Annotated in this window: 109 protein-coding genes, 1 pseudogene and 2 riboswitches (2 of these 112 only partly in view); of the genes and pseudogenes, 41 read left to right on the forward strand and 69 right to left on the reverse strand. The window is 67.0% G+C overall.

Going from position 1 to position 111430, the window contains the following annotated elements; translation table 11 throughout:
- A protein-coding gene (gene ruvB / locus VARPA_RS26355; protein ID WP_013543643.1) for a Holliday junction branch migration DNA helicase RuvB crosses the window boundary here: on the reverse strand, positions 1–171 show its 5' end (the start). 894 nt of this gene lie to the left of the window's left edge; 171 of the gene's 1065 nt are visible here — the first part of the coding sequence; it begins with the start codon at positions 169–171; its stop codon lies beyond the left edge, outside the window.
- 168 nt (positions 172–339) lie between these two features.
- Between ruvB and VARPA_RS26360 the strand changes: the two genes are divergently transcribed.
- From VARPA_RS26360 to VARPA_RS26390, 7 genes are read left to right on the forward strand one after another with little or no spacing between them, the layout of a single operon-like run.
- Positions 340–954, forward strand: a complete 615-nt coding sequence (locus tag VARPA_RS26360; RefSeq protein ID WP_013543644.1) for a CDP-alcohol phosphatidyltransferase family protein — start codon at positions 340–342, stop codon at positions 952–954.
- A gap of 39 nt (positions 955–993) precedes the next feature.
- A complete protein-coding gene (locus VARPA_RS26365; RefSeq protein WP_013543645.1) occupies positions 994–2760 on the forward strand; it encodes a bifunctional alpha/beta hydrolase/class I SAM-dependent methyltransferase in 1767 nt (588 codons plus the stop codon).
- A complete protein-coding gene (locus tag VARPA_RS26370) occupies positions 2757–4112 on the forward strand; it encodes a phosphatase PAP2/dual specificity phosphatase family protein (protein ID WP_013543646.1) in 1356 nt (451 codons plus the stop codon). Before VARPA_RS26365 ends, VARPA_RS26370 begins: the two co-directional genes overlap by 4 nt.
- Positions 4105–4545 carry a hypothetical protein gene (locus tag VARPA_RS26375; RefSeq protein WP_013543647.1) on the forward strand — a complete coding sequence of 147 codons (441 nt, stop codon included), beginning with the start codon at positions 4105–4107 and terminating at the stop codon, positions 4543–4545. The genes VARPA_RS26370 and VARPA_RS26375 overlap by 8 nt, the downstream gene beginning before the upstream one ends.
- Positions 4542–5267 carry a lysophospholipid acyltransferase family protein gene (locus tag VARPA_RS26380; RefSeq protein ID WP_013543648.1) on the forward strand — a complete coding sequence of 242 codons (726 nt, stop codon included), beginning with the start codon at positions 4542–4544 and terminating at the stop codon, positions 5265–5267. The genes VARPA_RS26375 and VARPA_RS26380 overlap by 4 nt, the downstream gene beginning before the upstream one ends.
- Positions 5264–6220: a phosphatidate cytidylyltransferase gene (locus VARPA_RS26385; RefSeq protein WP_013543649.1), complete on the forward strand. Its 957-nt coding sequence runs from the start codon at positions 5264–5266 to the stop codon at positions 6218–6220. Before VARPA_RS26380 ends, VARPA_RS26385 begins: the two co-directional genes overlap by 4 nt.
- Positions 6217–6852: a YdeI/OmpD-associated family protein gene (locus VARPA_RS26390; protein ID WP_013543650.1), complete on the forward strand. Its 636-nt coding sequence runs from the start codon at positions 6217–6219 to the stop codon at positions 6850–6852. The genes VARPA_RS26385 and VARPA_RS26390 overlap by 4 nt, the downstream gene beginning before the upstream one ends.
- 13 nt (positions 6853–6865) lie before the next feature.
- On the opposite strand, the gene VARPA_RS26395 is transcribed toward VARPA_RS26390, so the two are convergent.
- Both VARPA_RS26395 and ruvA read right to left on the reverse strand, forming a co-directional pair.
- Entirely contained in the window at positions 6866–7753 is an 888-nt protein-coding gene (locus VARPA_RS26395) for a hypothetical protein (RefSeq protein ID WP_041943064.1), read from the reverse strand.
- Entirely contained in the window at positions 7750–8322 is a 573-nt protein-coding gene (ruvA, locus tag VARPA_RS26400) for a Holliday junction branch migration protein RuvA (protein ID WP_013543652.1), read from the reverse strand. The genes VARPA_RS26395 and ruvA overlap by 4 nt, the downstream gene beginning before the upstream one ends.
- A gap of 20 nt (positions 8323–8342) precedes the next feature.
- On the opposite strand from ruvA, the gene VARPA_RS26405 reads away from it, so the two are divergent.
- Positions 8343–9293 (forward strand): PhoH family protein, encoded by a 951-nt coding sequence (locus tag VARPA_RS26405; protein WP_013543653.1) that lies wholly within the window; start codon positions 8343–8345, stop codon positions 9291–9293.
- A 1-nt stretch (position 9294) separates the two neighbouring features.
- Positions 9295–9753 carry an rRNA maturation RNase YbeY gene (gene ybeY, locus VARPA_RS26410; protein WP_013543654.1) on the forward strand — a complete coding sequence of 153 codons (459 nt, stop codon included), beginning with the start codon at positions 9295–9297 and terminating at the stop codon, positions 9751–9753.
- A 6-nt stretch (positions 9754–9759) separates the two neighbouring features.
- Here the strand turns inward: ybeY and dtd are convergent, their stop codons facing one another.
- Both dtd and VARPA_RS26420 read right to left on the reverse strand, forming a co-directional pair.
- Positions 9760–10203, reverse strand: a complete 444-nt coding sequence (gene dtd / locus VARPA_RS26415; RefSeq protein ID WP_013543655.1) for a D-aminoacyl-tRNA deacylase — start codon at positions 10201–10203, stop codon at positions 9760–9762.
- On the reverse strand, positions 10200–11120 hold the full coding sequence (locus VARPA_RS26420) for a cation diffusion facilitator family transporter (protein ID WP_013543656.1): 921 nt from the start codon (positions 11118–11120) through the stop codon (positions 10200–10202). The genes dtd and VARPA_RS26420 overlap by 4 nt, the downstream gene beginning before the upstream one ends.
- Before the next feature lie 150 nt (positions 11121–11270).
- Between VARPA_RS26420 and VARPA_RS26425 the strand changes: the two genes are divergently transcribed.
- Complete coding sequence (locus VARPA_RS26425) at positions 11271–11756, forward strand: FecR family protein (RefSeq protein WP_013543657.1); 486 nt, start codon at positions 11271–11273, stop codon at positions 11754–11756.
- Entirely contained in the window at positions 11753–12376 is a 624-nt protein-coding gene (locus tag VARPA_RS26430; protein ID WP_013543658.1) for an OmpA family protein, read from the forward strand. Before VARPA_RS26425 ends, VARPA_RS26430 begins: the two co-directional genes overlap by 4 nt.
- Positions 12377–12413: 37 nt before the next feature.
- Here VARPA_RS26430 and tyrS read toward each other — a convergent pair whose 3' ends face one another.
- Positions 12414–13622, reverse strand: coding sequence for a tyrosine--tRNA ligase (tyrS, locus tag VARPA_RS26435; RefSeq protein WP_013543659.1), 1209 nt, complete (start codon positions 13620–13622; stop codon positions 12414–12416).
- A 183-nt stretch (positions 13623–13805) separates the two neighbouring features.
- On the opposite strand from tyrS, the gene VARPA_RS26440 reads away from it, so the two are divergent.
- Both VARPA_RS26440 and VARPA_RS26445 read left to right on the forward strand, forming a co-directional pair.
- Positions 13806–15155 (forward strand): M23 family metallopeptidase, encoded by a 1350-nt coding sequence (locus VARPA_RS26440; RefSeq protein ID WP_013543660.1) that lies wholly within the window; start codon positions 13806–13808, stop codon positions 15153–15155.
- A gap of 39 nt (positions 15156–15194) precedes the next feature.
- The gene (locus VARPA_RS26445; protein WP_013543661.1) at positions 15195–16319 is read left to right on the forward strand and encodes an anhydro-N-acetylmuramic acid kinase; all 1125 of its coding nucleotides are present in this window, start codon (positions 15195–15197) and stop codon (positions 16317–16319) included.
- A gap of 3 nt (positions 16320–16322) precedes the next feature.
- Here the strand turns inward: VARPA_RS26445 and mdtD are convergent, their stop codons facing one another.
- From mdtD to VARPA_RS26470, 5 genes are all read right to left on the reverse strand, one after another.
- Positions 16323–17756: a multidrug transporter subunit MdtD gene (gene mdtD, locus VARPA_RS26450; RefSeq protein ID WP_013543662.1), complete on the reverse strand. Its 1434-nt coding sequence runs from the start codon at positions 17754–17756 to the stop codon at positions 16323–16325.
- 102 nt (positions 17757–17858) lie between these two features.
- Positions 17859–18224, reverse strand: coding sequence for an iron-sulfur cluster insertion protein ErpA (gene erpA / locus VARPA_RS26455; RefSeq protein WP_013543663.1), 366 nt, complete (start codon positions 18222–18224; stop codon positions 17859–17861).
- 185 nt (positions 18225–18409) lie between these two features.
- Positions 18410–18802 carry a 30S ribosomal protein S9 gene (rpsI, locus tag VARPA_RS26460; RefSeq protein WP_007827948.1) on the reverse strand — a complete coding sequence of 131 codons (393 nt, stop codon included), beginning with the start codon at positions 18800–18802 and terminating at the stop codon, positions 18410–18412.
- A gap of 12 nt (positions 18803–18814) precedes the next feature.
- Entirely contained in the window at positions 18815–19246 is a 432-nt protein-coding gene (rplM, locus tag VARPA_RS26465) for a 50S ribosomal protein L13 (protein WP_013543664.1), read from the reverse strand.
- Between the two features lie 220 nt (positions 19247–19466).
- On the reverse strand, positions 19467–19964 hold the full coding sequence (locus VARPA_RS26470) for a hypothetical protein (protein WP_144299051.1): 498 nt from the start codon (positions 19962–19964) through the stop codon (positions 19467–19469).
- 130 nt (positions 19965–20094) lie between these two features.
- Between VARPA_RS26470 and VARPA_RS26475 the strand changes: the two genes are divergently transcribed.
- Positions 20095–21045, forward strand: coding sequence for a 23S rRNA (adenine(2030)-N(6))-methyltransferase RlmJ (locus tag VARPA_RS26475; RefSeq protein ID WP_013543666.1), 951 nt, complete (start codon positions 20095–20097; stop codon positions 21043–21045).
- A gap of 8 nt (positions 21046–21053) precedes the next feature.
- Here the strand turns inward: VARPA_RS26475 and VARPA_RS26480 are convergent, their stop codons facing one another.
- The 4 genes from VARPA_RS26480 to ahcY form a co-directional block, all read right to left on the reverse strand.
- Positions 21054–21680 (reverse strand): septal ring lytic transglycosylase RlpA family protein, encoded by a 627-nt coding sequence (locus VARPA_RS26480; RefSeq protein WP_013543667.1) that lies wholly within the window; start codon positions 21678–21680, stop codon positions 21054–21056.
- Positions 21681–21763: 83 nt separating this feature from the next.
- Positions 21764–22588, reverse strand: a complete 825-nt coding sequence (gene metF, locus VARPA_RS26485; RefSeq protein ID WP_013543668.1) for a methylenetetrahydrofolate reductase [NAD(P)H] — start codon at positions 22586–22588, stop codon at positions 21764–21766.
- A gap of 10 nt (positions 22589–22598) precedes the next feature.
- Positions 22599–23435 (reverse strand): TlyA family RNA methyltransferase, encoded by an 837-nt coding sequence (locus VARPA_RS26490; RefSeq protein WP_013543669.1) that lies wholly within the window; start codon positions 23433–23435, stop codon positions 22599–22601.
- A gap of 7 nt (positions 23436–23442) precedes the next feature.
- Positions 23443–24882, reverse strand: coding sequence for an adenosylhomocysteinase (gene ahcY, locus VARPA_RS26495; protein ID WP_013543670.1), 1440 nt, complete (start codon positions 24880–24882; stop codon positions 23443–23445).
- A gap of 74 nt (positions 24883–24956) precedes the next feature.
- A riboswitch (S-adenosyl-L-homocysteine riboswitch) is annotated at positions 24957–25026 on the reverse strand.
- 117 nt (positions 25027–25143) lie between these two features.
- On the opposite strand from ahcY, the gene VARPA_RS26500 reads away from it, so the two are divergent.
- From VARPA_RS26500 to VARPA_RS26530, 7 genes are all read left to right on the forward strand, one after another.
- Entirely contained in the window at positions 25144–25779 is a 636-nt protein-coding gene (locus VARPA_RS26500) for a hypothetical protein (protein ID WP_013543671.1), read from the forward strand.
- A gap of 168 nt (positions 25780–25947) precedes the next feature.
- Positions 25948–26457, forward strand: coding sequence for a TIGR01841 family phasin (phaP, locus tag VARPA_RS26505; protein WP_013543672.1), 510 nt, complete (start codon positions 25948–25950; stop codon positions 26455–26457).
- A 23-nt stretch (positions 26458–26480) separates the two neighbouring features.
- Positions 26481–27398 (forward strand): alpha/beta fold hydrolase, encoded by a 918-nt coding sequence (locus tag VARPA_RS26510; protein WP_013543673.1) that lies wholly within the window; start codon positions 26481–26483, stop codon positions 27396–27398.
- Positions 27399–27427: 29 nt separating this feature from the next.
- Positions 27428–27853: a hypothetical protein gene (locus tag VARPA_RS26515; RefSeq protein ID WP_013543674.1), complete on the forward strand. Its 426-nt coding sequence runs from the start codon at positions 27428–27430 to the stop codon at positions 27851–27853.
- Positions 27850–28923, forward strand: a complete 1074-nt coding sequence (locus tag VARPA_RS26520; RefSeq protein WP_013543675.1) for an alpha/beta fold hydrolase — start codon at positions 27850–27852, stop codon at positions 28921–28923. The genes VARPA_RS26515 and VARPA_RS26520 overlap by 4 nt, the downstream gene beginning before the upstream one ends.
- The gene (locus VARPA_RS26525) at positions 28920–29528 is read left to right on the forward strand and encodes a GNAT family N-acetyltransferase (protein WP_013543676.1); all 609 of its coding nucleotides are present in this window, start codon (positions 28920–28922) and stop codon (positions 29526–29528) included. Before VARPA_RS26520 ends, VARPA_RS26525 begins: the two co-directional genes overlap by 4 nt.
- A gap of 67 nt (positions 29529–29595) precedes the next feature.
- Positions 29596–31224 carry a peptide chain release factor 3 gene (locus VARPA_RS26530; RefSeq protein WP_013543677.1) on the forward strand — a complete coding sequence of 543 codons (1629 nt, stop codon included), beginning with the start codon at positions 29596–29598 and terminating at the stop codon, positions 31222–31224.
- Positions 31225–31239: 15 nt separating this feature from the next.
- Here VARPA_RS26530 and VARPA_RS26535 read toward each other — a convergent pair whose 3' ends face one another.
- Genes VARPA_RS26535 through VARPA_RS26545 form a run of 3 tightly spaced genes read right to left on the reverse strand, consistent with a single transcriptional unit; the run spans position 31240 to position 33888 of the window.
- Entirely contained in the window at positions 31240–32043 is an 804-nt protein-coding gene (locus VARPA_RS26535) for an ABC transporter permease (protein WP_013543678.1), read from the reverse strand.
- Positions 32044–32047: 4 nt separating this feature from the next.
- A complete protein-coding gene (locus VARPA_RS26540) occupies positions 32048–32890 on the reverse strand; it encodes an ABC transporter permease (protein WP_041944034.1) in 843 nt (280 codons plus the stop codon).
- A 2-nt stretch (positions 32891–32892) separates the two neighbouring features.
- Positions 32893–33888 carry an ABC transporter ATP-binding protein gene (locus VARPA_RS26545; protein ID WP_013543680.1) on the reverse strand — a complete coding sequence of 332 codons (996 nt, stop codon included), beginning with the start codon at positions 33886–33888 and terminating at the stop codon, positions 32893–32895.
- Between the two features lie 94 nt (positions 33889–33982).
- Between VARPA_RS26545 and VARPA_RS26550 the strand changes: the two genes are divergently transcribed.
- A complete protein-coding gene (locus tag VARPA_RS26550) occupies positions 33983–34822 on the forward strand; it encodes an HAD-IIB family hydrolase (RefSeq protein ID WP_013543681.1) in 840 nt (279 codons plus the stop codon).
- On the opposite strand, the gene VARPA_RS26555 is transcribed toward VARPA_RS26550, so the two are convergent.
- Positions 34812–36077 carry an MFS transporter gene (locus VARPA_RS26555; protein WP_013543682.1) on the reverse strand — a complete coding sequence of 422 codons (1266 nt, stop codon included), beginning with the start codon at positions 36075–36077 and terminating at the stop codon, positions 34812–34814. The two genes, VARPA_RS26550 and VARPA_RS26555, sit on opposite strands and share 11 nt — an antisense overlap.
- A gap of 89 nt (positions 36078–36166) precedes the next feature.
- Here VARPA_RS26555 and VARPA_RS26560 point away from each other — a divergent pair, with 89 nt between their 5' ends.
- Complete coding sequence (locus VARPA_RS26560) at positions 36167–36742, forward strand: TetR/AcrR family transcriptional regulator (protein WP_013543683.1); 576 nt, start codon at positions 36167–36169, stop codon at positions 36740–36742.
- 6 nt (positions 36743–36748) lie between these two features.
- Here the strand turns inward: VARPA_RS26560 and VARPA_RS26565 are convergent, their stop codons facing one another.
- The 5 genes from VARPA_RS26565 to uvrA all read right to left on the reverse strand — a co-directional run bounded on the left by VARPA_RS26565 (position 36749) and on the right by uvrA (position 47120).
- Positions 36749–37900: a Fic family protein gene (locus VARPA_RS26565; RefSeq protein WP_013543684.1), complete on the reverse strand. Its 1152-nt coding sequence runs from the start codon at positions 37898–37900 to the stop codon at positions 36749–36751.
- A 142-nt stretch (positions 37901–38042) separates the two neighbouring features.
- Positions 38043–39011 (reverse strand): Bug family tripartite tricarboxylate transporter substrate binding protein, encoded by a 969-nt coding sequence (locus tag VARPA_RS26570; RefSeq protein WP_013543685.1) that lies wholly within the window; start codon positions 39009–39011, stop codon positions 38043–38045.
- Positions 39012–39107: 96 nt separating this feature from the next.
- On the reverse strand, positions 39108–40154 hold the full coding sequence (locus VARPA_RS26575; protein ID WP_013543686.1) for a histone deacetylase family protein: 1047 nt from the start codon (positions 40152–40154) through the stop codon (positions 39108–39110).
- A 45-nt stretch (positions 40155–40199) separates the two neighbouring features.
- Positions 40200–41249 (reverse strand): ornithine cyclodeaminase, encoded by a 1050-nt coding sequence (locus VARPA_RS26580; protein WP_013543687.1) that lies wholly within the window; start codon positions 41247–41249, stop codon positions 40200–40202.
- Between the two features lie 117 nt (positions 41250–41366).
- A complete protein-coding gene (gene uvrA / locus VARPA_RS26585; protein ID WP_013543688.1) occupies positions 41367–47120 on the reverse strand; it encodes an excinuclease ABC subunit UvrA in 5754 nt (1917 codons plus the stop codon).
- A 179-nt stretch (positions 47121–47299) separates the two neighbouring features.
- On the opposite strand from uvrA, the gene VARPA_RS26590 reads away from it, so the two are divergent.
- Together VARPA_RS26590 and VARPA_RS26595 are read left to right on the forward strand one after the other, a co-directional pair.
- The gene (locus VARPA_RS26590) at positions 47300–48412 is read left to right on the forward strand and encodes an ABC transporter substrate-binding protein (RefSeq protein ID WP_013543689.1); all 1113 of its coding nucleotides are present in this window, start codon (positions 47300–47302) and stop codon (positions 48410–48412) included.
- Positions 48413–48593: 181 nt separating this feature from the next.
- Entirely contained in the window at positions 48594–49706 is a 1113-nt protein-coding gene (locus VARPA_RS26595) for an ABC transporter substrate-binding protein (protein ID WP_013543690.1), read from the forward strand.
- Between the two features lie 24 nt (positions 49707–49730).
- Here VARPA_RS26595 and VARPA_RS31465 read toward each other — a convergent pair whose 3' ends face one another.
- The 8 genes and pseudogenes from VARPA_RS31465 to VARPA_RS26630 form a co-directional block, all read right to left on the reverse strand.
- Positions 49731–49880, reverse strand: coding sequence for a hypothetical protein (locus VARPA_RS31465; protein WP_013543691.1), 150 nt, complete (start codon positions 49878–49880; stop codon positions 49731–49733).
- A gap of 147 nt (positions 49881–50027) precedes the next feature.
- A complete protein-coding gene (locus VARPA_RS26600) occupies positions 50028–51722 on the reverse strand; it encodes an MFS transporter (RefSeq protein WP_013543692.1) in 1695 nt (564 codons plus the stop codon).
- A gap of 192 nt (positions 51723–51914) precedes the next feature.
- Complete coding sequence (locus VARPA_RS26605; protein WP_013543693.1) at positions 51915–52559, reverse strand: 2-hydroxychromene-2-carboxylate isomerase; 645 nt, start codon at positions 52557–52559, stop codon at positions 51915–51917.
- Positions 52560–52645: 86 nt separating this feature from the next.
- Positions 52646–52885: pseudogene (locus VARPA_RS26610) on the reverse strand (DUF1289 domain-containing protein); the annotation flags it as partial.
- Positions 52882–53370, reverse strand: a complete 489-nt coding sequence (locus tag VARPA_RS26615) for a YbaK/EbsC family protein (protein ID WP_013543695.1) — start codon at positions 53368–53370, stop codon at positions 52882–52884. The pseudogene VARPA_RS26610 and the gene VARPA_RS26615, both read right to left, overlap by 4 nt.
- A gap of 25 nt (positions 53371–53395) precedes the next feature.
- Positions 53396–54034: a homoserine/homoserine lactone efflux protein gene (gene rhtB, locus VARPA_RS26620; RefSeq protein WP_013543696.1), complete on the reverse strand. Its 639-nt coding sequence runs from the start codon at positions 54032–54034 to the stop codon at positions 53396–53398.
- Between the two features lie 31 nt (positions 54035–54065).
- Positions 54066–54986 carry a hydroxymethylglutaryl-CoA lyase gene (locus VARPA_RS26625; protein ID WP_013543697.1) on the reverse strand — a complete coding sequence of 307 codons (921 nt, stop codon included), beginning with the start codon at positions 54984–54986 and terminating at the stop codon, positions 54066–54068.
- Positions 54987–55123: 137 nt separating this feature from the next.
- Entirely contained in the window at positions 55124–56041 is a 918-nt protein-coding gene (locus VARPA_RS26630) for a LysR substrate-binding domain-containing protein (RefSeq protein ID WP_013543698.1), read from the reverse strand.
- A 123-nt stretch (positions 56042–56164) separates the two neighbouring features.
- Between VARPA_RS26630 and VARPA_RS26635 the strand changes: the two genes are divergently transcribed.
- The 5 genes from VARPA_RS26635 to VARPA_RS26655 all read left to right on the forward strand — a co-directional run bounded on the left by VARPA_RS26635 (position 56165) and on the right by VARPA_RS26655 (position 61181).
- Positions 56165–57316 (forward strand): CaiB/BaiF CoA transferase family protein, encoded by a 1152-nt coding sequence (locus tag VARPA_RS26635; protein ID WP_013543699.1) that lies wholly within the window; start codon positions 56165–56167, stop codon positions 57314–57316.
- A gap of 37 nt (positions 57317–57353) precedes the next feature.
- The gene (locus tag VARPA_RS26640; RefSeq protein ID WP_013543700.1) at positions 57354–58265 is read left to right on the forward strand and encodes a dioxygenase; all 912 of its coding nucleotides are present in this window, start codon (positions 57354–57356) and stop codon (positions 58263–58265) included.
- 55 nt (positions 58266–58320) lie between these two features.
- On the forward strand, positions 58321–59127 hold the full coding sequence (locus tag VARPA_RS26645) for a citryl-CoA lyase (protein WP_013543701.1): 807 nt from the start codon (positions 58321–58323) through the stop codon (positions 59125–59127).
- Entirely contained in the window at positions 59124–60065 is a 942-nt protein-coding gene (locus tag VARPA_RS26650; RefSeq protein ID WP_013543702.1) for a Bug family tripartite tricarboxylate transporter substrate binding protein, read from the forward strand. The genes VARPA_RS26645 and VARPA_RS26650 overlap by 4 nt, the downstream gene beginning before the upstream one ends.
- Positions 60066–60203: 138 nt before the next feature.
- Positions 60204–61181 (forward strand): Bug family tripartite tricarboxylate transporter substrate binding protein, encoded by a 978-nt coding sequence (locus VARPA_RS26655; RefSeq protein WP_013543703.1) that lies wholly within the window; start codon positions 60204–60206, stop codon positions 61179–61181.
- Between the two features lie 173 nt (positions 61182–61354).
- On the opposite strand, the gene VARPA_RS26660 is transcribed toward VARPA_RS26655, so the two are convergent.
- The 7 genes from VARPA_RS26660 to VARPA_RS26690 all read right to left on the reverse strand — a co-directional run bounded on the left by VARPA_RS26660 (position 61355) and on the right by VARPA_RS26690 (position 67392).
- Positions 61355–61666: an acylphosphatase gene (locus VARPA_RS26660; protein ID WP_013543704.1), complete on the reverse strand. Its 312-nt coding sequence runs from the start codon at positions 61664–61666 to the stop codon at positions 61355–61357.
- 9 nt (positions 61667–61675) lie between these two features.
- Positions 61676–62845 carry an acyl-CoA dehydrogenase family protein gene (locus VARPA_RS26665; protein ID WP_013543705.1) on the reverse strand — a complete coding sequence of 390 codons (1170 nt, stop codon included), beginning with the start codon at positions 62843–62845 and terminating at the stop codon, positions 61676–61678.
- Positions 62842–64068: a CaiB/BaiF CoA transferase family protein gene (locus tag VARPA_RS26670; protein ID WP_013543706.1), complete on the reverse strand. Its 1227-nt coding sequence runs from the start codon at positions 64066–64068 to the stop codon at positions 62842–62844. The genes VARPA_RS26665 and VARPA_RS26670 overlap by 4 nt, the downstream gene beginning before the upstream one ends.
- 124 nt (positions 64069–64192) lie before the next feature.
- Positions 64193–65206: a Bug family tripartite tricarboxylate transporter substrate binding protein gene (locus VARPA_RS26675; protein ID WP_013543707.1), complete on the reverse strand. Its 1014-nt coding sequence runs from the start codon at positions 65204–65206 to the stop codon at positions 64193–64195.
- A gap of 27 nt (positions 65207–65233) precedes the next feature.
- Complete coding sequence (locus tag VARPA_RS26680) at positions 65234–65635, reverse strand: cupin domain-containing protein (RefSeq protein ID WP_013543708.1); 402 nt, start codon at positions 65633–65635, stop codon at positions 65234–65236.
- A complete protein-coding gene (locus VARPA_RS26685) occupies positions 65632–66381 on the reverse strand; it encodes an IclR family transcriptional regulator (protein ID WP_013543709.1) in 750 nt (249 codons plus the stop codon). Before VARPA_RS26685 ends, VARPA_RS26680 begins: the two co-directional genes overlap by 4 nt.
- A 90-nt stretch (positions 66382–66471) precedes the next feature.
- The gene (locus VARPA_RS26690) at positions 66472–67392 is read right to left on the reverse strand and encodes a 2-hydroxyacid dehydrogenase (protein ID WP_013543710.1); all 921 of its coding nucleotides are present in this window, start codon (positions 67390–67392) and stop codon (positions 66472–66474) included.
- Between the two features lie 89 nt (positions 67393–67481).
- Here VARPA_RS26690 and VARPA_RS26695 point away from each other — a divergent pair, with 89 nt between their 5' ends.
- Positions 67482–67796, forward strand: coding sequence for an EthD family reductase (locus VARPA_RS26695; protein WP_013543711.1), 315 nt, complete (start codon positions 67482–67484; stop codon positions 67794–67796).
- Positions 67797–67814: 18 nt separating this feature from the next.
- Here VARPA_RS26695 and VARPA_RS26700 read toward each other — a convergent pair whose 3' ends face one another.
- The 7 genes from VARPA_RS26700 to VARPA_RS26730 all read right to left on the reverse strand — a co-directional run bounded on the left by VARPA_RS26700 (position 67815) and on the right by VARPA_RS26730 (position 77006).
- Positions 67815–68771: a DUF4349 domain-containing protein gene (locus VARPA_RS26700; RefSeq protein WP_013543712.1), complete on the reverse strand. Its 957-nt coding sequence runs from the start codon at positions 68769–68771 to the stop codon at positions 67815–67817.
- 91 nt (positions 68772–68862) lie between these two features.
- Positions 68863–70863, reverse strand: a complete 2001-nt coding sequence (locus tag VARPA_RS26705; RefSeq protein WP_013543713.1) for an acetyl-CoA carboxylase biotin carboxylase subunit — start codon at positions 70861–70863, stop codon at positions 68863–68865.
- Positions 70856–71527, reverse strand: a complete 672-nt coding sequence (locus tag VARPA_RS26710; protein WP_013543714.1) for a DUF4126 domain-containing protein — start codon at positions 71525–71527, stop codon at positions 70856–70858. Before VARPA_RS26710 ends, VARPA_RS26705 begins: the two co-directional genes overlap by 8 nt.
- Positions 71528–71543: 16 nt before the next feature.
- Complete coding sequence (locus tag VARPA_RS26715) at positions 71544–72338, reverse strand: enoyl-CoA hydratase/isomerase family protein (protein WP_013543715.1); 795 nt, start codon at positions 72336–72338, stop codon at positions 71544–71546.
- 13 nt (positions 72339–72351) lie between these two features.
- Positions 72352–74010: a carboxyl transferase domain-containing protein gene (locus VARPA_RS26720; protein ID WP_013543716.1), complete on the reverse strand. Its 1659-nt coding sequence runs from the start codon at positions 74008–74010 to the stop codon at positions 72352–72354.
- A complete protein-coding gene (locus VARPA_RS26725; protein WP_013543717.1) occupies positions 74007–75689 on the reverse strand; it encodes an AMP-binding protein in 1683 nt (560 codons plus the stop codon). The genes VARPA_RS26720 and VARPA_RS26725 overlap by 4 nt, the downstream gene beginning before the upstream one ends.
- Before the next feature lie 144 nt (positions 75690–75833).
- The gene (locus VARPA_RS26730; RefSeq protein WP_013543718.1) at positions 75834–77006 is read right to left on the reverse strand and encodes an isovaleryl-CoA dehydrogenase; all 1173 of its coding nucleotides are present in this window, start codon (positions 77004–77006) and stop codon (positions 75834–75836) included.
- Positions 77007–77146: 140 nt separating this feature from the next.
- On the opposite strand from VARPA_RS26730, the gene VARPA_RS26735 reads away from it, so the two are divergent.
- Entirely contained in the window at positions 77147–78181 is a 1035-nt protein-coding gene (locus VARPA_RS26735) for an AraC family transcriptional regulator (protein ID WP_013543719.1), read from the forward strand.
- A gap of 36 nt (positions 78182–78217) precedes the next feature.
- On the opposite strand, the gene VARPA_RS26740 is transcribed toward VARPA_RS26735, so the two are convergent.
- The 6 genes from VARPA_RS26740 to VARPA_RS26765 form a co-directional block, all read right to left on the reverse strand.
- On the reverse strand, positions 78218–78673 hold the full coding sequence (locus VARPA_RS26740) for a hypothetical protein (protein WP_013543720.1): 456 nt from the start codon (positions 78671–78673) through the stop codon (positions 78218–78220).
- Between the two features lie 12 nt (positions 78674–78685).
- Positions 78686–79018, reverse strand: coding sequence for a thioredoxin family protein (locus tag VARPA_RS26745; RefSeq protein WP_013543721.1), 333 nt, complete (start codon positions 79016–79018; stop codon positions 78686–78688).
- Between the two features lie 74 nt (positions 79019–79092).
- On the reverse strand, positions 79093–79785 hold the full coding sequence (locus VARPA_RS26750) for an HAD family hydrolase (protein ID WP_013543722.1): 693 nt from the start codon (positions 79783–79785) through the stop codon (positions 79093–79095).
- Positions 79786–80549: 764 nt separating this feature from the next.
- Positions 80550–82436 (reverse strand): phosphomethylpyrimidine synthase ThiC, encoded by a 1887-nt coding sequence (gene thiC, locus VARPA_RS26755; RefSeq protein ID WP_013543723.1) that lies wholly within the window; start codon positions 82434–82436, stop codon positions 80550–80552.
- 87 nt (positions 82437–82523) lie between these two features.
- Positions 82524–82629, reverse strand: a riboswitch (TPP riboswitch).
- A 36-nt stretch (positions 82630–82665) separates the two neighbouring features.
- Entirely contained in the window at positions 82666–83100 is a 435-nt protein-coding gene (locus VARPA_RS26760) for a YchJ family protein (RefSeq protein ID WP_013543724.1), read from the reverse strand.
- 64 nt (positions 83101–83164) lie between these two features.
- Positions 83165–84985, reverse strand: coding sequence for a hybrid sensor histidine kinase/response regulator (locus VARPA_RS26765; RefSeq protein ID WP_013543725.1), 1821 nt, complete (start codon positions 84983–84985; stop codon positions 83165–83167).
- A gap of 118 nt (positions 84986–85103) precedes the next feature.
- On the opposite strand from VARPA_RS26765, the gene VARPA_RS26770 reads away from it, so the two are divergent.
- The gene (locus VARPA_RS26770; protein WP_013543726.1) at positions 85104–85841 is read left to right on the forward strand and encodes a helix-turn-helix transcriptional regulator; all 738 of its coding nucleotides are present in this window, start codon (positions 85104–85106) and stop codon (positions 85839–85841) included.
- Positions 85842–85854: 13 nt separating this feature from the next.
- On the opposite strand, the gene iaaH is transcribed toward VARPA_RS26770, so the two are convergent.
- The 8 genes from iaaH to VARPA_RS26810 all read right to left on the reverse strand — a co-directional run bounded on the left by iaaH (position 85855) and on the right by VARPA_RS26810 (position 95071).
- Positions 85855–87369, reverse strand: coding sequence for an indoleacetamide hydrolase (gene iaaH / locus VARPA_RS26775; protein ID WP_013543727.1), 1515 nt, complete (start codon positions 87367–87369; stop codon positions 85855–85857).
- 88 nt (positions 87370–87457) lie between these two features.
- Positions 87458–88297, reverse strand: a complete 840-nt coding sequence (locus VARPA_RS26780; RefSeq protein WP_013543728.1) for a metallophosphoesterase — start codon at positions 88295–88297, stop codon at positions 87458–87460.
- Positions 88294–89424, reverse strand: coding sequence for an acyl-CoA dehydrogenase family protein (locus VARPA_RS26785; RefSeq protein ID WP_013543729.1), 1131 nt, complete (start codon positions 89422–89424; stop codon positions 88294–88296). The genes VARPA_RS26780 and VARPA_RS26785 overlap by 4 nt, the downstream gene beginning before the upstream one ends.
- Positions 89425–89453: 29 nt before the next feature.
- Entirely contained in the window at positions 89454–90704 is a 1251-nt protein-coding gene (locus tag VARPA_RS26790; RefSeq protein ID WP_013543730.1) for a M20 family metallopeptidase, read from the reverse strand.
- 91 nt (positions 90705–90795) lie between these two features.
- On the reverse strand, positions 90796–91980 hold the full coding sequence (locus tag VARPA_RS26795) for an acetyl-CoA C-acyltransferase (RefSeq protein ID WP_013543731.1): 1185 nt from the start codon (positions 91978–91980) through the stop codon (positions 90796–90798).
- 66 nt (positions 91981–92046) lie between these two features.
- The gene (gene aceK / locus VARPA_RS26800) at positions 92047–93867 is read right to left on the reverse strand and encodes a bifunctional isocitrate dehydrogenase kinase/phosphatase (protein ID WP_013543732.1); all 1821 of its coding nucleotides are present in this window, start codon (positions 93865–93867) and stop codon (positions 92047–92049) included.
- 13 nt (positions 93868–93880) lie between these two features.
- On the reverse strand, positions 93881–94624 hold the full coding sequence (gene can / locus VARPA_RS26805) for a carbonate dehydratase (RefSeq protein ID WP_013543733.1): 744 nt from the start codon (positions 94622–94624) through the stop codon (positions 93881–93883).
- Positions 94625–94654: 30 nt separating this feature from the next.
- Positions 94655–95071 carry a MerR family transcriptional regulator gene (locus tag VARPA_RS26810; RefSeq protein ID WP_013543734.1) on the reverse strand — a complete coding sequence of 139 codons (417 nt, stop codon included), beginning with the start codon at positions 95069–95071 and terminating at the stop codon, positions 94655–94657.
- A gap of 124 nt (positions 95072–95195) precedes the next feature.
- On the opposite strand from VARPA_RS26810, the gene VARPA_RS26815 reads away from it, so the two are divergent.
- The 4 genes from VARPA_RS26815 to VARPA_RS26830 all read left to right on the forward strand — a co-directional run bounded on the left by VARPA_RS26815 (position 95196) and on the right by VARPA_RS26830 (position 99343).
- Positions 95196–96257, forward strand: a complete 1062-nt coding sequence (locus tag VARPA_RS26815; RefSeq protein WP_013543735.1) for an MBL fold metallo-hydrolase — start codon at positions 95196–95198, stop codon at positions 96255–96257.
- Between the two features lie 24 nt (positions 96258–96281).
- Positions 96282–97589, forward strand: a complete 1308-nt coding sequence (locus VARPA_RS26820) for a leucine-rich repeat-containing protein kinase family protein (RefSeq protein WP_013543736.1) — start codon at positions 96282–96284, stop codon at positions 97587–97589.
- Entirely contained in the window at positions 97586–98503 is a 918-nt protein-coding gene (locus tag VARPA_RS26825; RefSeq protein ID WP_013543737.1) for a pseudouridine synthase, read from the forward strand. Before VARPA_RS26820 ends, VARPA_RS26825 begins: the two co-directional genes overlap by 4 nt.
- 69 nt (positions 98504–98572) lie before the next feature.
- Positions 98573–99343 carry a glucose 1-dehydrogenase gene (locus tag VARPA_RS26830; RefSeq protein WP_013543738.1) on the forward strand — a complete coding sequence of 257 codons (771 nt, stop codon included), beginning with the start codon at positions 98573–98575 and terminating at the stop codon, positions 99341–99343.
- Between the two features lie 168 nt (positions 99344–99511).
- Here VARPA_RS26830 and VARPA_RS26835 read toward each other — a convergent pair whose 3' ends face one another.
- From VARPA_RS26835 to VARPA_RS26845, 3 genes are read right to left on the reverse strand one after another with little or no spacing between them, the layout of a single operon-like run.
- Positions 99512–101365 (reverse strand): IlvD/Edd family dehydratase, encoded by a 1854-nt coding sequence (locus VARPA_RS26835; protein ID WP_013543739.1) that lies wholly within the window; start codon positions 101363–101365, stop codon positions 99512–99514.
- Positions 101365–102381, reverse strand: coding sequence for a D-erythronate dehydrogenase (gene denD, locus VARPA_RS26840; RefSeq protein WP_013543740.1), 1017 nt, complete (start codon positions 102379–102381; stop codon positions 101365–101367). The genes VARPA_RS26835 and denD overlap by 1 nt, the downstream gene beginning before the upstream one ends.
- Complete coding sequence (locus VARPA_RS26845) at positions 102378–103229, reverse strand: FadR/GntR family transcriptional regulator (RefSeq protein ID WP_013543741.1); 852 nt, start codon at positions 103227–103229, stop codon at positions 102378–102380. The genes denD and VARPA_RS26845 overlap by 4 nt, the downstream gene beginning before the upstream one ends.
- Positions 103230–103404: 175 nt before the next feature.
- On the opposite strand from VARPA_RS26845, the gene VARPA_RS26850 reads away from it, so the two are divergent.
- From VARPA_RS26850 to VARPA_RS26865, 4 genes are all read left to right on the forward strand, one after another.
- Positions 103405–104478 (forward strand): ABC transporter ATP-binding protein, encoded by a 1074-nt coding sequence (locus VARPA_RS26850; protein ID WP_013543742.1) that lies wholly within the window; start codon positions 103405–103407, stop codon positions 104476–104478.
- A gap of 74 nt (positions 104479–104552) precedes the next feature.
- Positions 104553–105881 (forward strand): ABC transporter substrate-binding protein, encoded by a 1329-nt coding sequence (locus VARPA_RS26855; protein WP_013543743.1) that lies wholly within the window; start codon positions 104553–104555, stop codon positions 105879–105881.
- Positions 105882–105912: 31 nt separating this feature from the next.
- Entirely contained in the window at positions 105913–106821 is a 909-nt protein-coding gene (locus VARPA_RS26860; protein ID WP_013543744.1) for a carbohydrate ABC transporter permease, read from the forward strand.
- A 75-nt stretch (positions 106822–106896) separates the two neighbouring features.
- Positions 106897–107772 carry a carbohydrate ABC transporter permease gene (locus VARPA_RS26865; RefSeq protein ID WP_013543745.1) on the forward strand — a complete coding sequence of 292 codons (876 nt, stop codon included), beginning with the start codon at positions 106897–106899 and terminating at the stop codon, positions 107770–107772.
- Between the two features lie 118 nt (positions 107773–107890).
- Here the strand turns inward: VARPA_RS26865 and VARPA_RS26870 are convergent, their stop codons facing one another.
- The 6 genes in view from VARPA_RS26870 to glyS are tightly spaced (at most 26 nt apart) and all read right to left on the reverse strand, a layout consistent with a single transcriptional unit that may run on beyond the window.
- Complete coding sequence (locus tag VARPA_RS26870; RefSeq protein ID WP_013543746.1) at positions 107891–108865, reverse strand: M48 family metallopeptidase; 975 nt, start codon at positions 108863–108865, stop codon at positions 107891–107893.
- Positions 108866–108891: 26 nt separating this feature from the next.
- Positions 108892–109626 carry a lysophospholipid acyltransferase family protein gene (locus VARPA_RS26875; RefSeq protein WP_013543747.1) on the reverse strand — a complete coding sequence of 245 codons (735 nt, stop codon included), beginning with the start codon at positions 109624–109626 and terminating at the stop codon, positions 108892–108894.
- Complete coding sequence (gene gmhB / locus VARPA_RS26880; protein ID WP_013543748.1) at positions 109626–110204, reverse strand: D-glycero-beta-D-manno-heptose 1,7-bisphosphate 7-phosphatase; 579 nt, start codon at positions 110202–110204, stop codon at positions 109626–109628. Before gmhB ends, VARPA_RS26875 begins: the two co-directional genes overlap by 1 nt.
- Positions 110201–110737: a DUF6036 family nucleotidyltransferase gene (locus VARPA_RS26885; protein WP_013543749.1), complete on the reverse strand. Its 537-nt coding sequence runs from the start codon at positions 110735–110737 to the stop codon at positions 110201–110203. Before VARPA_RS26885 ends, gmhB begins: the two co-directional genes overlap by 4 nt.
- Complete coding sequence (locus tag VARPA_RS26890) at positions 110734–111063, reverse strand: hypothetical protein (protein ID WP_041943066.1); 330 nt, start codon at positions 111061–111063, stop codon at positions 110734–110736. The genes VARPA_RS26885 and VARPA_RS26890 overlap by 4 nt, the downstream gene beginning before the upstream one ends.
- 23 nt (positions 111064–111086) lie before the next feature.
- Positions 111087–111430 carry the 3' portion of a glycine--tRNA ligase subunit beta gene (gene glyS, locus VARPA_RS26895; RefSeq protein ID WP_013543750.1) on the reverse strand. It continues 1792 nt past the right edge of the window, so the window shows 344 of its 2136 coding nt (coding positions 1793–2136); its start codon lies off the right edge, out of view; it ends in the stop codon at positions 111087–111089.

The raw sequence follows: 111430 nt of genomic DNA on the forward strand, positions 1-111430 counted from the left end.
CGCGGCGCCGATGAAGATTTCGAGCTGCTCGCGCACCTTGGCCTGGCCGACGTATTCGTCGAGCAGCTTGGGGCGAAGGGCCCGCTCGATCGCCTCTTCGTTGGGCGAAGCGGGAGCGGCGGACACCACGCGTTGGGGGGCGGGGGCGAAATCGTCGGTCTGGATGGTCATGGGAGGGGGGTGTGCGCTGAAGAGTTTAGTGCCGAGCGCCGCGCCGGGCCGCCCCAAGCAAGAGAGCGGCCCCCTCGGGGAGCAACGAGGACACAAAGTGCCGAGCGTGGGCGCCATTCTCACTGGCAGAATGCTTCGGCCATATAACGAACGAGGGGAAGGCAGCACGTGTCGATCTACGAATTGAAGCCGCGTTTCCAGGCCCTGCTCCGGCCGCTGGTGGTCCGGCTGCATGCGATGGGCGTCACGGCCAACCAGGTCACGCTGGCGGCGTGCGTCGTCTCGGTCGCGCTCGGGCTCTGGCTTTTCTTCGCGGCGCCCTCGCTTGCCGCCTTCGCGCTCATTCCCGCATGGATGTTCCTGCGAATGGCCTTCAACGCCATCGACGGCATGCTGGCGCGCGAGCACAACCAGCAAAGCAAGCTGGGCGCCTTCCTCAACGAACTGACCGACGTGGTTTCCGACGCCGCGCTCTACCTGCCCTTTGCGCTGGTGGTGCCCTTCAGCCCGTTCTGGGTCGGCACGGTGATCGTGCTGGCCGGCCTCAGCGAATTCGCCGGCGCGCTCGGCCCCACGGTGGGCGCCTCGCGCCGCTACGACGGCCCGCTGGGCAAGAGCGACCGGGCCTTCGTCTTCGGCGCGCTCGGCCTCTACGTGGCACTGGGCTGGCCGCTCGCGGGCTGGACGGCTTGGCTGATGCCGCTGCTGGCGGTGCTCGTGGCCTGGACCATCGTCAACCGTATTCGCCGCGCATTGGCCGAAGCCGATGCCGCCGGCCGCTGAACACATACCTACAAACAGACAGATATCGACAGGGATTCAATGACCGACATCACTTCACGCACAGCCCAAGAGCTTCATTTCCAGACGCACGACGGCGAATCGCTTTTCTACCGCCGCTGGCCGGCCACGGGCACCGTGCGCCGCGGCGCCATCGTGCTGTTCCACCGCGGCCATGAGCACGGCGCGCGCATGGCGCACCTGGTCGACGAACTCGACCTGCCCGACTTCGACTTCTACGCCTGGGACGCACGCGGCCACGGCCGCTCGCCGGGCCAGCGCGGCTACAGCCCGAGCTTCGGCACCTCGGTGCGCGACGTGCAGACCTTCGTGCATCACATCGGCACCGCACACGGCGTGCCCGAACAAGACATCCACGTCGTCGCGCAGAGCGTCGGCGCAGTGCTGATCGCCACCTGGGCGCACGACTACGCGCCCAAGGTGCGCGGCCTCACGCTGGCCTCGCCCGCCTTCAAGGTGAAGCTCTACGTGCCCTTCGCGCGCGCCGGGCTCGGGCTGATGCACAAGCTGCGTGGTCTCTTCTTCGTCAACAGCTACGTGAAGGCGAAGTTCCTCACGCACGACCCCGAGCGCATCGCAAGCTACGAGAGCGATCCGTTGATCTCGCGGCCCATCGCGGTCAACATCCTGCTGGGCCTTTATGAAGCAGCCGACCGCGTGGTGGCCGATGCGAATGCGATCACGCTGCCGGTGCAGTTGCTGATCTCCGGGGCCGACTGGGTGGTGCACCACAAGCCGCAGCACCAGTTCTTCGAGCGGCTGGGCAGCGCCGTGAAGACCAAGACCGAACTGCCGGGCTTCTTCCACGACACGCTCGGCGAAAAAGACCGGGCGCCGGCCGTCGCGCAGATCCGTGAATTCATCCTTCAGCGCTTCGACGCGCCGGCCGTGCCGGTCGACCGCACCGCGGCGCATCTGAGCGGCGACACGGCCGACGAATCGCGCGCGCTGGCCGAGCCGCTCTCGCCGTTGTCTCCGCGTGGCGCCTACTGGGCCTTGACGCGCGGCGGGCTGCAAATCGGCGGCAAGCTCTCCAGCGGCATCGCGCTCGGCCACAAGACCGGCTTCGACTCGGGCAGCACGCTCGACTACGTCTACCGCAACCACCCCGAAGGCAAGGGCCCGCTCGGCCGGAACATCGACAACACCTACCTCAACTCGATCGGCTGGCGCGGCATCCGGCAGCGCAAGATCCACGTCGAGGAGCTGATCCGCATCGCGATGGAGCGCCTGGCCGAAATGCACCGCGAGGTGCGGGTGATGGACATCGCCGCCGGCCACGGCCGCTACGTGCTCGACGCGGTGCTCGCGAGCCCCGTGAAGGCCGCCTCGATCCTGCTGCGCGACTACAGCGACATCAACGTGCGCGACGGCCGCGCCCTCATCGCCGAGAAGGGGCTGCAGGACACCGCGCAGTTCGTGCAGGCCGATGCCTTCGACCGCATCAGCCTCGCCACGGTGACGCCGCGGCCCACGCTGGCGGTGGTGTCGGGCCTGTACGAACTCTTTCCCGACAACGAGATGGTGCAGCGCTCGCTCGCGGGCGTGGGCGATGCGGTGGAAGACCGCGGCTACCTCGTCTACACCGGGCAGCCGTGGCATCCGCAGCTCGAGATGATCGCGCGCGCACTCACCAGCCACCGCCAGGGTGAAGCCTGGGTGATGCGCCGCCGCACGCAGGTCGAGATGGACCAGTTGGTGGAAGAAGCGGGCTTCCGCAAGATCGACCAGCGGGTCGACGAGTGGGGGATCTTTACTGTGTCGCTGGCGGTGCGCACCGGGCGATGAAAACCTGGCTTGGGCAGCGCCCCTGGAAGCGCGCCGCCGCATGGCTGGTGTTCCTCGGGCCGCTGTTCTACGCGACCTACGGCTTCGCCAACTGGTGGGCCACCACGCGCGCGAACGTCCCGTCGATGGCCTTCGACTGGGAGCGGCAGGTCCCGTTCTGGCCGTGGACGATCTTTCCGTACTGGACGATCAACGTGTTCTATGCGCTGTCGCTGTTCCTCGCGCCCAGCAAACACACGCTCGACCGGCATGCGCTGCGGCTCGTCACGGCGACCTTGATCGCCTGCACCTGCTTCATCGTCTGGCCGCTGCACTTCAGCTTCGGGCAGCCGCCGGTCGATGGCGCGCCGGCCTTCTTGTTCAACGCGCTGCGCGGCTTCGACCAGCCGTTCAACCAGGCGCCGTCGCTGCACATCGCATTGGCCGTGATCCTGTGGGACTGGTATCGGCAGTTCATCCGCCCGCTGTGGGCACGGCTGGTGCTGCATGTGTGGGCGTTCGCGATCTGCGCCTCGGTGCTCACGACCTGGCAGCACCACTTCATCGACATTCCGACCGGCGCGCTGCTCGGCGTGGTGTGCGTGTGGCTGTGGCCGCTGGAGCGGGTGGTGTCGATGCGGCGTGCCTGGAAGGTCACACGCGATGCGCAGCGCTGGAAACTCGCGGGGTTCTATGCGGTGGGTGCCGTGCTGTTTCTCGCCGCTGCTTTGTGCGGCGGTGGCGTGTGGCTGTGGCTCGCATGGCCTGCCGCATCGCTGGCCTTCGTGGCGCTCAACTACATCGGCTTCGGCGCGCGCGGCTTCCAGATGAATGGACACGGCCGCATGGGCTGGGCGGCGCGCTGGATCTTCGCGCCCTACCGCCTCGGCGCCGCGATCAACGCATGGCTGTGGACGCGGAAGCTGCCCGCATCGGTCGAGGTGGTGCCCGGCCTGCGGCTCGGCCGGCGACCCACGCGCGCCGAATGGCTCGCCGCCGGCAAGCCGCGGCTCGTGAGTCTCTGCGCCGAGCTGCAGATGCCCGCCGATGTGCCGCACGCGCGCTGCGTGCCACTGCTCGACCTCACGGTGCCGCCGACGGTTCGCCTGCAGCGCGCGGCCGCGGTCATCGAAGGCCAGCGCCGCAATGCGGAGGGCGCGCCGGTCTGGGTCTGCTGCGCGCTCGGCTTTTCGCGCAGCGCCGCGGCGGTGATCGCTTGGCTCGGCCGCTACGGCTCGACCGGCGGAATAGCGCAGGCCGAAGACGCGGTGCGCCGCGCCCGGCCGCAGATCGTGCTGCGGCCCGCATGGCGTGTGTCGCTCGCGCCGCTGAAAACCCTGGAAGTCATACCGAAGGCGCCGCCCCATGACTGACAACGACCGCGCCACCTGCGCCGCACTCGCCGGACTGCTGCGCGCCTTCATGGTGCTGGCGATCTGGGGCTTCGCGCTGACATGCATCGCGGCGCTGGTGCTCGCGCTCACACTGCGCTCGCTCCCGACCACGCCCGCCATGGGCTTCGGCGCAGTCGTGATCCTCGGCGTGCTCGAGCGCTACTTCGCGTTCCGGCTGCGGCTGGACCAGACGCTGTTCGGCGACCTGGCGCGCGGCACCATCGCCTCGCTCGACGCCCTGGACCGCGCGCTGGACCGCCTGGGCCTTCGCAATGCGCCGTCGTCGCCTTCCACACGGCCGCTCGACGACCGCGTACAGGGCACCCGCCAGCTCATGCAGCGCCATGCCATCGTGGTCGCCTGCCAGAGCGCCATGTTTCTCCTTGCCTTGATGACACAGGACATCTCTTGAACGAAGAAGACAACAACAAGAACGACAGCGCGCCCGCCCAGGCGCCCGAAAGCACGGCGCTGCGGCGCGGGCTGGCCATCGTCGCGGGCAAGCTGATCATCGGCGCGGCCGGGCTGCTGACCGGGGTGCGCGCGATCTGGTCGGGCACCAGCCCCAAGGCCGAGCAGACGCTGTACTTCGCCAACCACACGAGCCACGGCGACTTCGTGCTGCTGTGGGCGACCCTTCCGCCCGACCTGCGCGCGCTCACGCGGCCGGTCGCGGGGCAGGATTACTGGGAAGCCTCGAAGCTGCGCAACTTCATCGGCAAGGACGTGTTCAACGCGCTGATGATCCGGCGCGACGGCTCGGGCCAGGGCGGCAACCCGGTCGACCAGATGAAGGACGCGCTGGAAGGCGGCGACTCGCTCATCATGTTCCCCGAAGGCACGCGCAACACCGGCGACGAGATCCTGCTGCCGCTGAAAAGCGGTCTCTTCCACCTGGCCCGCGCCTGCCCCAACGTGCGGCTGGTGCCGGTGTGGATCGAGAACCTCAAGCGCGTGCTGCCCAAGGGCACGCTGGTGCCGATTCCGCTGGCCTGCACGGTGCGCTTCGGCACGCCGATCAAGCTGGAAGAAGGCGAAGACAAGAACACCTTCATCGCCCGCGCACGCACCGCGATGCTCGACCTGCGCCCCGAATACGACCGCAACGACAAGGCCGAGGGCGCCGCATCATGATCGAACTGTCTCCCTTCGCGTGGACCACGCTCAAGCTCTTCGGCGGCGTCTTCGGTGTGCTGGTGCTGGCCTCGGCCATCGGCGCGCTGCTCAAGTGGCGCGTGGCGCACGGCCAACCGCATTCGGTAATCGACAACCTCAACTCGCGCGTCAATGCGTGGTGGGTGATGGTGGCGGTGATCGGTGTGGCCTTCGCGCTCGGCAAGGGCGGCGTGATCGTGCTGTTCTACCTGATCTCGTTCTATGCGCTGCGCGAGTTCATCAGCCTGGCCTACACGCGGCGCGGCGACCACGGGGCCATCGCGCTGGCCTTCTTCGTCGCATTGCCGGGGCAGTACTTCCTGATCTGGATCGACTGGTACGGGCTCTATTCGATCTACATCCCGGTCTACGCCTTCCTGCTCCTGCCCATTCTGGCGACGATGGGGGGCGACACGCAGCGCTTTCTGGAGCGCACCTCGAAAATCCAGTGGGGCCTGATGGTGTGCGTGTTCTGCATCAGCCACGTGCCCGCGCTGCTCACGCTGCAGATTCCGGGCTTCGAGGGCCGCAACCTGCTGCTGATCGCCTTCCTGGTGATCGTGGTGCAGGGCAGCGACGTGCTGCAGTACGTGTGGGGCAAGCTGCTCGGCAAGCGCAAGGTGGCGCCGGAACTGTCGCCTTCCAAGACCTGGGAAGGCCTGATCGGCGGTGTGGCGAGCGCCACCGCGCTGGGCGCCGCGCTCTACTGGGCCACGCCATTCAACCCGTGGCAGGCCGCGCTGATGGCGCTCACGATCTGCCTGATGGGCTTCTTCGGCGGGCTGGTCATGTCGGCCATCAAGCGCGACCGCGGCGTGAAGGACTGGGGCTCGATGATCGAAGGCCACGGCGGCATGCTCGACCGGCTCGATTCGGTGATCTTCGCGGCGCCGATCTACTTCCACGCGCTGCGCTATTGGTGGGTGCCGTGAGCACGGCGGCTGCCAAAAAGGCTGCAAAACCGGCAGCGAAAGCAGAGCGCATCGTCGATGACGCGCCTGTCGAATTCGCGAACGCTGCGGCGCTCGCGCGCTGGTACAAGCGCCACCACGGCACGCATGCCGGCGTGTGGCTGCGCATCGCGAAGAAGGCCAGCGGCATCGCCTCTGTCGACCATCCCGAGGCACTCGAGATCGCACTGTGCTTCGGCTGGATCGACGGGCAGCGCAAGAGCGACAAGAGCGATGGCGAGCAGTATTTTCTGCAGCGCTTCACGCCGCGCACCGCGCGCAGCACCTGGTCGAAGATCAACCGCGACAAGGCGCTGAAGCTGATCGACGACGAGCGCATGCAGCCGGCCGGGCTGGCCGAGGTGGAACGCGCGAAGGCTGACGGGCGCTGGGAGGCGGCTTACGACGCCGCGAGCGTGGCGACTGTGCCGCCCGACCTGCAGGCCGCGCTCGATGCGAACAAGAAGGCCGCGAAGTTCTTCGCCACGCTGGATGCGCGCAATCGCTATGCGGTGCTGTTCCGCACGCAAGGCGCGAAGAAGGCCGAGACGCGTGCGCGGCGCATCGCGCAGTTCGTGGAGATGCTGGCAAAGGGCGAGAAGATCCACCCTTGAGGCGAAGGCGGTCCTAGTCTTCGTCCATCACCCGCGAGCGGCCCAGCCAGAAGCCCAGGATCAAGCCCACCGTGCCGAAGCCGATGGCGCCCCAGAGGCTCAGGAAATTGAAGACGTTGTAGCGGCCCGGCTGGTGCGCCAGTTCTCTCGCCAACTCCGGCTCGACCAGCCCGCCCAGACCTCGCGCGGCCGCGAAATCGAAGCCCGCATCGCCCAGGTAGTTCAGCGTCAGCAGCATCGGCAGCACGGTCAGGAATGGGAACCACGCACCGCGTACCTTGCGCCAGTTCATGAAGTAGGCGGCCGCCAGCAGCACGGCGCCCGCCCCGATCAATCCGAGCACGACGGGCCGCCGGGCCAGCGGCAGCAACCAGGGCCAGACCCATTGCAGCGGATAGAGCGGCCACTCCGCCTGCGGCGCGAGGCCGCCCGGCCGCGCGAAGGCCTGCCACCCCAGCGCGAGCGTGGCGCGGCCCACCAGCGCAGACGCGCAGGCCACGGCCGCAACGCCAAGGCAGCCGATGCGCAGCAGGGACGAACGAGGCTCGGGGAAGACATGCGGCGGCATGACGCTCTGCGTGTAGCTGCCACGGCTCCAGCGCTTGGTGACCACGATGACCTGCGGTTGCGGCGGCGTCAGTTCGCCGCGGACCAGCCAGTCGATCGCAAGGATCGCCAGTGCGAACGCCATCGCGGCGGTGAGCCATGCGCAGGCGCCCGGCATGTCGATGAGGCCGGCTGGCGTCATCATCGGCAGGTTGCCGTAGACGACGCCCGCGCATCCGTAGGCCAGGAGAATCGGCACGCAGCCGATCAGGGCCGCGCGCATGAGCAGCGAATCGCTGTGAACCGACTCGTGGCGCAGCGCTTCGACGCGCGACCACGCTGCCCGCAGGCTCACTTGGCCAGGGCTTTCAGCGCCAGCTTGATGCCTTCGCTCACCGTCGCGTCCTTGGGCAGCGCCTTGAGCGCGAGTGCGGCTTCCTTGTCGCTGTAGCCCAGCGCGATCAGCGCCTGCAGGATGTCGGCCTGCGCGTCGGAGGCCGCATGCGTCGGCAGTCCGATATCGGCGCCCAGCTTGCCCTTGAGCTCCAGCAGCAGCCGCTCGGCGGTCTTCTTGCCGATGCCGGGGATCTTCACGAGACGGCCGAGCTCCTGCGTGGTGATCGCCTGCGACAGCTCGCCCACGCTCATGCCCGAGAGCAGCCCGAGCGCGGTACGCGGACCCACGCCGGTGATCTTGATGAGCTGGCGAAAAGCCGCACGCTCCTCGGCGGTGCCGAAACCGTAGAGAATCTGCGCGTCCTCGCGCACCACGAAGTGCGTGAGCAGCGAAACGCGCTCTCCGGTGCCGGGCAGGTTGTAGAACGTGCTCATCGGCACATCGACCTCGTAGCCGACGCCGTTGCAATCGACCACCACCTGCGGTGGGTTGCGCTCGGCCAGTACGCCGGTGAGTTTGCCTATCATGGGTGCCCTTTTTCCTTGAAATGTCCGGCGTGATTCTGCGACACACCTTTACCCCACCGAACAACTCGCGCCTCGGACACCTGTGCGGACCGCTCGACGCGCACCTGCGCCGCATCGAGGAAGCGCTGGGCGTGAAGATCGCGCACCGCCACGAGCAGTTCAAGGTCGACGGCCCCAAGGCCTCGGCGCAGCGCGCGATGGACGTGCTGCAGGCGCTGTACGAAATTGCCCAGCGCCCGATCGATCCGGCCGTGGTGCAGCTCACGCTGGCGGGCGACGGCTCGATGAGCGACGAGGACGCGGCCATGCTCGTCACCCGCCGCGCCGACCTGCGCGCGCGCACGCCGACGCAGGCGCTGTACCTGGACAACATCGCCAAGCACGACATCACCTTCGGCATCGGCCCGGCCGGCACCGGCAAGACGTATCTGGCGGTGGCCTGCGCGGTCGATGCGCTGGAGCGCGCGGCGGTGCAGCGCATCGTGCTCACGCGGCCGGCCGTGGAAGCGGGCGAGCGGCTCGGCTTTTTGCCGGGCGACCTGACGCAGAAGGTCGACCCGTACCTGCGTCCGCTGTACGACGCGCTCTACGACCTCATGGGCTACGAGAAGGTGCAGAAGGCCTTCGAGCGCAACGCGCTCGAGATTGCGCCATTGGCCTTCATGCGCGGGCGCACGCTGAACAACGCGTTCGTGATCCTGGACGAAGCACAGAACACCACGGTCGAGCAGATGAAGATGTTCCTCACGCGCATCGGCTTCGGCGCGAAGGCGGTGGTGACCGGCGACGTGAGCCAGATCGACCTGCCCAAGCAGCAACTGAGCGGCTTGATCGACGCCGAGCGCGTGCTCCGGCGCGTGAGCGGCATCGCGATCACGCACTTCACGAGTGCCGACGTGGTGCGGCATCCGCTGGTGGCGAAGATCGTCGACGCCTACGACGGCCAGCGCAAGCGCAGCGGCGCGAATTGAGATGGCGCTGCCGGCACTTTCTCTTTCGCTGCAGTTCGGTCGTTTCAAGGGCGTCGAGCGGCACCGCATCGCGCTGCCGCGCCACCGCGTTGCGCGCTGCATCCGCCACGCGCTGGACATCGACGGCGAAATCACGGTGCGCATCGTCGATGCCGATGAAGGCCAGCGCCTGAACCGCGAGTTCCGCGGCAAGGACTACGCGACCAACGTGCTGACCTTCGACTATGCGCAGAGCCCGGTCGCCATGGCCGACCTGGTGCTGTGCGCGCCGGTGGTCGCGCGCGAAGCGAAGGAGCAGCGCAAGACGCTGGCCGCGCACTACGCGCACCTGCTGGTGCACGGCACGCTGCACGCGCAGGGCTGGGACCACGAGACCAGCGAAGCCGACGCCGACGAGATGGAGGCGTACGAAATCCAGATCCTCGCGGAGCTGGGCATCCGCGATCCGTACGGCAAGTAGCTGCTGCTACGCCGACATCTGCAGCGGGATCGTGACCGGCCCGTCGTTGACGAGGTGCACCTGCATGTCGGCGCCGAACTCGCCGGTGGCCACCACCGGATGCGCCGCGCGCGCCTGCGCCACGAAGTACTCGTAGAGCCGCCGGCCCTCGTCGGGTGGCGCCGCGAGCGTGAAGCTGGGGCGGTTGCCGCCGCTCACGTCGGCCGCCAGCGTGAACTGGCTCACCACCAGCAGCCCGCCGCCGATGTCCTGCACGCTGCGGTTCATCTTGCCTGCGTCGTCCGAGAAGATGCGCAGCTTGAGGATCTTGGCGAGCATGCGGTCGGCGAGCGCATCGACGTCGCCGCGTTCCGCGCACAAGAGGATCAAGAGGCCGGCATCGATGGCGCCGACGGTCTGGCCGGCAATGTCGACGCGGGCGTTAGCGACGCGCTGAAGGATGGCTTTCATGGGTGTCCGTGTTCTTTCACGATCTGGGTGGCGCGCGCTTCCATGGTCAGCGGCAGCAACTGGATGGTGACGCGCAGGCCGGGCACGGCGTCCATCAGGGCCTGCTCGAGCTCGTCGCGGAGGCTGGCCGCGCGCTGCAGGGTCCAGTCGCCGGGCACGTGCATGTGCAGGTCGGCAAAGCGGCGCTGGCCGGCGCCGCGGGTCACCATGTCATCGAAGCGCAACCGGCCGCCATCGGGCTGGCGCGCAGCGAAGGCGTCGAGCGTGGCGCGCACGGTGGCGAGCGTTTCGGCGTCGAGCGCTTCGTCCATCAGGCCCTGCGAGGAGCGCCACACCAGCTTGACGCCCTCGCGCACGATGTTGAGCGCCACGCCGATGGCCAGCACCGGATCGAGCCACAACCAGCCGGTGAAGTGCACGGCGACGATGCCGATGACCACGGCGGCGGAGGTCCACACGTCGGTCATCAGGTGGCGGCCGTCGGCCTCCAGCGCGATGGAGCGGTGCGCGCGCGCCGCGCGGAACAGCATCACCGCAAGCGCCGCATTGAGGCCCGAGCTGAACACCGACAGCGCCAGGCCCCAACCCAGTTGCTCGAGCGGCTGGGGCGACAGCAGCCGCTGCACCGACACCCAGAGAATCGCCACCGCGGCGCCGACGATCAGGATGCCTTCGAAGCCGGAGGAGAAATACTCGGCCTTGTGGTGGCCGTAGGGGTGGTCGTCGTCGGCCGGCCGCTCGGCGATGGTCACCATTGCCAAGGCGAACATGGCGCTGGCAAGATTGACGAACGACTCCATCGCATCGGAGATCAAGCCCATCGAATTCGTCATGTAGCCCGCCAACCCCTTGAGCACGATGGTGACCAAGGCAACGGCCACAGAAACGCGGAGCAGTGTTTTGGGAGTGAGCGTCATGGGCAAGCGGAACTGAATCGACAAAAGACGACGCAAAAAACGGCAAAAGGCCGCAAGATGTCGCTGAATTATCGACGTAGTGTCTATATGTAACGCCTTCGGCTTAATATTTTGACTATTGCGAAACATTCTTCGCAGAGAGTCGGGACGATGAAAAACTTTTTGAACATTCTGGGCGGCCTCGCCCTGCTGGGCGCCACCGTGATGGCCCAGGCCCAAACAACACCGCCGCCGGCCGCCGCGGTTGCCGACCTCCAGGCGGGTTTCGTGAAATCGGTGCGCGGCAATGTGCAGCTGCTCAGTGCCGCCGGCACCACCCGCACCGCTGCCGCTGGCGATGCCCTCGGGTCCGTCGACCGCATCGTGACCGGCCCCGACTCTTCGGTCGCCGTGGTCCTGCGGGACGACACGACGCTGGTGGTCGGTCCCTCCTCGCGGCTGGACCTGAAGGAATTCCACTTCGACGCCACCACCCGCGACGGCGGGCTGCTGGTCTCGCTGCTGCGCGGCTCGATGCGCATGATCACGGGCCTCATCGGCAAGACCAACCCCGACGCGGTTCGGGTCGAGACGCAGACCGCGACCATCGGCATTCGCGGCACCGATTTCATCGTTCAAACCGACGGAAAGCCATGATGCCGACGAGCATGTCGCCCCGCCCGCTCCTTCTTCTCTCCACCGCACTGATCACCGCATTGCTCGCCGCCTGCTCGACGCCGGGCACGCGCGTGGTGCTGCTGCCGCAGGCCGACGGCAAGCCCTCCGCGGTCGTGGTGCGCGCCAAGGACGGGGAAGAAGTCCTTTCCAAGCCCTACCAGCGTGCAACGGCCGCGGTGGGCGCCAGCGGCGCGCCGGTGGTCGACCAAGCCGATGCGGCCAAGGTCCAGGCGGAAAACAAGCCGCTTTTCGACATGCGCCCGCCTCCGCCGCAGCGCTACACCGTGTTCTTCGAGGTCGGCGGCACCACGCTGACGCCGGCTTCGCAGCAGATCATGACCGAGGCACTCGCCGCGGCGCTGGCACGCAGCGGCGGCGACATCGTGGTGACCGGCCACACCGACACCAAGGGCAACGGCGAATCGAACGACCAGTTGTCGCGCCGCCGGGCGCAGGAAGTGGTTCAGCTGTTTGTCGAGCAGCGGTTTCCGGCCAACCGCGTCGAGGCCGTGGGCCGCGGCGAGCGCGACCTGGCCGTGCCGACCGCCGACGAGGTGGACGAGCCGCGCAACCGGCGGGTCACGATCGAAGTCCGGTAATCAAGAGAAAGGCCCCGAGGGGCCTTTTTTTTGGGGGTCAGCTCAGGGTCACGCGGGCGAACTTGCGTTTACCGACCTGCACCACATAACTGCCCGCAGGCAGCTTCAGCCCCTTGTCGCTGATCACGACCGAGTCGACGCGCACGCCGCCGCCATCGATCAGCCGGTTGCCATCCCCGGCCGAAGACGCCAGGTTGGCCTGCTTGAGCAATTGGCCGATGCCCAGTGGCGCGCCACTTAGCGACACCTCGGGAATCTCATCCGGCACGCCGCCCTTGCTGCGGTTGACGAAATCCTGCTCCGCCGTTTCGGCGGCTGCCGCGCTGTGGAAGCGCGCGGTGATTTCCTTGGCCAGCGCGACCTTGGCGTCCTTCGGATTGCGGCCGCCTGCGATTTCCGCCTTCAGCGCCTCGATCTGCTCGAGCGACTGGAAGCTCAACAGCGTGTACCAGCGCCACATCAGGTCGTCGGAAATCGACAGCACCTTGGCGAACATGGTGTTGGCGTCTTCGCTGATGCCGATGTAGTTGTGCTTGCTCTTGGACATCTTCTCGACGCCATCGAGCCCTTCGAGCAGCGGCATAGTGAGGATGCACTGCGGCTCTTGCCCGTATTCCTGCTGGAGATGACGGCCGACGAGCAGGTTGAACTTCTGGTCCGTGCCGCCCAGCTCGAGGTCGCTCTTGAGCGCCACCGAGTCGTAGCCCTGCATCAGCGGGTAGAGGAATTCGTGCACCGAGATCGACTGGCCGGCCTTGAAGCGCTTGTTGAAGTCGTCCCGCTCCATCATCCGGGCGACCGTGTACTTGGCGGCCAGCTGGATCATCCCGCGGGCGCCCAGCGGGTCGCTCCATTCGGAGTTGTAGCGAATCTCGGTCTTCTCGGGGTCCAGCACCAGGCTGGCCTGCTTGTAGTAAGTCTGGGCGTTGGCCTCGATCTGCTCCCGGGTCAGCGGCGGGCGGGTGTTGTTGCGGCCGGAGGGGTCGCCGATCGTGCTGGTGAAGTCGCCGATCAGGAAGATCACCCGGTGCCCCAAGTCCTGGAGCTGGCGCATCTTGTTGAGCACCACGGTGTGGCCGATGTGGATGTCCGGGGCGGTCGGATCGAGCCCGAGCTTGATGCGCAGGGGGGTGCCGGTGGCTTCGGAGCGCTGGAGCTTGCGCACCCACTCGTCTTGCGGCAGCAGCTCGTCAGCCCCACGGAGGGATATTTCGAGCGCGCGTCCTACACTATTTGAGAGGCTCATGGATGTAACAGATTCGGCCTTTACGGGCTTTTTTGGCTGACTTTTGGGATGCCGAAGCTATACTCAGCCCGACTTTTCAAGCGCCGAATTCTAAGCGGCGCTTTTTCCGCACCGTCTCCTGCCGCCCTGAACGCACTGGGCCTTGCAGCACGGATTTGCAGAACCTGAGCTGGAATTCATAGTTTGATCAACGGCATTCTTGCCGCCGAGGAGCTTCTCGCTTCTCGCGTGGCCTATACGTTCCGTACCTACCCCAAGCAGATCACCGCGATCATCGCCGCGGCGATGTTGAGCGCCGGCACCCTCGCGGTGGCCTCGCTGGGTCCGGATGCTTCCGACCTTCCGGTCCATCAGATTCTCGAAGCCACTGCCGCGCCGCAGTCGTTCGTGGACCAGAGCGCATCGCTCGAAGGCTTCAGCTTCACGCTGTTCCGCACCGACACCACCCGCGCCAGCGACACGGCCGAAGCCCTGCTCCGGCGCCTGGGCATTTCGGACCCCGCCGCCACCGCCTTCGTGCGCAGCAGCGGCGAAGCCCGCGGCGCGCTGTTCGCCCGCGTCGGCCGCACGGTCACGGCCGAAGCCACCCAGGAAAACCAGCTCAAGAAGCTCAGCGCCCGCTGGATTCCCGATGGCGACGGCGGCTTCAAGCGCTTCGTGATCGAGCGCACGCCGGTCGGCTTCGTCGCCCTCACCGAGCGCGACACGCTGACGCCGGGCACACGCCTCGCAAGCGGCACGATCCGCACCTCGCTCTTCGCCGCCACCGACGACGCGCGCATTCCCGACGCGGTGGCGAGCCAGCTGGCCGACATCTTTGCAGGCGACGTCGACGTGCGCGCTCTGCGCAAGGGCGACCGTTTCGCCGTGGTCTACGAAACCTTCGAAGCCGACGGCCAGGCGCTGCGCAGCGGCCGCGTGCTCTCGGCCGAGTTCGAGAACAACGGCAGGATCCACCAAGCCGTCTGGTTCCAGCCCCCGGGCGCAAACCAGAAGGGCAGCTACTACCGCCCGAACGGCGATAGCCTGCGCAAGGCCTACCTGGCGACGCCGGTCGAGTTCTCGCGCGTCTCCAGCGGCTTCGCGATGCGCATGCACCCGATCCTGAACAGCTGGCGCCAGCACAACGGCATCGACTACGCAGCGCCCACCGGCACCGCGGTGCGCACGGTCGGCGACGGCACGGTCGATTTCGCCGGTACGCAGAGCGGCTACGGCAACATCGTCATCATCACCCACCGCAACAACCAGCAGACGGCGTATGCGCACCTGAGCCGCATCGACGTCAAGGCCGGCCAGAGCGTGAGCCAGGGCCAGGCGATCGGCGCGGTGGGCTCCACCGGATGGGCGACCGGTCCGCACCTGCACTTCGAATTCCGCGTGGGTGGCGTCTATCAAGACCCCGCCACCATCGCGCAAGAAGGCGGCGCCCCGATCACCGCGGCCCTGCGCCCGGCGTTCGAACGGATCGCCGTCGGCGCCCGCACCGAACTGGCAGCCGCCTTCTCCGTCATCCAGGCCAGCGCCGACTGATCACGATCGCTGCGGTCTTCTCCAGACACCGATCCTGAGATGGCCGCCGAACTTTTCATCGGCTTGATGTCGGGCACCTCGCTCGACGGCGTAGATGGCGTGCTTGCCGACTTTTCCGACGACTGGATCGCGGTGAAGGCCTACGCGACCGCGGAGTTTCCCGTGGCCCTGCGCGCGGAGCTCCTGGCCCTCAACACCCCCGGCGACAACGAACTGCATCGCGCGGCACTGGCCGGCAACGGGCTCGCCCGGGCCTATGCCGGCGTGGTGCAGCAGCTGCTTGCGGACAGCGGCATCGACGCCGGTGCGGTCACCGCCATCGGCGCGCACGGGCAGACGGTGCGCCACCGGCCGCTCGAATTCGACGACGTCGGCTACACCCTGCAGATCAACAACCCCTCGCTGCTGGCCGAACTGACCGGCATCGATGTGGTAGGCGACTTTCGCAGCCGCGACCTCGCCGCGGGCGGTCAGGGCGCACCGCTGGTGCCGGCGTTTCACCGCGCCCTGTTCGCGCGCGCCGACGAGACCGTCGCGGTGCTGAATATCGGCGGCATTTCCAACCTGAGCCTGCTTCCGGCCACGAACGCGCCCGACGGTGCCATCGTGCTGGGCTTCGACTGCGGCCCCGGCAATGCGCTGATGGACCACTGGTGCCAGACCTACCAGGGCCAGCCCTTCGATCGAGGCGGCCAATGGGCGGCGAGTGGACAGGTGCTGCCTCAGTTGCTCGCTCAGCTGCAGGCCGATCCCTATTTCGCCAAGGCGCCGCCGAAGAGCACGGGCCGGGACCTGTTCAATCCAACCTGGCTCGCTTCGCACCTCGGCACCACGGCCATGGCGCCGGCCGATGTGCAAGCCACGCTGACCGAACTGACGGCCAGCACCTGCGCTGCAGACCTCCTCAGCTACGGAAAAGACAGCAAGCTACTGATCGTGTGTGGTGGTGGCGCACTGAACGATCACCTCCTCGGACGCCTGCGCGCGCTGCTTCCCCGTGTGCAGGTGGTGGCATCGACTGACCAGGGCTTACCGCCGCAGCAGGTCGAAGCGGCGGCGTTTGCCTGGCTCGCGCGTTGCACCGTCCGCCGCGAGGCGGGCAATCTGGCCAGCGTGACCGGAGCGCGCGGCGCGCGGGTGCTGGGCGCGATCTACCCGGCCTGAGCCTCAACCCTGGCCGGAAACCTCCGGCTGCGCAGGCTGTGCCGCCCGCACTTCCGCAGGTAAATGCCAGAAGATCAGCGCAGATGCCACCGTGATCAACCCCATGCTCGCAAAAGTGGCCTGGAAGGCATCGAGCGTGTGGGCTGCCGTCTCGGTGCCGAAGATTCCGTTGTAGCCCGCCAACACGGCGCCCGCGGCCGCCACACCCAGGCTCATCGCCAGCATCTGCACCATCGACAGCAGGCTGTTGCCGCTGCTGGCCATGCCGCCGTCCAGATCCTTGAGGGTGATGGTGTTCATTGCGGTGAACTGCAGGGAGTTGACTGCGCCAAAGGCCAGCAGCTGCAGCACATGCAACGCGATGGGCTGGCCGGGCGCCGTCAGACCGAAGCTGGCCATCGTGCAGCCCACCAGCACCGTGTTGACAACCAGCACCTTGCGGTAGCCGTGCCGGGTGATCAAGGGCGTGGCGAAGCGCTTCATGGCCATGCCTGCGAGCGCGATCGGCAACATCATCAAGCCGGCCCGTACAGGCGAATAACCCATCGACACCTGCAGCAGCAGCGGCACGAGAAAGGGCATGCAGCTGCTGCCCAGGCGCGAGAACAGGTTGCCGATCAACCCGATGCTGAGCGTCGGCACGCCGAACAACGAGGGCGCGAACAGGGGTTCGGGCGTGCGCGCGGCACGCAGCCAGTAGGCCACCACGCTCGCAAAGCCGAAGATCAGCACGACCATCACGCCGCCCTGGCGCAGGCCGAGTTCGGACACACCGTCGAGCGCGAGCGAGATCGCCACCATGCCGAAGGCCAGCATCGCGTAGCCCACGCTGTCGAAGCGCTTCTGGATGGCTCCGCGCAGGTCCGGCATGTATTTGAGCGTGGCGATGCAGCCCGCCAGGCCCACCGGCACGTTGATCAGGAAGATCCAGTGCCAGGAGGCATACTGCACCAGCCAACCGCCCAGCGTGGGGCCCAGCAAGGGGCCTATGAGCCCCGGGATCGCGACGAAACTCATCGCCTGCAGGAATTCGCCGCGCGGCACCGTGCGCAGCAGCGCCAGGCGCCCCACGGGCAGCAGCAACGCGCCACCCAGGCCCTGCACCACCCGCGCGGCGACGAGCTGGCCCAGGCCCTGCGACAGCGCGCAGAGCACGGACCCGGCGGCAAACAGCACGATGGCCGCGAAAAAGATGCGCCGGGTGCCGAAGCGATCGGCGATCCAGCCCGAGGCGGGGATCAGCATCGCCATCGTGAGCGCATAGGCCACCACCACCGACTGCATGCGCAGCGGACTCACGTTCAGGCTCGCGGCCATGGCCGGCAGCGCGGTGTTGATGATGGTGGCGTCCAGCGTCTGCATGAAGAAGCCGACGGCCACGAGCCACAGCAGGCTCTTGCGGGAGGGGTCGACGGCGACGGCGGCTTCGGACGTCATGGAAGAAGGAAAAGGAAAAAAAGGAAAGCGGAAAACGACGGGCAGCAAAAAGCCGCCCGGAGGCGGCTTTCTTGGGGGAGCCTTGTCAGCGGCATCCAGGCATCAGGCCGAGAAGCTCGATCCGCAGCCGCAGGTGCTGGTAGCGTTCGGGTTCTTGATCACGAACTGGGCGCCTTGGAGGTCTTCCTTGTAGTCGATTTCGGCGCCGACCAGGTACTGGTAGCTCATGGCATCGATCAGCAGCGACACGCCATTCTTGGTCATGGTGGTGTCGTCTTCGTTGGTGATTTCATCGAAGGTGAAACCGTACTGGAAGCCGGAGCAACCGCCGCCCTGCACGAACACGCGCAGCTTCAGCTCGGGATTGCCCTCTTCGGCGATCAGGTCGGCCACCTTGGCTGCCGCGCTGTCGGTAAAGACGATCGGCTCGGGCATCTGGGTCTGGATGTTTTCGGCTACGGCGCTCATGAGAGGTAACTCCTTGGGAGGTGGCCGGACATGCGGCCAAGGGAACGAATGCTACTGCAATGCCGCATTTCCGGCAGACGGACTGTGGCGTGCACCCCAACGCAAGTGGGGTCGGATGCCGCGTTCGCCAAGTACTGGCAACGAAAAAGCCGCCCGAAGGCGGCTTTGGTTCGCAACGAACAGGATCAGCGCTTGCTGAACTGCTTGCGACGACGGGCGGAGTGCAGACCGACCTTCTTACGTTCGACTTCACGCGCATCGCGCGTCACGAAGCCAGCTTGGCTCAGGACGGGCTTGAGCGTTGCGTCGTAATCGATCAGGGCACGGGTGATGCCGTGGCGCGTGGCGCCGGCTTGACCCGATTCGCCGCCACCGTTCACGTTGACCATCACGTCGAAAGCTTCGAGGTTGTTGGTCAGCGCCAGGGGCTGCTTGGCAATCATGATCGAGGTTTCGCGGCCGAAGAACTCTTGGATGTCCTTGCCGTTGACCGTGATCTTGCCGGTGCCTTTTTTCAGAAACACGCGGGCGACGCTGGATTTGCGACGGCCGGTGCCATTGTTCCATTCACCAATCATTCTCAAGGCTCCTTACAGTTCCAGCACTTTGGGCTGTTGGGCGGTATGCGGGTGCTCGGCACCACCGTACACCTTGAGTTTCTTGATCATCGCGTAGCCAAGCGGACCCTTGGGCAGCATGCCCTTGACGGCCTTTTCCAGGGCACGGCCCGGGAACTTGGATTGCATGTCGCGGAAGTTGGTGGCACTGATGCCGCCCGGGTAGCCCGAGTGACGGTAGTACACCTTGTCGATCGACTTGGCGCCGGTGACGCGCAGTTGCGCGGCGTTGATGATGACGATGAAGTCACCGGTATCGACGTGAGGCGTGTAAATGGCCTTGTGTTTGCCGCGCAAACGGAGAGCAACTTCGCTGGCTACTCGTCCGAGGACCTTGTCGGTCGCGTCAATCACAAACCACTCGTGCGTCACGTCAGCGGGCTTGGCGCTGAACGTTTTGGTCATGAGTTTTTCTCTTGAAAAGAGGGTTTGGCGAGCCCTTTTCCACGGTCGGCGTTCCTCTGATGGGAATCTCTTAGGTGGGTTTCACGCGCTTCCCGCCCAATGACGGACGGGTTGCGTGCCTTCGCCGCGGGGCCACAAAAACGCTGCGAAGCCCGCGATTATATGAAGAATTGGCAGATCTGGCCAATTCCGGGCCTCGGCAGAGGGCCGGCCGAGCCGCTCAGCGCACCGGCGCCGTCACCGGCCCCGTCAGCACCGCGGCCTTTGTCGCCGCGACATCGAGCTTGCGCACCAGCGTGCCCGTGTCCAGGCTTTCGTCGCGATGGCCGCTGCGGTCGTACAGGCGCTCTTCGCCGATGACCATCTGGATCCAGGTCGGGTAGGTGTAGGCAGTACCGGCGCTGTCGTCGACCGCCGCGCCGATCACCCCACCGGCCACAACGAAATTGCCCAGGAAACCGATGTTGGGGCGCGAGATCGCTTGGCCAGTAGCCACGCCTTGCCCGTCGACGGTGCACTGGATCATTAGGTCGGCCCGCGAGCGGCGCACACCGATGACCCGGCCGGACCTCATCCTCACCTTGGCCTTGTCGTTGACGGCCCTGCATCTCGCATCGGGAATGATCTCCCCGGTCTGCGACAGGACGTCGACGCGCATCGGCTGATCGAGCCCCTGGCTGACGGCGGCGCAGCCGCCCAGGACCGACAAAATTCCCATCGTGGCCGGGAGGCCCCAAAATCTCCAGTTCGACGGACTCATCCTGTTTCCCTCTCGTTTTGTAATTTGATGTTACCGCGGCTTCATTGAAGAGGCTGTTGCGCATCTGCCACCTATCCCGGAATCCCTCATGTTCAGTTACCGCCACGCCTTCCATGCCGGCAACCACGCCGACGTGCTCAAGCACACGGTGCTGATTGCCACGCTCGACCACCTGCTTGAAAAAGACGCCGCCCTCACGGTCGTCGACACCCACGCCGGCGCGGGCCTGTACCGGCTCGACGGCGACTACGCCGACACCAGCGGCGAAGCGGCCGATGGCATCCTGCGCCTGCTCGCCCCGCCCAAAGAGCCTGCCGCAGCCGCACCCGCCGCGAAGTCCGCGGCCAAGAAAGTGGCGCCGGAAGCCGAGGCGCCTCTGGCCGACGCGATCGCTCGCTACCTCAGCGTCATCCACGACTTCAACCCCAAGGGCGGCGCCCGCGTCTACCCCGGCTCGCCATTCATCGTGCAGCACCTGCTGCGCGACCACGACAAGCTCAAGCTGTTCGAGCTGCACCCGACCGATTCGCGCACGCTCGGCGCCAACATCGCGCAGCTCGAAGCCGGCCGGCAGATCGCCGTGTTGACCGAAGACGGCTTCAGCAGCGCCACCAAGTTCCTGCCGCCGCCTTCGCGCCGCGCGCTGGTGCTGATGGATCCGAGCTACGAAATCAAGAGCGACTACGCCCGGGTGCTCGACTTCGCAGCCGAGGCGCTCAAGCGCTTTGCCACGGGCACCTACGCCGTCTGGTATCCGATCATTCCGCGGCCCGAGGCGCACGACCTGCCGCGCCGGCTCAAGACCATGGCGACCAAGGCCGGCAAGCCGTGGCTGCATGCCACGCTGACGGTCAAGTCGAGCAAGTTGACTGCCACGCCGACCGGCGAGACCAAGCGGCCCGGGCTGCCGGCCAGCGGCATGTTCCTCATCAACCCGCCCTACACCCTGAAGCCGCTGCTCGCGGCAGCGTTGCCGCAACTGGCCGAGAAGCTGGCGCAGGACCGGAACGCGACCTTCTCGCTCGACAGCGGCGGCTGAGCGACGCCTCAGCGCCGGCGACGCTGAGGCACAACGGCCTTGCGGCGCGCCGGCACCGTGACCTTGGCGCGATCGGCCCCAGGCGCCATCGGTGCGGCAGCCTCGCCCGGTTCCACATCGACACCGCCGCAGCGCATGCCCGCGGAGCCGACGACCGACAGCGCCACCTGCTTGATTCCGAGTCCGATGAGGCCGATGCGCTCGGCAGCGGCCCGGCTCAGGTCGATCACGCGGCCCTGCGCATAGGGTCCGCGATCGGTAATGCGCACCAGCACCTCGCTGCCGTTGACCAGGCTGCGCACGCAGACGCGCGTTCCGAACGGCAGGGTCTTGTGGGCAGCCGTCAGGGCCGTCATGTCGAAGCGCTCGCCGCTGGCCGTCTTGCGCTGGTGGAACTGGATGCCATACCAGGATGCGCCGCCGCGCTCGAATATCTCGCGCGGGCCGTCGTCGCCGGGCACGCCGTCGTCGGGCGTCAGCTCGCCGGTGCCCGAGACCGCGAGGTCATAGCGCACCGAAGGCACATCCGACCGCGCGGAAGCGCCCGGTGGAACGGCCAGCCCCGACGACAGCGGCCGCAAGCGAGAACCCGCCGCAGCGCCCGGATCGGTGCCGCCTTCGGTGGCAGGCGGCATGGCGCAGCCCGCCAACACGCAGGTGACCGCGACAAGCACGAGGCGAAGCCCCGTGCGCAGCGGCGAACCTGCGGCGCGCCCTCTCAATCGAGGCGCTCCAGCAGGGCCAGCGTCGCCGTCGACTGGTTCATTGTGTAGAAGTGGATCGCAGGTGCGCCGCCGTCGCAGAGGCGCGCGCAGAGGTCGGTCACCACGTCCAGGCCGAAGGCCTTGATCGAGGCCGTGTCGTCGCCAAAGCCCTGCAGGCGCAGGCGGATCCAGCGAGGAATTTCAGCGCCGCAGGCGTCCGAGAAACGCATGAGCTGCGTCGAACTCGTGATGGGCATGATGCCCGGCACGATCGGCGTGTCGATGCCGAGCTTGCGCACCTCGTCGACGAAACGGAAGTAGGCCTCGGGGCTGAAGAAATACTGCGTGATGGCCGAATCGGCGCCCGCCTTCACCTTGGCGGCAAAAGCCTGCAGGTCGGCCTCGGGCGAGCGGGCCTGCGGATGCACTTCGGGATAGCACGCCACCTCGATGTGGAAGTCGCTGCCCGTTTCCTCGCGGATGAAGGCCACGAGATCGCTCGCATAGTGGAACTCGCCGCCGATGCCATAGCCGCTCGGCAGGTCGCCGCGCAATGCCACGAGGCGCTTGACGCCCATGGCCTTCAGCTCGGCCAATTGCTCCCGCACCGTGGCGCGCGTGGCGCCGATGCAAGAGAAGTGGCTGGCGGCATCGACGCCCTCGTTCAGGATCTCCTGCACCGCACCGAAGGTGCCCTGGTGCGTGGAGCCGCCCGCGCCATAAGTGACCGAGCAGAACTGCGGCTTGCGCGCATACAGCTGCTGGCGCACCGCGCGCAGCTTGACCGCGCCTTCGGGCGTCTTGGTCGGGAAGAATTCGAAACTCAGCGGAAGGCGCACCTGCGTCTCCTTAGGAACCGTTCGCGCCGGACGCGCGCACGGCGTGAATGAAAAACTCGCGGTTGCCGTCGCCGCCGGCGATCGGGCTGTCGAACCAGCGCAGCACCTTCAGCTCAAGCGCTGCGCATGCATCGTGCAGGCGCTTCTCGACGACGGGGTACATCGCGTCGTCGCGCACGATGCCGCCCTTGCCGACCTGGCCGGGCTGCAGTTCGAACTGCGGCTTGACCAGCATCAGCAGCTGGCCGTCGTCGGCCAGGAACTGCACCACGGCCGGCAGCACCAGAGTGAGCGAGATGAACGACAGGTCGCCGACGATGAGGTCGAAGCGCGGCTCGGCCGGAGCCTCGACTACCTCGCCAACCTCTGCGGCATCTTCCGCCTCGGCGTCCTCGTCATCGTCCACCTGCAGATCGGCCGGCGACAACGCCCGCGCATTGACGCCTTCGATGGCGACCACGCGCTCGTCCTCGCGCAACTTCGCATGCAGTTGCCCATGGCCGACGTCGACGCCCACGACCTTCGTCGCGCCGCGTTGCAGCAGGCAATCGGTGAAGCCGCCGGTCGACTGGCCCACATCGAGGCACAGCTTGCCGGCGGGATCGACACCGCTCACATTCAGCGCGCCTTCCAGCTTGAGCCCGCCGCGCGAGACGTACCGCGCCTCGGCCGCATCGTCGAGTTCGAGCTCGGCGGATGCAGGCACTTCGTCCTTGTTCTTCACGACCGAGCGCCATGCGTCGCTCGTGCCCGCATCGCGCCAGCGCATGCCGCCGGCAATGAGCCGCACGGCCTGCGAACGCGACGCGGCGAGGCCGCGTTCCACCAACAGTTGATCAGCGCGCATGGACGCTTTAGTAGCGGTACGTGTCCGGCTTGTACGGGCCGTTCTTGCTCACGCCGATGTAGGCGGCCTGCGAGTCGGTCAGTTCCGTCAGCATGGCGCCGACCTTCTTCAGGTGCAGGCGCGCGACCTTCTCGTCCAGGTGCTTGGGCAGCACGTAGACCTTGCCGGCCTGGTAGGCGTCGGGCTTGGTGAAGAGCTCGATCTGCGCGATGGTCTGGTTCGCGAACGACGACGACATCACGAAGCTCGGGTGGCCCGTGCCGCAGCCCAGGTTCACCAGTCGGCCCTTGGCCAGCAGAATGATCTTCTTGCCGTCCGGGAAGGTGATGTGATCGACCTGCGGCTTGATTTCTTCCCACTCGTACTTCTCGATCGACGCGACGTCGATCTCGTTGTCGAAGTGGCCGATATTGCAGACGATCGCCTGGTCCTTCATCTTGACCATGGTGTCGTGCGTGATGACGTCCTTGTTGCCGGTGGTCGTCACGAAGATGTCGGCCTTGTCGGCGGCGTATTCCATCGTCACGACCTTGTAGCCTTCCATCGCGGCCTGCAGGGCGTTGATCGGGTCGATCTCGGTGACCCACACTTGCGCCGACAGTGCGCGCAGTGCCTGGGCCGAACCCTTGCCCACGTCGCCGTAGCCGGCCACGCAGGCCACCTTGCCGGCGATCATCACGTCGGTCGCGCGCTTGATGCCGTCCACCAGCGATTCACGGCAGCCGTACAGGTTGTCGAACTTGCTCTTGGTGACCGAGTCGTTCACGTTGATCGCGCGGAACAGCAGCGTGCCCTTGGCGCTCATTTCGTTCAGGCGGTGCACGCCGGTGGTGGTCTCTTCGGTCACGCCGATGATCTCGGCGGACTTGCGGGTGTACCAGGTCGAATCGACCGCCAGCTTGGCCTTGATCGCGGCGTACAGGATGCGTTCTTCTTCGCTGGTCGGGTTGGCCAGAACGCCCAGGTCCTTCTCGGCGCGTTGGCCCAGGTGCATCAGCAGCGTGGCATCGCCGCCGTCGTCCAGGATCATGTTGGGGCCTTCGCCCTTCGAGCCCTTGGGGCCGAAGTCGAAGATGCTGTGGGTGTAGCCCCAGTAGTCTTCCAGCGACTCGCCCTTGATCGCGAACACCGGCGTGCCCGAAGCGGCAATCGCTGCGGCGGCGTGGTCCTGCGTCGAGAAGATGTTGCACGAGGCCCAGCGCACGGTAGCGCCCAGGGCCTGCAGCGTCTCGATCAGCACGGCCGTTTGAATGGTCATGTGCAGCGAGCCCGTGATGCGCGCGCCCTTGAGCGGCTGCGCCTTCGAGAACTCTTCGCGGATGGCCATCAGGCCGGGCATCTCGGTTTCCGCAATGCGGATTTCCTTGCGGCCCCAGGCGGCGAGGGACAGGTCGGCAATCGCCTGGTCGGCGGTCAAAACGGGGGTGGGCTTGAGAACAGCGCTCATGAGAACTCCAAAACTGGTTTGAAAGATGCCACTGCGTACGGGGGTCTGACGGAAAAAGGACTCACCGCGAGAACAGCGGGTGAGCGTGGTTGCGATGTGGTCCGAGCCTCACGCCTTGATGGCGCTGCAACGCTCCTCGGAACGGCGGATTGTAGACGTGGTGCCAGGCCGAGCCAACCGCTGGGGTATCCCGCATGGCGGGAAGCGCGTTTCGTTGTCGAGGCGTACATTGATCCGCACTCCAACACCAAGATCCTTCCCATGCTCTCCAGAATTTCCTCGACCCTGCTGGCCTCGGCCGCTCTTCTTGCCGCTGCTGCCGCACCGATCTCCGCCTCCGCACAAGCCCCTTCCGAACAAGTCCGCATCCGCGGCACCATCGTCCGCGTCGACGCCAAGACCCTCGTCGTGCAGGACCGCGGCGGCGAAGTCGTCAGCCTTGCGCGGCCGGCCGACATGCAGCTGTCCGAGGTCTACCGCATCAAGCTCGCCGACATCAAGAAGGGCAGCTTCATCGGCACCGCCGCCATGCCGCAGGCCGACGGCACGCAGAAGGCGCTCGAAGTCGTGGTGTTCCCCGAGGCCGCGCGCGGCACGGGCGAAGGCCACCGGCCGTGGGACCTGCTGCCGGAGAGCACAATGACCAACGCCACCGTCGCCGACCTGGCCGCGGCGCCGAAATCGGTGCGCGGCGGGCAGCAACTGCGCCTGACCTACAAGGGCGGCGAGAAGACGGTCGTTGTGCCGCCCGATGTGCCGGTCGTGACCTTCCGCGCCGGCACCGAGGCGCTGCTGGTGCCCGGCGCCAAGGTGCTGGTCAATGCGCAGGAAAAGAACGGCACGCCCACGGCGCTGCGCGTGACGGCCGGGCGCGACGGCTTCGCGCCGCCGATGTAAGCGCCGATGTAAGGCAAGTCACCCAAGGGAAATCCCGCAGGCAAATTTGTCGCTGCGGTGACCGCGGGCGCGTCGGTGCGGCGTATCGTGGCGAGGGACTTTTGCCGTCCGGCCGGTCCTTGTTTGCTCGCCATTCACCCGTTCACCCGACACAGGAGATACCGCACCATGGCCACTGCCAAGAAAGCCGCCGCCAAAAAGACCGCTGCCAGCAGCAGCAGCAGCACCAGCAGCGCCAAGGCGGCCGCCCCCAGCGCCGCCGACATGCTCAATCCGATGAAGAACCTCAAGGGCATGGCCGATCGCCTGCAGGAACTGAACCTCACCGGCGGCGCGGGCAAGCTGCTCGACAGCGGCCGCAAGGACCTGCAGGCGCTGATGCAAGCCAACGAAAAGTCCTACCAGGGCCTGCAGACCGTGGTGCAGCGGCAGACCGAGATGATCAAGAGCGCCATCACCGAATGGCAGACGGCCGCCAAGGAAATGCCCGGCAAGGATGCCAAGGCCAACCTCGCCAAGCTCGACGAGCTCGGCCGCCAGTCGTTCCAGCGCGCCATCGACGACATCAAGGAACTCGCCAACCTCGCGGCCAAGTCGCAGGCCGATGCCTTCGACGTCGTGCGCCAGCGCATCCAGTCCAACGTGGATGAAGTGACCAAGATGCTGCAGCGCAAATAAGTCGATAGAAAAGGCCTCGCGCAATGACCGCCGCCCCACCCTCCATCGAGCGGCGCAGGCCGGTCAATGGCGTCGAAATCGCGTGGGACAGCTTCGGCGATCCCGCGGCATCGCCACTCGTCCTGATCATGGGCCTCGGCGCCCAGATGGTGGCCTGGGACGACGCGTTCTGCGCCCGCCTCGCGGAAGCGGGCGGGCACCGCGTGATCCGCTTCGACAACCGCGACATCGGCCATTCGACGCACCTGTCGCACCTGGGCGTGCCCGACATCCAGGCGCTGATGCTGCAGGCCATGGCGGGCAAGCCGCTCTCCGTGCCCTACACGCTGCGCGACATGGCCGACGACTGCATCGGCCTGCTCGATGCGCTCGGCATCGAGCGCGCACACATCGTCGGCGCCTCGATGGGCGGCGCCATCGGGCAGGAGATGGCCATCCATCATCCGCAGCGCATGCGCTCCTTCACCAGCATCATGTCGACCACCGGCGATCCCGCGCTGCCGCCGCCCACGCCCGAGGCGCTGGCAGTGCTGTTCTCGCCGACACCGCTGACCTTCGATGCCTACCTGGCGCATTACAAGAAGATCTGGCGCGTGCTGCGCGGCCCCGGCTTTCCGCTCGACGAGGCGCGCGATGCCGAACGCGCGCAGCTCATCTTCCTCCGCGGGCTCAACCCGGGCGGCGTGGCGCGGCAGCTCGCGGCGGTCTTCGCATCGGGCAACCGCAAACCGGCGCTGCGCGACGTGCGCGTGCCCACGCTGGTGATCCACGGCGATGCCGACCCACTGGTGCCGGTGGCGTGCGGCGTGGATGTGGCCGATGCGATCGCCGGCGCGAAGCTGCTGCGCATCCCGCGCATGGGCCACGCGCTGCCGATTTCGATGTGGCCGCAGATCATCGACGCCATCGCCGCGCACACCGGGCAGCTTCGCGATCATTGAACGACCGATAGACGACGGGGCCTCTGTCCATGAACAAGTTCTCCCCCCTCGACCCGATGGCCACGTGGCGCGAGCTCACGGCCCAATGGGAAAAGAGCACCAACGAATTCGCCAACGAGACCATGGCCTCCGATCCGTTCCGCCAGGGCATGCACGGCGGGATGAACGCCTCGCTCACCGGGCAGAAAGCGCTGGGCGACCTGATGGCGCGCTACCTCACGATACTGAACCTGCCGACGCGCGCGGACATCCAGGCACTGGGCGAGCAGTTGCAAAGCATCGACGATCACCTGGCGAACATCAGTCGCGCGATGGAAAGCGCACGCGGCCCGGCTGCATCCGCGACCGCCCATGCGCCGCCCCAGCCGCGCCGCACCAAGAAGCCCCCGCAGGCTGAGGCCGCTGCCCCGGCTCCGGCCGCCCCGAAGCGCCCCGCCGGAAAGCGCACACGATGAGCGCCGCGGCGGACGCGTTCGCCCTGCCCGACATCGGCGCAGAGATCGAGCGCGCGATCCAGCGCAACCTCAAGGGCCTGGACTTCCTCACCTCGGCCGCGCCGGCCATGGGGCAGACGGCCAGGGACGAAATCCACCGCCGCGGCACGCTGAGCCTGTACCACTACCGCCCGCTGGTCGACGAAATCTACCGCGTGCCGCTCTTGATCGTCATGGCGACCACGAACCGCGGCTACATCCTCGACCTCGCGCCGGGCCAGAGCATGGTCGAGCACCTGCTGCTCCAGGGCTACGACGTCTACATGATGGATTGGAACGCGCCGCGCCCGCAGGAAAAGCAGCTGCGCATCGAGGACTACGTGCTCGACTTCATCCCCGATTCACTGCGGCGCGTGCAGGCACGCTCCGGCGAGGAAGACGTCACGCTCGTGGGCTACTGCATGGGCGGCGTGCTTTCCACGCTCTATGCGGCGCTGCATCCGGAGGGCCCGATCAAGAACCTCGCGCTCTTCACCACGCCCATCGATTTCAGCCGCATGAAGCTCTTCCATGCGTGGTCGGACCGGCGTTATTTCGACGTCGACCGGCTCATCGACACGATCGGCAACGTGCCGCCAGAGATGCTGCTCGCTTCGTTCGACATGCTGCGTCCCGCGGGCCGCAGCGCCGGCGTGGTGCAGCTGTGGGACAACATGGCCAACGACGAATTCGTCAAGTCGTATCGCATGTTCGACCGCTGGGGCGCCGAGATGCTGCCGCTGGCCGGCGAGTACTTCCGCCAGACCGTCAAGGAGCTGATGTGGGACAACAAGCTCTTCAAGGGCGAGCTGGTGCTCGGCGGCCGCAAGGTGCTGCTCGCAAACATCAAGGTGCCCGTGCTGCACGCGCTCGCGCAGCACGACCACATCGTTCCCTATGAGGCAGGCCAGCCGCTGATCGCCAACATCGGCTCCACCGACAAGGAAGAAGTGGTGCTCAAGGGCGGCCACGTCAGCCTGGCCGCGGGCGCCAACGCGGTCCGCCGGCTGTGGCCCAAACTCGACGACTGGCTTGGAGTGCGCTCGACATGACCATCACCGCTGTGTCCGACTCTTTCTCGCGGACCTATCCGCGCACCGTGACGAGCAGCGACGGCGACATCGTCCTGCGGCTGATGAACGCGGACGACGCGGCCGCCGTGCTGGCTTTCGCGCAGGGCCTGCCCGTGCACGACCTGCTTTTTTTGCCGCGCGACATCACCGAGCCCAAGGTGATGAACGCCTGGGTCCGCGCGATCGAGCGCGGCGACATCGACAGCGTGCTCGCGATGCGCGGCACCACAGTGCTGGGCTGCGCGGCGGTGATCCGCGATCCGCACTCGTGGTCCAGTCACGTGGCCGAGCTGCGCCTCCTGGCCGCGCCCGAGCTGCGCGGCAGCGGCCTCGGCCATCGGCTTGCACGGGAGGCCTGCGCGCTGGCCATCGAGCGCGGCGCCGAAAAACTCGTCGCGCGCATGACCGTCGACCAGCGCAGCGCCATCGCGGTCTTCCAGGCGCTGGGCTTTCGTCCCGAGGCGCTGCTGAGCAAGCACGTGAAAGATAAGCAGGGCGTGACGCACGACCTCGTGGTGCTGAGCCACGACGTGGCGCAGTTCGAGGCGCAGATGCGGGCGTATGGGATGACGGAGGCTTTTTAGGCCCTCGGAGCGGGCCGGTTCCGGACGCCCTTCTAAAATCGCGGCCTTCCCCCGCAGATTGCCCATCTTGTCTTTTGTTGCCGAAACCCGCCGCCGCCGCACCTTCGCGATCATTTCCCACCCTGATGCCGGCAAGACCACGCTGACCGAGAAGCTGCTGCTTTTCTCCGGCGCGATCCAGATCGCAGGCTCGGTGAAGGCGCGCAAGGCTTCGCGCCATGCGACCTCCGACTGGATGGAAATCGAAAAGCAGCGCGGTATCTCGGTGGCCTCGTCGGTCATGCAGATGCTGTACCGCGACCACGTGATCAACCTGCTCGACACGCCCGGCCACAAGGACTTCTCGGAAGACACCTATCGCGTGCTCACCGCCGTCGACTCGGCGCTGATGGTGATCGACGCGGCGAACGGCGTGGAAGCGCAGACGCGGCGGCTGATCGAGGTTTGCCGTCAGCGCGACACGCCCATCATCACCTTCGTCAACAAGATGGACCGCGAAGTGCGCGAGCCGCTGGACATCCTGGACGAAGTGGAGCGCGAGCTCGGCATGCCCTGCGTGCCGATGACCTGGCCGGTCGGCCAGGGCAAGACCTTCCGCGGGATCATGAACCTGCGCACGCAGACGATGACGGTGTTCGAGTCGGGCAGCGAACGGCTGCCGCACGACTTCGAGACGATTCCGCTGACGGACCGCGAAGCGCTCACCAAGCGCTTCGGCGCCGATTTCGAATCCGCCATGGACAGCATGGAGCTGGCCACCGGTGCCTCGCCGACCTGGGACCGCGAAGCCTTCCTGGCCGGCAAGCAGACGCCCGTGTTCTTCGGCTCCGGCGTGAATAACTTCGGGGTGATGGAAGTGCTCGATGCGCTGGTCGACCTCGCGCCCTCGCCGCAGTCGCGCACCAGCACCACGATGGTCAACCGCCAGCCGGTAGTGAAAGAGATCCAGCCCGAGGACAAGGACTTCGCAGGCGTGGTCTTCAAGGTGCAGGCCAACATGGACGCCAACCATCGCGACCGCATCGCCTTCGTGCGCATGGCCTCGGGCAAGTACACGCCGGGCATGAAACTCAAGGTGCAGCGCACGTCCAAGGAACTGCGCCCCACCAGCGTCGTGACCTTCATGAGCCAGCGCCGCGAGGCCGTCGAAGAGGCCTATGCGGGCGACATCGTGGGCTTTACCACCCACGGCGGCGTGCAGCTGGGCGACACCATCACCGATGGCGCGAGCCTGCAGTTCACCGGGCTGCCCTTCTTCGCGCCCGAACTGTTCATGACCGTGATCCTGAAGAACCCGCTGCGCACCAAGCAACTGCAGCAGGGCCTGGCCCAGCTCGGCGAAGAAGGCGCGATTCAGGTCTTCCGCCCCGAGGTCGGCGGCCCGATGCTGCTGGGCGCCGTCGGCCAGCTGCAGTTCGAAGTGGTGCAGCACCGCCTGAAGGCGGAGTACGACGCCGACGTGCGGCTCGAAGGCTGCCAGTACACGGGCGCCCGCTGGATCACGGCCGACACGCCGGCCGAATTGCGCGAGTTCGTCAACGCCTACCCGGTGCGCATGGCCAAGGACGCGGCGGACACGCTGGCTTTCCTGTGCACCTCGCCGTACGACGTGCGGCTGGCGCAGGAGCGGTTTCCGAAGATCCATTTCCATCCGCTGCGGGAGCACGCGGGGCTGGCGCTGCAGAGCGCCGGTTGATCGCGACTGCCTGACCTAGCTGCCCGTCGACGCGTAGCGGCGCAACCCCAGCCGCCACACGCCGAAGGCAGCCGCCAGGAACACGAAGCCCGTGACCGGCGAGACGATGCCCACCCACCCCGGCGCACCGAGCGGGTCGGCCTTCCCCAGGATCGCCAGCGCCGGGTAATAGGCCACGCAGGCCAGCGGCACCACGAAAGTCAGCACCCGGCGGAACCACCGCGCATACAGCGCCAGCGGGTACTGCGCCGCCTGCACGCCGCCGTAGGTGAGCACGTTGGCGATCTCCAGGCTCTCGACGGTCCAGAACGACAGCGTGCCCTGCAGCACCAAAATGCCGAGGAACAGCGCGACGCCGCCGGCCAGCGCGAACAGCGCGATCGCCACCGCAGCCGGCGTCCATTCGATGCCTGCCTGCTGCGTCGCAAACGCCACGACGGCCAGGCCCTGCAACAGGCGGCCCGCGCGGCTGATGCGGAAGTCGTTGCCCATCAACTGCAGCGTCAGCGGGCGCGGACGCAGCAGCAAGCGGTCGAAGGCGCCGGTGCGCAGGAACTCGGTGCCGAGCACGTCGAAGCCGCGGCCCAGTGCATCGGCCAGCGCGAACATGCAGTTGACCAGCCCGTAGAACAGCGCCACGTCGCCGATGCGCCAGCCCTGCACTTCGCCGAAGCGATGGAACAGCGCCCAGACGGCAACCACCTCGATGCCGGTCCCGAGGAACTGGCCGACGGTCAGCATCAGCGCGGAGGCGGGATAGCGCGCCTGGCCGCCGATGGACGCGCGCACGAGGCGGAAGAAAAGTGGCAGCGAGCCCATTCGGTCAGCCGCCCTGGATCTGAAGGCTGCGCATCGTGCGGCCCATCGCGAAGCGTCCCGCGGCGACGAGCACTGCGATCCAGAAGCACTGCAGCGCCAGCGCGGCCATCGCATGCCAGCCACTCAACTGACCGAAGTAGAGCCGCGCGGGAATGTCCATCAGCCCGGCCAGCGGCTGGACCAACAGCACCGTCTGCCAGGCGTCCGGCAGCAAGGCGAGCGGCAGCAGGTTGCCCGACAGCACGATGACCACGGGCGTCGCCACCGCGCTGATGCCGCGCTCGTTGAGCGCGGCGGTGGCCGCCACGTTGAGCAGCATCACCATCGATGCCGACAGCAGCAGCGCCAGCCCCGCGGACACGAGGAATGCAAGCCCCGCCGCCGCGCTCGCTGGCAGCTGCCAGGCCCACTCGCCCAACCCCGCCAGCGGCAACGCAACCGCGGCGAACGCAGCCATCAGAGCCACCCGCGGCAGTACGCGCGCGGCGATCCATCCGGCGCTGCGCGCGAACCACAGCGCATAGGCATCCACCGGTCGCAGCCGGTCGTAGGCGACCGCGCCGGTGCGCACGGCCTGCGCCACTTCCGGGTCGCTGAGCCAGGGCAGCAGCACGAGCAGCCCCTGCGCCAGCCACGTATAGGTGATGGCATTCGCGAGCGACATCGGCGAACTCGCGCCCGCGATGGCCGTGCCGCCATAGAAGGCAGCGAACACCATCACCTTGATGCCGCCCCACCAGCACTGCGTCGCGAAGCCCGCGAGCGCGGCGGTGCGGTACTGCAGCATCTGCAGGAAGCGCGAGGCGAAGGCCGCAGCGTAGGGACGCACGAGAGTCCGCAGCTGCATCATCACGTTTCGGCCGCTCCGTGCATCGCATAGAAGCGCGCGATCACCGCCTCGATCGCCAGGCCTTCAAGGCGGATGTCTTCCACCACGTGCTCGGCCGCGATGCGCGCGATCAAGGCCGGCGCGGTGGTCACCGAAGGATCGAAATCGAGCACCAGCGTCTGCCCATCGCGGGCGCGCACCGTGGCGCCGGGCACCTCTGCGGGCGGTGCGGCGTCTTGCGCGAAGTCGACGATCAACCGGCGCTCGGCCATCACCTGTGCGCGCAACGCCTCGACCGGGCTGTCGGCCAGCACGCGGCCGTGGCCGATGACGATCACGCGCTGGGCCAGCGCCTCGATGTCGTGCATGTCGTGCGTGGTGAGCAGCACAGTCGTGCCGCGCTCGCGATTGGCGCGGCGCACGAAGTCGCGCACCGCGAGCTTCGACGGCGCATCGAGGCCGATGGTCGGTTCGTCCAGGAACAGGATGTCGGGCTCATGCAGCAGCGCCGCCGCGATCTCCGCGCGCATGCGCTGGCCCAGCGAGAGCTGGCGCACCGGCTGGTCGAGCACGCGCTCCAGATGCAGCAGCGCGACCAGCTCGTCGCGGGTTTTGCGATAGTGTTGCGGATCGACGCGATAGATGTCGCGCAGCAGATCGAAGCCGTCGCCCACGGGCAGGTCCCACCACAGCTGCGTGCGCTGGCCGAAGACCACGCCGATGCGCCCCACGTGGCGCTCGCGGTCGGCGAAGGGATCGCGGCCATCGACCTCCACACGCCCGCCGTCGGGCCGCAGGATGCCCGCGAGGATCTTGATGGTGGTCGACTTGCCCGCGCCGTTCGGCCCGATGAAGCCGAGCAGCTCGCCGCGCTGCAATTCGAAGGACACGCCCGACAGCGCCTCCACCGTGCGATGCCGCCGCTGCACGAGGCCGCGCAGCGCACCCATCACGCCCGGGTCGCGCTCGGAAATACGGTAGGTCTTGAGGAGGTTGTCGACGAGGATGTGGGGCATGGGAGGCGCCGCGCCGGCCTGGAAGGCGCGGCGGGGGCGGGATGCTACACGAAAGCGCCGGTACGATCTCGGGCTCTCCAGAGATTCATCGCCCATGTCGTCTTCGTCGTCTCCCCTGCCCGCCTCGCCCACTCATCTGCTGCCGCTCGACCGTTGGGCAGCACCGGCGCGCAGTGCGCTCGTCGGCGTGTTCACGGACATCGACGACACGCTCACCACCGACGGCGCGATCACGGCCGAGGCGCTGCAGGCGCTCGGCGAGCTGAAAGCAGCCGGCTTCGCCATCGTGGCGATCACCGGCCGGCCGGTGGGCTGGAGCCTGCCCTTCGTCAACACCTGGCCGGTCGATGCGATCGTGGCGGAGAACGGCGCGGTGGCGCTGCTGCCCACGGCCGATGGGCAGATCGAAAAGCGCTACCAGCAGGACGCGCCCACGCGCGCCGCCAACTTCGCGCGCATGCAGGCGGTGCTCGCGCGCATCGAGCGCGAGATTTCGGGTGCGCGGCGCGCCACCGATTCAGCGGGCCGCGAGACCGACATCGCCATCGACCACAGCGAGTTCGTGCAGTTGAGCGAGGAGACCATCGCCCACGTCGTCGCGCTGATGCGCAGCGAGGGCATGCACGCGACGGTGAGCAGCATCCACATCAACGGCTGGTACGGCGACAACGACAAGCTCGAGGGCGCCCGCTGGATCGTGCGCGAGCTCTGGGGCCGCGCGCTCGACGACGAACTCGACCGCTGGGCCTACGTGGGCGACTCCACCAACGACCAGCTGATGTTCCGCACCTTCGCGGGCAGCATCGGCGTGGCGAACGTCGCGCGCTTCGTGCCGCAGTTGGAGCACCTGCCGCGCTATGTGACGGCGGGCGAGCGCGGCGTGGGTTTCGCCGAGGCGGCGCGCGCGATTCTTTCCGCCCGCGCTACTCGCTAACTGGGAGGCCGCGCGCATTGCTGCGTAGCGCCGCCCATTGCCGCCAGATGCCGAAGGCCGCGATCGCCAGCAGCACCGCTGCGTAAGCTTCCACCGTGTTCAGCAGGCCGAGCGGCTTCACCAGGAAGCCCGCGAGCATCGCCGGCAGGCTGAACGCGAGGTAGCAGACCACGAAGATGGCGGCGAAGAGTTCGCCGCGCTCGTGCGAATCGGCGAGCGGCGCCAGCGTCTGCACCAGCGCCGAGAACGCACCGCCGAAGCCCAGGCCCGCGATCGCGGTGCCCACGAAGAACAACGCGAGCGACTTCGTCGCCAGCGACGCCAGCAGCAGCACCAGGCCGATCGCGATGCTGGCCGCGCCGAAGACGACGGTGCGCGGCGCGGGGAAGCGGCCGAGCAAGGTGGGCGCGAGCGCACCGAAGCCCGAGAGCACCGCCACCGTGAGACCGTTGACCACGCCGTTGTCGATGTGGAACACATGCAGCATCAGCGATGGTGCGAGCGACAGGTACAGGCCGCCCAGCGCCCACACCGCGATGAACACCGGCAGGCCGCGCACGAAGTCGGCCCGCGCCCGCACGGGAATCGACACGCGCGGCACCAGCGAAGCCAGCGCACCGGGGCGCGGCGTGACCGTCTCGGGCATCCACAGCACCACGGCCGCGCCGACCGCGAACACCACGGCCAGCACGCCGAACACCAGCATCACGGGCTGGGCAGTGAACTTGACTGCGATGCCTGTCAGCAACGCGCCCACCGCGAGCCCCGCGAGGGGCGACACGCTGGTGATCAGCGCACCCAGGCGCTTGCGCGATGCTGGCGCCGCTTCGACCACCGCCGCGCTCAGCGCGCCGCTCGCGATGCCCGTGGCCACGCCCTGCACGACGCGCGCGCCGATCAGCCCGGAGATGTCCTCTGCCAGCACGAAGAGCCCCATCGCCACCGCCTGCAGCACCAGCGCCCCCAGCACCACCGGCCGCCGGCCGATGTGGTCCGACAGCGAACCCGCCACCAGCAGCGAGATCAGCAACGCAATCGCATAAATCGCGAACGCCACCGTGAGCATCGACGCCGAGAAGCCCCAGGCGTGCTGGAACACGACGAACAACGGCGTGGGCGCGGCGGCTGCGAAGAAAAAGGCAAAGAGCACCGCGGCCAGCAGCGGAAAACCGACCGCCGCCGGCAGGCGCCAGGGCTTGGAACGGGCAGCGACGTCAGCGGTGGCAACGGCGAGTTCAGGGCAGGAGGAAGGCATTGGGAATCCTTAACGCAACTTTTTTAGCTTTTGTGATTCTAGACCTGTAGATTCACTAAAGCAAAAACCTTTGCGTTAAAGTCCATCCGATGAACGATGCTGTCCTTCCCAACAAACGTCCCGGCGGCCGCAGCGCCCAGGTGCAGGCGCTGGTGCGCACCGCCCTCGAACAACTGGTGGCCGAAGAGGGGCGCGAGCGCGTCACCGTGCCGGCCGTGGCCGAACGCGCAGGGGTCAGCGCCTCCAGCATCTATCGGCGTTGGGGGGATTTGTCAGGGTTGCTGGCCGAGACGGCCACGCACCGGCTCGATCCGAACCGGCCGCTGCCCGACACCGGCAACCTCCGCAAGGACCTGACGGCGTGGGCGCAGGAACTCATCACGCATTTGGCGCAACCCTGCAGCAAGTCCTTGCTGAAAGCCGCGGCCGCGCTGGCCACCGGCGATGCGGACACGGATTGCCTGCGCAACCGCCGCAAGGAAGCGCTGGCGCTGGTCGCGCAGGCGCAAGCCCGCGGCGAGCCGGCGCCCGAGGCGGAGCAAGTGATCGATCACGTGATCGCGCCGATCGTGTTCCGGCTGGTGTTCGGGGCGGAGCCGGTGAAGCCGGAACTGGCGGAGCGGCTGGTGGGGGAGCTGTTTGCGATTGCGGTGCCAGGACGCTGAAAACAGTCAGCGCGTCAGCAGCGCGATATACGACGGGTAGCTGAAGCTGCGGTTCTTCTTCTGCCCAGTCACCTCCGTCACCATGCCCAGATCTTCCAGCAACTTCACGGCGGCATTGGCCGTCGGGAAACTGATCTCCAGTTTTTGACGGACACGCTCCACGGTAAAGCGCGGCATCAGCGGCAAGAGTTCGAACAACCTGTAGCTCGCGGGCCCCGATTTGGGATCCTGCAACAGTCGGCGGCGGTCTGCCGCCACCAGGCTCGCGATGGCGACAACGCCTCGTTCGGCATCGTTGGCCGCAGTTGCCACACCCTCCAGAAAGAAACTCACCCAGCTTTCCCAATCGCCCTCCGTGCGGATGTTCGACAGGCGCCGGTAGTACTCTCCCTGATGCTGCTTGAGGTAGCCGCTGAGATACATCAGCGGCTCGGGGAGCAAGGCCCAGTGTTCCAGCAACGCCGCAATCAGCAAACGTCCGATGCGACCATTTCCATCGAGAAATGGATGAATGGTCTCGAACTGCGCATGCACGAGGGCAATCTTCACCAGCGGCGGCAGGTCCGCAGGAGAAGGTTCGCCGTGAATGAATCGCTCCATGTCAGTCAGCAGACCGGCGACATGCTCGGCCGGAGGCGGCACAAACACGGCATTACCGGGTCGTGTGCCGCCGATCCAGTTCTGCGAACGACGCAGCGCGCCGGGCTGCTTGCCGGCGCCGCGCACACCATCAAGCAGGAGCGCATGAGCATCGGACAACAATCGCACGCTGATCGGCAACCCATTGCGATCGCGCAGGTTGTCTTGCACAAGACGGAAGGCACGCAGGTAATTGGTGACCTCCTCCACGTCGTCCGTGTTGCGAATGGTCAGGCCGGCCTCTTCGTCGAAAAGGTCGGTCAGAGTGGCTTGGGTGCCTTCGATCTGGGAGGTGAGCAGCGCTTCCTTGCGGACAGCGCTGTAGAGCAGCCAGTCCACCGACGGGACCAGCCCCGACACGCCGGACAACCGTGCCAGCGCCAGTTCTGCAACGCGGTTCAGCTCTGTGTAGGACTGCGGAGCCAACGCCGGCTTGCGCGGCGGCAATGGATGCGGCACGAATGCCTGGACCGATTCACCCAGCGTGGTGGAAGTGGAATACGTGCCGGTGCTGCGCATCGAATGAAAGCCTTCTTGAATAGTCGCTCAGCATATTAAAGCAATCTTTAATATGAATCGCATTCATTAAAGGCTTTCCAAGCGCCAACACGCGCAGGATCGCACGGCAACCGCCAGCGGATGACTCAGGCCATCTTCGGAATCACTGGCCCTTCCCCAACCCCAGCTTCTCAATAACCACCTTCTCCTTCACCACCGTGTCCTGCGCGAACTTGGTGTATTGCGCCGAGCTCATGTAGTCCGGCAGCATGTCGTAGCGGCCGAGCGCGGCCACATAGCTCGGCTCTTCCATCGCCTGCTTGAACGCGTCGTGCAGCTTCTTCACCACCTCGGGCGACGTGCCCTTGGGTGCGCCGATGCCGAAGGGCGAGTTCTGCACCACGTCGTAGCCCAGCTCTTTCAGCGTCGGCGCATCGGGGAACTTGGCCAGGCGCTTCTCGCCCCAGGTGTTCAGCACGCGCAGCTTGCCGGCCTCGACTTGCGGTGCGAAGCCGGTGCTGTCGGCAGCAGCCATCAACTGCCCGCTGACCACCGCGAGCATCAGGTCGGCGCTGCCCTTGTAGGGCACGTGCTGCAGTTCGATGCCGGCCTTCTGCGCAATGATTTCCGTCGTGAGATGCGGGCTCGTCAGGTTGCCGGTGGAGCCATAGGTGAGCTTGCCGGGGTTGGCCTTGGCGTAGGCGACGAAGTCGGCCCAGGTCTTGAACGGGCTGTTGGCCGGCACCACGATGCCGAAGGCGTAGCCTGTGACGTTCAGGACGTAGGTAATGTCCTTGAGCGGGTCCCAGTTGATCTTGGTGGTGTAGCCGAGGCGGAACACGCCCAGCGGAATCTGCGCGACGGTGTAGCCGTCGGGCTGCGCGGTCTGCAGCGCCTGCGCGGGCAGTGTGCCGCCGGCGCCGGGCTTGTTGTCGACGATGACGGGCTGGCCGAGGATCTTGCTTGCGTTGTCGGCAAGCTGGCGCATCGTGATGTCGGTCGGGCCGCCCGCGGGGAAGGCGATGACCAGCTTGATCGGCTTGGCGGGGAAAGCCTGGGCAAGCGCCGCCAGCGGGGAAGCGAGGCCGCACGCGGCGAGCGTGGCGGCACAGAGAAGGGAACGGCGGGACATGGCGGAGGCTCCTGAAAACTTGAAGAACCGCGGATTGGGCCTTGCCCTGCCCGATGCGGCAATCGGGGCTCACCCGATGGCTGTCGCCGACGTTCCTCAGCCGGCCGTCTGGCCGAAACCTTCGAGCACGTTCACCGTGTTGACGCCCACTTCGGCCACCGCATAACCGCCTTCGAACACGAACACCGTCGGTAACCCCACTCGCGCGAGGTCTTCTCCCATGCGCAGGTAGTCGTCGCTCTTGAGCTTGAAGCCGGAGATCGGGTCGCCCTCGAAGGTGTCGACGCCGAGCGAGACCACGAGCGCGCCGGCCTTCACTTTCGCGATGCCGTCGAGCGCCGTCTTGAGCGCGGCGCGCCACGCGGTGAAGTCGGTGCCGCGCGGCAGCGGCAGGTTGTGGTTGAAGCCCTCGCCTTTGCCGGCGCCCCGCTCGTCGGCGTGGCCGAGGTAGTACGGGTAGTCGGTGAACGGATCGCCGTGCAGGCTGGCGAAGTGCACGTCGCTGCGGTCATAGAAGATGGCCTGCGTGCCGTTGCCGTGGTGGTAGTCGACATCGAGCACCGCGACGCGCTCGACGCCCGCATCGCGCAGCGCCTGCGCAGCCACGGCGGCGTTGTTGACGAAGCAGTAGCCGCCGAAGAAATCGACGCCTGCGTGATGGCCCGGAGGCCGCGTCAGCGCGAAGGCTGAGCGCTGGCCGGCGAGGACGCGCTGCGTCGCGGTCCACGCGCACGCCGCGCCCTGTCGCGCGGCGGCCCAGCTGCCGGCCGTGAGCGGCGTGCCCGCATCGAAGGAGAACAGCCCCAGGCGCGCCGGAAAGCTCTGCGGCAACACGTCGGTGCGCATGCCGCGCGTAGGCCAGTACGACGGGAGCGCGTCGCGCGATGCATTCGCCGGATCGAGCGCCACCCACTCGTCCCACGCACCGGCGATGAAGTCCAGGTAGTGCGGCGCATGCACCTTCGCAAGCAGCGCATCGTCGATCGCATCGGGCGCCTGCAGCGGGCCGAGGCCGCGCCGCTCCAGCTCATGCTTCACATGGTCGACGCGGGCCGGCACCTCGAAGCAAGGCACCAGCTCGCCGCGGAACATTTCGACTTTGCCCTGGTGCAGTGCGTGCTGGTCGTTGTAGATGGTGAGCATGAAAAAAGAAGAAGAAAACAGGGTCGGCGTTGCGGATGCGGCCGATCATGCCGCACGCCGCAGCACCGCCCGGCGCCTGCCGGACGCGGTGAGCCCGAACAGGTCCTTCGGGTCGTCGAGTTCGGGCACCAGCGCGATCTTCTGGCCGATGCCGCGCTCGATGGCCAACTGGTGGATGTAGCGCAGCGCGGTGTAGTCCTCCAGCGCGAAGCCGACCGAATCGAACACCGTGACCTGCCCGACTGTCTCGCGCCCGGGCACTTCGCCGAGCAGCACTTTCCAGAGTTCGTGCACCGGGAAATCGGCCGCCAGTTGCTGTATCTCGCCCTCGACGCGGGTCTGCGCCTCGTATTCCACGAACACGCGCGCGCGGCGCAGCACGTCGGGGTGCAGCTCGGTCTTGCCGGGCGAATCGCCGCCGACGGCGTTGATGTGCATGCCGGGCTCGATCATCCCGGGCGTAAGCACCGTTGCGTGGCCCTGGCAGGCGGTGATGGTGGTGACGATGTCGGCGCCGCGCACCGCTTCGGCCACCGAACGGGCGCGCACGATCTCCAGCGGCGTGCAGGCCGAGAGATGCCGCACCAGCTTGTCGGTGGCGTGCGGGTCGGTGTCGAACACGCGCACTTCCTCGATGCCCAGCAGCGCGTGGAAGGCCAGCGCCTGGAACTCGCTCTGCGAGCCGTTGCCGATCAGCGCGAGGCTGCGCGAATCGGGCCGCGCCAGGGCCTTTGCCGCCATCGCCGAGGTGGCCGCCGTGCGCAGCGCGGTGGTGAGCGTGAGCTCGGACAGCAGCACCGGATAGCCGGTGTCGACCTCTGCCAATACACCGAAGGCCATGACGGTCGGCAGCCCGACCGAGGTGTTGTGCGGATGCCCGTTGACGTACTTGAAGGCGTAGGCGCCGTCGTCGGCCACCGGCATCAGTTCGATCACGCCGAGGTGCGAGTGGCTCGCGACGCGCGCCTTCTTGTCGAACTCGCGCCAGCGCAGGAAATCGTCGCGCAGCGCGTCGGCCAGCGCCTCGAGGAATTGCGGAACGCCGGTTTCATCCACCAGGCGAACCAGGCTGTGGACATCGATGAAGCGGGTCATGGCATGGCTCCTTGCGTAGCCCGGCACGGCGCTTCATCCCTTCGCATGTCGACTCCACCATGGCTGATTCAGGATGCGCCTGCGCCAAGGGTTCGAGTCATTCTGCGCCTGCCTGCATCACCGCGCCAGTACCGGTGCCAATGCCACGCCGGTGTGAGTACCCAAACGCACGACCTCTTCCGGTGGCGCCGCAGCAACGATGCGCCCACCGGCGTTTCCGCCCTCCGGCCCGAGGTCGATGATCCAGTCGGCTTCGGCGATCAGGTCGAGGTCGTGCTCGATCACCACCACGCTGTGGCCGCCGTTCACCAGCCGGTGCAGCACGTGGATCAGCTTCTCGACGTCGGCCATGTGCAGGCCCACCGTCGGTTCGTCGAGCACGTACAGCGTGTGCGGCGCCTTCTGGCCGCGGCGGGTGATGTCGTCGCGCACCTTGCTCAGTTCGGTCACCAGCTTGATCCGCTGCGCCTCGCCGCCCGAGAGCGTGGGCGAGGGTTGCCCCAGCGTGAGGTAACCGAGCCCCACGTCCTTCAGCAACTGCAGCGGATGGCTGATGTTGGGCATAGCCGAGAAGAACTCGACCGCCTCGTCCACTTCCATCTTCAGCACGTCGCCGATGCTCTTGCCGCGCCAGCTCACGGCCAGCGTCTCGGGGTTGAAGCGCGCACCGTGGCACACCTCGCAAGGTACCTTCACATCGGGCAGGAAGCTCATCTCGATGGTGCGCACGCCCGCGCCTTCGCAGCCTGGGCAGCGGCCTTCACCGGTGTTGAAGCTGAAGCGCGCCGGGCCGTAGCCGCGCGCCTTGGCTTCGAGCGTGTCGGCGAAGAGCTTGCGGATGGTGTCCCAGAAGCCGATGTAGGTGGCCGGGCAGCTGCGCGGCGTCTTGCCGATGGGTGTCTGATCGACCTCGAGCACGCGGTCGATGGTCTCGTACCCCTCGACCTTGCTGCAGCCGGACCAGGCCGCGCGCTTGCCCGCGGCATCGGCGTCGCGGCCGGCCTTGGTCATGCGCTGGATCACGATGCCCTGCACGCTGGCCAGCAGCACGTCGCGCGCGAGCGTCGACTTGCCCGAGCCGCTGACGCCCGTCACCACCACGAGGCGGTGCAGCGGCAGCGTGGCGGTCACGTCCTGCAGGTTGTGCAGGTCGGCGCCGTGCACGGTGAGCCAGTTGCCGCTGTCTTCGGCCTTCGGGTCTGGCGACGGAATCAAGCGCCGCGCCTGCAGCGGATGCCTGATGGCGTCGCGCAGGTACCGTCCAGTCTGCGAATCGCCCGCCGCCTCGATGTCGGCCACCGAGCCTTCGGCCACGAGCCGTCCGCCGCGCTTGCCGGCGCTCGGACCGATGTCGATGATGTGGTCGGCGCGGCGGATGGTGTCTTCGTCGTGCTCCACCACCACCAGCGTGTTGCCCTTTTCGCCGAGCTTGTGCAGCGCGTTCAGCAGGATCTGGTTGTCGCGCGCATGCAGGCCGATGGTCGGCTCGTCGAGCACGTAGCACACGCCCTGCAGGTTGCTGCCGAGCTGCGCCGCGAGGCGAATGCGCTGCGCCTCGCCGCCGGAGAGCGTGGGTGCGCCACGGTCGAGCGTGAGATACCCCAGCCCCACTTCCTCGAGGAATTCGAGCCGGCTCTTGATCTCGGGCACGAGGTCGCGTGCGATCTCGGCTTCTCGGCCGGTGAGCGCGAGCCCCTCGAACCACTGCCGCACCTCGGTCACGCTCATGCGCGCGAGCTCGGTGATGCCGATGCCGCCCGTGCCGTCGGCCTGAGCGGCGCCGAAGCTCACCGCGCGCGCCGTGGCATTGAGCCGCGTGCCCTCGCAGGTCGGGCAGGCGGTGTCGGCGAGGTCCTCGATCTCGGGCTCCGCGAAGGTTTGTTCGCGGCCCTTGTTGTCGTCGTCGCGGATCGAATCGTCGAAGACCTTGCGCTGGTCCTTGCTGAGCTTGACGCCCGTGCCCACGCAGTCGGGGCACCAGCCGTGCTTGCTGTTGTAGCTGAAGAGGCGCGGGTCGAGTTCGGCGTAGCTGGTGCTGCAGACCGGGCAGGCGCGCAGTGTGGAGAACACGTTGACGCGGCCGATGCCGGCCGCCGACACGCCGGCCATCATCGCGGCCTTCAGGCCGTCGAGATCGCTCAGCACATGCACCACGCCCTTGCCATGTTCGAGCGCCTTGGTGAGCGCCTCGCGCAATTCGGTTTCCTTCGAAGGCAACACGTCGAGGCTCGCCACGGGCAGCTCGATGCTGTGTTCCTTGAAGCGGTCGATGCGCGGGAAGCCGGTGGTCGGCAGGAAGTCGCCGTCCACGCGCAGGTGCGTGAAGCCGCGCGGCCGCGCCCAGTCGGCCAGCTCGGTGTAGACGCCCTTTCGGTTGCTCACCAGCGGCGCGAGCAGGCCGATGTGCTGGCCCTTGAAGTTGCGCATGAGCTGCGCGGCGATGCTGTCGGGCGTCTGCGGCTGCACAGCCGCACCGTCGTGCGTGCAGTGCTGGATGCCCAGCTTCACGTACAGCAGGCGCAGGAAGTGCCACACCTCGGTGGTCGTGCCCACCGTGCTCTTGCGGCCACCGCGCGAGAGGCGCTGCTCGATGGCCACGGTCGGCGGAATGCCGTAGACCGCATCCACCTCGGGGCGCCCTGCCGGCTGCACGATGCTGCGCGCATACGCGTTGAGCGATTCGAGGTAGCGGCGCTGCCCTTCGTTGAAAAGAATGTCGAAGGCCAGCGTCGACTTGCCCGAGCCGCTCACGCCCGTCACCACGCTGAACTTGCCGCGCGGAATATCGACGCTGAGGTTCTTCAGGTTGTGCTCGCGCGCATTCACGATTTCGATGGCGTTGCTGCCGGGCGCCGTCTTCGCGTTCGCGATGTAGCGACGGGCGGCGCGTTCGGCCACCTTGTAGGCCTCGGGGCCGATCGCCAGTTCGTAGTCGGCCAGCGCCGCGCCGGTGAGCGAGGCGCGGTTCTCGCGCAACTGCTCGGGCGTGCCCTCGGCCACCACCTGGCCGCCGCCCTCGCCGCCTTCGGGGCCGAGGTCGATGCACCAGTCGCTCGCGCGAATCACGTCGAGGTTGTGCTCGATCACGATCAGCGAATGGCCGGCATCGAGCAACTTGCGCAGCGCGCGCATCAGGCGCGCGATGTCGTCGAAGTGCAGGCCGGTGGTCGGCTCGTCGAACAGGAACAGCGTGCCCCTTCGCGCGACCGATTGCTTGCTAGCGGTCGCGCTCTTCGCGGCTTCGGCAAGGAAGCCCGCGAGCTTCAGGCGCTGCGCTTCGCCGCCCGACAGCGTGGGCACCGGCTGGCCGAGCTTGACGTAGTCCAGGCCCACGTCGGAAATCGGCTGCAGCACGCGCAGCACGTCGCGGTCGGCCTCGAACACTGCCGCTGCCTCGGCCACGGTGAGGTCGAGCACGTCAGCCACGTTGTAGCTCTTGCCCTTGCGCTCGATCTTCACTTCGAGGATTTCAGGCCGGTAGCGCTTGCCGTCGCAGTCGGGGCAGCGCAGGTACACGTCCGACAGGAACTGCATCTCGACGTGTTCGAAGCCCGAGCCGCCGCAGGTCGGGCAGCGCCCGTCGCCGGAGTTGAAGCTGAACTTGCTCGCGGTGTAGCCGCGCTGGCGCGAGAGCGCCGCGGTGGCGAAGATCTCGCGGATCGCGTCCCACGCGCCCACGTAGCTCGCGGGGTTGGAGCGCGCGGTCTTGCCGATGGGCGACTGGTCGACGAAGACCACGTCGCCCAGGTGATCGGCGCCCAGCAACCGGTCGTGCGCGCCCGGCGTTTCGGTCGCCTTGCCGAAGTGGCGCATGAGCGCGGGCGCCAGCACGTCCTGAATCAGCGTCGACTTGCCCGATCCGCTGACGCCGGTGACACACACCAGCCGCGCGAGCGGAAATTCGACCGTCACGTTCTGCAGGTTGTGCTCGCGCACGCCTTCCAGGATGAGCCGGTGCGTGTTCTCGCTCACGAGGCGCTTGAAGCCCATGCCGATCTTCTTGCGGCCGCCCAGGTACTGGCCGGTGAGGGTGTCGGCGTCGCGCAGTTGGTCCGTCGTGCCGTCGAACACGATCTGCCCGCCGCGGATGCCGGGGCCGGGGCCCATGTCGATCACGCGGTCGGCCGCGAGCATCACGGCCGGGTCGTGCTCGACCACCACCAGCGTGTTGCCCGCATCCCGCAGGCGCAGCATGGCTTCGGTGATGCGGTTCATGTCGCGCGGATGCAGGCCGATGCTGGGCTCGTCGAGTACGAAGAGCGTGTTGACCAGCGAGGTGCCGAGCGCGGTCGTGAGGTTGATGCGCTGAACCTCACCGCCGCTCAAGGTGCGGCTCTGGCGGTCGAGCGTGAGATAGCCGATGCCCACGTCGTGCAGGTAGCGCAGGCGCGTGGTGATTTCCTCGAACAGCAGCTTCAGCGCCTGCGCCTCGCCTTCGCTCGCGGGGCTGCCGTTGCCGTGGTGCTCGACGCGGTCGAAGAACCTGCGCAGCCGCTCGATGGGCAACAGCATCAGGTCGTGCAGGCAAAGGCCGGGCAATGCTTCGAGCTGCGCGCGCGACCACTTCACGCCGGTCGGCATGAAGCGCTTTTCGGGCGGCAGCACCGCGTCGGCGTCTTCCTTGCTACCGATGCGCCAGAGCAGGCTGTCGAGCTTCAGGCGCGCGCCGCTGCAGACGGGGCATTGCGTGTAGCTGCGGTACTTGGACAAGAGCACGCGAATGTGCATCTTGTAGGCTTTGCTCTCCAGGTAGCCGAAGAAGCGGCGCACGCCATACCACTGCTTGTTCCAGTTGCCTTCCTTGTAGTTGGGCGTGCCCTCGATCACCCAGTGCTTCTGCTCGTCGGTGAGCTTGTTCCAGGGCGTGTCGCGCGGAATGCCTGCCGCCTCGGCGTGGCGCATGAGGTCGTCCTGCGCCTCTTTCCACGCGGGCGTCTGGATGGTCTTGATCGCGCCGGCGCGCAGCGTGAGCTTGTCGTTCGGGATCACGAGGCCGAGGTCGACGCCGATCACCCGGCCGAAGCCGCGGCAGGTCTCGCAGGCGCCGACGGCCGAGTTGAACGAGAACATCGACGGGATCGGGTCGGTGTAGCGGATGTCGCTCTCGGGGCAGTGCAGGCCGGTGGAGAACTTCCAGACGTCGGTCGAGGCGTTTTCCTCAGCACCCGTCGCATGCACGGTCACACGACCGCTGCCGCGCTTGAGCGCCACTTCGATCGCCTCCACCACGCGCGAACGCTCGGCGCTGGAGATGCGGAAGCGGTCGGCCACCACGTCGAGCATCTTGCGCGGACCGGTGGGTGTCGCCACCTCGCGTTCGGACTGAACACGCGTGAATCCGCTGGCCGAGAGCCATTGCGTCACTTCTTCGGCCGACGTGCCGGCCGGCAGCTCGACCGGAAAGGTAATGACCAATCGCGGATCGCCCGCCGCAGCCGCGCGCTCGGCGATCTGCGCATAGATGCTGTCGGGCGAATCGTGGCGCACCGGCAGCGCGGTTTCGCGGTCGAAAAGCTGGGCCGCGCGGGCGTAGAGCAGCTTCAGGTGGTCGTTCAGCTCGGTCATCGTGCCGACCGTGGAGCGCGAGGAGCGCACCGGGTTGGTCTGGTCGATGGCGATGGCGGGCGGCACGCCCTCCACCTTGTCGACGGCCGGCTTGTCCATGCGGTCCAGGAACTGCCGCGCGTAGGCGGAGAAGGTTTCCACATAACGCCGCTGGCCTTCGGCGTAGAGGGTGTCGAACACGAGGCTCGATTTGCCCGAGCCGCTGGGCCCGGTGACCACGGTCATCTCGCCTGTGCGGATGTCGAGGTCGAGGTTCTGGAGGTTGTGCTGGCGCGCGCCGCGAATCCGGATGGAGCCCTGTGTCATGAGTGCCTTGGGGGGTGGGGCAAACATTCTAGGGAGTGGTCCGTGACGCATCCGTGCACTGCGTCACAAGGTCTGCGCTCGTGCAGGGGTTTGTCCGTATTCATCTGGAAGACACTTTCGGAAACAAATAGCACGTTTGTTTGCATTTAAACGAGAGACACCCTCGAAAGGCTTCCTTTATGACGAAGATGCGCACGCTTTGCGTCGCCGCCGCGCTGGCGCTGACCGCGATGGGCGCCTCGGCCCAGATCCTCATCGGCCAGACCGCCGGCATGACCGGCTCGGTCGCCGCGAGCGTGAACGAGACCATCGGCGGCGCGCAGCTGGTGATCGATGCAGCCAACGCGCAGGGCGGCATCCACGGCGAGAAGATCGAGGTGGTCCGCATGGACGACGGTTTCGACGTGAAGCGCGCCAGCGACAACGCCCGCGCGCTCATTGAGGACAAGAAGGTGGTCGCGCTCTTCATGAGCCGCGGCACGCCGCACTCGCAGGCGATCATTCCGTGGCTCGACAAGAACGAGGTCGCGCTCATCGGTCCTTCCACCGGCGCGATGGTGCTGCACAAGCCGCTGCAAAAGCATGTGTTCAACGTGCGCGCCACCTACCAGCGCGAGGCCGAGAAGGCGGTGCAGCACCTGCTGACCATCGGCCTCACGCGCATCGCCGTGGTGTACGTGACCGACTCATTCGGCAAGGACGCGCTCGAAGGTGCGATGACCGGCTTCACCAAGGGCAAGGCCACGCCGACGGTGACCATTCCCGCCGACCGCGACAAGCCGGACTACGCGGCCATCGTGCCGACCATCAAGGACGCCAACGCGCAGGCCGTGCTGTGGATCGGCTCGGGCGTCGCGGTGGTCGACGGCATCAAGGCGCTGCGCGCCTCGGGCTCGGCGGCGCAGGTGGTCACGCTGTCGAACAACGCCTCGTCGGGCTTCATCAAGCAGTTGGGCGATGCGAGCCGGGGCGTGATCGTGACGCAGGTTTTTCCGAACGAGCGCTCGCTCGGCCAGCCGATGGTGAAGGAGGCGCTCACGCTGGCCAAGGCCAAAGGGCAGGCGGAGCTTTCGCCCGCCGCGCTCGAAGGCTTTGCCTCGGCCAAGGTGCTGGTCGAGGCGCTGCGCCGCGCGGGCCCGAAGCCCACGCGCGCCAAGATGCTGGCCGCGCTGGAAAGCATCCGCAGCTACGACCTCGGCGGTGGGCTGGAGGTGAGCTACACGCCGCAGGACCACAGCGGCATCGACTTCGCGGACCTGGCGATCATCAGCGACGGGCGGTTCAAGCGCTGACGCTCTAGCTCCCTCTGTTTTCTACCTATTACGGCCCGCCGGCTCCCCGGCGGGCCGTTGCTTTTGGGGCTCTGCAAACAATGGTTTGACAGGGTTTCCACGAGCAAGCAAATGTCACCTGCAGCAACACATTACACATCTTCTGACATGGGGCCGGTGCCTCGTGGAAAGGCTTTGTTCGATGAAGACGATGTTCGCCTCCTGCGCCGCTGCGCTCCTTTTGGCAGCGGTGGTCCCCGGCGTGTCGGCCCAGATCCTGATCGGCCAGTCGGCCGACCTCTCGGGCCCGGTGTCGGCCAGCGTGAAGGAGACGATCCTCGGCTCGCAACTGGTGATCGACCAGGTCAACGCCCAGGGCGGCATCAACGGCGAGCAGGTCGAGGTGATCCGCCTGGACGACGGCCTCGATGCCAAGCGTTCGCTGGAAAACACCCGCATCCTGATCGAGGACAAGAAGGTCGTTGCGCTGCTCCTGAACCGCGGCACGCCCAACACGATCGCCGTGATCCCGCTGCTCGACAAATACGGCGTGGCGCTGGTCGGCCCCTCGACGGGTGCGATGGTGCTGCACAAGCCGCTGCAGAAGAACATCTTCAACGTGCGCTCGACCTACCAGCGCGAGGCCGAGAAGGCGGTGCAGCACCTGAACACCACCGGCATCCAGCGCATCGCCGTGGTCCAGGCCGACGACTCCTTCGGCAAGGACGCGATGGAAGGTGCGAACAAGGGTTTCGAGAAGGCGAACCTGAAGCCGGCGGTGGTGGCGCTGGCCGACCGCAGCAAGCCCGACTACGCTGCGATCGTGCCGCAGATCACCAAGGCCAATGCGCAGGCCGTGCTATGGATCGGCTCGGGCACCGCGGTGACCGAAGGCGTGAAGGCACTGCGGGCCGCGGGCTCGGCGGCGCAGATCATCACGCTGTCGAACAACGCGGCCTCGGGCTTCATCAAGGAGCTGGGCTCGGCGAGCGCGGGCGTGATCATCACGCAGGTGCTGCCCTACGAGCGCTCGTTCGGCCATCCGATGATCAAGGAAGCGATGGCACTCGCTAAAGCCAAGGGGCAGAACGAGTTGTCGCCGGCGCTGCTCGAAGGCTTCGTCGCCACCAAGGTGCTGGTGGAGGCGCTGCGCCGCACCGGCCCCAAGCCCACGCGCGCGAAGCTCATCGCCACGCTCAACAGCTTCCAGTACGACGCGGGCGGCGGCGTCGAGGTGAACTACTCGCCGACGGACCACTCGGGCATCGACTATGTCGATCTGTCGATCGTGAGCGAGGGCCGCTTCAAGCGTTGATCGCCCCGCCGCGCGGCTTGCTTCTTACTTGGGCGCGGCGGCGGGCGCGGGCTCGTGCGTGGTGGTGTCGCCACCATGCTTTTCGCCCGACATGTCGATTTTGTCGCCGGCCTTCGAAATCACGTACAGGGCAATGGCGGCAAAGATGACGAAGCCGACTGCGATTTTCCACATGGGTGCTGTCTCCTGAAGAGGATGGGATGGTGAGAAGGGTTCAAAGGGTTCAAGAAAAGGGCCTCATGCCGTTGGATGGCATGAAGCCCCTTTGTTGAACGGAGGGCAGCCTGCGCAGCCCTCCTTTCGCGTTTGCGATGTGCGCGATCAGTCGTTCGCGTAGATGTCCACGTCCTTCGTCTCGCGGATGAAGAGCGTGCCGATCACCAGCGTGATGCCCGCGATGATGATCGGGTACCAGAGGCCGTTGTACATGTTGCCGGTCGACGCCACGATGGCGAAGGCGGTGGTCGGCAGCAAGCCGCCGAACCAGCCGTTGCCGATGTGGTACGGCAGGCTCATCGAGGTGTAGCGGATGCGCGTGGGGAACATCTCGACCAGCATCGCGGCGATCGGGCCGTAGACCATCGTCACCAGCAGCACCAGCCAGAACAAGAGCACGATCGTCAGCACCTTGTTGATCTTGGCGGGGTCGGCCTTGGCCGGGTAGCCCGCGACCTTCAGGTCGTCGGCCACGCCCTTCTTGAAGGCGGCGATGGCCTTGGCGGTGTTCTCGTCGAACTTGGAGTTCACGACCACGCCGGTGGGCGCCTCGACGGTCTTGTCGCCGATCTTCACGACGGCGGCAGAGCCGGGCGCGCCGGCCACGTTCTCATAGCTCACCGAGTTCTGCACGAGGTAGCGCTTGGCGATGTCGCACGAGCTCTTGAAGTCGATCTCGCGGGCCACCGGGTTGCCTTGGAATGAGCAGGTCGCCGGGTCGGCCGTCACCGTGACGCCGGCCGTGGCCTGTGCGCGGGCGAGGTCGGGGTTGGCGGCTTCGGTCAGCATCTTGAAGACCGGGAAGTAGGTGACCACGGCCAAGAGGCAGCCGGCCATGATGATCGGCTTGCGGCCGACCTTGTCCGACAGCGTGCCGAAGACCACGAAGAACGGCGTGCCGAGCAGGAGCGCGGCGGCGATCATCAGGTTGGCGGTGGTCGCATCGACCTTGAGCTGCTGCGTCAGGAAGAACAGTGCATAGAACTGGCCCGAATACCAGACCACGGCCTGGCCAGCCGTGAGGCCGACCAGCGCCAGGATCACGATCTTCAGGTTCTTCCACTCGCCGAACGATTCGGCCAGGGGAGCCTTGGAGGTCTTGCCCTCGGCCTTCATCTTCTGGAAGGCCGGCGACTCGCTCAGCGAGAGGCGAATCCACACCGAGATGCCCAGCAGCAGGATCGACACCAGGAACGGAATGCGCCAGCCCCAGTCGCTGAAGGCCGCTTCGCCCATCCAGGTGCGCACGCCCAGGATCACCAGCAGGCTCAGGAACAGCCCGAGCGTTGCCGTGGTCTGGATCCACGAGGTGTACGCACCGCGCTTGCCGTGCGGCGAGTGCTCGGCCACGTAGGTGGCGGCACCGCCGTACTCGCCGCCGAGCGCGAGGCCCTGCAGCATGCGCAGCGCGATCAGGATCACCGGCGCCGCGACGCCGATGGTCGCGTAGCTGGGCAGAAGGCCGACGATGAACGTCGACAGGCCCATGATCAAAATCGTCACCAGGAAGGTGTACTTGCGCCCGATCATGTCGCCCAGGCGGCCGAACACGATGGCGCCGAACGGACGCACCAGGAAACCGGCAGCGAACGCCAGCAGCGCGAAGATGAAGGCGGCGCCCGCATCCAAGCCGCTGAAGAACTGCTTGGCGATGATCGCCGCGAGCGAACCGTAGAGATAGAAGTCGTACCACTCGAACACGGTGCCGAGCGAGGAGGCGAAGATGACTTTCTTCTCCTCCGAGGACATGGGCCGGGGGGCCGGATGCGGCACTCCCCGTGAATCTAGTGTGGCGGCCATTGCGTCGTCTCCTGTGTGTTTGCGTTCATGCGGCACCCGGTATCCGGGGCCGTGAGGCATTCTTGGAGGCGTGACTGACCCGAGACTTGCGCGAAACTGAACCGATGCTTACGGATTAAGGTGAAACCCGCGGGGCGCGTTTCAGCCTGTAAGAAATCGCAACCCTGCTCGGGTTTGTCCTCGGACGCCTTTTCAGGCCTTGCTGCTGCGCAGCAAAGAGGGGCGCTGGTCGGCCGAGGTCCATGCGGGGCCGTCGAACCACGCATCGCCGGCGAGGTACGAACGCAGCATCGCGAGGCCGTCGAAGCCCCAGAAGAGACGCCCGTCGACCACGTAGGCGGGCGTGCCGAACACGCCGAGCGCGAGCGCCTCGTCGGTGTTGCGCTTCAGGAGCGCCTTGCTCTCGTCGCTGCCCGCTTCGCGCTGGGGTTGCAGTTGCGCGGTGAGCGCCGCGAGCCGCGCGGCATCGCCGGCTTCTTCGCCGCCGCGCCACACGTGGCGAAAGATCGTCTCGGCCACCAGGCGGCTGATGCTGCCGTCATCGCTCGTCGAGACCGCGAGCCGAAGGTGCGCGAGCGGGTTGTAGGGGTGCGAGGCCGGCATCTCGATCTGGATGCCGTTCGCATGGCCGAGCCACAGCACATGGCGGTAGGTCCAGCTGCGCTTCGACGGAATCTCGGCCGGCCCGAGCTGGCCGTGTTGCTTGAGCAGCGCCCCGAGCAGCACCGGCTTGTAGGCCACGCTGTAGCTCAGCCCTTCGAGCGCCTCCGGCAGGTGCTCGAATGCGAGGTGCGCGTAGGGCGAGATGAAGTCGAGATAGAAGTCGATGTGCTTCATGCGTCGATGTCTCCAGAGGTTTCCGGGATTTCTGGGATTTCTGGGATTTCTGGGATTTCTGGGATTTCTGGGATTTCTGGGATTTCTGGAACGCGCCAGATGCCGGCCCGGGCCCGCAACTCTATCGCGCGCCACACGCCGCGGCGCGCGTCGTCTTCCATCTTGCTCCAGCCCGCGATCTCGGGAATGGTGCGCAGGCACCCCTCGCAGAAGCCGCTCAGGCGGTCCATGCGGCAGACCGAGGTGCAGGGCGAGGGAACGTCTTCGGGCAGGTCGCGCACGGCGACCGCGCGTGCGGCCAGCGTCTCGGCTTCCGCGAAGTTCAAACCACGTCCGCCACCGGCGCGCCGGTGAGGGTTTCGAGGTCCTGCGGCCGGAGCTGGAACACCGCGTGCGGATGACCCGCCGCGGCCCAGATTTCTTCGAAGCGGAAGAGCTCGCGATCGATCAGCACCACGGGCTTCGTCGCATGCCCCACCGGCGACACGCCGCCGATGGTGAAGCCGGTGCGCGCCTTCACGAACTCGGCATCGGCGCGGCCGGTCTTGCCGATGAGCGCATCGACTTTCTTCTCGTCCACGCGCTTGTCGCCCGAGGTGATGACCAGCACCGCCACGTCGTCGCTCTTGCGGCGGAAGATGATGCTCTTGGCGATTTGCCCGACCGCGATGCCGAGCGCATCGGCCGCCTGCTGCGCGGTGCGGCAGGCGTCGTCGAGCATGCGGGGGGAGTGGGGATGGCCGGCGTCCTGCAGCACGCGGGACACGCGCTGGACGCCTTCGGGGAGGGAGTGGAGTTCAGAGCCGCACATGGATTCGAATCTACAGGATCGGATTTCAAGCGCTGCGCTTGAACATGAAGAGGAATGCGCCCATCGCCATCAGCACGCCGCCGAAGACGCGGTTCTGCGCGCGGCGCGCACGCACCGAACGCAGCACGCCCTGCAGCCGCGCCGCCAGCCAGGCGTAGCCGTGCATCACGGTCACGTCGACCATCACCGTCGTGGCCAGCAGCACCAGCAGTTGCAGCCACAGCGGCCGCGTCGGCTCGATGAACTGCGGCAGCACGGCCGCCATGAAGACGATGCCCTTGGGGTTCGTCACGTTGGTGAGGAAACCGCGCAGCACGCGCTGCCGTGTCGTGAGTTCGGGCTCGCCGGCGGAGTCCGACGCATCGCCGTTCACGGCCGCGACCGGCGCGCGCCACTGGCGCCAGCCCAGCCACAGCAGGTAGCACGCGCCGACCACCTTGATCACCGTGAACGCGGTCGCCGAAGCGGTGAGCACCGCGCCCACGCCGAGCCCCGCCACCAAGAGGATCACGGCCAGCCCCAGCTGCAGGCCGACGATGGTGGCCGTGGTGCGCCGCACGCCATAGCTGAGCCCGTGGCTCATGCTGAGCACCGCGCCCGATCCGGGCGAAACCGCAATGACGCAACTGGCCACCAGAAATGCAAGCCAGACATGCAGGTCCACGAAAACTCCTGTGCTTGTTGTTGTCGAGTTTTCAGCCGGCCCGCTTGGTGCGGATGGCCTTCGACGCGCGCGAGTTCGGCTCGCGGCCCAGCGCTTCGCTGATGTAGACGCCCGCGTCGATCAGCTTGTCGAGATCGATGCCGGTCTCGATGCCCATGCCGCGCAGCATGTAGACCACGTCCTCGGTCGCGACATTGCCCGTCGCGCCCTTGGCATACGGGCAGCCGCCCAGGCCCGCCGAGGACGACTGGAAGTTCCACACGCCCATCTCGAGCGCCGCCAGCGTGTTGACCAGCGCCTGCCCGTAGGTGTCGTGAAAGTGGCCGGAAATGGCATCGACTTCGAAGTGCGCCAGCGTGGCTTCCATGGCCGCCTGCACCTTGCGCGGCGTGCCCACGCCGATGGTGTCGGCCACATCCACGCGCTGCACGCCGATGCCCTTCATCAACTGCGCGAGATAGCCGACCTTGGCCGGCGCGATCTCGCCTTCATAGGGGCAACCGACCGTGCACGACATCGCGCCGCGCACACGAATGCCCTTCTCGAGCGCCGCTGCCACCACCGGTGCGAAGCGTTCGATGCTCTCGGCGATCGAGCAGTTGATGTTCTTCTGGCTGAAGGCCTCGCTCGCGGCGCCGAACACCACGATCTCGTCGGGCCACTCCTCGCGCGGCGCGGCGATGGCGGCCTCGAAGCCCTTCATGTTGGGCGTGAGCACCGAGTAGAGAACGCCGGGCTTGCGCTGGATGCCGTGCATCACCTCGGCGTTGTCGGCCATCTGCGGCACCCACTTGGGCGAGACGAAGCTGGTGACCTCGATTTCATTGAGCCCCGCGTCCTGCAGGCGGTGCACGAGGCCGATCTTGACCTCGGCCGAGACGGGTTGCTTTTCGTTCTGCAGGCCGTCGCGCGGGCCGACGTCGACGAGCTTGACGCGGGTGGGGAGTTTCATGGGATGTCTCTTGTGTCGCGGGAGGATGAAAAAGCCGTCTTCGATTGTCGGACACCTGGGAAGGCCCTGCCTGGTACAGACCGCGCGGAAGGTAGCAATGCGCGCCAGAGCGGTTGCAAATGGTGCCAGCCCCGCGTTCATCGCTCGGGTTTGAGGTCCGATCGCTCCAGCATGCTCGTGCGAAACGCCACCTTGCGCACGATCGCGGCGAAGGCGCGCGTGGGCGCCGACTCGCGCGCCTTCTGCGACCACAGCATGCCCGGCGTGCGCACCGGCGTCGGGCTCTCCAGCCGCACTGTTGCCAGGCCCGAGTTCGGTTGCACCGCATTGGCCGAGACGATGGCCGCGAGCTGCGTCTTCGCGACGAGCCCCATGATCGGCGCCAGCGTGTTGATCTCGGCCACCACCTGCGGCTCGGCACCGCAGGAGCGGAAGCACTCGTCGAGCATCTGCCGCGTCGCGAAGCTCGCAGGCAGCAGCACCATCGGCATTCTGTGCAGCTCCACCATGCGCACGCGCTTGCGGCGCGCGAGCGGATGGTTTTCGGCCACCACCAGCACCATCTCCTCGTTGTAGAGCGGCTCGAACTGCAGCGTGCCGGGCACGCCCGGCCGGTAGGCGATGCCCAGGTCGAGCGTGCCCTCCTGCAGCCGCTCGGCGATCAGGTCGGCCGCGAGCTCGTCCACCCTCACGCGCACCCGCGGATAGCGCTGCTGGAAGCCCGCGATGCAGTCCGGAATGAAGCCGAGGTTGAAGGTGTGGGTGGAGCCGATGCGCAGCTCGCCGGCCGCGGCTTCGGGGTCTTCACGCAGCGCGCCGAGGCCGCGGTCGATTTCCTGCAGCGCACGGGTCGCGTGGTGCAGAAAGGCCTCGCCCGCTTCCGTCAGCGCCACGCGCTTGCCGACGCGGTCGAAGAGCAGCGTGCCCAGCTCTTCTTCCAGTTGCTTGATCTGGTGCGACAGCGTCGACTGCGTCACATGCAGCCGCTCGGCCGCGCGGGTGAAGTTGAGCGAGCCGGCCAGCGCGCTGAAGTAGCGCAGGTGACGCAATTCCATGGAGATCCCCGGTGCCTCGAACGATCGATGGCATCGATGGTATCCATGCAAATCCATCATTGTTAAAAATCGTCGCGCCTGCATAGAGTTCGCCCCAGCCACGAACACACAGGAGACAACGCGGTGCACAAAGTCCTCAGCGGCATCAAGGTGCTGGAGCAAGGCACATTCATCACCGGGCCGGCGGCGGGCATGTTCCTGGCCGACCTGGGCGCCGAGGTGGTGAAGCTCGAGCAGCCGGGCAGCGGCGATCCGTTCCGCTCGTTCCGCGGCGGCCTCTACAGCCCGCACTTCCAGACCTACAACCGCAACAAGCGCAGCATCACGCTCAACCCCAAGCTGCCCGAGGACGCTGCGGTGTTCGACGAGCTGGTGAAGGAATCGGACGTCTACATCCAGAACTTCCGCCCTGGCGCGGCCGAGCGGCTGGGCGCGGGCGAGGCGCGGCTGCGCGCGCTCAACCCGCGGCTGGTGTACTGCGCGATCAGCGGCTTCGGCCAGACCGGCCCGGCCGCCAACCGCCCCGCCTACGACACGGTGGCCCAGGCGGCCAGCGCTTTCCTCAAGCTGCTGGTGAACCCGGCCAATCCGCGCGTGGTGGGACCTGCCGTGGCCGATGCGATGACCGGCTTCTACGCGGCCTATGGCGTGATGGGCGCGCTGGTGGAACGCGGGCGCACCGGCCAGGGCCGCAAGGTCGAGGTGTCGATGCTCGAGGCCATGTGCCACTTCAACCTCGATGCCTTCACGCACTACTTTTCCGAGAACGAGATCATGGGTCCGTTCAGCCGGCCGAGCGTCTCGCAGTCGTACGTGCTCGAGTGCGCCGACGGCCTGTGGATCGCGCTGCACATGTCCTCGCCCGAGAAGTTCTGGCAGGGCCTGGCCAACGCGATCGAGCGGCCCGACCTCTTTCAGGATGTGCGCTTCGCGACGCGCGAGGGCCGCATCGCGCACCAGAACGACATGATCGCCCTGCTCGACGGCCTGTTCCGCGCACGCACCCGCGCCGACTGGTGCGCGCGGCTGGAGGCCGAAGACGTGCCCCACGCCCCGATGTACGACACCCGTGAGGCGATGGAAGACCCTCAGGCCCGCCACCTGCAACTCGAGGTGAGCGCGCCGCACCCCGAAGGCGGCGAGTGGCGGACCATCCGCTCGCCCGTGAGCTTCGACGGCGAAAGGCCGCTCGAAGTCACCGCGCCGCCGCTCTTGGGCGCGGACAACGACGCCATCGTCGGGCCGATACGGCGGCGCCTGCAAGCCACCGCCTGACGCATCCCATCGCCACGAGAAAAAGGAGACGAACCCCATGACCCCTTCGAACGAGAACGAGCTCACCCAGGCCGCGCTGCAGCGCCTGGAGGGCGCCGCCGATCCGCGCTTCGCGGAAGTGATGCGCTCGCTGATCACCCACCTGCACGCCTTCATCCGCGAGGTCGATCTGCAGCCCGCCGAATGGATGGCCGGCATCGAGTTCTTGACCGCCGTGGGCCAGGCCTGCGACGACAAGCGCCAGGAGTTCATCCTGCTGTCGGACACGCTCGGCGCTTCGATGATGGTGGTGATGCTCGACCAGCTGCGCGCCGCCGCCCGCACAGGCCAATCAAGCCAGGCCGGCAAGACGCTGCACGCGACCGAGACCACCGAGGCCACGGTGCAGGGCCCCTACTACTGGGACGGCGCGCCCGACCTGCCTCTCGGCGCCGACATCGCGCCCGGCGTGCGCGGCGAGCCCGCGTTCTACAGCGGCCGCGTCACCGACACCCGCGGCCAGCCGCTCGCGAACGCGCTGCTCGACATCTGGTCGGGCGACGGCGAGGGCGTGTACGACATGCAGGTCGAAGGCGCGGGCATGGCGGCGCGTGCGCGCATCCGCACCGACGCCGAGGGCCGCTACTGGTTCTGGTCGATCAAGCCCTCGTACTACCCGGTGCCGGTCGACGGTCCCGTGGGCCGCATGCTCGCCGGCATGGGCCGCCACCCCAACCGGCCCGGCCACATCCACATGAAGGTGGTGGCCGAGGGGCACGCGCCGGTGACCACGCACCTCTTCGTGGCAGGCAGCCCCTACATCGATTCGGATGCGGTGTTCGGCGTGCGGCCCAGCCTCGTCGTCGATTTCGAATCCCACCCGCCCGGCAAGGCGCCCGACGGCCGCGCGATCGAGCGGCCGTACTGGTCCGCGCACTACGACTTCCATCTCCAACCCGAGGCCGCCTGAGCCCCGATCCACCTCGATCCACCTCGACCCACCTCGATCCACTGCATACGCTCTCATGAAAATCGGCAAATCCACCGTCCCGCGCACCGCCATCTGCACCTCGGACGAACACACCATCGTCGTTCGCGGGCAGGACCTGTGCCGCGACCTCATCGGCAAGCTCTCGTTCGCGGATTACTTCTTCCTGTTGCTCACCGGCAAGCAACCCGATGCGGCCTGCAGCACGGTGCTCAACGCCACGCTGGTGGCCATTGCCGAGCACGGCCTCGTGCCCAGCGTGCAGGCCAGCCGCATGACCTTCGCCGCCGCGCCCGACGCGCTGCAGGGCGCAGTCGCCGCGGGCATCCTGGGCTGCGGCTCGGTGATCCTGGGCGCGTCGGAAACCGCGGGGCGCCTCTTCGCCGACGTGGCGGCGCGCGTCGATGCGGGCGAAGCGCTCGACGACGTGGCCGCCGCCACGATCCGCGCGCTGAAGGAAAGCCGCCAGGCCATCCCCGGCTACGGCCATCCGCTGCACAAGGCGAACGATCCGCGCGTGGACCGGCTCATCGAAGTGGCCGCCGAAGCCGGCGCCGACATGCGCTACGTGCGCATCGCGCAGGCGCTGGAGCGCGTGATCCCCGGCATCGTGGGCCGCGAGTTGCGCATGAACGTCTCGGCCGCCATTCCGGCCGTGCTGCTGGGCGTGGGCTTTCCGGTGGCGTCGCTGCGCGGCGTGCCGATCCTTGCGCGCACCGCGGGCCTGATCGCGCACCTGGCCGAAGAGGCCGAGACGCCGAGCGGCTTCGCCCTCTCCTACCAGGCCACGCGCGAACTGCAGTACGACGGCCAGGTGCCCGCGGGCTTCGGGAGCGCGGCATGAAGCGCCGTCTGCTGCTCGCCGGCGCACTGCTGGCCACCGGCGCAGCGCTCGCGCAGGGTTCGCCGCGTCCGCTGAAGATCGTGGTGCCCTTCGGCGCCGGCACGTCCACCGACATCGTCGGCCGCATCCTGGCCGATGCGCTGGGCCGGCAGCTCGGCGTGGCCGCAATCGTGGAGAACAAGCCGGGCGCGGGCGGCTCGATCGGCAGCGAGCAGGTCGCGCGCTCCAACGACGGCCAGACGCTCTTGATGGGCACGGTCGGCACGCATGCGATCAACCCCTCGCTCTACAAGCGCCTGCCGTACCAGCCGCTGCGCGACTTCGTGCCGCTGGGCTTCGCGGGCGCGACGCCCACGCTGCTGGTGGTGCCCGCGAACTCGCCGTGGAAAAGCGTGGCCGACCTGGGCGCCGCGACCGGCAACGTGAACTTCGCCTCGGCCGGCAACGGCACCTCAGGCCACCTCGCGGGCGAGCTGCTCAACGTGCGACTCGCGAAGAACTTCATGCACGTGCCCTACCGCGACGGCGCGCAGGCCATGACCGAGCTCATGGCCGGCAACGTGCAGTTCATGTTCTATCACCCGGCCGCGGTGATGCCACAGGTGCGCGCGGGCAAGCTGCGCGCGCTCGGCGCGTCGGGCGCCAAGCGCAGTGCGGCCGCGCCCGATGTGCCCACGCTGATGGAGCAAGGCGTGAAGGACTTCGACCTCGTCGCGTGGTTCATGTTGTATGCGCCCACCAGCATGCCGGCTGCGCAGCGCGACCGCCTGCGCGAGGCCACGCGCCAGGTGCTGGCCCAGCCCGAGGTGCGCGAAAAGCTCGCGCAGCAAGGCATCGAACACGCCGAGTTGAACACCGAGCAACTCGACGCCTTCGCGCGCACGGAGATCGCCAAGTGGGGCGAGGCCGTGCGGCGCTCGGGCGCGCAGATCGACTGACGGGCACGCACGGCGCGAGCCCGCAAGCGCAAAGGAGTCCAGGCCCTCGACGGATCAACAGGGCGAAGAAGAAGAGCACCGGCCGCAGAGCCGATTCAAGCAAACAAAAGCGGGTACGACCCGCGACAGGAGACATTCATGCGTTCGACATTCAAATGGCTGGCCGGCCCCTTCATCGGCCTCCTTCTCGGCCTCGCGTGCAGCTTCGCGTCCGCGCAGGGCGCGGCCTGGCCCAGCAAGCCGATCCGCATCGTGGTGGGCTTCGCGCCCGGCACGCCGCCGGACATCTTCGCGCGGCTGTACGGCGAGTACATGGCGCGCCAGCTCGGCGTGCCGGTGGTGATCGACAACAAGCCGGGCACCGCCGGCAACCTGGCCTCCGACGCGGTGGCGAAGGCACCGCCCGACGGCTACACCTTCCTCTACAACCTGTCGACGGCGTTCACGATCAACCCGTACATCTACGCCAAGCTGCCCTTCGATCCGCAGAAGGACCTGGTGCCGGTCGCGACCACGATGCGGCAGGGGTTGGTGCTGATCGCGAGTCCGAAATTCCCGGCCAAGTCGGTCAAGGAACTGATCGCCGCCGCGAAGGCGAAGCCGGGCACGATCTCGCATGCCTCCTACGGCGCGGGAAGTCCGTCGCACCTGATCGTGGAATGGTTCAAGGACGAGACCGGCACCGACATGCTGCACGTGCCCTACCGCGCGAGCCCCGTGGCCGACGTGGTGGGCGGACAGGTCGACACGGTGATGGAGCCGATCGCCACCGGCTACCAGCTGATCAGCAGCGGCCGCGTGCAGGCCCTCGCCTATTCCGGCCCGAGCCGCCACCCCGCGATGCCCGACGTGCCCACGCTCTCCGAAGTGGTGCCCGGCCTCGTGATGACCTCGTGGCACGGCCTCTGGGCGCCGGCCGCGACGCCGGTCGCGATACAGCAGCGCTTCAACGCCGTGATGATCGAAGCCAGCAAGGACCCCGACCTGGCCAAGCGCATCCGCGACCTGAACAGCGAGCCGCTCGGACTCACGCAGGCCGAGATGGCCGCGGCGGTGCGGCGCGATGCGGACATCTACAGCCGCATCGTGAAGGCGAAGAACATCCGGGTGGATTGACGCGCCCTTGCCATGGACAGACAGAGCCGTTCGGCATAAGCCTGCTTCATGGACGGACAGAGCCGTTCGGGCTGCGCTTGTCGAAGCCTTGCGCAACGCTTCGACAAGCTCAGCGCGAACGGATGGATGGAGATGGAGGACGGATTGGCCTGAACCGGCACGACGACGAGAGCCTACGCCGTCTCGCGCTGCGTGAAGCTGTCGGGCAGATCGTCCGCGGCCGTCATGTCATTTGGCTCGTTCACATCGACCGCATCCACGCGCGCACCGGCCGGCCCCTGGCGCGCCCAGCGGACCAGCGCCTCGACGGCATCGACTTCTCCGGCCGCGAGCGCCTCCACGCTGCCGTCGCGCCGGTTGCGTACCCAGCCGCGCACGCCGAGCCGCTCGGCGGCCTGCACCATCGACCAGCGATAGCCCACGCCCTGCACGAGGCCGCGGACGACGAGATGGCGGGTGACGATGGTGTTGGCGTTGGCGCTCATGAACAGTGGTCAGTACGACTTGGGCAAGCCGAGGGCCTTCTCGGCGATGAAGTTCAGGATCATCTGCGGGCTCACCGGCGCGATGCGCGGAATGTAGCTCTCGCGCAGCAGACGCTCGACATGGTATTCCTTGGCATAGCCCATGCCACCCAGCGTGAGGACGGCGTTCTGGCAGGCGTCGTGCGCCGCCTCGGCCGCGAGGTACTTGGCGGCGTTGGCCTCGATGCCGCAGGGCTCGTTCGCGTCGTACAGCGTGGCGGCCTTGAGCATCATCAGGTCGGCCGCTTCCAGGTTGGCCCAGGCGCGCGCGAGCGGATGCGCCACGCCCTGGTTCTGCCCGATGGGCCGGCCGAACACGACGCGCTCCTGCGCGTACTGCGAGGCGATGCGCAGCGCGGCGCTGCCGATGCCGATGGCTTCGGCCGCGATCAATATGCGTTCCGGGTTGAGGCCGTGCAGGATGTATTCGAAGCCGCGCCCTTCCTCGCCGATGCGGTCTTCTTCCGGCACTTCGAGGCCGTCGATGAAGAGCATGTTCGAGTCCACTGCCGCGCGGCCCAGCTTGTGGATCTCGCGCACCTCGACTTTGCTGCGGTCCAGCGCCGTGTAGAACAGCGTGAGGCCCTGCGTGGGCTTCTTCACCTGGTCGATGGGCGTGGTGCGGGTGAGGATCAGCATGCGGTCGGCCACCTGCGCGGTCGAGATCCATATCTTGCGTCCGTGCAGCAGGTAGCTGCCGTTCGGCTGGCGCACCGCCTGCGTCTTGAGGCTGGTGGTGTCGAGCCCCGCATCGGGCTCGGTCACGGCGAAGCAGGCCTTCTCGGTGCCCGCGATCAGCGGCGGCAGGAAGCGCTGGCGCTGCGCCTCGGTGCCGAACACCACCACCGGGTTGAGGCCAAAGATGTTCATGTGCACCGACGACGCGCCCGACATGCCCGCGCCCGAGGCGCTGATGGCGCGCATCATCAGCGCCGCCTCGGTGATGCCGAGCCCCGCGCCGCCCTGCGCCTCGGGCATCGCGATGCCGAGCCAGCCGCTTTCGGCGACGGCGCGGTGGAACGCATGCGGGAACACGGCGCGTTCGTCGTGGTCGCGCCAGTAGTCGATGGGGAAGTCTTCGCAGAGGCGCTCGATGGCGGCGACGAGCGAGCGCTGGTCTTCGTTCAGGGAGAAATTCATTCGCTGTTGTCCTTCGTGGGTTCCGGCTGCAGCGTGACGCCGCGCGCGAGCATCCGTTCGATCTCCTCATCCGCGTAGCCCGCTTCGCGCAGCAACTCCACGCTCTGCTCGCCGATGCGCGGCGCGGGGCGGCGGATCGACGCGGGCGTGGCGCTGTAGCGCCCGACCGGCGCGAGCGTGCGGATGCGGCCCTCGTTCGGGTGATCGAACTCGGGAAAGAAATCGACCGCGCGCAGGTGCGGGTCGTCGAGCAGGCTTTCGGTCGTGTGCAGGCGCGCGACCGGGATGTCGGCCGCTTCCAGCACCGCCATCCATTCGTCGCTGCCGCGCGTGGCCATCACTTCGGCGACGAACGCATAGACCGCGCCGATGTTCGCCGCGCGCGCCGTGTGCGTGCCGAACATCGGCGAGGCGCGCAGTTCGGGCCGGCCGATCACGTCGAAGAAGGCCTGCCAGTGCTTGTCGTTGTAGATGAGCACGCTGAGGTGGCCGTCGGCCGTCGCGTACGGCTTGCGGTGCGGTGCGAGCAGCCGCGCATAGCCGGTGGGGCCGAGCGGCGGCTCGAAGCTGTGGCCGCCGAGATGGTCGCCCATCACGAACTGCGAGAGCGCCTCGAACATCGGCACCTCGACCGCCTGGCCCTTGCCAGTGCGCTGCGCGCTGAGCACCGCGGCGAGCAGCGCGATGGCGGCCTGCAGGCCCACGGCACGGTCGGCGAGCGTGACGGGCGCGTAGCGCGGCGCATCGCCGCTTTGCTGCGCGAAGAGCGAGGCGACGCCGGCCGCGCCCTGGATCAGGTCGTCGTACGCGGGCTTGCCGGCGTACGGGCCCTCTTCGCCGTAGCCGAACGCGCCGAGATAGACGATCTTCGGGTTGACCGCCGCCACGGCTTCGTAGCCGAGCCCCAACCGCGCCATCGCCTGCGGACGCGTGTTGTAGATGAGCGCATCGCAACCCGCCGCAAGCCGCAGGCACGCCTCGCGGCCTTCGGGCTGCTTCAGGTCGAGCACGATCGAGCGCTTGTTGCGGTTCAGGTGCATCGCCATCGCACCCATGCCGGCGTGGCGCATCGGACCGACAGCGCGCAGGTTGTCGCCCGACGGCGGCTCGACCTTGATGATGTCGGCGCCGAGATCGCCGAGCGTCTGCGTGGCGTAGGGGCCCATCACCACGGCCGTGAGGTCGAGGATGCGGATGCCGTGAAGTGGTCCCGTGGTGTTCATGTCTTTGCTCCTTCCCCTTCCGGGGGAAGGTTGGGATGGGGGCAGGCAGAGCGCCCGATGGATACGCCGCGTGCCCCCACCCCGGCCCTCCCCCGAAAGGGGAGGGAGAAAGTCAGCTCAGCGCTCATTCGGGTTGAATGCCGGCAGCCTGGATCAGCTTCTTCCACTTGGCCAGTTCGGACACGGTGAACGCACCCAGCTCCTCCGGCGTGCTGCCGAACGCATCGAAGCCCAGCTTGCTCACGCGCTCGCGAAACACCGCGCCGTTCGCCATCTCCGACAACGCCTTGTTGAGCTTCAGCACGATGTCGCGCGGCGTGCCGGCCGGTGCGAACACGCCGTTCCACGAGGTGATGTCGAAGCCCTTGAGCTCGGGCGTGTCGGCCAGCGGCGGCAGTTCGGGAAAGAGCTTGGTGCGCTCCTGCGTGGTGACCGCGATCGCGCGCATCTTGCCGGCCTTCACCGTCGCAAGCCCCGCGGCGAGGTCGACCACCATCATCGACACCTGTCCGCCGATCAGGTCGGCAATCGCCGGCGGCGTGCTCTTGTAGGGCACGTGCAGCATCGGCACACCGCTCATGCGCGAGAGCGTGGCGCCGCTCACGATGCCGGTGCTGTTGCCGCTCGCATAGGTCAGCTTGCCCGGATGCGCGCGGCCCCAGGCCAGGAGCTCGGCCACGCTCTTGACCGGCAGGTCGTTGTTGACCACCAGCATGAACGGCAGGTTGCCCATGCGGCTGACCGGTGCGAAGTCCTTCACCGGGTCGTAGGGCAGGTGCTTCATCAGGCTCGGGTTGGCCGAGTGCGTGGTGTTGGTGGTCATGAAGAGCGTGTAGCCGTCGGGCGGCGCCTTGGCCACGAGCTCGGCCGCGATCACGCCGTTGGCGCCGGCGCGGTTGTCCACGATCACCGATCCCTTGAGCGCCTCGCCGAGCATCTGCGCGGTGATGCGCGCCACCGCGTCGGTGCCGCTGCCGGCCGCGAAAGGCACGACGAGCTTGATCGGCTGCTTCGGGTAGCCGCCGTCCTGCGCGAAGGCCCAGGGCGCGGCGCCTGCGAGGCCCGCCGCGGCGCCAAGGGAAATGAAACGGCGGCGGCTTTCCACCGCGACTGTTTCTGTCGCGTTCTTCGTCTGCATGGTTTTTTGTCTCCGGGTGGTTGTCGTTCAGGGCCGGATCACGCGCTCCGGCAGTTCCTCGTACGGCGGGCTGTAGATCACCAGCACGCGCACCGGCTCGTCGCTCACTACCGTGAAGGTGTGCATCACATCGGCCGGAAAAAAGCAGCTGTCGCCGGGGTGCAGCTCCTGCCGTTGGCCGCCCACCTCGGCGACCGCGCGGCCTTCGAGCATGTAGCAGACCTGCTCGATGCCCGGGTGCGCATGCGGCAGCGCGCCCTTGCCCTTCTGGATGTGACCGACCAGCACCTCGAGCTGCTTTGCGCCCACGGTCTCGGGGCCGATCAGCCGCTTGTTCAGCGTGCCGGTGTGATTGGCGGGGTGGTAGCCGGTGATCTCGTTCTCGCGGATGAAGTAGCGTGCAGCGGGAGCGGTAGCGGTGGCAGTCATCGGGGGCTTTCTGTCTTGGGTTCGATCGCGAGGCAGGCCGAGCGCAGCATCGCGGCGATCTCCTCGATGCGCGGCTCCACGCGGTAGCGCGGGCCGGCGACCGAGATGGCGTACGCCTCGCCGCCGATGCGCAGCGGCCAGGCCAGGCCGATCAGGTCGGGAATGCTTTCGCCGAGGTTGCCGTACCAGCCGCGCGCGGCGGAGCGCTGCAGTTCGTCCTCGATGGCGTCGGCGGTGGTGAGCGTGGCGTCGGTGAGCGGCAGCAGCGCCGTGCCTTCGAGCAGCTTGCGGCGCGCCTCGGGCGCGAGCGTGGAGAGCAGCGCGCGGCCGAGCGAGTTGGCATACGCCGGGCGCGTCTCGCCCGACTCGGCCGTGTAGCGGATGCGCTGTGGCGCACTCAGCACGTCGAGGTAGACGACGTGCCCCGCATCCCGGAACTTGCCGAACACCACGGTCTCGCGCGCGGCGTCGCGCAGTTCTTCGAGCGTGGCCTTCACGCGGTCGAGCACCGGATCGTGCGCGGCGATGACCTGCGCCATCGCGAGCAGCCGGCCCGTCGGGTAGTAGCCCTGGCGGCGGCCGGTCTCGTACATGTAGCCCTGCTCTTCGAGCGTGCGGATGAGGCCGAGGCAACTGGACACGGGCATGTCGAGCAGCCGCGCCATCTCGGACAGCGCCAGCGGCTGCTTCTCCCGGGCAAAGAGTTCGACGATCTCGATCACGCGAAACGCTGTTTTCACAACCATGAAGAAATTTTCTCGTATGTGAAAAACAAACGTGTCAGGGTTTCCCCTTTGTTGGCCTCCTTTCAGCCAGATCGTCGGTAGCGCATCGCGTCAGTAACCGCGGACGGGATCGACGATGCCGTTGATCGGCAGCCCCTCTTCCATCGCGCGGATCTTCCCGGCGATCTGCGTGATGGACTCCTCGCGCAGCGTGCGCGCCGAGCCGTGCGGGGTCACGGTGATCTTGGGGTGGCGCCAGAAGGCATGGTCGGCCGGCAGCGGCTCGACCTGGAACACGTCGAGCGTCGCGCCTGCGAGCTCGCCGGCATCGAGCATCGGGATCAGGTCGTCTTCGACCAGATGCCCGCCGCGCGCGATGCTGATGAGATAGCCCTCGGGCTTCAGCTTGCCGAGCGTCTTGCGGTTGAGGATGCCGCGCGTCGCATCGGTCAGCGGCAGCAGGTTGATCAGCACGCGCGTGGACGCGAGAAACTCGTCGAACTGCGCTTCGCCGCTGAACACCTGCACGCCATCGATGGCCTTCGGCGAGCGGCTCCAGCCCAGCACCGGGAACTCGAACTGCGCGACGGCCTTGGCCACGCGCTCGCCCAGCACGCCGAGCCCCATGATCCCGACCGGAAAATCGCGCCGCAGCTTCGGCTTGCGATAGCTCCACTTGCCCTGGCGCGCATCCGCTTCGTAGATGTCGAACTCGCGGAAGTGGCGAATGAGCGTGTGGCACACGTATTCGGCCATCTGCACCGACATGCCCGCATCGTCGAGCCGCACGATGCGCGTGTGCGCCGGCACCTTGAGCTTGAGCAGCGCATCGACGCCCGCGCCGATGTTGAAGATGCCGCGCAGCTCGGGCTGCTGGTCGATGAACTCCTGCGGTGGCGCCCACACCACAGCGTGGTCGGCTTGAGGCGCGCCGGGCTTCCATGCTTCGATGACGGCATCGGGGAGTTCGGCCTTGAGGCCTTCGATCCAGGGGTCTGGGCGGTTGTCGGTGAGGTAGACGGTGATTCGCATGGGGCGAATCTTAGTGAGGGCGCTGACGCGATGCCCATGGATGGCTATGCTCGAACGCCACCCACACCTCAGCTCACCCGGAGACACCCATGATCAAAGTCAGCGTGATGTACCCCTACACGGCCGACGCCCGCTTCGACCACGCCTACTACCGCGACAAGCACATGCCGCTGCTGAAGGCGCGCATGGGCGACGCCTGCCTTTCGTACACCATCGACAAGGGACTGGGCGGCGGCGCACCTGGATCACCGCCGGCCTACATCGGCATGTGCCACGTGTTCTGCGAATCGGTCGAAGCCTTCCAGAAGGCGTTCGGGCCGCATGCGAAGGAGATCAACGGCGATATCAAGAACTACACCGACATCGCGCCGGTGATGCAGATCAGTGAAGTGGTGGTGGGCTGATCGCCCACCTCCCTTCGCTCACGCCGCTTTCGCGCGCCTGCGGCGCCACAACACCCGCACCAGCCACGCGAGCGGCAGCCCCACCAGCAACAGCCACGGCAGCACAGCCGCCAGGAAGGTGATGAGCACGCCCACGCTTTCCGCCAGCACGGAGCCGGCTTCGCGCAGCGCCCGCACCATCGGGTTGTAGCTGCGCCCGCCCTGCACCAGCGTGCGGCTCGGCGTGAACTGGATCTGGATGTGCTGCTTGCTCGTCTGCTGCTCCAGCACCTTGCGCTGGGTGGCGATGGCGTCGAGCTCGGCCTGCGTGTCCGACAGCGTGCGCTGGATCGCCAGCAGGTCGGCCATGGTGCGCTTGGTGACCGTGTCGCGCAGCATCAACCGCAGGCTGTCGCGGAACTCGATTCGGTTCTTGATGCGCGCCTCGACGTCGATCACCTCGGCCGTCTTGTCCTCGCTCGTGGTGTTCTGCGACACCACCTTGGCGACGCCCGCGAGGCCGCTGAGCAGCTTGTCGACGTCGGCCGGGGCCACGCGCATCTCAAGCATGGCGTTGCCGGGCTGCTGCGGCGTTTCGCGCAACAGGGAGGACGACAGCAGCTCGCACTGCAGCGTGCCGCAGAGGTCGCGCACCTTGCCCCAGGCGTCGGCGAGTTGCTCGGGCGGCACTTCGACGTTCAGGTCCTGGCGCACCGCGAGAAAGCGCTGCAGCGGCACCTCTTGCCCTTGGCTTGCATCGGCGGCGGCAGAGGCTTGCTCGACCTGGGGAGCGGCACGCGACCGCTCCTTCATCGCCATGCCGCCGGCAAAGCCAGTGGGGGCCGACATGGGCGCTGGCGGCGGCGCCGCGTCGAGCGAGGCGACCTCGTTGCGCTGGCAACCGGCGAGTGCAAGCGCGGCGGCCAGCGCGAGGGCGGCAAAGCCTGCGTTGCGGCGAGCGAGATGGGTCGAAGCGGAGAGCTTGCGATGCGTCATGAAAATCCCTTGAAGTGATGACTACCGCAGCTGATACGGACGAGCCTCCGCAACGGGGTTAAAGAATTTCGCGCAACGCCCGCGAAGCTGGTCAGGCCGCGGTGGCCATTCGCAGCAGCTCTTCACCCTCGGCCACCTGCTCGCCGGGCGAGAACATCAGTTCTTCCACCGTACCGTCGGCCGGCGCCGCGATGGTGTGCTCCATCTTCATAGCTTCCATCACGGCCAGCGGCTGGCCGCGGCTGACCTTGTCGCCCGCCTTCACGGCGAAAGACACGACCTTGCCGGGCATCGGCGCGGTGAGCCGGCCGCCTTCAGCCTGCGTGTCGCCCGCGTGGGCGAGGCGGTCGATGGCGGTGATCTTCGTGGCGCCCTTTGCGGCGAACACATGAGCCGTGGCGCCGTCCAGGTGCACGTCGAGCGTCTGGCGCGAGCCGCCGAACTCGACCTCGAACTCGCCCGTCGGGAACTGGCCGATGACCAGCGGCCCGGCCGTGCCGCCGGCTTCGAGCCAGAGGCCGCCGTCGCGCTTGTAGGTCAGCACGGCCGTCTGCTCCGCACCGCGGAACTCGAAGTCGAAGTGGCGCCGGTATTCCCCCAATGCGCGCCAGCCGTCGCGGCGCGCAAAGGGATCGGGCATTTTTGCGGGCCACTCGGTGATCAGCGTGCGCGTGATCGCGGCGGCGGCGGCCATCGGCAGGCCCAGTGCCTCGCGGTCGAACAGAACGGCGCGCTCGCGCTCGATCAGCGCGGTGTCGAGGTTGGCTTTCGAGAACGATTCGGTCGCGAGGATGCCGCGCAGGAACTGCACGTTCGTCGCCACGCCCACGATCTGCACCTGTGCGAGCGCTGCGTCGAGCCGGGCCAGCGCCTCGGCGCGCGTGCTGCCGTGCACGATCAGCTTGGCGATCATCGAGTCGTAGAAGGGCGAAATCTCACCGCCCTCGCGCACGCCGTCGTCGATGCGCACGCGGCTGCGCTGGAAGGCAGTCGCCTGGGGCTTTCGGTACACGCGCAGCGTGCCGGTGGCGGGCAGGAAGTTGTTGTCGGGGTTCTCGGCGCAGATGCGCGCTTCGATCGCGTGACCGTGGATCTGCAGGTCCGCCTGCTTGGCGGGCAGCACCTCGCCGGAGGCCACGCGCAGTTGCCATTCGACGAGGTCGAGGCCGGTGATCGCTTCGGTCACGGGATGCTCCACCTGCAGGCGCGTGTTCATCTCCATGAAGAAGAAGTTCATCTCGCCGCCTTCACGCTGCTCGACGATGAATTCGACGGTGCCCGCGCCGACGTAGTTCACGGCACGCGCAGCCGCCACGGCCGAATCGCCCATTTGCTTGCGCATCGCCTCGGTCATGCCGGGCGCGGGCGCCTCTTCGAGCACCTTCTGGTGGCGACGCTGCACCGAGCAGTCGCGCTCGAACAGGTAGACGTAGTTGCCGTGCGTGTCGCCGAACACTTGGATCTCGATATGGCGCGGGCGCTGCACGTACTTCTCGATCAGCACCGCGTCGTCGCCGAAGCTGTTGATGGCTTCGCGCTTGCACGAGGCGAGCGCCGCTTCGAAATCCGCGGCCTTGTCCACCGCGCGCATGCCCTTGCCGCCGCCGCCCGCGCTCGCCTTGATGAGCACCGGGTAGCCGATGCGGTCGGCTTCGCGCTGCAGCAGCGCCGGGTCCTGGTCGTGGCCGTGGTAACCGGGCACCAGCGGCACGCCGGCCTTTTCCATCAGCTGCTTCGACTCGGCCTTCAGGCCCATCGCCTTGATCGCCGAGGGCGGCGGGCCGATGAAGACCAGCCCCGCGTCGGCGCAGGCTTGTGCGAACTCTTCGTTCTCGCTCAGGAAGCCGTAGCCGGGATGCACTGCTTCGGCGCCCGTGGCCTTGGCGGCCTCGAGGATTCGCTCCCAGCGCAGGTAGCTTTCCTTGGGGGCGCTGCCCCCGATGTGCACCGACTCGTCGCAGGCGCGCACGTGGTTGGCATGCGCGTCGGCATCGGAATACACGGCGACCGTGCGGATGGCCATGCGACGGGCAGTAGCCGCCACCCGGCAAGCGATTTCACCGCGATTCGCGATCAGGATTTTCTTAAACATTCGGAGTGTCTCCCGGAGGATTCTTTTTCAGTTGAAACGCAGGCACGACGCCCGGATCGGGTCGGCCGCTGAAGATGCGGGCCACGCGGCTGAACAGCGCGCGCAGAAAACGCCAGCTCTTGCGGATGAGCCACACGCTGAGCACCAGCACGAGGACGAACAGCACGAGAAAGACGAGCGGATGCGCGACAGCGAGCCACAGCCCGGCCGGCACCATCGTGTCTTCGACCAGCGAAGCGCCCACGTTGGAAAACGGCTCGGGCGAAGTGTTGATGGCCGCGCGCGTGGTGGCCTTGGCCGCATGCGCCGTGGCCGCGAAGCCGCCGCCGACCAGCGCGGCGACGATGGCCATCACGCCATGGTCCGCGCCGAACACGCTGGCCGCGAGCGCGGCGCCCGCGGGAATGCGGATCGCGGTGTGCACCACGTCCCAGAGCGAATCGAGGCCGGGGATCTTGTCGGCGAAGAACTCGATGAACACCATGAATCCGCTGGCCGCGATCACCACCGGATGCGCCAGCAACTGAAGCCCGCTCGGCAGCGGCACCCAGCCGAAGTAGCCGACGATGCCCGTCAAAAGCACGACCAGATAGAGGCGCACGCCGCTGGCCCAGCCGATGGCTGCGGCGAGCGCGAGCAACTGGGGCATGTCGAGTGCGTTCATGGCGCGTCCTTGTCGGTCAGCCCGCGAGCCAGGAAGGCTTGCGCTTCTGCAGGAAGGCCTGCACGCCCTCGCGGCCTTCTTCGCTCGCGCGGATATCGGCGATGCCCTCGACCGTCTTGGCGATGAGCGCGTCGTCGATCTCGCGGCCGTCCACATCGGCGATCAACTGCTTGCAGGCGCGCACAGCGGCTGGGCTCGCGCCGGTCAGCGCCTTCAGCAGTTCATCGACCTTGGCGTCCAGCGCGTCGGCGGCCACCACTTCATGCACGAAGCCGATGCGGTGCGCCTCGGCGGCGGTGAAGCGCTCGGCCGTGAGGAAGTAGCGCTGCGAGGCGCGCGTGCCCATCGCACGCAGCACATACGGGCTGATGGTCGCGGGCACGAGGCCGATCTTGACTTCGCTGAGGCAATACCAGGCGGTGTCCACGCTCACGGCCATGTCGCATGCCGCGACGAGGCCCATGCCGCCCGCATACACATCGCCCTGCACGCGCGCGATGGTGGGCTTGGGGCACTCGGCGATGGTGCGCAGCATGTCGGCCAGCTTGCCCGCGTCGGCGATGTTCTCGCCCCGCGTGTAGTCGGCCATGCGGCGCATCCAGTTGAGGTTGGCGCCTGCGCAGAAGGCCGGGCCGTTCGCGCCGAGCACGATGGCTTTCACCTGCGGTGCGGCGCCGGCTTCGGTGAAGGCCTGCGTCAACTCGGCGATCACGACATCGTCGAACGCGTTGCGCGCGTCGGGCTGGTCGAGCCAGATGCGGGCGATGTGGCCATCGATCGTGAGATCGAGTTTGGTGAAGGTGCTGCTCATGCCGTGCGCCTCCTCACATGCGGAAGATGCCGAACTTCGGCTCGGGGATCGGCGCATTGCGCGAGGCGGCCAGGCCCAATGCCAGCACACGGCGCGTGTCTGCCGGATCGATGATTCCGTCGTCCCACAAGCGCGCCGTCGCGTAGTACGGATGGCCCTGGTCTTCGTACTGCTGGCGGATCGGCGCCTTGAAGGCTTCTTCCTCGTCCTTGCTCCAGCTTCCGCCCTTCAATTCGATACCGTCGCGTTTCACCGTGGCGAGCACGCTCGCGGCCTGCTCGCCGCCCATCACGCTGATGCGCGCGTTGGGCCACATCCAGAGAAAGCGCGGGCTGTACGCGCGGCCGCACATGCCGTAGTTGCCGGCGCCGAAGCTGCCGCCGATGATGATGGTGAACTTGGGCACGTTGGCGGTGGCCACGGCCGTCACCATCTTGGCGCCGTGGCGCGCGATGCCTTCGTTCTCGTACTTGCGGCCGACCATGAAGCCGGTGATGTTCTGCAGGAACACCAGCGGGATCTTGCGGTGGCAGCACAGCTCGATGAAGTGCGCGCCCTTCTGCGCCGACTCGCTGAACAGGATGCCGTTGTTGGCGATGATGCCGACCGGCATGCCTTCGATCTCCGCGAAGCCGCAGACCAGCGTGGCGCCGAAGCGCGCCTTGAATTCGTGGAACTCGCTGCCGTCCACGATGCGCGCAATGATCTCGCGCACGTCGAAGGGCTTGCGCGTGTCGGTGGGGATCACGCCGTAGAGCTCTTCGCGCGGGAACTGGGGAGGCACCACCCCGCCCGTTCGGGCTGGGCTTGTCGAAGCCTCGCGCGACACTTCGACAGGCTCAGTGCGAACGGTCCTGTTGAGATTCGCCACCGCCGAACGCGCGAGTGCCAGCGCATGCAGGTCGTTCTGCGCGAGGTGATCGACCACGCCCGACAGTCGCGTGTGCACGTCGCCGCCACCGAGATCTTCGGCCGTGACAACCTCACCGGTCGCAGCCTTCACGAGCGGCGGACCGCCCAGGAAAATCGTGCCCTGGTTCTTCACGATGATCGATTCATCGCTCATCGCCGGCACATACGCACCGCCCGCCGTGCACGAGCCCATGACCACCGCGATCTGCGGAATGCCCTGGGCGCTCATGTTGGCCTGGTTGTAGAAGATGCGGCCGAAGTGATCGCGGTCGGGGAACACCTCGTCCTGGTTCGGCAGGTTGGCGCCGCCCGAGTCGACCAGGTAGATGCAGGGCAGGCGGTTCTGCTCGGCGATCTCCTGTGCGCGCAGGTGCTTCTTCACCGTCATCGGGTAGTAGGTGCCGCCCTTCACCGTCGCGTCGTTGCAGACGATCATGCAATCGACGCCGTTCACGCGGCCGATGCCCGCGATGATGCCGGCGCCGGGTGCGGATTCCGCGCCCTTGGCATCGAGGTACATCGCATGCGCGGCGAGTGGCGCGATTTCGAGGAACGGCGTGCCGGGGTCGAGCAACTCTGCCACGCGATCGCGCGGCAGCAGCTTGCCGCGCGCCGTGTGCTTGGCGCGCGCGGCGTCACCGCCGCCCTGCTCCACTTTGGCGAACTGCGCGTGCAGGTCGTCGACCAGCGCACGCATCGCTGCGGCATTCGCCTGGAAGTCAGCCGAACGTGCGTTGAGTTTGGTTTCGAGTTTGCTCATGCTGTCTTTTCTTGCGTGAGACCGAGCTGCTCGGTCATGGCATCGCGGATCTTGAATTTCTGGATCTTGCCGGTCACCGTCATCGGGAACTCGGTGACGAACTGGATGTACTTCGGCACCTTGTAGTGCGCGATCTGGCCCTTGCAGAAGTCGCGGATCTCGGTGTCGGTCGCGGTCTGGCCGGGCTTGACGATGATCCAGGCGCACAGCTCTTCGCCGTACTTCCTGTCGGGCAGGCCGACCACCTGCACGTCCTGCACCTTCGGGTGGCGATAGAGGAATTCCTCGATTTCGCGCGGATAGATGTTCTCGCCACCGCGGATCACCAGGTCCTTGATGCGGCCGACGATGTTCACGTAGCCCTCGGCGTCCATCGTGGCGAGGTCGCCGGTGTGCATCCAGTGCTCGGCGTCGATGGCTTCGCGCGTCTTCGGTTCGTCTTCCCAATAGCCATGCATCACCGAGTAGCCGCGCGTGCAGAGCTCGCCCGACTTGCCCACGGGCATGACGGCGCCGGTTTCCGGATCGATGATCTTCACTTCGAGGTGCGGCTGCACCGTGCCGACGGTGGACACACGCTTGTCCAGCGGCGTGTCGGTGCTGCTCTGGCAGCTCACCGGGCTGGTCTCGGTCATGCCGTAGGCGATGGTGATTTCGCCCAGGTGCATCTCGCTCACCACGCGCTTCATCACCTCGATGGGACACGGCGAGCCGGCCATGATGCCGGTGCGCAGCGTGGAGAGATCGAACTCCTTGAAGCGCGGGTGGTCGAGCTCGGCAATGAACATCGTGGGCACGCCATGCAGGCCGGTGCACTTCTCGGCCTGCACGGTCTCCAGCACGGTGAGCGGATCGAAGCCGTCGTTCGGATACACGATCGCCGAGCCGTGCGTGAGGCAGGCGAGGTTGCCGAGCACCATGCCGAAGCAGTGGTACAGCGGCACCGGGATGCAGAGCTTGTCGATGGACGAGAGCTTCATGCACTCGCCGATGAAGAAGCCGTTGTTCAGGATGTTGCGGTGCGTGAGCGTCGCGCCCTTGGGAAAGCCCGTGGTGCCGCTGGTGAACTGGATGTTGATGGGATCGGTGGCCTTCAGCGTCTTCTGGACGGCCGCTACGCGTGGGTCGGATGCATCACCGCTCGCGAGCAGTTGGCTGAAGCGCTGCATGCCCGGCTCTTCCACATCGGCGGCGGCCTTGCCGTCGATCCAGAAGGTGTGCTGCAGCTGCGGCAGGCGTTTCGGGCCCAGCTCGCGCAGCATGCCGAGGTAGTCGCTGGTCTTGAACTGCGCCATCGTCACCAGCACCTTGCAGCCGACCTTGTTGAGCGCGTACTCGAGCTCCGAGGTGCGATACGCCGGGTTGATGTTGACGAGGACGAGGCCGACCTTGGCGGTGGCGATCTGCATCAGCACCCAGGGCGCGTTGTTGTGCGACCAGATGCCGACGCGGTCGCCGGGCACGAGGCCCAGGTTCAGCAACGCACTCGCGAGCTTGTTCGATTCGGTCTTCAGCTCGCGGTAAGTGAAGCGCTTGCCTTCGTGGCGGCTGATGAGGGCTTCCCGATCGGGTTGCTTCTCGACCATGTCGTCGAAGAAGTCGCCGATGGTTTGCTCGATCAGCGGGACATCGGTGGCGCCCTTGCCGTAGCTCTCGGTCAACGCAGCAGTCATGCTCATGTTCCTTGTCTCCTTGTCTTGCTCCTTCCCCCTCTGGGGGAAGGTTGGGATGGGGGCAAGCGGCGCATGTTCGTCGCAGTGCTTCATCGAACGCCGCTTGCCCCTACCCCTGCCCTCCCCCAGGGGGGGAGGGAGAAAAACAGCTTAGGCCGTTTCCGCGAACAGCTCGCGACCGATCAGCATTCGGCGAATCTCGCTCGTGCCCGCGCCGATCTCATACAGCTTGGCATCGCGCCACAGCCGCTCGACCGGAAAGTCCTTGGTGTACCCCACGCCGCCCAGCGCCTGGATCGCCTCGCCGGCCATCCACGTCGCCTTCTCGGCCGAATAGAGAATCGCGCCTGCTGCGTCCTTGCGGAAGGTGCGCGCATGGTCGTTGCGGTCGCAGGCCTTGCCCACGGCATACACGTAGGCGCGCGTGGCCTGCCATGTCGAGTACATGTCCGCGAGCTTGCCCTGCATCAGCTGGAACTCGCCGATGCTCTGACCGAATTGCTTTCGCTCGTGGATGAAGGGCAGCACCGCGTCCATGCACGCGGCCATGATGCCGAGCGGGCCGCCCGAGAGCACGGCGCGTTCGTAGTCGAGGCCGCTCATCAGCACCTTCGCGCCGAGGCCTTCGCCGCCGAGCACGTTCTCTTCGGGCACTTCGCAGTTGTCGAAGAACAGCGGGTACGTGTTGGAGCCGCGCATGCCGAGCTTGTCGAGCTTGGTGCCGGCCGAGAAGCCCTTGTAGTTCTTCTCGACGATGAAGGCTGTCATGCCGCGCGCGCCCATCTCGGGTTCGGTCTTGGCGTAGATGACCAACGTGTCGGCGTCACCGCCGTTGGTGATCCACATCTTGCCGCCGTTGAGCACGTAGTAGCCGTTCTTCTTCTCGGCCTTGAGCTTCATCCTCACCACGTCGGAGCCGGCGTTGGGCTCGCTCATGGCCAGCGCGCCGACATGCTCGCCGCTCACCAGCTTGGGCAGGTATTTCTTCTTCTGCGCATCGCTGCCGTTGCGATGGATCTGGTTCACGCACAGGTTGGAGTGCGCGCCGTACGACAGGCCCACCGAGGCCGAGGCGCGCGAGACTTCTTCCATGGCCACGATGTGCGCCAGGTAGCCCAGCTCGGTGCCGCCGAACTCTTCCTTCACCGTCATGCCGTGCAGGCCGAGCTCGCCCAGCTTCTGCCAGAGGTCGTGCGGGAACAGGTTGTCGCGGTCGATGTCGGCGGCGCGGGGGGCGATTTCGTTCGCGGCAAAGTCCTGGATGGCGCTGCGCAGCGAGTCGATGTCCTCGCCCAGGTCGAAGTTCAGGCCGGGATCGTGCATGTGTCTTGTCTCCTCTGAGGGGTCGGCGCGCAGGGCTGCCCACGCGGAATGGCGCTTGGAAGAAACGCAGCTTACGCCTCGTCGCGCCGCAATTGGCGCCACAATGGTTGCAAATTGCGCCACGCCTTCACCGCCCGACCATGACCTCGCCCGCCTTCCTGAAGCCCGCCCGCGCCGTCACCCCCATGGCCTTCGTGAGAGCCATCGCGAAGGGCTATGAGCGCTACGGCATGGACCCCGCCGAGGCCCTGAAGTCGGCACAGATCACGCCGCGCGAATTGGCACGGCCGGGCGCGCGGGTGACGGCGGCGCAGTTCGAGGCGCTCTCGGAACACGCCATGCAGGAGCTGGACGACGAAGCCCTCGGCTGGTTCTCGCGGCGCCTGCCCTGGGGCAGCTACGGCATGCTGTGCCGCGCCTCGCTGACCTCGCCCGACCTGGGCGTGGCCATCAAGCGCTGGTGCCGCCACCACCGCCTGCTGACGGAAGACATCGGCCTCGCGCTCGAAGTGGCCGGCGGCGTGGCCACGCTGCGCATCACCGAGAACCGCCCGCTGGACGAGGCCTTCCGCGAGTTCTGCCTGGTTACCAGCCTGCGCTTCATGCACGGCTACATGTGCTGGGCCATCGATTCGCGCATCTCGCTGCGGAACGCCACCTTCCCGTTCACCGCGCCGCCGCACCGCGACGCCTACGCGCCGATGTTCACGCCCGAAGTGCGCTTCGACGCACCGCAGGCCACCATCAGCTTCGACGAGCGCTACCTCGCCCTGCCGCTGCAGCGCGACGAGCGCGCGCTGCGCACCATGCTCAAGCGCGCGCTGCCGCTCACGATCCTGCAATACCGCCGCGATCGCCTGCTGGGCCAGCGCGTGCGCGAGTTGTTGCGCTCGCGCGCGGCGGAGGCCAGCACTGCCGAGGCGCTGGCGGGGCTGTTGAACGTGTCAGGGCGGACGCTGCACCGGCAGCTGCACGAGGAAGGCACTTCGCTGCAGACGCTGAAGAACGAAGTGCGCCACGAGCTGGCCGTGGAGCAGTTGCGCCGCACCAATCGCCCGATCAAGCAGGTGGCGCTGGCGGTGGGCTTTCGCAACGAGAAGAGCTTTTCGCGCGCGTTCCTGCAGTGGACGGGGTATGCGCCAAGGGATTTCCGGCAGCAGGGACCTTCTTCGTGAACTGACGGGGTCCGTGCTGCTCGTGGCGAGCCGTCGTCAGGCAGATGCCGCGGCAGCCATCGCCTGGAACTGCGCGGCCTGCCATGCGTACTCCTCCTCGAACGCGTCGGGGTCCTTGAGCGCATAGGCGCCATAGGCATAGACCGTGGCATACGCCGCGTAGTCGGCGGCTTCGAGCGCCTGTCCGGCCAGCGCCTTGGAAACCGCGTAAGTGGCGGACACCGCCGCATGCGCCGCGCCATCAATGGAGCCCGACCCCGGATGGCTGCCGGCCGTGGCGGCTGCGCGCTGCCGCGCCGACGCCAGTGCGGCCGCATCGCATCGGCCTTCGAGAAAGGCACCGAGGGTGTCCAGGCAATCGATGGCCTCCGGGGATTCGAGCAAGTGCCGCACGCGCTGCACACACGCAAAGCCAAAGCGCAGCCGCAGCAGCGAATGGGCTTCGGCCTCGAGATCGGCGGCCTTGGCGAGACGCCGGAGTTCGGCGTTCATTTCCTTCTCTCTTCAGGCGGAGGGTGCCGCGGCGATCTTCGCCAGCGCGTCGGCGATCGACTGGCTGTCTTCCGGCCGCACCAGCTTCGCGACTTCCTTGCCGTCACGCATGAACACCAGCGTCGGCCAGAGCCTCACGTTGAACGAGCGGCCGAGCGGCCGGCCACTGCCGTCCTCGACCTTGATGCGCGGGATGTCGGGGTACTTGGCGAAAGCTTCGGCGATGTTCGGTTGCGCGGCCTTGCAGATGCCGCACCAGTTGGTGCCGAACTCGACCACGGCGGGGCCGGTGCGTGCGTCGATCTCGGCGCGGTCGGGCTGTTCTGTCTTGTATTCGGAGGTCATGGGCTGGGTTCCTTCGTTCCTGCGAATGGAGGGAAAACGGGAGAGGAAACGGTGCCGACCATTCCACCAGAAAATCAGGCCGCCTGCAGGCCAAAGCCCGATAGCAGCGCCGGCAATTCGGCCATGTCGCTGAACACCCGCACCGCGCCCACGCTCAGCAGCGGACCGGGGCCACTGTGGCCCGATTCGCCCGTGCTGTAGCCGAACACCGTCGCGCCCGCGGCCACGCCGGCCATCGCGCCTGTGACCGTGTCCTCGACGACGGCGCAGCGCTTCGGATCGACGCCCAGCGCTTCGGCAGCGGCGAGGTACACGTCCGGATGCGGCTTGGAGCGCGGCATTTCGTGCCCGCTGAAGATGCGCCCTTCGAAGCAGTCGAGCAGGCCCACCTTCGCCAACTGCAGCTCGACCTTGTGACGGTCCGCACCCGAGGCGCAGGCGATGCGGCCCTTGAGCATCGCGTGGATCTGGCGGATGGCCGCGGGGGCGTTGGGGATTGCGGTGAGGTCGCGTTCGAGGGCCTCGTTGCGGCGGGCCCTGAAAAGCTTGAGCCACTCGTCGGTGATCTTCACGCCGGTCCTGGCTTCGATGAGCGGCGCCTCGTCCTTCACGGCCTTGCCGGTGAAGGTGTTCATCGACTCTTCGGTGGTGAGATGCCAACCGAGTTCGCCGAGCATTTCGGCGAGCACGCGGTTGGTGATGGGTTCGGAGTCGACTAGGACGCCGTCGCAGTCGAAGAGGACTGCGGCGAAGGGGAATGGGGTCATTGGGGTTTTGTCTGGTGGCTTGGGACGATGGTAGCAATTGGGGTTTTTTTATTTTCCGAGGCCGGGTCTCGCCCCGGCGGGCGACCTACTTTTCTTTGCTTCGCCAAAGAAAGGTAGGCAAAAGAAAGGCGACCCTGCTGTCTGCGTCCCTGCGCTTCGCTTCGGGCAACCTGCGGTGCTCACGTTCCGCGGGGTCTCGCCCAAACTCGCTGCGCTCAAACAAGGGCGAGCCCTGATCCGCGAAACGCTCCGCTCCTCGGCGCATACAGAAGGGCTTGGGGACCGACACGCCATCGCTGCGCTCGGCTTGAATTGCTCCCTCTCCCCTTGGGGAGAGGGTTGGGGTGAGGGCCGGCGGCACAAAACCACCGCCTCGCCCGCATGAAGGCCGCTGCCCTCACCCCCGCCCTCTCCCCAAGGGGAGAGGGAGCAAGTCCAGCAGCCCTAAAAAAAGGCGACGCGGCCGAAACGACGCCGAGCGAAGCAAAGGCCCGAGAACTGGCCGAGCGCAGCGATGGCCCGTCCGGTACCCCACCCCTTCTGGCTGCGCCGAGGAGCGCAGCGTTTCGCGGATCAGGGCTCGCAGCTGTTTGAGCGAAGCGAGTTCTGCGAGACCCCGCGAACCGCGAGCACCGCAGGTTGCCCCGCAGCGAAGCGAAGGGGTCGCAGACAGTGGGGTCGCCTTTTCTTTGCTTACGTTCTTTTGGCGAAGCAAAAGAAAGTAAGTCGCCTGCCGGGGCGAGACCCGGCTTCGGGAAAAAACCTTAAGACACAGCCCGAATGGGAATGTAGATCTCCCCACCCCCAGCCATGAACTCCTTCGACTTCTCCTCCATGCCTTCAGCCATCGCCTCGGCTTCGGCTACGCCCTTCTTCGCCGCGTACTCCCGCACTTCCTGCGTGATCTTCATCGAGCAGAACTTCGGCCCGCACATCGAGCAGAAGTGCGCCACCTTGCTCGAGTCCTTCGGCAGCGTCTCGTCATGGAATTCGCGCGCCGTGTCGGGATCCAGGCCGAGGTTGAACTGGTCCTGCCAGCGAAACTCGAAGCGCGCCTTGCTCAACGCATCGTCCCGCGACCGCGCACCCGGATGCCCCTTCGCAACGTCCGCTGCATGCGCAGCGATCTTGTACGCAATGATCCCCTGCTTCACGTCGTCGCGATCCGGCAACCCCAGGTGTTCCTTGGGCGTCACGTAGCACAGCATCGCAGTGCCAGCCCAGCCGATCATCGCGGCCCCGATGGCGCTGGAGATGTGGTCATAGCCCGGTGCGATGTCGATCGTCAGCGGCCCGAGCGTGTAGAACGGCGCCTCGTGGCAGTGCTTGAGTTGCTCGTCCATGTTGGCCTGGATCATGTGCATCGGCACATGCCCCGGCCCTTCGATCATGGTCTGCACGTCGTGCTTCCACGCGATCTGCGTGAGCTCGCCCAGCGTGCGCAGTTCGGCGAACTGCGCTTCGTCGTTCGCATCGGCGCCCGAGCCCGGACGCAGGCCATCGCCCAGCGAGAAGCTCACGTCGTATGCCTTCATGATGTCGCAGATGTCCTCGAAGCGCTCGTAGAGGAAGCTCTCCTTGTGGTGCGCGATGCACCACTTGGCCATGATCGAGCCGCCGCGCGAGACGATGCCCGTCATGCGGTCGGCCGTGAGGTGAATGAACGGCAGCCGCACGCCCGCGTGGATGGTGAAGTAGTCGATGCCCTGCTCGGCCTGCTCGATCAGCGTGTCGCGGAAGATCTCCCAGGTGAGGTCCTCGGCCACGCCGCCCACCTTCTCCAGCGCCTGATAAATCGGCACCGTGCCGATGGGCACCGGCGAGTTGCGCACGATCCAGTCGCGCGTGGTGTGGATGTTCTTGCCGGTCGACAGGTCCATCACGTTGTCGGCGCCCCAGCGGATCGCCCACACGAGTTTTTCGACCTCTTCCTCGATGCTGGAGGTGACGGCCGAATTGCCGATGTTCGCGTTGATCTTCACCTTGAAGTTGCGGCCGATGGCCATCGGCTCGACTTCAGGATGGTTGATGTTGGCCGGGATGATCGCGCGGCCGCGGGCCACCTCGTCGCGCACGAATTCGGGCGTGATGATGCGGGGAATGCTGGCGCCCATCGGGTTGCCGGCCACGCGCTTGGCGCGCTCTTCGTTGGCGAGGTATTCGGCCATCCATTCGCGCTTGCCGTTCTCGCGCAGGGCCACGTATTCCATCTCGGGCGTGACGATGCCGCGGCGTGCGTAGTGCATCTGCGTGACATTGGCGCCCGATTTCGCGCGGCGCGGCGTGCGCTGCAGCGCCGAGGCGCCGGCGCGCAGTTCGGCCAGGCGCTGGGCATCGTGGTCCTGCGCGTGCTTCAGGCCTTCGTCAAGCGCCTGGTGCGAGCGGCCCTCATAGCTTTCGGTGTCGTTGCGCTCGGCGATCCACGCATCGCGCACGCTCGGCAGGCCGCGGCGCACGTCAATGTCGACCTTGGCATCGGTGTACGGGCCCGAGGTGTCATAAAGCGAGACGGTCTCGCCGTTGGTCAGCAGCACATCGCGCACCGGCACGTTCAGGTCGGGCCGGCTGCCGGGGATCAGGCACTTGTGGGACGCGGGAAAAGGCTCGCGCGTGAGCGAGAGCAAAGAGGTGAACTTGTCGGGGGCATTCATCGGGGGCACTCCTTGTTGAGGGAAAGGGTGCTCCGCAATCGCTCGGTGGACTTGGGGCCGTCACGGAAGGTGGGTGACGAAACCTCGGTCAGGGAGTGCAGCTCTTCTTACGCCGGTATGACCCGGATCAAGTTCGCGGGTCGGCAGCTTTGCCATCTCAGCACACCACATGTGTGCACCCCGGAGCGGGGCCGATTGTGCGAGCCCCGGCCCGGCGCGTCAACCCGTGTCAGGCCACGGGGTGTTGCAGATCGCCTTCGAGGTAGTACCAGCGTTCGCCTTCCCGAACGAAGCGGCTGCGCTCGTGCAGGCGGGTGGCGGCACCGGTGGCGGCGCTGCGCTGGCGCGCGACGAATTCGACCTCTGCGTGGTCCGCATCGAGCACCGAGCGCGAGCGGATGTCGAGGCCGAGCCACTTGACGCCCGGCTCGAATTCGATCGATGCCGGTCGCTTCGACACATGCCAGGTGGCCAGCAGGTACTCGGCGCGTTCCAGCACGAAGGCCGAATAGCGCGAGCGCATCAGCGATTCGGCATCGGGGGCGGGCGTGTTCTCGAAATCGTCGAGATAGCGGCCACAGCACAGGGCGTAGCCGATGGGTTTGTCGCGGCGGTCGGTGCGGCCGCAGGGGCAAGGTCCGGTGGTGGGATCGATGGCGCTCATGAAGACCGCTATTGGAACACCTCACGGCCATCCCTCCGATGGGGCAACCCCGGAGCCGGGGAAGCTAGCCGGGGCGGCTCGCGGCAATCGCGTCCTGCAAGGCCCGCGCATCGGCCGGCTTGTAGATGAGCGCATAGCCCGCGCGCTCGACCTCCACCCGATTGGCATGGGCCGTTTCACCCGTCAGGATGACCACGTTGCGCGCCTTGCCGACTGCCTGCAGCGCCTGCGCGGCCGCCAGCCCAGAGAGGCCGCTGCCCAGCCGCAGGTCGCTCAGCATCAGGTCGAACACGCCGCCGTGCTGCAGCGCCTCGCGAGGGTTGGCGGCCAGCGCCACCTCGTGGCCCCAGCCGCCGAGCAGCGAACGCATCGCCTCGCGCACGGGCTGCTCGTCGTCCAGCACCAGGATGCGGATCGCGGCGGTCGTTCGGCCTGCCGCCGGCTCCGCCAATGCCTCAGTCTCCGGCACGGCGGGCGGGGCGACCGCTTCCTCCAGCACCAGAGAGAAGGTGCTGCCGCGGCCGGGCGCGGAGCGAACTTCGATGCGCGAGCCCATCACCTGCGCCATGCCGGCCACCAGCGACAGGCCCAGCCCAAGGCCGCGGCTGCGGTCGCGGCCGGGGTTGTCGACCTGGAAGAACTCCTCGAACACCTGCTCCCGGTGCTGCGCTTCGATGCCCACGCCCGAGTCGCGCACCTCGATGCGCCATGCGGGCACGCCGTTCGCCGGGCGCTGCACCCGCCGCGCGAGCACGAACACCGTGCCCACGGGCGTGTACTTGATGGCGTTGTCGACCAGGTTGCCCAGCACGCGCGCGAGCATGCGCGCATCGGCCCGCACCACCGCCTCCGTCGGGCGGATGCGCAGCGCCAGGCCCTTGGCTTCGGCCAGCGCCGCAAAACGTCCGTCGAGCGACCGGAACAATGCATCCAGACGCAGGGGCTCCAGCCGCACCGGCGCCGCGCCGCCATCGAGCTGCGCGATGTCCAGCAGCGCGTCGATGGAGCCGCGCAGCGCATCGACGCTGTCGCGCATGAAGCGCAGGTTGTCCGCACTGGGCGCGCTGCGCGTGTCGAGCGCATCCACAAAGATCGCCAGCGCATGCATCGGCTGGCGCAGGTCGTGGTTGGCGGCCGCGAAGATGCGCGCGCGCTGCGCGGCCATCCGCGCCACATGGTCGAGCTGGCGCGACAAGGCATCGGCCAGACGCGCGTTCTCGAAGCCGTTCTCGATGGAGCGCACGATCAGCCGGTTCTGCTTGCGCGCGTAGTGCAACGATGCAAGCAACTGCGACACCGCCAGGCAGCCCATGATCACCGGCACGCTGCCCGGCTCCAGCACCAGCCGCAGCGCCAGGCTCAGGAACACCGGCACGCCGAAGCACACCGCGGCCAGCCACCATTGCGCGAGCGCGGCAATGATCACGCCGGTGGTGCCGCTGACGAAGAAATACATCAGGAGGATGTATGCAAGGTCGCCGTGCGGAAAGAAGAGCCAGGGCGCCAGCGCCCACACCAGCCCCGGGAACAGCATGCGCAGCTCCAGTTGCCGGCGCGTGCGGGCCGCCGACGCGGCGTCGATGGCGTCCGGGTCCACACGGTGCAAGTGGCGGTGCATGTTCCATTGCATCGCGTGCACCAGCACGGCCCACACCAGCGTGCCGCGGTCGCCGGTCAGCACGAGGAACAGCACCCAGAACACCGCCGCCGTCACAGCCGCCGAGAGCGGCGTGTCGCGCGTGTCGACGATGTAGGCGCGCGCGAGGCTCTGGTCGACCAGCGGGTTGGGATTGGGCGCCTCGACCCAGTAGCCACGCAGCCGCTGCCATGGGGATGCGGAAGCCGGCTTTTCGGGCGAAAGGGAAGGAGTAGGACTCGAAGACATGGATGGGCGTGCAGCCCGCGATTCTGCGCGCTCCCCGTGACGGCACCGGGGCATCCACCCTTGGCGCGGCGCTTGCTAAACGTTAGCCTTACATGCGGACAACCAGAGCGAGGTGGCGATGTACCTGACAGGTTCCGAACAGCAGGCACTGCGCGGCGTTTTCACGCTGCTGGCGCAAGAGCGCGGCGAAAGCGACGTCCGCGAGCGCCTGGGCTGGGCATTGCTCGACCTGCTGCATGCGGACCAGTTCGCCTCGTTCGTGTGGAACGCCGAGAGCGGCCGCTTCGACGGCCGCGTGGCGCTCAACATGGACCCTGCCAACCTCGATCGCTACGGCGAATGGCACCAGCACCACGACCCGATCACCTTCGTGCTGCAGTCGCACCGCCGCGCCACGCGCGTGACCGACGTGATGCCGCAGCGCGAGCTGATGCAGACGGAATTCTTCACCGACTTTCTCTCGCGCGACGGACTGCACTGGGGCATGAACCTGCATGCCTTCGAAGGAAGCCGCGCGCTGGGCGACCTGCGCATCTGGCGGCGCAAGGGGCGCGGCGATTTCGGCGAGCACGAGAAAGCGCTGCTCGACCTGATCGAGCCTGCGTTCATCGGCGCGCTGCAACGTGCACAGCGCACGGCGGCCGCGGTGCCGATGCCCGCCGGGACTGCTTCATGGGATGACCTGAGCGCGCGCGAGCAGGAGGTCGCACGCGCCGTGTGCGAGGGCCTGACCGACAAGGAGATCGCGCGGCGCATGGCGGTGAGCGTGCCGACGGTGCGCACCTACCTGCGGCGCATCTTCGACAAGCTCGGCATCGAGCGGCGGTCGGCGCTGGCAGGCCTCGCCCAGCGTTGATAGATCGGCCGCCCTACTTCGCCCTGGGTGCGGGCAGGCGGCCCAGCACGCCCTCTACCGCGAGGCCGACGGCAAGCAGCTTGCGGTCGCTGCCGGCCGGTCCGTCGAGTTCCAACCCGATGGGCAGCCCGCTGCTCGCACCGAGGCCCGAGGGCAACTGCACACCCGGAATGCCGGCGTTGCTGCCGGGGTCGGTGTTCTGGATCAGCGCGCCGAAGTTCTCGGGGCTGCTGGCTTCGGGCGCGGCGGCCAGTGCCACGCGCGGCACCGTCGGGAACACGAGCGCATCGAGCTTGTTCTTCGCGAAGGTGTCGCGGTAGAGCTTCTGCAATGCGGGCCGCGCGATGCGCATCGCGTTGTCGTAAGCCGGCTTCGCGTCGACCGTGCCGTTCGGCGCGGGGAGCTTGCGCGGGATCACGAAGGCTTCGAAGGTGCCCTTGACGTCGGGGCTCGCGATGCCGGCCGTCAACTGCGCGATGTCGATGCCGGTGCGGTACTTCGCGAGGTAGGCCACCATGTCGTCGTGCGCTTCGTACAGCGCGAGCGGGAAGCCGATGGCGCCGTTGAGCTCCATGAGTTTCGGCATCTCCACATCCACCAGCGTGACGCCCGCCGCGCGCAACTTGGCGAGCGCGGCATCGGTCGCAGCGCGCGTGTCGGCATCGAGGTTCGCGTAGAAGGCCGGCACCACGCCGAGCCGCACGCGTTTCAGATCGGCGGGCTTGAGCGGTGCGCCGCCCGCGATCACGCGGTCGAGCAGCGCGACATCGGCCATCGACTGCGCCATCGGACCCGCGGTGTCGCGGGTATGGGAGATCGGCGCGATGCCTTGCTGCGAATAGCGCCCCATGCTCGGGCGCAGCGACGCACAGCCGTTGAACGCGCACGGAATGCGCACCGAGCCGCCCGTGTCGGTGCCCAGCGCCGCCGGCGCCATGCGCGCGCCGAGCGCCGCGCCATTGCCCGACGACGATCCGCCCGCGATGCGGCTCGCGTCGTAGGCGTTGCGCACGCCGACCTCGGGGCCGGTCTGGAACGCGGGGTTGTAGCCGGTGACGCCGAAGGCCAGCTCATGCATGTTCGTCTTGCCGAGGATGACCGCGCCGGCCGCGCGCAGCTTCGCGACAACGGGCGCATCGGTGGTGGGCACGAAGCCCTTGAGCGCGGGCGAGCCGGCCGTGGCGGGCAGGCCCTGCACCTGGATGTTGTCCTTGATGACCACCGGCAGCCCGGCCAGCGGCTTGCAGGCACCGCCGCGCTTTCTCTCTGCATCGGCGGCGCGGGCGGCCTTTAGCGCGCCGGCTTCGTCGAGCGTGACGAAGGCATTGAGGTTCGCTCCGGCCTTGGCTTGCGCGAGGTAGGCGGAGACCAACTGCTCGCTGGTTACCGTGCCGGCGCAGAGCTGCTGCACGGCATCGCTCGCTGTCAGCGTGGCGATGTCCACGGCGGCGGGCTGCTGCGCTTGTGCGGATGCGCCGAGGCACGACAACACGGCCGCGGCAAAAGAAACGGGTTTTGAGATGGGCATGGCAATAACCTCCGACGAAGAGGCCGCCATGCTGCGCCGCCGGTGTCGTCCTGTCTGTCATCGAAACCGATGACACGGAGTGAAGGTGCTACTGGAACATCACCCACTCGGGCCGCATGTTGAACCGCACCGGCAGGATGCTCACGCCCAGCCCGCTCGTCACGTACATGCGATTGCCCTTTTGCGCGACCCAGCCGTAGGCCCACTCGCGCGGCGCGCGGCCCGGCACCACCAGCGCGCCGTAGCCCGGCACGCTGATCTGCCCGCCATGCGTGTGCGAAGCGACCACCAGCCCACGCGTGCGCGGCATGGTCGCGAAGCTGAAAGGGTCGTGCATCATGACCAGCGTGGCCGCGCCCTTCGGCACGCCGGCCAGCGCCTTGTCGGCTTCCGAATGGCCAGTCGAGTTGTCGCCGATACCGACCACCCAGAGGTCGTGGCCCGGCAGGCGCATCGAGGCGTTCTCCAGCACGTGGATGCCCTGCGCGGCCAGGGCCTTGGCCGTGCGTTCGCCGTCGTGCCACCAGTCGTGGTTGCCCAGCACCGCGTACACGCCCTGCGGCGCCTTCAGGCGGCCGAGCACGGCGGCCATGTCTTCGATGGAGAAGGCCTCGTCATCGCCCGAACCCGCGAGGAAGTCGCCGGGCAGCAGGATCACGTCGGGCTGCGCTGCGTTGATTTCGTCGACGATGCGCGCGGCGCGCTCCGCGCTGGTGACGCGCCACGCCGAGCGCGTGGTGAGGTGCCAGTCGCCCGCCATCGCCACCTTGAGCCCGGCCGGCGGCTGCCACTGGGCCGAGCCCAACGGCTCGACGCGTGCCGCGACCCAGCGCGGCTCGAGGACGACCGTCCACACGGCCAGAGCCAGCAGCAGCACCGCCGCGGCGATGCGGACCCGCGGCCCACGGCGGCCCGCGCCGGTTCTCACGCCAGGGCGCGCTGGATCAAAAGCTTCTGGATGTCCGACGTGCCTTCGTAGATCTGGCACACGCGCACGTCGCGATAGATGCGCTCCAGCGGAAAGTCGTTCACGTAGCCGTAGCCGCCCAGCGTCTGGATCGCGGCGCTGCACACGCGCTCGGCCATCTCGCTGGCGAAGAGCTTGGCCATCGCCGCTTCCTTCAGGCACGGCAGGCCCGCATCGCGCAGGCTCGCCGCGTGCCATATGAGTTGGCGTGCCGCTTCGATCTGCGTCGCGCATTCGGCGAGGCGAAAACCCACGGCCTGCTGGTCGAAGATCGAGCCACCGAAAGCCTGGCGTTCCTTGGCGTAGGCGAGCGCCACATCGAATGCGCTGCGCGCCATGCCCACGCTCTGCGCGGCGATGCCGATGCGGCCGCCCTCGAGTGCGCCGAGCGCGATCTTGTAGCCCTCGCCTTCGGCACCGATGAGGTTCTCCGCCGGAATGCGGCAGCCGTCGAAGTTGATCTGCGCGGTGTCGCTGCTGTGCTGGCCGAGCTTGTCTTCCAGGCGCGCGACGGCGTAGCCGGGTGCGTCGGTGGGCACGATGAACGCGCTCATGCCGCGCTTGCCCGCGCCCTTGTCGGTCACCGCGATGACGATGGCCACCTGTCCGTTCTTGCCGCTGGTGATGAACTGCTTGACGCCGTCGATCACGTAGCCGTCGGCGTCCTTGCGCGCGGTGGTGCGCAGGCTCGATGCATCGCTGCCCGCCTGCGGCTCGGTGAGGCAGAAGGCGCCGAGCATCTGGCCCTGCGCGAGCGGCTCGAGCCACTTCTTCTTTTGCTGTGCGTTGCCGTAGCGCATGAGGATCGCGTTGACCGGGCAGTTGGTCACGCTGATGGCGGTGCTGGTGCCGCCGTCGCCGGCCGCGATTTCCTCGAGCACCAGCGCAAGCGTGAGGTAGTCGAGGCCCGCGCCGCCGTGCTCCTCGGGCACGCAGATGCCGTAGGCGCCCAGCGCCGCGAGGCCCTGGTGCGCCTCCTTCGGAAAGCTGTGTTCGCGGTCCCACTTGGGGGCGTTGGGCCAGAGTTCGGCTTGCGAGAAATCGCGCACCGCGTCGCGGATGGCTTCCTGGTCGGCACTGAGCAGCATGACTTTGTCTCCTGTCTTTTTCTTTGTGGTTACTTGCCCGCGCCCAGATCCATGATCAGGCGCGCGGCCATGTACAGGCGGCGCGGGATGCTGCTGATGTCCACGTACTCGGCCTTGTCGCTGTGATAGCCGAAGCCGGGCAGGCCCAGGCTTTCGATCACGGGCTTGCCCGAGAGCGCCGCATAGGCCGCGTCGGTGCCGCCGCCGGTGCGCTCTTCCACGCCGAGGGTGCCGCCGGCTTCCTTGTAGAAGGCCACGGCCTTGTCGACCAGCTTCTTGCCGCCTTCGCCCGCATTGAAGGCCGGACGGCCGCGCGTGACCAGCACCTTGACGTCGGCCTCGGGCAGCTTCTTTTGCTGCGCCTTTTCTTCCAGCGTCTTCATCGCGGCTTCGAAGTCTTCGTTGCGCGCATAGCGCACGTCGGCATTCAGCGTGGCGCTGGCCGGGATGATGTTCGACACGTTGCCGGCCTTGGCGATGGTCCAGTTGAAGCGCAGGTGCTTGGTCTTGTCGTCGATGCTCATCGTGCGCAGCACGAGATCCGACGCCTCGACCAACGCGTTGACGCCCAACTCCGGCGCGGCGCCCGCATGCGAAGCCTTGCCGGTGATGTTGACCTGCACATAGGCGATGCCCGAGGTGCCGAGCGAGAGCTTCTCGTCGCCCGCGCTGGTGGGCTCGAACGAGAGCACGTAGTCGGCGAGCTTGGCTTCTTCCTGGATCAGGTCACGCGAGCCGAAGGAGCCTTTTTCCTCGTCGGTGTTGAAGAGCACGGTGATCGTGCCGTAGTCGCGCACGCCGTAGTCCTTGAGCAGCTTCAACGTGTGCAGGATGACCGCGTTGCCGCCCTTGTCGTCGGCGATGCCGGGGCCGTAGGCCTTGTCGCCCTCGACCTTGAACGGCGCCTTGGCGAGCGTGCCCTTCAGGTACACGGTGTCCATGTGCGACATCAGCAGCAGGTTCTTGCCGCCGCGGCCCTTGATCTTGCCGATGATGTTGTCGCCGACCACGAGGCCGGCCGACTTGCTGCGCGTGACGGTGAAGCCCAGGTTCTTGAGTTCGCCTTCGAGGTAGTTGCCGGCGGCGGCAATGCCTTCGGCATCACCCGTGCCGGTCTCGATGTTGACGAGTTTTTCGAGCGTCTTGATGACGGCGGGCTGCTCGTCGGTGGCGGCCTGGAACAGCACGTTGTCACGCTTCTGCGCCCAACTGGCGGGGGGTGCCAGGAAGGCGGTGGCCAGCAGGGCAGCCAGGGCGGTACGGTGGATGGATGGGCGCATGAAATCTCCTGCTCTGACGCAATATCTGATTGTTGAAATGCCGGATGGCGAAGGCCCGGCGCGCCCTCTGGGACGCTGCCGGCCGTGCTGCTTAGAGCAATTCGAGTGCCACGGCGGTGCCTTCGCCGCCGCCGATGCACAGCGTCGCCACGCCGCGCTTCTTGCCGCGCGCCTTCAGCGCGTGGATCAAGGTGACCATGATGCGCGCGCCGCTCGCGCCGATCGGGTGGCCCAGCGCGCAGGCGCCGCCGTTCACGTTGACGATGTCATGCGACACGTCGAGCTCGTGCATCAGCGCCATCGGCACCACGGCGAAGGCCTCGTTCACTTCCCAGAGGTCGACGTCCTTCACGGTCCAGCCGGTCTTCTTGAACAGCTTGGCCACCGCACCGACGGGCGCGGTCGAGAACCACTCGGGTTCCTGCGCATGCGTGGCGTGGCCGACGATGCGGGCGATGGGCTTGGCGCCGATCTTCTTCGCGTGCGACTCGGTCATCATCACCAGCGCCGCGGCGCCGTCGTTGATCGACGAGCTCGATGCGGCGGTGATGGTGCCGTTTTCTTTCTTGAACGCGGGCTTGAGCGTGGGGATCTTGTCGAGCTTGACCTTGCCCGGGCCTTCGTCGATGGAGATCACGGTGTCGCCGCCGCGGCCCTTCACGGTGACGGGTGTGATTTCTTCCTTGAACGCACCCGATTCGGTCGCGGCCTTGGCGCGCTGCACGCTCGCGATGGCGAAGGCGTCCTGCTGCTCGCGGGTGAACTTGTACTTGGCCGCGCAGTCCTCGCCGAAGGTGCCCATCGAGCGGCCCGGCTGGTAAGCGTCTTCCAGGCCGTCGAGCATCATGTGGTCATAGATCTTGTCGTGGCCCATGCGGTAGCCGCCTCGGCCCTTGAGCATGAGGTAGGGGGCGTTGGTCATGCTTTCCATGCCGCCCGCGACGATCACGTCGTGCGTGCCGGCCAAGAGCAGGTCGTGCGCGAGCATCGCGGCCTTCATGGCCGAGCCGCACATCTTGCTGAGCGTGACCGCGCCCGCGCTGTCGGGCAGGCCGCCCTTGTACGCGGCCTGGCGCGCCGGGGCCTGGCCCTGGCCGGCCATGAGGCAGTTGCCGAACAGCACTTCGCCCACGCTCTCGGGGGCGATGCCGGCGCGCTCGACGGCGGCCTTGATGGCAGCGCCACCGAGGTCGTGCGCGGAGAGGGAAGCAAAGTCGCCTTGAAAGCCACCCATGGGGGTGCGGGCGGCGCCGACGATGACGATGGATTCGGACATGAGGGTCTCCTTCTTGAATGTGAATGCGAAAGTGAAACGGTCGACTGCGGCCGTGGCCGCAGCCGGTCAGAAATGGGTCGCGTGCCCCTCGTGCTGGAAGCGCTGCGATTCTTCGTACGGGAACACATCGAGCATCTGTCCCGCCTGGATGCGTTCCTTGTGGTGCTGCCAGAAGGCGGCGTCGAGCAGGTCGGCGTGGTGCGCCATGAAGGCGGCGCGCACGTCGCTGTTGCCGAGCAGGAAGGGCTCGAAGGTCTCGGGGAACACGTCCTTCGGGCCCACCGAGTACCAGACCTCGCCGCTCATCTCGTCTTCCTCGTTGCGCGGCGCGGGCACCTTGCGGAATTTGCAGTCGGTGATGTATTCGATCTCGTCGTAGTCGTAGAACACCACCTTGCCGCCGCGCGTGACGCCGAAGTTCTTCCACAGCATGTCGCCGGGAAAGATGTTGGCCGCAACCATGTCCTTGATGGCGTTGCCGTACTCGATCACCGCATGCTCCAGCTGGTCCTTTGCGCGCTTGGCATGCGCCGGGCTCTCGGGGTCGGCCAGCGTGTCGAAGGCTTCCTGCAGGTAGATGTTCAGCGGGATCATGCGGCGCTCGATGTAGACGTGCTTGACCACGACCTCCATCTCCCCGTTGCCGTCGCGGTCGCCGATCTCCAGCTGGCTGGGCGCGAACTTCTGGATCTCCTCGATCAGTTCGGGCTCGAAGCGGTCGAGCGGGAAGCCCACGTCGCTGTACTCCAGCGTGTCGGCCATGCGGCCCACGCGGTCGTGCTGCTTCACGAGCATGTACTTGCCCTTGATCTGCTCGCGCGTGGTGTCCTTCTGCGGCGGATAGAAGTCCTTGATGACCTTGAACACGAACGGAAACGACGGCAGATCGAACACCAGCATGACCATGCCCTTGATGCCGGGCGCGATGCGGAAGCGGTCGCTCGAATAGTTCAGGTGCGAGAGAAAGTCGCGATAGAAAAGCGTCTTGCCCTGCTTGGCGAGGCCGAGCGCGTTGTAGATTTCTGCGCGCGGCTTGCGCGGCATGAGCGAGCGCAGGAACTGCACCCAGGCCGAAGGCACTTCCATGTCGACCATGAAGTAGGCGCGTGCAAAGCTGAAGAGCATCTGCAGGTCGTCTTCGCCGAAGAGCGCCGCATCGATGTAGAACTTGCCGGTGCTGTCGTGCAGGATCGGCAGCGAGAACGGAATCTCGGTGAAGCCGTTCAAAATCCTGCCGACCACGTAGGCGCCCTTGTTCCGGAAGAAGAGGCCCGAGAGCACCTGCAGCTGGAAGTTGGCGCGCAGCTTCACCTGGTGAAAACGGTTCAGGATGACGTGCGCCACGCGCTCGGCATCGCGCCGCTTGTCGGCGTAGCTCCCTTGCAGCGCGAAGTCGTCGAGCATCTGCTCGAGCGTGTCGGCCAGCGTGTCGTGCGCGGGGTAGTACGGGCGGTAGGTCGGCGCGCCGCGCGGCTCGATGTACTCGGTGCTGATCGCCGGGCGCACGAAGATGAAGTCGTTCTGGAAATACGCGCGATGCAGGATCTTGGTGGTCACCGAGTTGAAGAAGCTCTCGGCCAGCTCGGGCTGGTGGTGGTCCACCAGAAGGCCGATGAAGTGCAGCTTGACCTGGTGCCATACCTCCATCGGCTGGTCGCCCGCCTTGAACTCTTTTTCGAGCCGGGCCACGGCCTCGTTCACGCGCAAGTCGTAGAACTCGATGCGCTCGCGCTGCGCCCGCTGCTGGCCGTGCCAGTCGGCGGTTTCGAAACGGTGCTTGGCCCGCGCCGATTCGGCGCGGAACAACCGGTAGTGCCGGTTGAACCCATCGATCATCGCCTTGGCGATGTCGTAGGCCAGCGGTGAATCGAGGCGCTGCGGGAACATGGGCCCGGCCGGATTACTTCGCCGCGTCTTCGCTGCGTTCGGTGCCGTCGGCGCCCGCCTGCGCGGAGGGCGATGCAAGCGCCGCACCCGCCGCCGGCTTGCTCCACTTGTAGCGGATGCGCTGCACCGCGGCCTTGTACGCCGAATCGAGCGGCTTGGCGCCGTCGACGCTCAGGCCCAGGTCCTGCAGCAGGCCGTCGTGCACGCCGAAGGTCCAGCCGTGGATCTGCACCTTCTGGCCGCGCGCCCAGGCATCGACCATGACGGTGCTCACCGCCACGTTGACCACCTGCTCGGCCACGTTGAGTTCGCACAGGGCATCGACGCGCACTTCTTCGGGCAGGCTTTCGATCATCACGCTGTGGCGGTCGCGCACGTCCTGGATGTGGCGGATCCAGTTGTCGGCAAGGCCGATGCGCTTGCCGCTGAGTGCGGCCTTCACGCCCGCGCAGCCGTAGTGGCCCACCACCATGATGTGCTCGACCTTCAGGTGCTCGACCGCGAACTGGATCGCCGAGAGCGCATTGAGGTCGGAGTGCACCACGATGTTGGCGACGTTGCGGTGCACGAACACTTCGCCCGGTTCCAGGCCGGTGATCTGGTTGGCGGGCACGCGGCTGTCGGAGCAGCCGATCCACATGTAGCGCGGCGTCTGCTGCTTCACCAGGCTGGTGAAGAAGCCGGGACGGTCGCGTTCCATCTGTGCGGACCAGGCACGGTTGTGGGCGAACAGGTCTTCGAGGTTGTTGTCGGACATAGATCGTGATTGTCGATGAGTCGTGGCCGGTCAGGTCGCCCGGGTGGACTTGGCCGCCTTCTTGGCCTTCTCGGCCTTTGCCAGCGTGGCTCGGCCCTTTTTCTCGTGTGCGCGCACTTCCGCGATGTTGGCCTGCAGCTCGGCCAATTGCGCCTCGAGCTGGGCACGGTGCGCGCCCAGCACGCCGAGAAACTTCTGCAGCTGCGGCACGGTGTCCCGCGGGCTGTCGTACATGTCCAGGATGTCCTTGGCCTCCGTGAGGCTCAGGCCCAGGCGCTTGGCGCGCAGCGTGAGCGTGAGCCGCGCCCGGTCGCGCGCGCTGTACACGCGCTGCAGGCCGGCCCGCTCGGGCGTGAGCAGGCCCATGTCCTCGTAGAAGCGGATCGCCCGCGTCGTGAGGTCGAACTCCTTCGCGAGCTCGCTGATGGTGAAGGTTGGCGTGGACATGCGGGATGAAAGGACGTTCCAGGAAACGCCATGAGGGGGTGTTATGGGGGCGACAGCAGGTTTTCGCCGCGCTCCCTACAATGGTGCCACCTACACATGACGTTTACGTAAACGTCAATCTTACATGAACCTCCTCGAACGCGAACTCCACTACACCCTGGGCGACACCCTGCCCGGGCCCGGCGAAGCCCTGGAAGTCGCGCCGGGCGTGCGCTGGATCCGCATGCGGCTGCCCTTTGCGCTGGACCACATCAACCTCTGGCTGCTGCGCGACACGATCGACGGCGTCGAAGGCTGGACGGTGGTCGACTGCTGCATCTCGCACGACGAGGCGCGCAAACAATGGGAGCAGATCTTCGAGACGCAGCTCGAAGGCCTGCCGATCCTGCGCGTGATCGTCACCCACATGCACCCCGACCACATCGGCCTGGCCGATTGGCTCTGCAAGCGATGGAATGCGCCGTTGTGGATCAGCGCCACCGACTACCACGTGGCCCGCGTGCTCAGCACCGCCGGCGACACGCTCGCGGGCGGCGATGCGGCGGCGGACTTCTTCGCCTCGCACGGCATGAGCGACCCGGTGGGCATCGCCAAGATCCGCGCGCGCACCAACTACTACGCGAACATGGTGCCCTCGGTGCCCGACCGGTACGTGCGCATGATGGACGGCGACATCGTGACCATCGGCGGCCACGCGTGGCGCTGCATCAGCGGTTACGGCCACGCGCCCGAACACATCGCGCTGTACTGCGACGAGCAGAAGCTGCTCCTGGGCGGCGACATGATGCTGCCGCGCATCTCGACCAACGTGAGCGTGCACGCGGGCGAGCCCGAGGCGAATTCGCTGCGGCTCTTCCTGGACAGCATCGACAAGTTCAAGGCGCTGCCCGCCGACACGGTGGGCCTCCCATCGCACGGCAAGCCGTTCACCGGCATCCACCGCCGCGTCGACCAGCTGCAGGAGCATCACCGCGACCGGCTGGCCGAGCTGCTCGAAGCCTGCACTGCGCGCGCACTGACGGCGGCCGAGGGCCTGCCGATCCTCTTCAAGCGCGAACTCGACCTGCACCAGATCACCTTCGCGATGGGCGAGACGGTGGCGCACCTGCACCTCCTGTGGTTCTCGGGCCAGGTGAAGCGCGAACTGGGCAAGGACGGCGTCTACCGCTTCGGACCCCGGAGCTAGGATCTAGGGATTTAGACTCGGCGGATGGACACACTGGCCGAGCTGCGCGCGGGTCGGCTGGCAGGCGCCACCAGGCTCGATCTCTCGTGCGGACTCACCGAGTTCCCGCGCGAGATCTTCGACCTTGCCGACTCGCTCGAAACACTGAATCTCTCCGGGAATGCGCTCGATGCGCTGCCCGACGACCTGGGCCGCCTGCACAAGCTGCGGGTGCTTTTCTGCTCCGACAACCGGTTCACGACGCTGCCCGAATCCATCGGTGGGTGCCATGGCATCGACATCGTCGGCTTCAAGGCCAACCGCATCGCGAAAGTGCCCGCCGCTGCGCTGCCGCCCTCGCTGCGCTGGCTGATCCTCACGGACAACCAGATCGAGGAAATGCCCGACACGCTCGGCCACTGCACGCGGATGCAGAAGCTGATGCTGGCGGGCAACCGGTTGAGCCGGCTGCCGGATTCGATGGCTGCGCTGCAGCGGCTCGAACTGCTGCGCATCTCCGCGAACCGCTTCGAGGCCCTGCCTGAATGGCTGCTCTCCTTGCCGCGTCTTTCGTGGCTCGCCGCAGCCGGCAATCCGTTCGATACGCAAGCCGAGGACGCCGCGATGACCGCGCAGTCGGTGCCACATGTCGATTGGCGCGACCTCACGCTCGGCAGGAAGCTCGGCGAAGGCGCATCGGGCGTGATCCATCAGGCCACGCTGGGGCCATTGCAGCAGGACGTGGCCGTGAAGCTCTTCAAGGGCGCGGTCACCAGCGATGGCTGGCCGCACAGCGAAATGGCCGCCTGCATCGCGGCCGGCGCGCACCCGACGCTGATCGCCGCGCAGAGCCGGATCAACGGCCACCCCGATGGCACGGAGGGCCTCGTGATGCCGCTGGTGCAGCCCTCGTTCCGCACGCTGGCGGGACCACCGAGCCTCGCATCGTGCACACGCGACATCTATGCGGACGACGCGAAATGGACCGCCGATATCGCCCTGCGCATCGCAAGCGACATCGCCTCGGCCATGCAGCACCTGCACGCACGCGGCATCCTCCACGGCGATCTCTACGCGCACAACATCCTGTGGAATGCGCAAGGCGGCGGCCGGCTCGGCGACTTCGGCGCGGGCTGGATGACGGGCTCGCTAAATGCCAGCCAAACCGCGGCCCTGCAGCGCCTGGAGATGCGCGCCTTCGGCTGCCTGCTCGAAGAACTGCTCGAACGCTGCACCGATGCGCAACCCTCCGCCATGTCTGCATTGAAGGATCGCTGCATGCATCCCGATATCGCCTCGCGCCCATTGTTCGACGAGGCGCTGCGCGTGCTGCAGCAGGAGGCTGCATCGTGAGCCGCCCCCGCCAGACGCCGCCGCTGCCCACGCGCGACGGCGTCGGCCCAAGCTGCGTCGGCCTGCCGTACGGCCCCTGGCCCACCATCGCCGAGTTCCTCATCGAACGCTTCCCCGCGATCACTCGCGACGCGTGGCTGGAACGCATCGCAGCCGGCGACGTGATCGACGAGCACCGCATCCCCGTCACCCTCGAGCGCCGCTACGAGTCGCCGCTGCGTGTTTATTACTACCGCACACTCGACGGCGAAGTGCACATCCCCTTCGAGGAGCAGGTGCTGTTCCAGGACGACGAGCTCGTCGTGGCCGACAAGCCCCCGTTCCTCCCCGTCACACCGACCGGCAAGTACCTGCAGGAAAGCCTGCTGGTGCGGCTCAAGCGCAAGCTGAACATCGACGACCTCGTGCCGCTGCACCGCATCGACCGCAGCACCTCGGGCCTCGTGCTGTTCTCGGTGCGCCGCGAGACGCGCGGCGCCTACCAGCAGATGTTTCCGGAGCGCCGCATCGCCAAGCATTACGAGGCGGTGGTGCCGTGGCAGGAAGGCGTCTCGACGGTGCCCGACATCTACCGCAGCCGCCTCGTGGACGACGAGCATTTCATGCGCATGCGCGAAGAGCCGGGCGAGCCCAACTCCGAGACGCGCATCGAGGTGCAAGAAATACGAGGCGGCCGCGCGCTGCTGCGGCTCTCGCCCGTCACCGGCCGCAAGCACCAGCTGCGCGTGCACTGCCTCGCGCTCGGCATGCCGATCGAGAACGACCCGATCTACCCCGTGCTGTTGCCCGAGAACACCGATGACTTCGACAAGCCGCTGCAGCTCCTGGCCAAGTCGGTCGCGTTCCAGGACCCGGTGACCGGCGACCTGCGCAGATTCACCAGCCCCCGGAGCCTGTCGCTGGCACCAAGGTGACGCGGCGCGGGCACGCTCCGCACTAAGCTCGTTTCCTGAAGTTCTTTCAATTCAGGAGACACCCGCACCATGGACACCACCCAACTCTTCTCGCTGAAGGGCCGCACCGCCTTGATCACCGGCGGCTCGCGCGGCATCGGCCGCATGATCGCCGAGGGCTTCCTGGCCCAGGGCGCGCGCGTGTACATCTCGGCACGCAAGGCCGCGGCCTGCGACCAGACCGCCAAGGAGCTCTCGGCCTTCGGCCACTGCGTCTCGCTGCCGGCGGACGTGTCCACGGTCGAAGGTGCGCAGGCGCTGGTCGATGCCTATGCGAAGCATGAAGGCTCGCTCGACATCCTCGTCAACAACGCCGGTGCCGCCTGGGGCGCACCGTACGCGGAGTTTCCCGAGAGCGGCTGGGACAAGGTGATCGACCTGAACCTGAAGACGCCCTTCTTCCTGACCCAGGCGCTCACGCCGATGCTCAAGAAGGCCGCGACCGATCACCTCTCGAAGGTGATCAACATCGCGTCGATCGACGGCATCTCGGTGAACCCGCAGGAAACCTATTCGTATGCGGCCAGCAAGGCCGGGCTGATCCAGCTCACGCGCCGCATGGCGCTTCGCCTTGCGCAAGACCGCATCGTGGTGAGCGCCATCGCGCCGGGCGCATTCGCATCCGACATGAACAAGGATGCGCGCGACCACGGCGACGAGGTCAAGGGCCGCATTCCCGCGGGCCGCATCGGCACGCCGGAAGACATGGCCGGCGCCGCGATCTACCTCGCGTCGCGCGCGGGCGACTACGTGATGGGCTCCACGCTCGTCGTCGACGGCGGCGTGACGCACGCGCGCTGAGCGCCTGAAGCTTGCGGAAAGAAAATCCGTTCGGGCTGAAAATAAAAATCCGTTCACGCTGAGCCTGTCGAAGCGCCGCGCGAGGCTTCGACAGGCTCAGCCCGAACGGCTGTGGTTCTCGCGCGAACGCTCGGGGTTCTTGCCCGAACGGCTTTGGCTCCTACCGCGTCAGTGGTTGTCGCGCGGCACGCCGAAGGTGGCGTGGATCTTTTGATACTTCACCGCGGGCTTGAGCACCATGCCTTCGGAAAGCTCATCGACCACCGCGCGCTGGATCTCCTGCCACGGCGTCTGGCTCGGCGGGTACTGGTAGCCGCCGGCGGCCTCGAGCTTCTGGCGGCGCAGGGCCAACTCTTCGTCGGACACCAGCATGTTGGCGGTGCGCTTCTTCAGGTCGATGCGCACACGGTCGCCTGTCTTCAGCAATGCCAGCCCCCCACCAGTCGCAGCCTCGGGCGACGCGTTCAGGATCGATGGCGAGCCCGACGTTCCCGACTGCCGTCCATCGCCGATGCAAGGCAGCGCGGTGACGCCCTTCTTCAGCAGGTAGGCCGGAGCCCGCATGTTCACGACCTCGGCCGCACCCGGATAGCCCACGGGCCCGACGCCGCGCATGAACAGGATGCTGTGCGCATCGATCTTCATCTTCGGATCGTCGATGCGGCGGTGGTAGTCCTCGGGTCCGTCGAACACCACGGCCGTGCCTTCGAAGGCCATCGGGTCGGCCGGGTCCTCCAGGTAGCGGTTGTGGAACTCGGGCGTGATCACGCTGGTCTTCATGATCGCGGAGTCGAAGAGGTTGCCGCTGAAATCGAGGAAACCGGCGTTCTTCATCATCGGCTTGGCGTACGGGAAGATCACCTTCCGGTCTTCGGTGAAGCGGCCTTCGCAGTTCTCGATGATCGTCTTGCCGTTGACGGTGAGCGCGGGCTGGATCTTGCCCTTGGCGATCAGCTCGGCCACCACCGCGGGCACGCCGCCCGCGCGGTAGTAGTCCTCGCCGAGGTACTCGCCCGCCGGCTGCAGGTTGACCAGCAGCGGAATCTTGTAGCCGTGCTTTTCCCAGTCGCCGGTGGTCAGCGGCACGCCGATGTGGCGCGCGATGGCGTTCAGGTGAATGGGCGCGTTGGTCGAGCCGCCGATGGCCGAGTTCACGACGATCGCGTTCTCGAAGGCGGCGCGCGTCAGGATGTCCGAGGGCTTGAGGTTCTCGCGCACCATCTCGACGATGCGCTTGCCGGTCATGTAGGCCATTTCCTGGCGGTCGCGGTAAGGCGCGGGAATGGCGGCGCTGCCGGGCAGCGTCATGCCGAGCGCCTCGGCCAGCGAGTTCATCGTGGAGGCCGTGCCCATGGTGTTGCAGTGGCCGGTCGATGGCGCCGAAGACGCCACGAGCTTCAGGAAGCCGGTTTCGTCGATCTCGCCCGCGGCCAGCAGCTCGCGCGCCTTCCAGACGATGGTGCCCGAGCCCGTGCGCTCGCCCTTGTACCAGCCGTTGAGCATCGGTCCGGAGTTCAGCGCAATGGCCGGAATGTCGACCGTGGCCGCGGCCATCAATTGCGCCGGCGTGGTCTTGTCGCAGCCGGTCGTCAGCACCACGCCATCGAGCGGGTAGCCGTAAAGAATTTCGACCAGCGAGAGGTACTGCAGGTTGCGGTCGAGCGAGGCGGTCGGGCGCTTGCAGGTCTCCTGGATCGGATGGATCGGAAACTCGAACGCGATGCCGCCCGCATCGCGGATGCCCTCGCGCACGCGCTCGGCCAGCACGAGGTGGTGGCGGTTGCAGGGTGCGATGTCGGAGCCCGTCTGCGCGATGCCGATGATCGGGCGGCCCGATTGCAGTTCGTCGAGGCCGAGTCCGAAGTTCATGGTGCGCTCGATGTAGAGCGCCGTCATGTCGGTATTGGCCGGGTTGTCGAACCATTCCTGCGAGCGCAGCTTGAGCGCACCCGAAGATTTCTTCGAGGCGCTGCTCTTCGGCTTGGACGTGGACGTGGGCGCGGGGCTTTTCTTCTTGCTCATCAGGACATTCCCTTCAGTGTTTCTGCCGCATTCGGAAGCGCGGCGCAATCGGCGATGTATTGGCGAATGATGTCTGCGAAACTCTCGTGCGGATGCAGGCCGAGCCGCGCCGCGCGTTCGGCCGTGGCGCCGGCGGGCCAGTTGGCCACGATGCCGGCGATGCGCTCGTCGCGCTCGAAGCGCACCAGCGCGCGCACCTTCGGGCCGGCCACTTCTTCGAGTGCATCGAGCATGTCGCTCACGCGCACGTTGAGCCCCGGCAGGTTGAGCGCGGCGCGCCCGCCGAAGGCTTCGCGGCTGGCTTCGTAGACGGCGATGAGGCCATCGACCGTGTGGGCCGGCGAGGTCATCGGGTGCGACACGTCGGGCGACACGGGGCAGACCGATTCCACGCCCGCCAGCGGCTCGCGGATGATGCCGCTGAAGAACGACGAGGCGGCGCCGTTCGGGCGGCCCGGGCGCACGGTGACGGTCATCAGCCGCGCTGCGCGGCCGTCGATGTAGCCCTTGCGCGTGTAGTCGGAAATGAGGTGCTCGCAGACCAGCTTCTGCGTGCCGTAGGAGGTCTGCGGCAGCGGCAGCGTGTCGTCGGCCACCAGCTTGGGCAGCGGCACCGAGGGGTCGGGCCCGAACACCGCGACCGAGCTGGAGAACACCAGCCGCGCCACCTTGCCGCCCGCGCCGACGTTGGCGCGCAGCGCATCCAGCAGCGCGCGCGTGCTATCGAGGTTGGAGCGCAGGCCGAGTTCGAAATCGGCCTCGCATTCGCCGGACACGGCCGAGGCGAGATGGAACACGCCGTCGAAGGCTTCGGTCTTCAGCGCGTCTGTCTGCGCGAGCAGCGGGCCGGTGCGGGCCTCGACGCGCGCATCGGACAGCAGGTCGGCCGGCGGCGGCGCGATGTCGGTCAGCACCAGCCGCTCGATGCGCTGGCCAGCCAGCGTGCCGCGCGCGAGCAGCGCGCGCGCAAGTCGGGAGCCGACGAAGCCGCCGCCTCCGGTGATCAACAGTTTCATGGGGTGTCCCTTTTGGTCCTCTTGGTGGTGCTGGTGGTGCTGGTTGTGCCGGTCGCGCGTTTTGGTGTGGCAACCGGTGCGGCGGTACGCAATGCGCGCGCCGCCGCGCGACGGCGCTGGCCGGTAATGACTCCGCCTTCGACGAGCCGCTGCTCGCCGCGGATCAGATGCTGCGTGGCGTGATGCCGCGCGGCCACGGGATCGCGCGCCGCGATGGCTTCGACGATGGCGCGGTGCTCGTTCTGCACCGCCTCCATGAAGTCGAGCCGCCGCGCCTCGTTGCCGCGCGTGATGCGCATGCCTTCGCGCAGGTACTGCTCGAGAAAGCCGAGCAGCAAACGGAACTGCGGATTGCCGGTGGCTTCGCCAATCACGCGGTGGAAGGCGAGGTCTTCGGCAACGCCGTCCTGCCCTGCCGCGGCGGCCGTGTCGATGGCCTTCAGCGCGCGCCGCAGCGCCGCGATCTGGCTGCGCGTCGCGCGCTTGGCGGCGAGCGCGGCAATCTCGCCTTCGAGCACGCGGCGCACCTCGACCACATCGACGACGGATTGCACCGACTCGAGCACGGCCGGATCGAAAGCGAGGGGACGGTTGAGCGGCGCCTGCGCCACGAAGCATCCGAGGCCCTGCCGCGAAGTGACCAGCGCCTGCGACTTGAGCTGGTGCACCGCCTCGCGCACCACGGTCCGCGAAACGCCGTGCGAGGCCGCGAGCTGTTGTTCGGTGGGAAGACGATCGCCGGGCCGCAGCGCGCCCGATTCGATCTGCGCCGCCAGCCGGGATGCGAGGCGGTCGGACAGGCGATCCGTGACCAGGGGAAAGGGTTCTGAGAGGGCGGAGGCCTGCACGACTGCGGAAAATTGGAGCGCTGTTATCGGGTCATCATACAAGTCAACCGGGATTTTCTCGTACCGGTTTGCCCTGATACCGGTTTCAAAAACGAGTGCCGATACTGCGCGGGCTGCGATGCGGAGGTCTCCGTGTCGCTCGGCTCCCTTCCCGCGATTTGTCAGGACTCCTTGCATGGCCAGTGTCACGATTCAGGCGGTCAAGAAGCGATTCGGCGAAGTCGCCATCCTTCACGGGGTGGACATCGACATTGCCGACGGTTCGTTCACGGTGCTGGTGGGCCCCTCGGGCTGCGGCAAGTCGACCCTGCTGCGGATGATCGCGGGGCTGGAGGAGATTCACGGCGGCGAGATCCGCATCGGCGAGCGCCGCGTGAACGACCTGCCACCCAAGGAACGCGACATCGCGATGGTGTTCCAGAACTACGCGCTCTATCCGCACATGACGGTGCGCGACAACATGGCCTTCGCCCTCTCGCTCGCGAAGATGGACAAGGCCACCATCGACAGCAAGGTGCAGCGCGCGGCCGAAATCCTTGCGCTCGCGCCGCTGCTCGAACGCTATCCACGCCAGCTCTCGGGCGGGCAGCGCCAGCGCGTGGCGATGGGGCGCGCGATCGTGCGCGATCCGCAGGTTTTTCTTTTCGACGAACCGCTGTCGAACCTCGACGCCAAGCTGCGCGTGGCGATGCGCAGCGAGATCAAGGAGCTGCACCAGCGCCTGAAGACCACGTCGATCTACGTCACGCACGACCAGATCGAGGCCATGACCATGGGCGACAAGATCGTGGTGATGCGCGACGGCCGCATCGAGCAGACCGGCAGCCCGCTGGACCTGTACGACCATCCGGCGAACCAGTTCGTCGCGGGCTTCATCGGCTCGCCGGCCATGAACTTCCTGCCCGGCACGCTGCGGCGCGCGGGCGGTGCGGCGCATGTCGAACTGCCCGACGGCACGCGGCTCGATGCGCCCCTTCACGCAGGCGGCACCGATGGCCAGCCGGTCGTGTACGGCACGCGCCCCGAGCACCTGACGCTCGGCGACAGCGGCGGCATTCCGTCGCGCGTGGTGGTGATGGAGCCGACCGGCATGGACACCTTCGTCGCATGCCGGCATGAAGGCGCCGAGCTCTCGGCCGTGTTCCGCGAGCGCTACGACTTCGCGCCGGGCAGCACGATCCATCTCTTGCCCGACCTTGCGCGCGCCCACCTGTTCGATGCCGAAAGCGGCCTGCGCCTGGTCGCCTGAATCCGCCTGATTTCTCGCCTTGTTCGCTTTGTCTTTGGTTCACACCGGTCCGTTTACAACGAAGGAGACAGCTCATGAGTGATTTCAATCGCCGCAGGTTTCTAGAGGGTTCGGCCGGCGTTGCCGCTGCCGCGACTGTCGGCACGGGCAGCGCCCTGTTCGCACCGTTCGCGCAGGCGCAGAACCTGACGTTCAAGCCCGAGAAGGGCGCCAAGCTGCGCGTGCTGCGATGGAGCCGCTTCGTGCAGGGCGACATCGATGCCTACATGGCCAACGTCAAGAAGTTCACCGAGGCCACCGGCGTCGAAGTGCGCGTGGACAACGAAGGCTGGGAAGACGTGCGCCCGAAGGCCGCTGTGGCCGCCAACACCGGCGCGGGCCCCGACATCATCCTGTCGACCAACGACGACGCCAACCTCTACCCCGACAAGCTGCTCGACGTGACGGACTTGGCCGAATACCTCGGCAAGAAATACGGCGGCTGGTATCCGGCCGGCGAAGCCTTCATGCGCCCCGACGGCAAGAAGTGGCTGGGCCTGCCGCTGGGCGCCTCGGGCTCGCTCATCGTGTACCGCGAGAGCATGGTCAAGGCCGCGGGCTTCGCGACCTTCCCCAAGACCACCGACGACTTCCTCAAGCTCTACAAGGCGCTGAAGGAAAAGGGCACGCCCGGCGGCATGGCGCTGGGCAATGCGACCGGCGACAGCACCTGGTGCAACTGGCTCATCTGGTCGCACGGCGGCAAGCTGGTCGACAAGAACAACAAGGTGGTCATCGACAGCCCCGAGACGCTCAAGGCGCTGGAGTACGGCAAGGAGCTCTACGCCAACTTCATTCCGGGCACGCTCTCGTGGCTGGACCCGAACAACAACAAGGCTTTTCTCGACGGACAGATCAGCGTCACCAACAACGGCATCTCGGTCTACTACGCCGCCAAGAATTCGGCCGACCCCAAGATCAAGGAAATGGCCGCGGACATCAACCACGCGGTGTTCCCCATCGGCCCGGTCGGCGTGCCGACGGAGTCGCACCTGTTCTTCAACCAGATGGTCATGAAGTACACGAAATTCCCGCAGGCGGCCAAGGAGTTCCTGCGCTTCATGATGGAGAAGGAACAGTTCGACCCGTGGCTGCAAGGCGGCGGCGGCTACGTGGCGCAGCCCCTGCGCTTCTACGAGAACAGCGCGATCTGGACCTCGGACCCGAAGAACATGCCCTACCGCGACTCGGTGAAGAACCTGCGCCCGGGCGGCTACGACGGCAAGCTGGGCTACGCGTCGGCCGGCGCCGCGGCGGACTTCATCATTCCGAACATGGTGGCCGAGGCGGCGAGCGGATCGAAGACGCCGAAGGAAGCGGCCGAGCGCGCGCAGAAGCGTGCCGAGCGGTACTACAAGGTCTGACTGATCCTTCAACTCCCGAAGCAGCCCGCTCATGACACTTCTCGCCAGGTTCCAGAACAGCCGCAACGCGCTCGGGCTTGCGTTCATGTTGCCGGCGGCGGTGCTGCTGCTTCTCTTCCTGACCTATCCACTCGGCCTGGGCACCTACCTCGGCTTCACCGACGCCAAGGTGGGCCGCGCGGGCCAGTGGGTCGGCCTGGAGAACTACGAATACCTGTGGGGCGATGCCGTGACGCGGCTCGCCCTCTTCAACACGCTCTTCTACACAACGGTGGCGAGCGTGTTCAAGTTCTTCCTGGGCCTGTGGCTCGCGATCCTCCTGAACCGGAACATCCGCTTCAAGACCTTCTTCCGCGCGGTGATCCTGCTGCCGTACATCGTGCCTACCGCCCTGTCGGCGATCGCGTTCTGGTGGATCTACGACTCGCAGTTCTCCATCATCAGTTGGGCGCTGGTGAAGATGGGGCTTATCGACCAGTACATCGACTTCCTCGGCTCCGAGTGGAATGCGCGCATCGCGGTGATCATCGCGAACGTGTGGCGCGGCGTGCCCTTCGTGGCGATCACGCTGCTCGCCGGCCTGCAGACGATCTCGCCCTCCTACTACGAAGCCTCCGCCATCGACGGCGCGACGCCGTGGCAGCAGTTCCGCCACGTGACGATGCCGTTGCTCACGCCGATCATCGCGGTGGTCATGACCTTCTCGGTGCTGTTCACTTTCACAGACTTCCAGCTGATCTACGTCATCACCCGCGGCGGCCCGTTGAACGCCACGCACCTGATGGCCACGCTGTCGTTCCAGCGCGCGATTTCGGGCGGTGCGCTCGGCGAGGGCGCGGCCATTGCGATCGCGATGGTGCCTTTCCTGCTGGCGTGCGTGATGTTCAGCTTCTTCGGCCTGCAGCGCCGCGCTTGGCAGCAGGGTGGTTCGGACAAATGAGGAATTTTCAATGAGCGCCGCGCCGGGCCGCCCCAAGCAAGCTCGCACCGCAGTGCGAAGCACGGAGGTTTTCAGATGAGCAATGCCGGCCAGGTCGACACCGTCGGCATGAGCTACCTCGACACGATCCCGCGCAAGGCGGTGACCGTGTACCTGCCGCTCGTGGTCTTCTTGATCGTGCTGCTGTTTCCGTTCTACTGGATGGCCATCACCTCGGTGAAGCCCGATGCCGAACTGCTCTCGCGCGAGGGCAATCCGTTCTGGGTGATCAACCCGACGCTCTCGCACTTCTACAAGCTGCTGTTCGAAACCTCGTACCCGCAGTGGCTGTGGAACACGGTGCTGGTGTCGGTGGTGTCGACCTTCGTGTCGCTCGCGGCCTCGGTGTTCGCGGCCTATGCCATCGAGCGGCTGCGCTTCAAGGGGTCGAAGCACGTCGGGCTCTCGATCTTTCTCGCGTACATGGTGCCGCCGTCGATCCTGTTCATTCCGCTCGCGAACGTGGTGTTCAATCTCGGCCTCTTCGACACGCGCTGGGCGCTGATCCTCACCTACCCGACCTTCCTCATTCCCTTCTGCACGTGGCTCTTGATGGGCTACTTCCGCTCGATCCCGGCCGAGTTGGAGGAATGCGCGCTCATCGACGGCGCGAGCCGCTGGCAGATCCTCGTGAAGATCGTGCTGCCGCTGGCAGTGCCCGGGCTCATCTCGGCAGGCATCTTCGCGTTCACGCTGTCGTGGAACGAGTTCATCTATGCGCTCACCTTCATCTCGTCGTCGGAGGTGAAGACGCTGCCCGTCGGCGTGGTGACCGAACTCGTGCAGGGCGATGTGTACCAGTGGGGGCCGCTCATGGCCGGCGCGCTGCTGGGTTCGCTGCCGGTGGCGTTCATCTACTCGTTCTTCGTCGAGTACTACGTGTCGGGGATGACCGGGTCGGTCAAGGAGTAGCGCGAAGCGTTACAGCGAACTGCCTCAAGACCGTTCGGGCTGAGCTTGTCGAAGCCTCGCGCAAGGCTTCGACAAGCTCAGCCCGAACGGTTCTTGTTCGATCGAACGCGACGGGCCCTCAGTTCCAGCGCGGAACAGCTTCGTCCTTGAGCTGCTGGCGCAGCACGTCGTAGTCGGGCACCACGCTCTCGACGGTTTCCCAGAAGCGGTGCGAATGGTCCATCACGCGCAGATGGGCCAGCTCGTGCGCCACCACGTAATCGATCACGGGCAGGCGGAAGTGAATGAGCCGCCAGTTGAGGCGAAGCGATCCGTCCGCGCTCGCGCTGCCCCAGCGCGTGGCAGCGTTCGACAGCGACAGCTTCTGCCAGCGCACACCCAGCAGCGGCGCGAAATGATCGAGCCGTTCGATGAAGAGCTTGCGCGCCTGCCGCATGAGCCAGGCCTGCGCGGCATCGCGGATCTGCGAGGGCTCGGCGTTCTGCGCGACGGCCAGCCGCAGGATGCGCGGACCACCCGCGACCTCGGCCTCGTCGAGCGTGCCGCCGACGCTGGCAAAGCCGTGCTTCGGATCGAGCCGAATCACGACCGGCTCGCCCATGAACGGGAACGCGGCGCCGTCCTTCCACTCGATGCGCGTGGCTTCGACGCGCGCGTGGCGCTGCTGCGTTTCCTGGAGCTTGCGCAGAATCCAGTCGGCCTTCTCGCGCACCGCGGCATCGACATCGCGCAGGGCGACCCAGCGCGGCGCGCGCACCGAGAGCCCGTCGGCGCCCACGAGAAAACCGATGGTCTTGCGCTTGCCGCGCTTGAATTCGTAGGCCACGCGTGCCGAGCCCAAGACGAGCTCGCGTGTGGCTTGCGGATGAATGAAGCTCGCGAGCGTCAGCGTGTCGCGCAATGGGATCGCGGGCAGCACAGGGCCGGTGTTCCTGATCTCTTCGGGCGCTGGCGGCGCGAAGGGCAACGGCGTCGCGACGGGCGGTGCAGCCTTGCGGACCTTCTTCGGGCGCGGCGCGGGCGGCTCGGGCTGCGCGAACTCGCTGCCCAGCCCCTCGAACAGGTCCATGGTGAACTGCAGCAGACCTTGCATCTGGTGCCCTCTGTTCCTTCCAGCTTCTAGCGGTACGCCTCGGGGTCGAGCCGGTGCATTTCCGCTTCGATCCAGGCTTCGACTTCGCGCATCAGCTCGTCGGGCTTGCGGCCCACGCTCGAGATCGCCGGCCCGATCGACACATCGACCACGCCCGGCCGCTTGATGAATGCCTTGCGCGGCCAGACCTTGGCCGAGGTGACGGCAATCGGAATCACCGGCACGCCGGTCTCGCAGGCCAGGCGCGTGCCGCCGCTCTTGTAGGTGCCCTTCTGGCCGCGCGGAATGCGCGTGCCTTCGGGGAACATGATGATCCAGATGCCCTGCGCGAGGAGCTTGCGGCCCTGGTTCACCACCTTGTTGAAGGCCTGCGCGCGCTGGCTGCGGTCGATGTGAATCATGTCCAGCCGCGCCATCGCCCAGCCGAAGAAGGGCACGTAGATCAGTTCCTTCTTGAACACGTAGGCCAGCGGATGCGGCATCAGCGTGGGCATGAGGAAGGTCTCGAGCGTGGACTGGTGCTTGACCAGAAGGATCGCGCCGGCGAGCTGGTCGGTCGGCAGGTTCTCCATGCCGGTCACGCGCGTCTTGATGCCCAGCAGCACGCGCGCGCCGCCGATGGCCCAGCTGAGCCATTGCTCAGCCATCCAGTAGAGCGGAATGCCGCGCTTCCAGATCGAACTGACGCACATGATGATGCCCCACGGCACCACGGTGACAAGCATCCAGAGTGCGTGGAGAACGGAACGGATAAACGCCATCAGACAGCTACCTGGAGTGCAGCCCGCGCTTCGCGCGCAAGCAAAAAGTCGACAAAGGCGGCGAGGTTCTCGTGAACCATCGTGTTCGCCGGATATTCGGGAGGCAGCGGATCCACGCCGATGCAGGCCGCGCCCATGCCCGTGAGCAGCAGGTGCGGCTCGCAGCCGGCCGCCGCGCCAGCCTGCAGGTCGCGCAGGCTGTCGCCCGCGGTCGGCACGCCCTTGAGGTCGATGCCGTAGCGATCGCCGATCTGCAGGAACAGGCCCGACTTCGGCTTGCGGCAATCGCAGTCCTCGTCGGGGCTGTGCGGGCAATAGAACACCGCATCGACCTTGCCGCCCACGGCCGCGAGCATCTTGTGCATCTTGGCGTGCATGGCGTTGAGCGAAGCCATGTCGAAGAGACCCCGGCCGAGGCCCGACTGGTTCGACGCGACCACCACATGCCACCCCGCGTGGTTCAGCCGCGCCACAGCTTCGAGCGCACCGGGCAGCGGCGTCCACTCGATGTCGCTCTTGACGAAGTCTTCGCGGTGCACGTTGATCGTGCCGTTGCGGTCGAGGATGACGAGTTTCATGGGGCAGTCCTTTCAGACTCCAGCTTGCGCCGCGCGACCCAAACCGCCAGTTGCGGCAGCGGGTACTTGGCGGCATCCAGCAAGCCGATGCGTTCTGTCAATGTCTCGGCGGACACCAGTCCATGCTTCAGGAGCTCGCGAACAAAATCGGCATCCTTCTCGCGACCCGCCACGCACTTGGAGACGACGAGGTCATGCAGGTCCGGACAGATGGCCGTGATGTCGCCGATGTAGTGCAGGCTCGCCCGATTCATCCAGTCGGCTGGCATGACCGCGGTCTCGGGGCCGACGCCATCGGCGAAATAGCCGAAGGTTTCGTGGAAGCTCGAATGCATGCCGATGGCGCCGTCGATCAGGTCTGCGCGCTCGGGATGCAAGGCCGGATAGAGATCGATTTCGCGTGACACCAGCAGCGCTTCGGGCGGGTGTTCGAGAAGAAGCAGCACAGCCTGACTGCCCACGACGACAAAGGAGTTTTCTTTCGAGATCGCCGCGGAGGCTCGCAGCACGTGCTGCAGTTCGTCGAGATTCATTGCAGTGCGGCGTGTTCACGCGCCTGCTTGAGCAACGCCATTCTTTCGCTCTGCGAGACAAGCCCACCGAGCGGAGACACGCTGCGCAAGAGTTGGCCATGATCGGACTCGACGAGCGCGGCGTTCTCGAGCGCACTGACTTCGCCTGCAAGGAGTTGATCCCACTCATCCCACAGGACGTCTGAACGCGTCGCACCAGACTGCTGGCGCCAGCGCGCCAATGTCTGCCGCGCCTGTTCGCGCAGCGCAGGTTCACGGCGCACGGCAGCCAACGCTTGCCGATGCACGGCGAGCGAGAACTGATCCAGTTGCTGTTGCCGGTTCATGCGCAATTATCGAACGACGATCCTCAGACAGCCAGCCGCTCGAGCTGCGCGACGCGGTTCATCGCGGTGTGCAGCGACATCAGCAAGCCCAGCCGGTTCAGGCGCAGGTCGGCCTGCTCGGCATTGACCATCACGCCGTCGAAGAAGGCATCGACCGGCTCGCGCAGCGCGGCCAGTGTCTGCAGCGAACCGGTGTAGTCGCCGGCTTCGAACTGCACGTTGGCGGCGGGCACGACCTCGGCCATCGCGGCATGCAGCGCCTTCTCGGCGGGCTCCTGCAGCAGCAGTTCGCTGACGTGCGCGTCGGCTTCGGGCGCCTTCTTCAGGATGTTGCCGATGCGCTTGTTGGCAGCGGCCAATGCGGCAG

Origin of the sequence: Variovorax paradoxus EPS, from assembly GCF_000184745.1 — a bacterium.
Lineage (GTDB): Bacteria > Pseudomonadota > Gammaproteobacteria > Burkholderiales > Burkholderiaceae_C > Variovorax > Variovorax paradoxus_C.

Coding starts and splice junctions, on each gene's coding strand:
- thiC (WP_013543723.1), bottom strand. CDS start 82,436: ATGAATGCCCCCGACAAGTTCACCTCTTTGCTCTCGCTCACGCGCGAG.
- VARPA_RS26735 (WP_013543719.1), top strand. CDS start 77,147: ATGACCTCGCCCGCCTTCCTGAAGCCCGCCCGCGCCGTCACCCCCATG.
- VARPA_RS26630 (WP_013543698.1), bottom strand. CDS start 56,041: ATGGAATTGCGTCACCTGCGCTACTTCAGCGCGCTGGCCGGCTCGCTC.
- denD (WP_013543740.1), bottom strand. CDS start 102,381: ATGAAACTGTTGATCACCGGAGGCGGCGGCTTCGTCGGCTCCCGACTT.
- VARPA_RS26365 (WP_013543645.1), top strand. CDS start 994: ATGACCGACATCACTTCACGCACAGCCCAAGAGCTTCATTTCCAGACG.
- VARPA_RS26700 (WP_013543712.1), bottom strand. CDS start 68,771: ATGACGCATCGCAAGCTCTCCGCTTCGACCCATCTCGCTCGCCGCAAC.
- mdtD (WP_013543662.1), bottom strand. CDS start 17,756: ATGACGTCCGAAGCCGCCGTCGCCGTCGACCCCTCCCGCAAGAGCCTG.
- can (WP_013543733.1), bottom strand. CDS start 94,624: ATGTCCGACAACAACCTCGAAGACCTGTTCGCCCACAACCGTGCCTGG.
- VARPA_RS26470 (WP_144299051.1), bottom strand. CDS start 19,964: ATGGGAATTTTGTCGGTCCTGGGCGGCTGCGCCGCCGTCAGCCAGGGG.
- VARPA_RS26525 (WP_013543676.1), top strand. CDS start 28,920: ATGACCATCACCGCTGTGTCCGACTCTTTCTCGCGGACCTATCCGCGC.
- VARPA_RS26545 (WP_013543680.1), bottom strand. CDS start 33,888: ATGCCCCACATCCTCGTCGACAACCTCCTCAAGACCTACCGTATTTCC.
- VARPA_RS26500 (WP_013543671.1), top strand. CDS start 25,144: ATGCTCTCCAGAATTTCCTCGACCCTGCTGGCCTCGGCCGCTCTTCTT.
- VARPA_RS26820 (WP_013543736.1), top strand. CDS start 96,282: ATGGACACACTGGCCGAGCTGCGCGCGGGTCGGCTGGCAGGCGCCACC.
- VARPA_RS26660 (WP_013543704.1), bottom strand. CDS start 61,666: ATGAGCGCCAACGCCAACACCATCGTCACCCGCCATCTCGTCGTCCGC.
- tyrS (WP_013543659.1), bottom strand. CDS start 13,622: ATGAGCCTCTCAAATAGTGTAGGACGCGCGCTCGAAATATCCCTCCGT.
- VARPA_RS26745 (WP_013543721.1), bottom strand. CDS start 79,018: ATGACCTCCGAATACAAGACAGAACAGCCCGACCGCGCCGAGATCGAC.
- aceK (WP_013543732.1), bottom strand. CDS start 93,867: ATGTTCCCGCAGCGCCTCGATTCACCGCTGGCCTACGACATCGCCAAG.
- VARPA_RS26385 (WP_013543649.1), top strand. CDS start 5,264: ATGATCGAACTGTCTCCCTTCGCGTGGACCACGCTCAAGCTCTTCGGC.
- VARPA_RS26645 (WP_013543701.1), top strand. CDS start 58,321: ATGAAAATCGGCAAATCCACCGTCCCGCGCACCGCCATCTGCACCTCG.
- VARPA_RS26790 (WP_013543730.1), bottom strand. CDS start 90,704: ATGCGCCCATCCATCCACCGTACCGCCCTGGCTGCCCTGCTGGCCACC.
- VARPA_RS26865 (WP_013543745.1), top strand. CDS start 106,897: ATGAGCAATGCCGGCCAGGTCGACACCGTCGGCATGAGCTACCTCGAC.
- uvrA (WP_013543688.1), bottom strand. CDS start 47,120: ATGACACAGGGCTCCATCCGGATTCGCGGCGCGCGCCAGCACAACCTC.
- VARPA_RS26510 (WP_013543673.1), top strand. CDS start 26,481: ATGACCGCCGCCCCACCCTCCATCGAGCGGCGCAGGCCGGTCAATGGC.
- VARPA_RS26580 (WP_013543687.1), bottom strand. CDS start 41,249: ATGACCCGCTTCATCGATGTCCACAGCCTGGTTCGCCTGGTGGATGAA.
- VARPA_RS26720 (WP_013543716.1), bottom strand. CDS start 74,010: ATGAGCAAACTCGAAACCAAACTCAACGCACGTTCGGCTGACTTCCAG.
- VARPA_RS26685 (WP_013543709.1), bottom strand. CDS start 66,381: ATGGTTGTGAAAACAGCGTTTCGCGTGATCGAGATCGTCGAACTCTTT.
- VARPA_RS26560 (WP_013543683.1), top strand. CDS start 36,167: ATGAACGATGCTGTCCTTCCCAACAAACGTCCCGGCGGCCGCAGCGCC.
- VARPA_RS26740 (WP_013543720.1), bottom strand. CDS start 78,673: ATGAACGCCGAACTCCGGCGTCTCGCCAAGGCCGCCGATCTCGAGGCC.
- VARPA_RS26425 (WP_013543657.1), top strand. CDS start 11,271: ATGAAAAACTTTTTGAACATTCTGGGCGGCCTCGCCCTGCTGGGCGCC.
- VARPA_RS26690 (WP_013543710.1), bottom strand. CDS start 67,392: ATGCGAATCACCGTCTACCTCACCGACAACCGCCCAGACCCCTGGATC.
- ruvA (WP_013543652.1), bottom strand. CDS start 8,322: ATGATAGGCAAACTCACCGGCGTACTGGCCGAGCGCAACCCACCGCAG.
- VARPA_RS26520 (WP_013543675.1), top strand. CDS start 27,850: ATGAGCGCCGCGGCGGACGCGTTCGCCCTGCCCGACATCGGCGCAGAG.
- VARPA_RS26875 (WP_013543747.1), bottom strand. CDS start 109,626: ATGGCGTTTATCCGTTCCGTTCTCCACGCACTCTGGATGCTTGTCACC.
- VARPA_RS26870 (WP_013543746.1), bottom strand. CDS start 108,865: ATGCAAGGTCTGCTGCAGTTCACCATGGACCTGTTCGAGGGGCTGGGC.
- gmhB (WP_013543748.1), bottom strand. CDS start 110,204: ATGAAACTCGTCATCCTCGACCGCAACGGCACGATCAACGTGCACCGC.
- VARPA_RS26480 (WP_013543667.1), bottom strand. CDS start 21,680: ATGCCGCCTGCCACCGAAGGCGGCACCGATCCGGGCGCTGCGGCGGGT.
- VARPA_RS26595 (WP_013543690.1), top strand. CDS start 48,594: ATGAAGACGATGTTCGCCTCCTGCGCCGCTGCGCTCCTTTTGGCAGCG.
- VARPA_RS26810 (WP_013543734.1), bottom strand. CDS start 95,071: ATGTCCACGCCAACCTTCACCATCAGCGAGCTCGCGAAGGAGTTCGAC.
- VARPA_RS26650 (WP_013543702.1), top strand. CDS start 59,124: ATGAAGCGCCGTCTGCTGCTCGCCGGCGCACTGCTGGCCACCGGCGCA.
- VARPA_RS26715 (WP_013543715.1), bottom strand. CDS start 72,338: ATGAGCAGCACCTTCACCAAACTCGATCTCACGATCGATGGCCACATC.
- VARPA_RS26565 (WP_013543684.1), bottom strand. CDS start 37,900: ATGCGCAGCACCGGCACGTATTCCACTTCCACCACGCTGGGTGAATCG.
- VARPA_RS26550 (WP_013543681.1), top strand. CDS start 33,983: ATGTCGTCTTCGTCGTCTCCCCTGCCCGCCTCGCCCACTCATCTGCTG.
- rpsI (WP_007827948.1), bottom strand. CDS start 18,802: ATGATTGGTGAATGGAACAATGGCACCGGCCGTCGCAAATCCAGCGTC.
- VARPA_RS26725 (WP_013543717.1), bottom strand. CDS start 75,689: ATGAGCATGACTGCTGCGTTGACCGAGAGCTACGGCAAGGGCGCCACC.
- VARPA_RS26490 (WP_013543669.1), bottom strand. CDS start 23,435: ATGCGCGCTGATCAACTGTTGGTGGAACGCGGCCTCGCCGCGTCGCGT.
- VARPA_RS26860 (WP_013543744.1), top strand. CDS start 105,913: ATGACACTTCTCGCCAGGTTCCAGAACAGCCGCAACGCGCTCGGGCTT.
- VARPA_RS26625 (WP_013543697.1), bottom strand. CDS start 54,986: ATGAAACTCCCCACCCGCGTCAAGCTCGTCGACGTCGGCCCGCGCGAC.
- VARPA_RS26515 (WP_013543674.1), top strand. CDS start 27,428: ATGAACAAGTTCTCCCCCCTCGACCCGATGGCCACGTGGCGCGAGCTC.
- VARPA_RS26705 (WP_013543713.1), bottom strand. CDS start 70,863: ATGTTTAAGAAAATCCTGATCGCGAATCGCGGTGAAATCGCTTGCCGG.
- VARPA_RS26850 (WP_013543742.1), top strand. CDS start 103,405: ATGGCCAGTGTCACGATTCAGGCGGTCAAGAAGCGATTCGGCGAAGTC.
- VARPA_RS26605 (WP_013543693.1), bottom strand. CDS start 52,559: ATGAAGCACATCGACTTCTATCTCGACTTCATCTCGCCCTACGCGCAC.
- erpA (WP_013543663.1), bottom strand. CDS start 18,224: ATGAGCGCCGTAGCCGAAAACATCCAGACCCAGATGCCCGAGCCGATC.
- VARPA_RS26795 (WP_013543731.1), bottom strand. CDS start 91,980: ATGTCCGAATCCATCGTCATCGTCGGCGCCGCCCGCACCCCCATGGGT.
- dtd (WP_013543655.1), bottom strand. CDS start 10,203: ATGAAAGCCATCCTTCAGCGCGTCGCTAACGCCCGCGTCGACATTGCC.
- VARPA_RS26815 (WP_013543735.1), top strand. CDS start 95,196: ATGAACCTCCTCGAACGCGAACTCCACTACACCCTGGGCGACACCCTG.
- VARPA_RS26885 (WP_013543749.1), bottom strand. CDS start 110,737: ATGAATCTCGACGAACTGCAGCACGTGCTGCGAGCCTCCGCGGCGATC.
- VARPA_RS26375 (WP_013543647.1), top strand. CDS start 4,105: ATGACTGACAACGACCGCGCCACCTGCGCCGCACTCGCCGGACTGCTG.
- VARPA_RS26890 (WP_041943066.1), bottom strand. CDS start 111,063: ATGAACCGGCAACAGCAACTGGATCAGTTCTCGCTCGCCGTGCATCGG.
- VARPA_RS26670 (WP_013543706.1), bottom strand. CDS start 64,068: ATGAACACCACGGGACCACTTCACGGCATCCGCATCCTCGACCTCACG.
- VARPA_RS26675 (WP_013543707.1), bottom strand. CDS start 65,206: ATGCAGACGAAGAACGCGACAGAAACAGTCGCGGTGGAAAGCCGCCGC.
- VARPA_RS26830 (WP_013543738.1), top strand. CDS start 98,573: ATGGACACCACCCAACTCTTCTCGCTGAAGGGCCGCACCGCCTTGATC.
- VARPA_RS26760 (WP_013543724.1), bottom strand. CDS start 83,100: ATGAGCGCCATCGATCCCACCACCGGACCTTGCCCCTGCGGCCGCACC.
- VARPA_RS26710 (WP_013543714.1), bottom strand. CDS start 71,527: ATGAACGCACTCGACATGCCCCAGTTGCTCGCGCTCGCCGCAGCCATC.
- VARPA_RS26640 (WP_013543700.1), top strand. CDS start 57,354: ATGACCCCTTCGAACGAGAACGAGCTCACCCAGGCCGCGCTGCAGCGC.
- VARPA_RS26855 (WP_013543743.1), top strand. CDS start 104,553: ATGAGTGATTTCAATCGCCGCAGGTTTCTAGAGGGTTCGGCCGGCGTT.
- VARPA_RS26835 (WP_013543739.1), bottom strand. CDS start 101,365: ATGAGCAAGAAGAAAAGCCCCGCGCCCACGTCCACGTCCAAGCCGAAG.
- VARPA_RS26655 (WP_013543703.1), top strand. CDS start 60,204: ATGCGTTCGACATTCAAATGGCTGGCCGGCCCCTTCATCGGCCTCCTT.
- VARPA_RS26615 (WP_013543695.1), bottom strand. CDS start 53,370: ATGTGCGGCTCTGAACTCCACTCCCTCCCCGAAGGCGTCCAGCGCGTG.
- VARPA_RS26695 (WP_013543711.1), top strand. CDS start 67,482: ATGATCAAAGTCAGCGTGATGTACCCCTACACGGCCGACGCCCGCTTC.
- VARPA_RS26575 (WP_013543686.1), bottom strand. CDS start 40,154: ATGCTCACCATCTACAACGACCAGCACGCACTGCACCAGGGCAAAGTC.
- VARPA_RS26555 (WP_013543682.1), bottom strand. CDS start 36,077: ATGCCTTCCTCCTGCCCTGAACTCGCCGTTGCCACCGCTGACGTCGCT.
- VARPA_RS26570 (WP_013543685.1), bottom strand. CDS start 39,011: ATGTCCCGCCGTTCCCTTCTCTGTGCCGCCACGCTCGCCGCGTGCGGC.
- phaP (WP_013543672.1), top strand. CDS start 25,948: ATGGCCACTGCCAAGAAAGCCGCCGCCAAAAAGACCGCTGCCAGCAGC.
- VARPA_RS26475 (WP_013543666.1), top strand. CDS start 20,095: ATGTTCAGTTACCGCCACGCCTTCCATGCCGGCAACCACGCCGACGTG.
- VARPA_RS26665 (WP_013543705.1), bottom strand. CDS start 62,845: ATGAATTTCTCCCTGAACGAAGACCAGCGCTCGCTCGTCGCCGCCATC.
- VARPA_RS26770 (WP_013543726.1), top strand. CDS start 85,104: ATGTACCTGACAGGTTCCGAACAGCAGGCACTGCGCGGCGTTTTCACG.
- VARPA_RS26535 (WP_013543678.1), bottom strand. CDS start 32,043: ATGGGCTCGCTGCCACTTTTCTTCCGCCTCGTGCGCGCGTCCATCGGC.
- VARPA_RS26730 (WP_013543718.1), bottom strand. CDS start 77,006: ATGCACGATCCCGGCCTGAACTTCGACCTGGGCGAGGACATCGACTCG.
- VARPA_RS26430 (WP_013543658.1), top strand. CDS start 11,753: ATGATGCCGACGAGCATGTCGCCCCGCCCGCTCCTTCTTCTCTCCACC.
- VARPA_RS26445 (WP_013543661.1), top strand. CDS start 15,195: ATGGCCGCCGAACTTTTCATCGGCTTGATGTCGGGCACCTCGCTCGAC.
- VARPA_RS26405 (WP_013543653.1), top strand. CDS start 8,343: ATGTCCGGCGTGATTCTGCGACACACCTTTACCCCACCGAACAACTCG.
- VARPA_RS26600 (WP_013543692.1), bottom strand. CDS start 51,722: ATGGCCGCCACACTAGATTCACGGGGAGTGCCGCATCCGGCCCCCCGG.
- VARPA_RS26590 (WP_013543689.1), top strand. CDS start 47,300: ATGACGAAGATGCGCACGCTTTGCGTCGCCGCCGCGCTGGCGCTGACC.
- VARPA_RS26785 (WP_013543729.1), bottom strand. CDS start 89,424: ATGCTGCTCAGTGCCGACCAGGAAGCCATCCGCGACGCGGTGCGCGAT.
- VARPA_RS31465 (WP_013543691.1), bottom strand. CDS start 49,880: ATGTGGAAAATCGCAGTCGGCTTCGTCATCTTTGCCGCCATTGCCCTG.
- VARPA_RS26370 (WP_013543646.1), top strand. CDS start 2,757: ATGAAAACCTGGCTTGGGCAGCGCCCCTGGAAGCGCGCCGCCGCATGG.
- iaaH (WP_013543727.1), bottom strand. CDS start 87,369: ATGCCCATCTCAAAACCCGTTTCTTTTGCCGCGGCCGTGTTGTCGTGC.
- ybeY (WP_013543654.1), top strand. CDS start 9,295: ATGGCGCTGCCGGCACTTTCTCTTTCGCTGCAGTTCGGTCGTTTCAAG.
- VARPA_RS26680 (WP_013543708.1), bottom strand. CDS start 65,635: ATGACTGCCACCGCTACCGCTCCCGCTGCACGCTACTTCATCCGCGAG.
- VARPA_RS26420 (WP_013543656.1), bottom strand. CDS start 11,120: ATGACGCTCACTCCCAAAACACTGCTCCGCGTTTCTGTGGCCGTTGCC.
- ahcY (WP_013543670.1), bottom strand. CDS start 24,882: ATGAGCGCTGTTCTCAAGCCCACCCCCGTTTTGACCGCCGACCAGGCG.
- VARPA_RS26765 (WP_013543725.1), bottom strand. CDS start 84,985: ATGTCTTCGAGTCCTACTCCTTCCCTTTCGCCCGAAAAGCCGGCTTCC.
- VARPA_RS26750 (WP_013543722.1), bottom strand. CDS start 79,785: ATGACCCCATTCCCCTTCGCCGCAGTCCTCTTCGACTGCGACGGCGTC.
- VARPA_RS26540 (WP_041944034.1), bottom strand. CDS start 32,890: ATGCAGCTGCGGACTCTCGTGCGTCCCTACGCTGCGGCCTTCGCCTCG.
- rplM (WP_013543664.1), bottom strand. CDS start 19,246: ATGACCAAAACGTTCAGCGCCAAGCCCGCTGACGTGACGCACGAGTGG.